General features: G+C 60.5%; 113 protein-coding genes, 1 tRNA gene and 2 pseudogenes (2 of these 116 running past the window's edge). 67 read left to right on the top strand and 49 right to left on the bottom strand.

The window, feature by feature from the left end:
* Positions 1-1024, top strand: partial view of a helicase HerA-like domain-containing protein gene (locus ACZ445_RS24250; protein ID WP_179040764.1) — the 3' portion only. It extends 455 nt beyond the left edge of the window; only the last 1024 of its 1479 coding nucleotides appear in the window; its start codon lies off the left edge, out of view; it ends in the stop codon at positions 1022-1024.
* Between the two features lie 4 nt (positions 1025-1028).
* On the opposite strand, the gene ACZ445_RS24245 is transcribed toward ACZ445_RS24250, so the two are convergent.
* On the bottom strand, positions 1029-1484 hold the full coding sequence (locus ACZ445_RS24245; protein WP_058423282.1) for a DUF721 domain-containing protein: 456 nt from the start codon (positions 1482-1484) through the stop codon (positions 1029-1031).
* 305 nt (positions 1485-1789) lie between these two features.
* On the opposite strand from ACZ445_RS24245, the gene secA reads away from it, so the two are divergent.
* The 3 genes from secA to ACZ445_RS24230 all read left to right on the top strand — a co-directional run bounded on the left by secA (position 1790) and on the right by ACZ445_RS24230 (position 6824).
* Positions 1790-4525 carry a preprotein translocase subunit SecA gene (gene secA, locus ACZ445_RS24240; protein WP_058423281.1) on the top strand — a complete coding sequence of 912 codons (2736 nt, stop codon included), beginning with the start codon at positions 1790-1792 and terminating at the stop codon, positions 4523-4525.
* A gap of 123 nt (positions 4526-4648) precedes the next feature.
* Positions 4649-5866, top strand: a complete 1218-nt coding sequence (argJ, locus tag ACZ445_RS24235) for a bifunctional glutamate N-acetyltransferase/amino-acid acetyltransferase ArgJ (protein ID WP_464707660.1) — start codon at positions 4649-4651, stop codon at positions 5864-5866.
* Between the two features lie 13 nt (positions 5867-5879).
* A complete protein-coding gene (locus ACZ445_RS24230; RefSeq protein WP_058423279.1) occupies positions 5880-6824 on the top strand; it encodes a Nudix family hydrolase in 945 nt (314 codons plus the stop codon).
* Positions 6825-6949: 125 nt separating this feature from the next.
* Here the strand turns inward: ACZ445_RS24230 and ACZ445_RS24225 are convergent, their stop codons facing one another.
* The 3 genes from ACZ445_RS24225 to ACZ445_RS24215 are packed head-to-tail and all read right to left on the bottom strand — an operon-like array spanning position 6950 to position 10531.
* The gene (locus ACZ445_RS24225) at positions 6950-7528 is read right to left on the bottom strand and encodes a cob(I)yrinic acid a,c-diamide adenosyltransferase (protein ID WP_058423278.1); all 579 of its coding nucleotides are present in this window, start codon (positions 7526-7528) and stop codon (positions 6950-6952) included.
* 2 nt (positions 7529-7530) lie between these two features.
* On the bottom strand, positions 7531-9567 hold the full coding sequence (locus tag ACZ445_RS24220) for a sensor histidine kinase (protein ID WP_464707659.1): 2037 nt from the start codon (positions 9565-9567) through the stop codon (positions 7531-7533).
* Positions 9568-9613: 46 nt separating this feature from the next.
* Positions 9614-10531 (bottom strand): putative 2-dehydropantoate 2-reductase, encoded by a 918-nt coding sequence (locus ACZ445_RS24215; protein WP_464707658.1) that lies wholly within the window; start codon positions 10529-10531, stop codon positions 9614-9616.
* 122 nt (positions 10532-10653) lie between these two features.
* Between ACZ445_RS24215 and ACZ445_RS24210 the strand changes: the two genes are divergently transcribed.
* Both ACZ445_RS24210 and ACZ445_RS24205 read left to right on the top strand, forming a co-directional pair.
* A complete protein-coding gene (locus ACZ445_RS24210) occupies positions 10654-11139 on the top strand; it encodes a YajQ family cyclic di-GMP-binding protein (protein ID WP_010208088.1) in 486 nt (161 codons plus the stop codon).
* Between the two features lie 135 nt (positions 11140-11274).
* Positions 11275-12117, top strand: coding sequence for a mechanosensitive ion channel family protein (locus ACZ445_RS24205; RefSeq protein ID WP_464707657.1), 843 nt, complete (start codon positions 11275-11277; stop codon positions 12115-12117).
* A 191-nt stretch (positions 12118-12308) separates the two neighbouring features.
* Here the strand turns inward: ACZ445_RS24205 and ACZ445_RS24200 are convergent, their stop codons facing one another.
* Positions 12309-13607 (bottom strand): OprD family porin, encoded by a 1299-nt coding sequence (locus ACZ445_RS24200; RefSeq protein WP_058423274.1) that lies wholly within the window; start codon positions 13605-13607, stop codon positions 12309-12311.
* Between the two features lie 745 nt (positions 13608-14352).
* Here ACZ445_RS24200 and ACZ445_RS24195 point away from each other — a divergent pair.
* Both ACZ445_RS24195 and ACZ445_RS24190 read left to right on the top strand, forming a co-directional pair.
* The gene (locus tag ACZ445_RS24195) at positions 14353-14778 is read left to right on the top strand and encodes an HIT domain-containing protein (protein ID WP_464707656.1); all 426 of its coding nucleotides are present in this window, start codon (positions 14353-14355) and stop codon (positions 14776-14778) included.
* A gap of 3 nt (positions 14779-14781) precedes the next feature.
* Positions 14782-14988 carry a SlyX family protein gene (locus ACZ445_RS24190; RefSeq protein ID WP_015885618.1) on the top strand — a complete coding sequence of 69 codons (207 nt, stop codon included), beginning with the start codon at positions 14782-14784 and terminating at the stop codon, positions 14986-14988.
* Positions 14989-15059: 71 nt separating this feature from the next.
* Here ACZ445_RS24190 and ACZ445_RS24185 read toward each other — a convergent pair whose 3' ends face one another.
* Positions 15060-15662 (bottom strand): cold-shock protein, encoded by a 603-nt coding sequence (locus tag ACZ445_RS24185; protein ID WP_464707655.1) that lies wholly within the window; start codon positions 15660-15662, stop codon positions 15060-15062.
* Positions 15663-16076: 414 nt separating this feature from the next.
* Between ACZ445_RS24185 and ACZ445_RS24180 the strand changes: the two genes are divergently transcribed.
* The 20 genes from ACZ445_RS24180 to nadA all read left to right on the top strand — a co-directional run bounded on the left by ACZ445_RS24180 (position 16077) and on the right by nadA (position 32726).
* Positions 16077-16550, top strand: coding sequence for a Dps family protein (locus tag ACZ445_RS24180; RefSeq protein ID WP_003193874.1), 474 nt, complete (start codon positions 16077-16079; stop codon positions 16548-16550).
* A gap of 180 nt (positions 16551-16730) precedes the next feature.
* Positions 16731-17075, top strand: a complete 345-nt coding sequence (locus ACZ445_RS24175; RefSeq protein ID WP_058423271.1) for a ribbon-helix-helix domain-containing protein — start codon at positions 16731-16733, stop codon at positions 17073-17075.
* Positions 17076-17241: 166 nt separating this feature from the next.
* On the top strand, positions 17242-17463 hold the full coding sequence (locus ACZ445_RS24170) for an FmdB family zinc ribbon protein (RefSeq protein ID WP_003209804.1): 222 nt from the start codon (positions 17242-17244) through the stop codon (positions 17461-17463).
* Between the two features lie 107 nt (positions 17464-17570).
* Entirely contained in the window at positions 17571-19346 is a 1776-nt protein-coding gene (aspS, locus tag ACZ445_RS24165) for an aspartate--tRNA ligase (RefSeq protein WP_028617743.1), read from the top strand.
* 136 nt (positions 19347-19482) lie between these two features.
* Complete coding sequence (locus ACZ445_RS24160; RefSeq protein WP_058423270.1) at positions 19483-20229, top strand: YebC/PmpR family DNA-binding transcriptional regulator; 747 nt, start codon at positions 19483-19485, stop codon at positions 20227-20229.
* A gap of 157 nt (positions 20230-20386) precedes the next feature.
* Positions 20387-20911, top strand: coding sequence for a crossover junction endodeoxyribonuclease RuvC (gene ruvC / locus ACZ445_RS24155; RefSeq protein ID WP_058423269.1), 525 nt, complete (start codon positions 20387-20389; stop codon positions 20909-20911).
* A gap of 67 nt (positions 20912-20978) precedes the next feature.
* Positions 20979-21590 (top strand): Holliday junction branch migration protein RuvA, encoded by a 612-nt coding sequence (ruvA, locus tag ACZ445_RS24150; RefSeq protein WP_058423268.1) that lies wholly within the window; start codon positions 20979-20981, stop codon positions 21588-21590.
* On the top strand, positions 21591-22649 hold the full coding sequence (gene ruvB, locus ACZ445_RS24145; protein ID WP_058423267.1) for a Holliday junction branch migration DNA helicase RuvB: 1059 nt from the start codon (positions 21591-21593) through the stop codon (positions 22647-22649). It begins immediately after the preceding gene.
* A 139-nt stretch (positions 22650-22788) separates the two neighbouring features.
* On the top strand, positions 22789-23244 hold the full coding sequence (ybgC, locus tag ACZ445_RS24140; protein ID WP_025854760.1) for a tol-pal system-associated acyl-CoA thioesterase: 456 nt from the start codon (positions 22789-22791) through the stop codon (positions 23242-23244).
* A gap of 1 nt (position 23245) precedes the next feature.
* Entirely contained in the window at positions 23246-23941 is a 696-nt protein-coding gene (gene tolQ / locus ACZ445_RS24135; protein ID WP_015885609.1) for a protein TolQ, read from the top strand.
* A 23-nt stretch (positions 23942-23964) separates the two neighbouring features.
* The gene (tolR, locus tag ACZ445_RS24130; protein ID WP_161793227.1) at positions 23965-24417 is read left to right on the top strand and encodes a protein TolR; all 453 of its coding nucleotides are present in this window, start codon (positions 23965-23967) and stop codon (positions 24415-24417) included.
* Positions 24417-25490, top strand: coding sequence for a cell envelope integrity protein TolA (gene tolA / locus ACZ445_RS24125; protein WP_034109149.1), 1074 nt, complete (start codon positions 24417-24419; stop codon positions 25488-25490). The genes tolR and tolA overlap by 1 nt, the downstream gene beginning before the upstream one ends.
* A 17-nt stretch (positions 25491-25507) precedes the next feature.
* A complete protein-coding gene (tolB, locus tag ACZ445_RS24120) occupies positions 25508-26788 on the top strand; it encodes a Tol-Pal system beta propeller repeat protein TolB (RefSeq protein WP_033898484.1) in 1281 nt (426 codons plus the stop codon).
* A 55-nt stretch (positions 26789-26843) separates the two neighbouring features.
* Positions 26844-27344 carry a peptidoglycan-associated lipoprotein Pal gene (gene pal, locus ACZ445_RS24115; protein ID WP_003209827.1) on the top strand — a complete coding sequence of 167 codons (501 nt, stop codon included), beginning with the start codon at positions 26844-26846 and terminating at the stop codon, positions 27342-27344.
* A 6-nt stretch (positions 27345-27350) separates the two neighbouring features.
* Positions 27351-28181, top strand: coding sequence for a tol-pal system protein YbgF (gene ybgF, locus ACZ445_RS24110; RefSeq protein ID WP_058423266.1), 831 nt, complete (start codon positions 27351-27353; stop codon positions 28179-28181).
* 165 nt (positions 28182-28346) lie between these two features.
* Entirely contained in the window at positions 28347-28994 is a 648-nt protein-coding gene (queE, locus tag ACZ445_RS24105) for a 7-carboxy-7-deazaguanine synthase QueE (RefSeq protein WP_058423265.1), read from the top strand.
* Positions 28995-29010: 16 nt separating this feature from the next.
* Positions 29011-29685: a 7-cyano-7-deazaguanine synthase QueC gene (gene queC / locus ACZ445_RS24100; RefSeq protein ID WP_058423303.1), complete on the top strand. Its 675-nt coding sequence runs from the start codon at positions 29011-29013 to the stop codon at positions 29683-29685.
* Positions 29686-29748: 63 nt separating this feature from the next.
* Positions 29749-29824 (top strand) — tRNA-Lys (locus tag ACZ445_RS24095).
* A gap of 317 nt (positions 29825-30141) precedes the next feature.
* Positions 30142-31428, top strand: coding sequence for an OmpP1/FadL family transporter (locus ACZ445_RS24090; protein ID WP_058423264.1), 1287 nt, complete (start codon positions 30142-30144; stop codon positions 31426-31428).
* A 239-nt stretch (positions 31429-31667) separates the two neighbouring features.
* On the top strand, positions 31668-32726 hold the full coding sequence (gene nadA / locus ACZ445_RS24085) for a quinolinate synthase NadA (protein WP_058423263.1): 1059 nt from the start codon (positions 31668-31670) through the stop codon (positions 32724-32726).
* A gap of 130 nt (positions 32727-32856) precedes the next feature.
* Here the strand turns inward: nadA and ACZ445_RS24080 are convergent, their stop codons facing one another.
* From ACZ445_RS24080 to arcD (ACZ445_RS24025), 12 genes are all read right to left on the bottom strand, one after another.
* The gene (locus ACZ445_RS24080; RefSeq protein WP_058423262.1) at positions 32857-33345 is read right to left on the bottom strand and encodes an RDD family protein; all 489 of its coding nucleotides are present in this window, start codon (positions 33343-33345) and stop codon (positions 32857-32859) included.
* A 95-nt stretch (positions 33346-33440) separates the two neighbouring features.
* Positions 33441-33653: a cold-shock protein gene (locus ACZ445_RS24075; protein ID WP_058423261.1), complete on the bottom strand. Its 213-nt coding sequence runs from the start codon at positions 33651-33653 to the stop codon at positions 33441-33443.
* Between the two features lie 392 nt (positions 33654-34045).
* On the bottom strand, positions 34046-35170 hold the full coding sequence (gene gcvT / locus ACZ445_RS24070; RefSeq protein ID WP_058423260.1) for a glycine cleavage system aminomethyltransferase GcvT: 1125 nt from the start codon (positions 35168-35170) through the stop codon (positions 34046-34048).
* Between the two features lie 39 nt (positions 35171-35209).
* The gene (locus ACZ445_RS24065) at positions 35210-36586 is read right to left on the bottom strand and encodes an L-serine ammonia-lyase (protein ID WP_464707654.1); all 1377 of its coding nucleotides are present in this window, start codon (positions 36584-36586) and stop codon (positions 35210-35212) included.
* A 148-nt stretch (positions 36587-36734) separates the two neighbouring features.
* On the bottom strand, positions 36735-39575 hold the full coding sequence (gcvP, locus tag ACZ445_RS24060; RefSeq protein WP_464707653.1) for an aminomethyl-transferring glycine dehydrogenase: 2841 nt from the start codon (positions 39573-39575) through the stop codon (positions 36735-36737).
* A gap of 10 nt (positions 39576-39585) precedes the next feature.
* Entirely contained in the window at positions 39586-39969 is a 384-nt protein-coding gene (gene gcvH, locus ACZ445_RS24055; protein WP_010208126.1) for a glycine cleavage system protein GcvH, read from the bottom strand.
* A gap of 423 nt (positions 39970-40392) precedes the next feature.
* Complete coding sequence (locus ACZ445_RS24050; protein ID WP_058423257.1) at positions 40393-41904, bottom strand: sigma-54-dependent transcriptional regulator; 1512 nt, start codon at positions 41902-41904, stop codon at positions 40393-40395.
* A 175-nt stretch (positions 41905-42079) separates the two neighbouring features.
* Positions 42080-42442, bottom strand: a complete 363-nt coding sequence (locus ACZ445_RS24045) for a DUF5064 family protein (protein WP_058423256.1) — start codon at positions 42440-42442, stop codon at positions 42080-42082.
* Between the two features lie 18 nt (positions 42443-42460).
* A complete protein-coding gene (gene arcC, locus ACZ445_RS24040; protein ID WP_310863295.1) occupies positions 42461-43390 on the bottom strand; it encodes a carbamate kinase in 930 nt (309 codons plus the stop codon).
* 149 nt (positions 43391-43539) lie between these two features.
* Positions 43540-44550: an ornithine carbamoyltransferase gene (locus ACZ445_RS24035; protein WP_058423254.1), complete on the bottom strand. Its 1011-nt coding sequence runs from the start codon at positions 44548-44550 to the stop codon at positions 43540-43542.
* 12 nt (positions 44551-44562) lie between these two features.
* Positions 44563-45819, bottom strand: a complete 1257-nt coding sequence (arcA, locus tag ACZ445_RS24030; RefSeq protein ID WP_464707652.1) for an arginine deiminase — start codon at positions 45817-45819, stop codon at positions 44563-44565.
* A gap of 20 nt (positions 45820-45839) precedes the next feature.
* Positions 45840-47267: an arginine-ornithine antiporter gene (gene arcD, locus ACZ445_RS24025; protein WP_058423252.1), complete on the bottom strand. Its 1428-nt coding sequence runs from the start codon at positions 47265-47267 to the stop codon at positions 45840-45842.
* Between the two features lie 435 nt (positions 47268-47702).
* On the opposite strand from arcD (ACZ445_RS24025), the gene arcD (ACZ445_RS24020) reads away from it, so the two are divergent.
* Positions 47703-49130 carry an arginine-ornithine antiporter gene (gene arcD, locus ACZ445_RS24020; protein ID WP_464707650.1) on the top strand — a complete coding sequence of 476 codons (1428 nt, stop codon included), beginning with the start codon at positions 47703-47705 and terminating at the stop codon, positions 49128-49130.
* Positions 49127-49990 (top strand): DNA-3-methyladenine glycosylase family protein, encoded by an 864-nt coding sequence (locus ACZ445_RS24015; protein WP_058423250.1) that lies wholly within the window; start codon positions 49127-49129, stop codon positions 49988-49990. Before arcD (ACZ445_RS24020) ends, ACZ445_RS24015 begins: the two co-directional genes overlap by 4 nt.
* 107 nt (positions 49991-50097) lie before the next feature.
* Here ACZ445_RS24015 and ACZ445_RS24010 read toward each other — a convergent pair whose 3' ends face one another.
* The 7 genes from ACZ445_RS24010 to ACZ445_RS23980 form a co-directional block, all read right to left on the bottom strand.
* Positions 50098-51447 carry a CoA transferase gene (locus ACZ445_RS24010; RefSeq protein WP_464707649.1) on the bottom strand — a complete coding sequence of 450 codons (1350 nt, stop codon included), beginning with the start codon at positions 51445-51447 and terminating at the stop codon, positions 50098-50100.
* Between the two features lie 40 nt (positions 51448-51487).
* Positions 51488-52831: a sensor histidine kinase gene (locus ACZ445_RS24005; protein ID WP_058423248.1), complete on the bottom strand. Its 1344-nt coding sequence runs from the start codon at positions 52829-52831 to the stop codon at positions 51488-51490.
* 68 nt (positions 52832-52899) lie between these two features.
* Positions 52900-53364 carry an LTXXQ domain protein gene (locus ACZ445_RS24000; RefSeq protein ID WP_058423247.1) on the bottom strand — a complete coding sequence of 155 codons (465 nt, stop codon included), beginning with the start codon at positions 53362-53364 and terminating at the stop codon, positions 52900-52902.
* 159 nt (positions 53365-53523) lie between these two features.
* The gene (locus ACZ445_RS23995) at positions 53524-54201 is read right to left on the bottom strand and encodes a response regulator transcription factor (RefSeq protein ID WP_058423246.1); all 678 of its coding nucleotides are present in this window, start codon (positions 54199-54201) and stop codon (positions 53524-53526) included.
* A 7-nt stretch (positions 54202-54208) separates the two neighbouring features.
* Positions 54209-54616, bottom strand: coding sequence for an SH3 domain-containing protein (locus ACZ445_RS23990; protein ID WP_464693833.1), 408 nt, complete (start codon positions 54614-54616; stop codon positions 54209-54211).
* Positions 54617-54722: 106 nt separating this feature from the next.
* Entirely contained in the window at positions 54723-55022 is a 300-nt protein-coding gene (locus ACZ445_RS23985; protein ID WP_464707647.1) for a YciI family protein, read from the bottom strand.
* Between the two features lies 1 nt (position 55023).
* Positions 55024-55620, bottom strand: coding sequence for a septation protein A (locus tag ACZ445_RS23980; protein ID WP_058423243.1), 597 nt, complete (start codon positions 55618-55620; stop codon positions 55024-55026).
* Positions 55621-55707: 87 nt separating this feature from the next.
* On the opposite strand from ACZ445_RS23980, the gene ACZ445_RS23975 reads away from it, so the two are divergent.
* From ACZ445_RS23975 to rluB, 6 genes and pseudogenes are all read left to right on the top strand, one after another.
* Positions 55708-56571, top strand: a complete 864-nt coding sequence (locus ACZ445_RS23975; RefSeq protein WP_058423242.1) for a PHP domain-containing protein — start codon at positions 55708-55710, stop codon at positions 56569-56571.
* Positions 56572-56584: 13 nt separating this feature from the next.
* A complete protein-coding gene (locus tag ACZ445_RS23970) occupies positions 56585-57214 on the top strand; it encodes an L-threonylcarbamoyladenylate synthase (protein ID WP_058423241.1) in 630 nt (209 codons plus the stop codon).
* A gap of 120 nt (positions 57215-57334) precedes the next feature.
* A complete protein-coding gene (locus ACZ445_RS23965) occupies positions 57335-58033 on the top strand; it encodes a segregation and condensation protein A (protein WP_164365898.1) in 699 nt (232 codons plus the stop codon).
* A gap of 12 nt (positions 58034-58045) precedes the next feature.
* The gene (gene scpB / locus ACZ445_RS23960) at positions 58046-58966 is read left to right on the top strand and encodes an SMC-Scp complex subunit ScpB (RefSeq protein WP_058423239.1); all 921 of its coding nucleotides are present in this window, start codon (positions 58046-58048) and stop codon (positions 58964-58966) included.
* A gap of 23 nt (positions 58967-58989) precedes the next feature.
* Positions 58990-59082 (top strand): annotated as a pseudogene (locus tag ACZ445_RS23955) (metal ABC transporter ATP-binding protein); the annotation flags it as partial.
* A 187-nt stretch (positions 59083-59269) separates the two neighbouring features.
* Positions 59270-60481 (top strand): 23S rRNA pseudouridine(2605) synthase RluB, encoded by a 1212-nt coding sequence (rluB, locus tag ACZ445_RS23950; RefSeq protein WP_058423238.1) that lies wholly within the window; start codon positions 59270-59272, stop codon positions 60479-60481.
* A 189-nt stretch (positions 60482-60670) separates the two neighbouring features.
* On the opposite strand, the gene ACZ445_RS23945 is transcribed toward rluB, so the two are convergent.
* Both ACZ445_RS23945 and ACZ445_RS23940 read right to left on the bottom strand, forming a co-directional pair.
* On the bottom strand, positions 60671-61630 hold the full coding sequence (locus tag ACZ445_RS23945; RefSeq protein ID WP_058423237.1) for a M29 family metallopeptidase: 960 nt from the start codon (positions 61628-61630) through the stop codon (positions 60671-60673).
* Between the two features lie 72 nt (positions 61631-61702).
* Positions 61703-61840 (bottom strand): hypothetical protein, encoded by a 138-nt coding sequence (locus tag ACZ445_RS23940; protein ID WP_003237751.1) that lies wholly within the window; start codon positions 61838-61840, stop codon positions 61703-61705.
* A 638-nt stretch (positions 61841-62478) separates the two neighbouring features.
* On the opposite strand from ACZ445_RS23940, the gene ACZ445_RS23935 reads away from it, so the two are divergent.
* A complete protein-coding gene (locus ACZ445_RS23935) occupies positions 62479-63900 on the top strand; it encodes an amino acid permease (protein WP_179030399.1) in 1422 nt (473 codons plus the stop codon).
* A gap of 113 nt (positions 63901-64013) precedes the next feature.
* Positions 64014-64427, top strand: coding sequence for an alternative ribosome rescue aminoacyl-tRNA hydrolase ArfB (arfB, locus tag ACZ445_RS23930; protein WP_058423235.1), 414 nt, complete (start codon positions 64014-64016; stop codon positions 64425-64427).
* Here arfB and ACZ445_RS23925 read toward each other — a convergent pair.
* The 4 genes from ACZ445_RS23925 to ACZ445_RS23910 all read right to left on the bottom strand — a co-directional run bounded on the left by ACZ445_RS23925 (position 64424) and on the right by ACZ445_RS23910 (position 66569).
* On the bottom strand, positions 64424-65620 hold the full coding sequence (locus ACZ445_RS23925) for an MFS transporter (protein WP_058423234.1): 1197 nt from the start codon (positions 65618-65620) through the stop codon (positions 64424-64426). The two genes, arfB and ACZ445_RS23925, sit on opposite strands and share 4 nt — an antisense overlap.
* A 104-nt stretch (positions 65621-65724) precedes the next feature.
* Positions 65725-65907 carry a hypothetical protein gene (locus ACZ445_RS23920; RefSeq protein WP_058423233.1) on the bottom strand — a complete coding sequence of 61 codons (183 nt, stop codon included), beginning with the start codon at positions 65905-65907 and terminating at the stop codon, positions 65725-65727.
* 74 nt (positions 65908-65981) lie between these two features.
* A complete protein-coding gene (locus ACZ445_RS23915; RefSeq protein WP_464707646.1) occupies positions 65982-66110 on the bottom strand; it encodes a hypothetical protein in 129 nt (42 codons plus the stop codon).
* Positions 66111-66257: 147 nt separating this feature from the next.
* Positions 66258-66569 (bottom strand): Mpo1-like protein, encoded by a 312-nt coding sequence (locus ACZ445_RS23910; RefSeq protein WP_058423232.1) that lies wholly within the window; start codon positions 66567-66569, stop codon positions 66258-66260.
* 160 nt (positions 66570-66729) lie between these two features.
* On the opposite strand from ACZ445_RS23910, the gene ACZ445_RS23905 reads away from it, so the two are divergent.
* A complete protein-coding gene (locus tag ACZ445_RS23905; protein ID WP_058423231.1) occupies positions 66730-67788 on the top strand; it encodes an AraC family transcriptional regulator in 1059 nt (352 codons plus the stop codon).
* Here the strand turns inward: ACZ445_RS23905 and ACZ445_RS23900 are convergent.
* From ACZ445_RS23900 to ACZ445_RS23870, 7 genes are all read right to left on the bottom strand, one after another.
* The gene (locus ACZ445_RS23900) at positions 67745-69199 is read right to left on the bottom strand and encodes a TrkH family potassium uptake protein (RefSeq protein WP_058423230.1); all 1455 of its coding nucleotides are present in this window, start codon (positions 69197-69199) and stop codon (positions 67745-67747) included. The genes ACZ445_RS23905 and ACZ445_RS23900 overlap by 44 nt on opposite strands.
* Before the next feature lie 176 nt (positions 69200-69375).
* Complete coding sequence (locus ACZ445_RS23895; RefSeq protein ID WP_058423229.1) at positions 69376-70719, bottom strand: imelysin family protein; 1344 nt, start codon at positions 70717-70719, stop codon at positions 69376-69378.
* Positions 70720-70848: 129 nt separating this feature from the next.
* Complete coding sequence (locus ACZ445_RS23890; protein WP_058423228.1) at positions 70849-72900, bottom strand: putative bifunctional diguanylate cyclase/phosphodiesterase; 2052 nt, start codon at positions 72898-72900, stop codon at positions 70849-70851.
* A gap of 161 nt (positions 72901-73061) precedes the next feature.
* Positions 73062-73277, bottom strand: a complete 216-nt coding sequence (locus tag ACZ445_RS23885) for a hypothetical protein (protein WP_058423227.1) — start codon at positions 73275-73277, stop codon at positions 73062-73064.
* A gap of 127 nt (positions 73278-73404) precedes the next feature.
* Positions 73405-74001, bottom strand: coding sequence for a superoxide dismutase (locus ACZ445_RS23880; protein WP_017125974.1), 597 nt, complete (start codon positions 73999-74001; stop codon positions 73405-73407).
* Positions 74002-74179: 178 nt separating this feature from the next.
* Complete coding sequence (locus ACZ445_RS23875) at positions 74180-74779, bottom strand: LysE/ArgO family amino acid transporter (protein ID WP_071496572.1); 600 nt, start codon at positions 74777-74779, stop codon at positions 74180-74182.
* Positions 74780-74784: 5 nt separating this feature from the next.
* On the bottom strand, positions 74785-75186 hold the full coding sequence (locus ACZ445_RS23870) for an ACT domain-containing protein (protein WP_464704395.1): 402 nt from the start codon (positions 75184-75186) through the stop codon (positions 74785-74787).
* 98 nt (positions 75187-75284) lie between these two features.
* Between ACZ445_RS23870 and ACZ445_RS23865 the strand changes: the two genes are divergently transcribed.
* From ACZ445_RS23865 to ACZ445_RS23820, 10 genes are all read left to right on the top strand, one after another.
* On the top strand, positions 75285-76181 hold the full coding sequence (locus ACZ445_RS23865; protein WP_464707644.1) for a LysR family transcriptional regulator ArgP: 897 nt from the start codon (positions 75285-75287) through the stop codon (positions 76179-76181).
* Between the two features lie 98 nt (positions 76182-76279).
* Complete coding sequence (locus ACZ445_RS23860; protein ID WP_464707642.1) at positions 76280-77275, top strand: NAD-dependent epimerase/dehydratase family protein; 996 nt, start codon at positions 76280-76282, stop codon at positions 77273-77275.
* A 117-nt stretch (positions 77276-77392) separates the two neighbouring features.
* The gene (locus tag ACZ445_RS23855; protein ID WP_058423222.1) at positions 77393-78238 is read left to right on the top strand and encodes a hypothetical protein; all 846 of its coding nucleotides are present in this window, start codon (positions 77393-77395) and stop codon (positions 78236-78238) included.
* 115 nt (positions 78239-78353) lie between these two features.
* The gene (locus ACZ445_RS23850) at positions 78354-79613 is read left to right on the top strand and encodes a D-mannose isomerase (protein ID WP_179040619.1); all 1260 of its coding nucleotides are present in this window, start codon (positions 78354-78356) and stop codon (positions 79611-79613) included.
* A gap of 104 nt (positions 79614-79717) precedes the next feature.
* Positions 79718-81004, top strand: a complete 1287-nt coding sequence (locus ACZ445_RS23845; RefSeq protein WP_058423220.1) for an ABC transporter substrate-binding protein — start codon at positions 79718-79720, stop codon at positions 81002-81004.
* Positions 81005-81084: 80 nt separating this feature from the next.
* Positions 81085-81993 carry a carbohydrate ABC transporter permease gene (locus ACZ445_RS23840; protein WP_058423219.1) on the top strand — a complete coding sequence of 303 codons (909 nt, stop codon included), beginning with the start codon at positions 81085-81087 and terminating at the stop codon, positions 81991-81993.
* Positions 81986-82831 (top strand): carbohydrate ABC transporter permease, encoded by an 846-nt coding sequence (locus ACZ445_RS23835; protein ID WP_016975397.1) that lies wholly within the window; start codon positions 81986-81988, stop codon positions 82829-82831. The genes ACZ445_RS23840 and ACZ445_RS23835 overlap by 8 nt, the downstream gene beginning before the upstream one ends.
* Positions 82832-82833: 2 nt before the next feature.
* Positions 82834-83994, top strand: a complete 1161-nt coding sequence (locus tag ACZ445_RS23830) for an ABC transporter ATP-binding protein (RefSeq protein ID WP_058423218.1) — start codon at positions 82834-82836, stop codon at positions 83992-83994.
* Positions 83995-84079: 85 nt separating this feature from the next.
* On the top strand, positions 84080-85426 hold the full coding sequence (locus tag ACZ445_RS23825; RefSeq protein WP_058423217.1) for a carbohydrate porin: 1347 nt from the start codon (positions 84080-84082) through the stop codon (positions 85424-85426).
* Positions 85427-85529: 103 nt separating this feature from the next.
* Positions 85530-86375, top strand: a complete 846-nt coding sequence (locus tag ACZ445_RS23820) for a D-hexose-6-phosphate mutarotase (protein WP_071489446.1) — start codon at positions 85530-85532, stop codon at positions 86373-86375.
* A gap of 122 nt (positions 86376-86497) precedes the next feature.
* On the opposite strand, the gene ACZ445_RS23815 is transcribed toward ACZ445_RS23820, so the two are convergent.
* On the bottom strand, positions 86498-87358 hold the full coding sequence (locus ACZ445_RS23815) for a MurR/RpiR family transcriptional regulator (RefSeq protein ID WP_172832156.1): 861 nt from the start codon (positions 87356-87358) through the stop codon (positions 86498-86500).
* A gap of 218 nt (positions 87359-87576) precedes the next feature.
* On the opposite strand from ACZ445_RS23815, the gene zwf reads away from it, so the two are divergent.
* Genes zwf through ACZ445_RS23800 form a run of 3 tightly spaced genes read left to right on the top strand, consistent with a single transcriptional unit; the run spans position 87577 to position 90426 of the window.
* Entirely contained in the window at positions 87577-89043 is a 1467-nt protein-coding gene (gene zwf, locus ACZ445_RS23810) for a glucose-6-phosphate dehydrogenase (RefSeq protein ID WP_464707641.1), read from the top strand.
* On the top strand, positions 89030-89743 hold the full coding sequence (gene pgl, locus ACZ445_RS23805) for a 6-phosphogluconolactonase (protein WP_179040620.1): 714 nt from the start codon (positions 89030-89032) through the stop codon (positions 89741-89743). Before zwf ends, pgl begins: the two co-directional genes overlap by 14 nt.
* Before the next feature lie 17 nt (positions 89744-89760).
* Entirely contained in the window at positions 89761-90426 is a 666-nt protein-coding gene (locus ACZ445_RS23800; protein ID WP_026013852.1) for a bifunctional 4-hydroxy-2-oxoglutarate aldolase/2-dehydro-3-deoxy-phosphogluconate aldolase, read from the top strand.
* A gap of 205 nt (positions 90427-90631) precedes the next feature.
* Here the strand turns inward: ACZ445_RS23800 and ACZ445_RS23795 are convergent, their stop codons facing one another.
* Positions 90632-91807: an aminotransferase class V-fold PLP-dependent enzyme gene (locus ACZ445_RS23795; RefSeq protein ID WP_058423212.1), complete on the bottom strand. Its 1176-nt coding sequence runs from the start codon at positions 91805-91807 to the stop codon at positions 90632-90634.
* A 9-nt stretch (positions 91808-91816) separates the two neighbouring features.
* Positions 91817-92053, bottom strand: a complete 237-nt coding sequence (locus ACZ445_RS23790) for a DUF3820 family protein (protein ID WP_010208204.1) — start codon at positions 92051-92053, stop codon at positions 91817-91819.
* 21 nt (positions 92054-92074) lie between these two features.
* Here ACZ445_RS23790 and ACZ445_RS23785 point away from each other — a divergent pair, with 21 nt between their 5' ends.
* Both ACZ445_RS23785 and ACZ445_RS23780 read left to right on the top strand, forming a co-directional pair.
* Positions 92075-92266, top strand: a complete 192-nt coding sequence (locus tag ACZ445_RS23785) for a hypothetical protein (RefSeq protein ID WP_147467492.1) — start codon at positions 92075-92077, stop codon at positions 92264-92266.
* Complete coding sequence (locus ACZ445_RS23780) at positions 92259-92726, top strand: ferritin-like domain-containing protein (protein ID WP_010208206.1); 468 nt, start codon at positions 92259-92261, stop codon at positions 92724-92726. Before ACZ445_RS23785 ends, ACZ445_RS23780 begins: the two co-directional genes overlap by 8 nt.
* A 146-nt stretch (positions 92727-92872) precedes the next feature.
* Here the strand turns inward: ACZ445_RS23780 and ACZ445_RS23775 are convergent, their stop codons facing one another.
* Both ACZ445_RS23775 and ACZ445_RS23770 read right to left on the bottom strand, forming a co-directional pair.
* Complete coding sequence (locus ACZ445_RS23775; protein ID WP_010208208.1) at positions 92873-93343, bottom strand: MaoC family dehydratase; 471 nt, start codon at positions 93341-93343, stop codon at positions 92873-92875.
* Positions 93344-93400: 57 nt separating this feature from the next.
* Complete coding sequence (locus ACZ445_RS23770; RefSeq protein ID WP_464707640.1) at positions 93401-94345, bottom strand: alpha/beta hydrolase; 945 nt, start codon at positions 94343-94345, stop codon at positions 93401-93403.
* A gap of 232 nt (positions 94346-94577) precedes the next feature.
* Here ACZ445_RS23770 and fadD2 point away from each other — a divergent pair, with 232 nt between their 5' ends.
* Both fadD2 and fadD1 read left to right on the top strand, forming a co-directional pair.
* On the top strand, positions 94578-96266 hold the full coding sequence (gene fadD2, locus ACZ445_RS23765; RefSeq protein ID WP_058423210.1) for a long-chain-fatty-acid--CoA ligase FadD2: 1689 nt from the start codon (positions 94578-94580) through the stop codon (positions 96264-96266).
* Between the two features lie 393 nt (positions 96267-96659).
* Positions 96660-98351, top strand: a complete 1692-nt coding sequence (gene fadD1, locus ACZ445_RS23760; protein ID WP_058423209.1) for a long-chain-fatty-acid--CoA ligase FadD1 — start codon at positions 96660-96662, stop codon at positions 98349-98351.
* Between the two features lie 115 nt (positions 98352-98466).
* Here fadD1 and ACZ445_RS23755 read toward each other — a convergent pair whose 3' ends face one another.
* Complete coding sequence (locus tag ACZ445_RS23755) at positions 98467-98844, bottom strand: hypothetical protein (RefSeq protein WP_058423208.1); 378 nt, start codon at positions 98842-98844, stop codon at positions 98467-98469.
* A 201-nt stretch (positions 98845-99045) separates the two neighbouring features.
* Between ACZ445_RS23755 and ACZ445_RS23750 the strand changes: the two genes are divergently transcribed.
* From ACZ445_RS23750 to def, 3 genes are all read left to right on the top strand, one after another.
* Positions 99046-99231: a CsbD family protein gene (locus tag ACZ445_RS23750; protein ID WP_024077074.1), complete on the top strand. Its 186-nt coding sequence runs from the start codon at positions 99046-99048 to the stop codon at positions 99229-99231.
* Between the two features lie 169 nt (positions 99232-99400).
* Positions 99401-100354 carry a YihY/virulence factor BrkB family protein gene (locus tag ACZ445_RS23745; RefSeq protein WP_058423207.1) on the top strand — a complete coding sequence of 318 codons (954 nt, stop codon included), beginning with the start codon at positions 99401-99403 and terminating at the stop codon, positions 100352-100354.
* 3 nt (positions 100355-100357) lie between these two features.
* Positions 100358-100897 (top strand): peptide deformylase, encoded by a 540-nt coding sequence (def, locus tag ACZ445_RS23740; protein ID WP_058423206.1) that lies wholly within the window; start codon positions 100358-100360, stop codon positions 100895-100897.
* Positions 100898-101060: 163 nt separating this feature from the next.
* On the opposite strand, the gene ACZ445_RS23735 is transcribed toward def, so the two are convergent.
* Positions 101061-101879, bottom strand: coding sequence for a class I SAM-dependent methyltransferase (locus tag ACZ445_RS23735; RefSeq protein ID WP_310863303.1), 819 nt, complete (start codon positions 101877-101879; stop codon positions 101061-101063).
* A gap of 59 nt (positions 101880-101938) precedes the next feature.
* Entirely contained in the window at positions 101939-102376 is a 438-nt protein-coding gene (locus tag ACZ445_RS23730) for a GNAT family N-acetyltransferase (protein WP_058423204.1), read from the bottom strand.
* 301 nt (positions 102377-102677) lie between these two features.
* Between ACZ445_RS23730 and ACZ445_RS23725 the strand changes: the two genes are divergently transcribed.
* The 5 genes from ACZ445_RS23725 (at position 102678) to ACZ445_RS23705 (ending at position 107045) form a co-directional block, all read left to right on the top strand.
* Positions 102678-103607, top strand: coding sequence for a fatty acid desaturase (locus tag ACZ445_RS23725; protein WP_058423203.1), 930 nt, complete (start codon positions 102678-102680; stop codon positions 103605-103607).
* Between the two features lie 9 nt (positions 103608-103616).
* A complete protein-coding gene (locus ACZ445_RS23720) occupies positions 103617-104405 on the top strand; it encodes a phosphate/phosphite/phosphonate ABC transporter substrate-binding protein (RefSeq protein WP_179029387.1) in 789 nt (262 codons plus the stop codon).
* A 111-nt stretch (positions 104406-104516) separates the two neighbouring features.
* Positions 104517-105026: a sigma-70 family RNA polymerase sigma factor gene (locus ACZ445_RS23715; RefSeq protein ID WP_058423201.1), complete on the top strand. Its 510-nt coding sequence runs from the start codon at positions 104517-104519 to the stop codon at positions 105024-105026.
* 79 nt (positions 105027-105105) lie between these two features.
* Entirely contained in the window at positions 105106-106119 is a 1014-nt protein-coding gene (locus ACZ445_RS23710) for an ABC transporter substrate-binding protein (protein WP_310863306.1), read from the top strand.
* Entirely contained in the window at positions 106119-107045 is a 927-nt protein-coding gene (locus tag ACZ445_RS23705) for an aliphatic sulfonate ABC transporter substrate-binding protein (RefSeq protein WP_464707639.1), read from the top strand. Before ACZ445_RS23710 ends, ACZ445_RS23705 begins: the two co-directional genes overlap by 1 nt.
* A 223-nt stretch (positions 107046-107268) precedes the next feature.
* Here ACZ445_RS23705 and gstA read toward each other — a convergent pair whose 3' ends face one another.
* Entirely contained in the window at positions 107269-107871 is a 603-nt protein-coding gene (gene gstA / locus ACZ445_RS23700) for a glutathione transferase GstA (RefSeq protein WP_179029384.1), read from the bottom strand.
* 96 nt (positions 107872-107967) lie between these two features.
* Here gstA and ACZ445_RS23695 point away from each other — a divergent pair, with 96 nt between their 5' ends.
* The 3 genes and pseudogenes from ACZ445_RS23695 to ACZ445_RS23685 all read left to right on the top strand — a co-directional run bounded on the left by ACZ445_RS23695 (position 107968) and on the right by ACZ445_RS23685 (position 110325).
* Complete coding sequence (locus ACZ445_RS23695; RefSeq protein WP_464707637.1) at positions 107968-108837, top strand: LysR family transcriptional regulator; 870 nt, start codon at positions 107968-107970, stop codon at positions 108835-108837.
* A 168-nt stretch (positions 108838-109005) separates the two neighbouring features.
* Positions 109006-109776: pseudogene (locus ACZ445_RS23690) on the top strand (PAS domain-containing protein); the annotation flags it as partial.
* A complete protein-coding gene (locus tag ACZ445_RS23685; protein ID WP_464694123.1) occupies positions 109753-110325 on the top strand; it encodes a methyl-accepting chemotaxis protein in 573 nt (190 codons plus the stop codon). The pseudogene ACZ445_RS23690 and the gene ACZ445_RS23685, both read left to right, overlap by 24 nt.
* Positions 110326-110440: 115 nt before the next feature.
* Here ACZ445_RS23685 and ACZ445_RS23680 read toward each other — a convergent pair whose 3' ends face one another.
* Both ACZ445_RS23680 and ACZ445_RS23675 read right to left on the bottom strand, forming a co-directional pair.
* Complete coding sequence (locus ACZ445_RS23680; RefSeq protein WP_058423195.1) at positions 110441-110962, bottom strand: hypothetical protein; 522 nt, start codon at positions 110960-110962, stop codon at positions 110441-110443.
* A 133-nt stretch (positions 110963-111095) separates the two neighbouring features.
* Positions 111096-111659: the 3' portion of an MFS transporter gene (locus ACZ445_RS23675; RefSeq protein WP_464704390.1), read on the bottom strand. Its footprint extends 846 nt past the window's final position; 564 of the gene's 1410 nt are visible here — the last part of the coding sequence; the start codon falls outside the window, past its right edge; its stop codon occupies positions 111096-111098.

The following is a 111659-nucleotide window of genomic DNA, read 5'->3' as shown; positions in this document are numbered from 1 at the left end:
GGACCTCAAGGACCTCAAGGCGTTACTTAACCACCTGCGCTACCACCCCGAATTACTGGGTGAAGACGCAGCGCTGATGACCACCGGATCCAGCCAGGCTCTCTTGCGCCGCCTGGCGGTGCTGGAACAACAGGGTGCCGAAGCCTTGTTTGGTGAGCCGGCCTTGCAGTTGGAAGATATCCTGCAACCCACTGGTGATGGACGCGGGCGCATCCACCTGTTGGACGCCAGCCGCCTGGTGCACGAGGCACCGAAGGTGTACGCGACGTTCCTGCTGTGGCTGTTGGCGGAATTGTTCGAGCAATTGCCCGAGCGTGGTGATGCCGACAAACCGCTGCTGGCGCTGTTTTTTGATGAGGCGCATTTGTTGTTCGCCGATACGCCCAAGGCTTTGCAGGACCGCCTGGAACAGGTGGTGCGGCTGATTCGCTCCAAAGGCGTCGGTGTGTATTTTGTCACTCAATCGCCGGGCGACCTGCCGGACAGCGTGCTGGCCCAGCTCGGTCTGCGTATCCAGCATGGTTTGCGGGCGTTCACCACCAAGGAACAGAAATCCCTGCGTGCCGTCGCGGAGGGGTTTCGGCCCAACCCGGCATTCGATGCCTTGTCGGTATTGACCGAGCTGGGTACGGGTGAGGCCTTGGTGGGCACCTTGCAGGAAAAAGGCACGCCGGAAGTCGTCCAGCGCGTTTTGGTTGCACCGCCGCAATCACGCATCGGGCCGCTCAGCGGAGCCGAACGCGCCGCGTTGGTGGCCAGTTCGCCGCTGCAAGGCCGTTATGACAAGCCAATCGACCGGGAATCCGCTTATGAAGTGCTGATGTCACGCAAGGAACTTGGACCGACCGAAGAGACCAAGCCAACCGCTGACGAGCCGAGTTTTACCGACAGGGCCGGTGCGTTTCTGGGCACCACGGCAGGCAAGGCGCTGAAATCGGCGATGCAGCAGGCCGCCAATCAGATGGGGCGGCAACTGGTGCGTGGTTTATTGGGATCGCTATTGGGCGGCAGCAAGCGCAAATAGAGACTCAGGGCTTGGGCCTGGCGTGGGCTGCAAGGCGCTCAAGGGCTGCGCGCAAGGCAGGGTTGCTGATCCCGTCAGCCGTTGCCTGAATGGTTTCGGCGGCATTCGTCGAGAGGTCATGAGTGTGCTCCACCACGCCAGGCAGGGTGGTGGGCGGTTGTACCTTGAACTGGATGCGCGTCAAGCCGGAGAATTCATCAAACGCTATCAATTGACGTTGCAGGCGTTTTTGCTGATAACGCAGACGTGTCGCCCAATGGCCATCTGTGACAATTAGCAGCAGGTTGCCTTCACGCCAGGACGCCACGCGGCAGTGTTCGCGCGCGGCCGGTTGCAGTTGGCTTTCGAGCAGGCGTTGCAGATGGCCCAGGCGTTGCGCATGGCCAAAGATGGCTTTCAGCGGCTTGGCATCGCGAAGCAACACGGCAGGCGCGCGGGCTGGCGAGGGACGAAATGCCATTGTTGGACACCTTAAGTAACAGAGCCGCCATCTTAGCAGAAAGCGTCTGCATCTCCCCAGGCAACGCATCCATGGGCTTTTGTGCGTGAAATCAATCGGTAACTTCTGCGCTCCATGGGTTGAAGTTCCAGTAAAAGCCCTTATTTTAAACAGGCCCTCTCACAGCACCATGCCAGCATCGGGGAACAACGCCACTTTCCTCACCCACGATTCCGGGTAGAATGCGCGTTCGCATGCGGCCGTGAGGGCTGCTCGGGCCACTCACGGTGCGCCCTCCATCCCTATGTGTGGAAGAACCTGCCGATATGTTTGCGCCTTTGTTAAAGAAACTTTTTGGAAGCAAGAATGAGCGCGAAGTCAAACGCATGCTCAAGACGGTGCAGCTGGTCAATGCCTTCGAAGAGCAGATGGTTGCCCTTTCGGACGAGCAATTGCGCGCCAAGACCCAAGAGTTCAAGGCCCGCATAGCCAAAGGTGAAACCCTCGACAAGCTGCTTCCCGAAGCTTTTGCGGTCGCCCGTGAAGCCGGTAAGCGTGTCATGGGCATGCGCCACTTCGACGTCCAGTTGATCGGCGGCATGACCTTGCATGAAGGCATGATTGCCGAAATGCGTACCGGTGAAGGCAAGACCCTGGTGGCAACCCTGGGCGTTTACCTCAACGCACTGTCCGGCAAGGGCGTGCACGTGGTCACGGTGAACGACTACCTGGCCCGCCGCGACGCCAACTGGATGCGCCCGCTCTATGAATTCCTCGGCCTGACCGTCGGCGTGGTAACGCCGTTCCAGCCGCCGGAAGAGAAGCGCGCCGCCTACGCTGCCGACATCACCTACGGCACCAACAACGAATTCGGTTTCGACTACCTGCGCGATAACATGGCGTTCAGCATGGAAGAAAAATTCCAGCGCGAACTCAACTTTGCCGTGATCGACGAAGTCGACTCCATCCTCATCGACGAAGCCCGTACCCCGCTGATCATCTCCGGCCAGGCCGAAGATAGCTCGCGCCTGTACACCGAGATCAACAAGTTGATCCCGCGCCTGGAGCAGCACATCGAGGAAGTCGAAGGCGTGGTGACCAAAGAAGGTCACTTCAGCATCGACGAGAAGACCCGCCAGGTCGAACTCAACGAAGCCGGTCACCAGTTTGTCGAAGAAATGCTGACCCAGATCGGCGAACTGGCCGAGGGTGAAAGCCTGTACTCGGCACACAACCTGGGCCTGTTGACCCACGTGTATGCCGGCCTGCGCGCCCACAAGCTGTTCCATCGCAACGTCGAGTACATCGTGCAGGACGGCCAGGTCGTGCTGGTCGACGAACACACCGGCCGTACCATGCCGGGCCGCCGTCTGTCCGAGGGCCTGCACCAGGCCATCGAAGCCAAGGAACACCTCAACATCCAGGCCGAAAGCCAGACGTTGGCGTCTACCACCTTCCAGAACTACTTCCGGCTGTACAACAAGCTGTCCGGCATGACCGGTACGGCCGACACCGAAGCGTTCGAATTCCACCAGATCTATAACCTGGCCGTGATGGTCATTCCGCCGAACAAGCCGTTGGCGCGTAAAGACTTCAACGACCTGGTGTTCCTGACTGCCGAAGAGAAATACGCGGCAATCATCAACGACATCAAGGACGGTATGGCCCAGGGCCGTCCGATCCTGGTGGGCACCGCTACCATCGAGACTTCCGAGCACGTGTCCAACCTGCTCAATAAGGAAGGCATCGAGCACAAGGTCCTCAACGCCAAGTTCCACGAAAAAGAAGCCGAGATCATCGCCCAGGCCGGTCGCCCAGGCGCACTGACCATCGCCACTAACATGGCCGGTCGTGGTACCGACATTTTGTTGGGCGGCAACTGGGAAGTGGAAGTCGCGGCCCTGGAAAACCCGAGCCCCGAGCAGATCGCCCAGATCAAGGCCGATTGGCAGAAGCGCCATCAGGCCGTGCTGGAATCCGGTGGCCTGCAGGTGATTGCCTCCGAGCGTCATGAATCGCGCCGTATCGACAACCAGCTGCGTGGCCGTGCCGGTCGCCAGGGTGATGCCGGTTCCAGCCGCTTCTACCTGTCCCTGGAAGACAGCCTGATGCGCATCTTTGCCTCGGACCGCGTGAAGAACTTCATGAAGGCCCTGGGCATGCAGTCCGGTGAAGCGATCGAACACCGCATGGTGACCAACGCCATCGAGAAGGCCCAGCGCAAGGTCGAAGGCCGCAACTTCGACATTCGTAAGCAACTGCTAGAGTTCGATGACGTCAACAACGAACAGCGTAAAGTGATCTATCACATGCGTAACACGTTGCTGGCCGCCGACAACATTGGCGAGACCATCGCTGACTTCCGTCAGGACGTGCTCAACGCCACCGTCAGCGCGCATATCCCGCCACAATCCCTGCCTGAACAGTGGGATGTTGCCGGCCTGGAAGCGGCGTTGAAGAGCGATTTCGGTGTCGACTTGCCAGTCCAGCAGTGGCTGGATGAAGACGACCACCTGTACGAAGAAACCCTGCGCGAGAAACTGATGGCCGAATTGCTGGCCGCGTACAACGAGAAAGAAGAGCAGGCGAGTGCCGAAGCACTGCGCACCTTCGAGAAGCAAATCGTTCTGCGCGTGCTGGACGACCTGTGGAAAGACCACCTGTCGACCATGGACCACCTGCGTCACGGCATCCACCTGCGTGGTTACGCCCAGAAGAACCCGAAGCAGGAGTACAAGCGCGAGTCGTTCACGCTGTTCTCCGAGCTGCTGGATTCGATCAAGCGCGATTCCATCCGCGTGCTGTCCCACGTTCAGGTGCGTCGCGAAGACCCGATCGAGGAAGAAGCTCGCCTGCGTCAGGAAGCCGAGGCACTGGCTGCGCGCATGCAGTTCCAGCACGACGAAGCGCCGGGCCTGGAAGCGCCTGAGGTATTGGGTGAAGAGGTCGATGTGGCCCTGGCTCAAAGCCCGGTCCGCAACGAACAGAAGCTGGGTCGCAACGAGCTGTGCTATTGCGGCTCGGGCAAGAAGTTCAAACACTGCCACGGCCAGATCGAATAAGATTTTCGCCTGACGCTGCAACACCCTGCGCCGCGACCGGCTTCTGCCGTCGCGGCGTTTTGCCATTAATTTCACCGTCGCTCACGACGGCACAGACATCACCCATTTTTAAGGAGCGCATTCATGGCTGTTGGTCTTGGTCCTTTGCCCACGTTGCACCCGGTTGCCGGTTTTGAACTCGGTATCGCTTCGGCCGGCATCAAGCGCCCTGGGCGCAAGGATGTAGTCGTGATGCGTTGCGCCGAAGGCTCGACCGTCGCCGGTGTGTTTACCCTCAACGCGTTCTGCGCCGCGCCGGTGATCCTGGCCAAGCAACGCGTGGCCGGTACGATCCGCTACCTGCTGACCAACACCGGCAACGCCAACGCCGGCACCGGCGAGCCGGGCCTGGTGGCCGCGGCACGCACCTGCGCCAAGCTGGCCCAACTGACCGGCGTGGACGCCAGCCAAGTGCTGCCCTATTCCACCGGCGTGATCGGTGAGCCGCTGCCAGTCGAGAAAATCGAAGGTGCATTGCAAGCCGCGCTGGACGACCTGTCTGTGGATAACTGGGCGGCCGCCGCCACCGGCATCATGACCACCGACACCCTGCCAAAAGGCGCGAGCCGCCAGTTCGTGCACGACGGCGTGACTGTCACCGTGACCGGTATCAGCAAGGGCGCGGGCATGATCCGTCCGAACATGGCCACCATGCTCGGCTACATCGCCACCGATGCCAAAGTCTCCCGCGACGTGCTGCACAGCCTGATCCTGGACGGCGCCAACAAGTCGTTCAACCGCATCACCATCGATGGCGACACCTCGACCAACGACTGCTGCATGCTGATCGCCACCGGCCAGGCCAACCTGCCGCAGATCACCGAAGCCAGCGGCCCGCTGTTCGCCGCGTTGAAAAAGGCGGTGTTGGAAGTGTGCATGGAGGTGGCCCAGGCCATCGTGCGTGACGGCGAGGGGGCCACCAAGTTCGTCACGGTTGAAGTCAACGGCGGCGGCAACCACCAGGAATGCCTGGACGTGGGTTACACCGTGGCTCACTCGCCGCTGATCAAGACCGCGCTGTTCGCCTCTGACCCGAACTGGGGCCGTATCCTGGCGGCCGTTGGTCGTGCCGGTGTGCCAGACCTGGATGTGAGCAAGATCGACGTGTTCCTCGGCGATGTGTGCATCGCCAGCCGTGGCGCACGTGCTGAAACCTACACCGAAGCCCAGGGTTCGGCGGTGATGCAGCAGGAAGAAATCACCATCCGTATCGAGTTGGGTCGCGGTGAGTGCAGCGAAACCATCTGGACCACCGACCTGTCCCACGAGTACGTGAAGATCAACGCGGAATACCGTACCTAAGAGGATAAGCGCGGTGAAACGAGTGCATGTAGCAGCAGCGGTGATCCGCGGTGTCGACGGCAAAATCCTGCTGGCGCGCCGCGCCGATACTCAGCACCAGGGCGGCCTCTGGGAATTCCCCGGCGGCAAGGTGGAAGCCGATGAATCGGTAGCCGGCGCGCTGTCCCGCGAATTGCAGGAAGAACTGGGCATCCAGGTCACCACGGCGCGGCCGCTGATCAAGGTGCAGCATGACTATCCGGACAAACAGGTGTTGCTGGATGTCTGGGAAGTCTCGGCGTTTACCGGTGAGCCCCATGGCGCCGAAGGGCAACCGCTGGAATGGGTGGCGCCTCGGGATCTGCTCAACTACGCGTTCCCGGCGGCCAATGCGCCGATCGTTGCGGCTGCGCGCTTGCCTGCCGAGTACCTGATCACCCCGGGCGAACTGGAAACCCCGACGTTACTGCGGGGTATCCAGAAAGCCATTGCTGGCGGCATCAAGTTGGTACAACTGCGTGCGCCCAATGGCTACGACCCCAAATACCGCGACCTTGCGGTGGATGCGGTGGGCCTGTGCGCGGGCAAGGCCCAGTTGATGCTCAAGGGGCCGTTTGAATGGCTGGGGGATTTTCCTGCGGCCGGTTGGCACATGACCTCGGCGCAACTGCGTAAATACGCCAGCAAAGGTCGACCGCTGCCTAAAGATCGTTGGCTGGCAGCGTCTTGCCACAATGCCGAGGAGCTGGCATTGGCTGAAATGATGGATGTGGATTTTGTCACGCTGTCACCGGTGCAGCCGACCCAGACCCATCCTGATGCTCAGCCGTTGGGTTGGGAGCAGGCCGCAGAGCTGATCCGTGGGTTCAGCAAGCCGGTGTTTCTGTTGGGCGGGGTTGGACCCGCCGAGCGGGAGAAAGCTTGGGAGGCAGGGGCCCAAGGTGTGGCAGGGATTCGCGCGTTCTGGCCTGAGATTTGAGGCTGTTCTGACCGGCCTTATCGGGGGCAAGCCCCCTCCCACATTCGACCGAGTTCTACCGTTGGAATGCGGTCAAATGTGGGAGCGGGCTCGCTCGCGAAGGCGTCAGATCAGGCGCTGAATAATCAGTGGGGTTTAGCGGCAGCCTGCCATAAAACCTCAGCAACGCCCTGGCGCCTTGCAATCACCCGCGCCGCCACAAACAACAAGTCCGATAACCGATTGATGTACGCCAACCCCACGCCTTCCAACGGCTCGACCGCATTCAACTGCTGGCACCGCCGCTCTGCACTGCGCGCCAGGCTGCGGCACACGTGGGCCTGGGCGATCAACGCCGAGCCACCGGGCAGGATGAAGTTCTCTAGCGACCCCACTTCTTCATTCCAGCGATCAATTGCCGCTTCCAGCCGATCCACCTCCGCCGCATTCAACGCCTTGTACACCGGCATCGCCAACTCGCCCCCCAGGTCGAACAAGCGATGCTGGCACGGCGTAAGCACCTCGATCACATCCTTCAGTTCCGGATGTTTGCCGCTCTGTTCTTCAAGATTGGCCAGTAACAATCCCAACTGGCTGTTCAGCGTATCCACCTCGCCGATGGCCTCCACCCGTGGGTGATCCTTGGGCACACGGCGGCCGTCGCCCAGGCCGGTTTCGCCTTTGTCGCCGGTACGGGTGTAGATCTTCGACAGGCGAAAGCCCATGGTCATTGCTCCAGTTGGGTGAGTTCGTAAGGCGGCAGTTGGCTGCCGGCCAGGGGTAAGCGCAAGGTAAAGCAGGTGCCCTGGCCGAGGGTGGAGTGCACTTCCATCTGGCCCTTGTGGTTATTGGTGATGATGAAATACGACACCGACAGCCCTAGCCCGGTGCCCTGGCCGATTTCCTTGGTGGTGAAGAACGGCTCGAAGGTGCGTTTGCGCACGTTTTCGCTCATGCCGATGCCGTTGTCTTCCACCTGGATCTCCGCCCACGGCGGGTTGAGGCGCGTACGCAGGATGATGCGCCCCGGTTCGCTGTCGTCTTCCCGCAGGTGAATGGCCTGGGCCGCGTTCTTCAGCAGGTTGAGAAGGACCTGTTCGAGTTCGTTGGCGGTGCCGGGCACCGGACCCAGTTGGGGATCGAACTGCCGAATGATCGCCTGGCCTTTGAAGTCAAAGCCGATGGCCAGGTCGAAATCGTTACCGGCAATCTCCACCGCTTGGTCGATCAATGCCGGCAAGTCGCAAGGCGCCATCTGTCGGTTGCTGCGGCGACTGAAACTGAGCATATGGGTGACGATCTTCGCCGCCCGCGCCCCAGCCTGCTGGATGCCGTCAAGCAGTTGTGGTACTTCGCGGCTTTGCAGGTAGTGGTTGACCGTTTCCAGCTCGATACCCACCTGTTCCGCGTGTTCCAGGTTCTTCGGCAAGTCAGGCGACAAGCGGCGGCGGATGTTTTGCACGTTATGCAGGATCGCCCCCAGCGGGTTGTTGATCTCGTGGGCCATGCCGGCGGCCAGGCCGCCGACGGAGAGCATCTTCTCCGACTGCACCATCATTTCTTCCAGGGACAGGCGCTGGGTGATGTCATCGATACGGATTACCACGCCACGTCCGGCACCGCCCATCAGCGGGTAGAAGGTCAGGGCGTAGTGCTTGGGTTCGTCGTCCTTGAACCAGGTGACGCGCTCGATGCGCTCCACCGTGTGTTGTTCGACCGCTGCCCTGATCTGTGGCAAGTAAGGCTTGAGCGGCTGGAAGGCCAGGTAGATCGGCTGGTTCAGGGCCTCGTCCAGGCGCGTGCCGGAGAGGGCGCTGGCTTCCTGGTTCCATTGGGTGACGTAAAGCTGTTCATCCAGGGCGATCAATGCCGAGGGCATCGAGTCGATGATGCTGTTCAGGTAATTCTGGAAACCGGTGAGTTTCTTCTCGATCTTGCTGCGGACCTGGACTTCCAGTTCCAGCTTGCGGTTGGTGTGGCGCGTCTCTTCGGCCAGGCCTTGGGCCTGGTCGTAGGCCGCCTGGGAGTCGTCCCGTGCGCGCTTGAGCTGCTGCTCGCGGGCTTCGATGCGCGACAGCATGGTGTTGAAAGCTTCGGCCAGGCTGCCGATTTCATCGTGGTTGCCACGACCGGCGCGCAGGGCGTAGTTCTCTTCGCGAGTGACCTGACGCGACAGTTCTTCCAGTTCATGGATCGGCCGCGTGATCAGGCGTTTGATCTGGCGGGCGATGACCAGCCACAACAATACGCTGAAAATCAGGATGCCCAGGCTGGCAGTCAGTGTGCCGGTGTAGAACGCCACTGGTAGCTCACTGCTGGCCACCAGCAGCAAATGCCCGGACGGTTGGCCGGCGCGGGGCAGGGTGATGACCTGGTTGCTGCGAAACTCGGTGACACGCCAGGCCTCGATATGCCGGTAGTGGTCGGGCAGGTGCAGGCGGTCACCGTGTTGCATCTGCGCCAGGCGGTTGCCGTCGCCGTCGTACAGGGCGGCGGCGCGCAACGGCGAATAGCTGGTCAGCTCATTGAGCAGTGCGTCTGCCTTGGTCGGCGATTCGAGGGCTTCAGCGGCGAGCGCAGGGTTGGACACCAGGCGGCCGATGGCCTGCAAGGCCTGGGGCGCCATGCTCTCCTGGGAGATCCAGTAGGCGGCGCTGATAAAGGTCAGGTTGGCCACCAGCAGTACGGTGGTCAACAGCACCAGCAGGGCGGCCAGCAGTTTCTGCCCGACCGGTAGGTTTTCAAGACGCTGGCGCAGCGGCATCAGGGTTTTCCCAGGTGATAGACAGGCGGGCAGGGTAGCGCGTGGCTCAGTCGCGGGGCAATCCGCGTGCAAGCAACTGCTCGACCAGACGCACTTGCAACTGTTGAAGGTGCGGCAGGTTCAGTTGGTGACGGGCGGCCGCCTGGCAAGCATAGCCCAACAGGTAGCTGATTTCGGTGCGGCGGCCGGCAGCCACGTCCTGGTACATGGAGGAGTAGTTGGCGGCGGTGGCCTGGATCACCCGTTCCACCTCGTGTTGCAGGTCCAGCGCGGCGGCGGGCTGGCCACAGCATTCCAGCAGCTCGCCGAGTTCGGCGCACAGGGTGGCGACTTCGCACTGGTGGGCCTGTAGCTCGCCATTGCGGCACTGATACAGCACGGTCAGCGGGTTGATGGCGCAATTGAGCGCCAGCTTGCGCCAGAGCCGCGTGAGGATATCTGTGTTCCAGTCGTGGGGGATACCGGCGGCGTGCAAGTCCTCCAGCCACAGCGGCGCGGTAGGGTGGCCCGCGTCGCCCAGCCAGGTGTAGCCATGGCCAGCGAACACCACACGCCAGTCGCCGTCGCGAAACGCGCCTTCGGTGCTGGAGGCAAAGATGCAGCGGGCCTGGGGCAGTTGCGCGGCGACTGCGTCCTGGCTGCCGAGGCCGTTCTGTAACAGGATCAGTTCGGCGTCCGGTGCAAGGCGCTGTTGCAACTGTGCGACGGCGGCTTGAGCGTCGTGGGCTTTGCACGCCACCAGCAGGCGATGAATCGGCGCCGGGCTGTCAGCTGTTTCGCCGATCACCGGGTAGGTGTGTTCTACGCCTTGTTCCACCAGGGTCAGCCCCTTGGCTGCCTGATAACTGGCCAAGCGCGCTTCATCGCGCAGGATCAACCGCACGGGCACGCCAGCACGCGCCAGGCGAGTCGCCCAAAGTGTGCCCAGGCTGCCTGCGCCGAGAATATGCCAGGTGGTCGACATCAGTTTTGCTCCGTAGGGTCGCCCGCAGCGAACGGGACGAAAGAACCGCTATAATGCCCCGGCATTTTAGCTTGGGCGCGCTCCATCTCTACTGAGTCCGCCCCTTATATTGGAGATATGACATGCCTTCGTTCGACGTGGTATCCGAACTGGACAAACACGAAGTCACCAACGCCGTCGAGAACGCCGTCAAGGAGCTGGATCGCCGCTATGACTTGAAAGGCAAGGGCAGCTTCGAGTTCAAGGAAAAAGAGCTGACCGTCAACCTGACCGCTGAAGCCGATTTCCAGCTGGAAGCGATGATCGAGATCCTCAAGCTGTCGCTGGTCAAGCGCAAGATCGACGCGCAATGCCTTGAAATCAAGGACGCCTACGCCTCCGGCAAGTTGATGAAGCAGGAAGCCATCCTCAAGGAAGGCATCGACAAGGAGCTGGCGAAGAAAATCGTCGCCCACATCAAGGACGCCAAGCTGAAAGTCCAGGCCGCGATCCAGGGTGAGCAGGTTCGCGTCACCGGCAAGAAGCGTGACGACCTGCAAGAAGCCATCGCGGCCCTGCGTGCCAAGACCTTCGACATGCCGCTGCAGTTCAATAACTTCCGCGACTGATGGCACATTGGGGAACCTGCGGGCGTTTTTGACGTCCCACGCCCCACAACCTGCGCCTACTATTGAGCCCTTCGGGGCTCAATTGCTTTTATGGCCACTCACTACACCGAACATCCGGTAACCAGGAGAATGTAGATGGATTTGAATGCTGAAGTGGATCACCTGATCAAGACCTCAGAGTCGTGGCTGCCGATGATCATGGAGTACGGCAGCCGGTTTTTGCTGGCGTTGGTCACCCTGGCCATCGGTTGGTGGCTGATCAACGTATTGACCCACCGCGTGGGACGTTTGCTGGCACTGCGCAATGCCGACCTGGCACTGCAACACTTCATTACCAGCCTGGCGAACATTGCGCTCAAAGTCATGCTGGTGGTCAACGTGGCCTCGATGATCGGCGTGGCAACCACCTCGTTCGTGGCCGCAATTGGTGCCGCGACACTGGCCATCGGCCTGGCACTGCAAGGCAGCCTGGCGAACTTCGCCGGCGGCGTGCTGATTCTGCTGTTCCGCCCGTTCCGCATTGGTGACTGGATCGAAGCCCAGGGCACCTCGGGCACCGTCGACAGCATCCAGATCTTCCATACCGTCTTGCGCACCGGTGATAACAAGACTGTGATCATCCCTAACGGCAGCCTGTCCAACGGTCTCATCACCAACACCAACCGCCAGCCGACCCGCAAGGTGGTGTTTGATGTGGGGGTGGACTATGAGGCTGATCTGCAGAAAGCCCGTGAAGTGCTGCTGGAGCTGGCGAAAGACCCTCGCGTGTTGGCCGATCCGGCTGCTGTGGCGGTGGTTTCGACTTTGGGCGACAGTTCGATCACTGTTTCCCTGCGTTGCTGGACCAAGACGGCGGATTATTGGGATGTGATGTTTATGTTGAATGAACTGGCGCGTGACCGTTTGAAAGCGGCGGGGATTGATATTCCATTTCCGCAGCGGGTTATTCGTGTGATGCAGGAAAGTGTTACGAAGTAACTAAGGACAATGGCGTTGAACTTGGCCAAAAGGTCAGGTTCAAGGTCGACGGGTTAATCTCGTTAGTTAGCTTGCTAGTTATTTTTCGATTGAAATTAAACGGCAATAAAAAAGCCGCCTCCTTGTCTGCAAGGGGGCGGCTTTTTATTTAAGGCCGAAGCCCTAAGCCATCGTTGTAATCAAACGGTCAATTACAAGATGTTCAACGGGTAGTTCGCGATCAGACGCAGTTCGTCGATCGAAGGCGAACCGTAGTAAACGCCATCACCCGAACGATAGGTGGCTTGACGCAGACGCAGGCTCAGGTTTTTCGCTGGGCCGCTCTGTACCACGTACTTGGCTTCGATGTCACGTTCCCACTCTTTACCGTTCGAAGTGGTGGCAGTGTTGGCGCCGCTACCGGTGACATAACGAGTCATGAAGCTAAGGCCAGGAATGCCAAAGGTCGCCATGTTGATGTCGTACCGAGCCTGGTAGGACTTCTCGCCTTCGGCGTTGAAGTCGGAACGGGCGATGGAGTTGGCCAGGAAGACCGTGCCGCCGCCGTCTACGCCGTAGCCGTAGTCGCCGTCGCCGGTGACTTTCTGGGCGGCCAGGGTAAAGGTGTGAGCACCGATGGTGTAAGCGCCCTGCAAGCTGAACGCACGGTTGTCGAGCTTGGTGCGTTGTGCGAACGGCAGAGCGCTGTCTTTGGAAGCACGTTGCAGGCCTTCGCCCTCGCTCTTGGTGTCGTAGATGTTGAAGTCCAGGGCGAAAGACTGGTCGTCGCTCAGCGCGTGGGTCCAGTTCAGGTTGCTGTAGTACTTGCGGAAGTAATCTTCGGTCTTCGCGTAGTACAGGCTGCCGGTGAACTCAGGCGTGAACGAGTAGACACCACCGACAAAGTCGGTTTTGGTCAAGCCAAGGCTGTCGTGATAGGTCTGGTTCTGCGCAATGCTGGAAGTGAAGTGACCGCCTTCCAGTTTCAGGCCCTTGATCTCGTTACTGGTGATCGAGATACCTTGTGGCAGCTCTGGCAGCAAACGGCTGTCGTCAGAGGCGAACACAGGAGCCGTTGTGTACTGGTCACCGACTTTCAGGACAGTATTGGAGATACGGAACTTAACGGCACCGCCGCCTTTGGAGTAGTCGTCTTGCGAGCGACCGTCCGAACCGGTTGGGAATAGACCGGTACCCGCACGGCCCTTGCCGCTGTCGAGCTTGACGCCCAACAGGCCAATCACATCAACACCGACACCGATGGTGCCTTGGGTGAAGCCCGATTCGTACAGGGCATTGAAGCCCAGGCCGGTTTCTTCTGCACGGCTCTGGGAGCCTGGGCCCGACGGGTTGTTGCGGAAGTCGCGGCTGAAGTACAGAGCGCGAGTATTGATGCTGAAAGTGCTGTCTTCAACAAAGCCCTTGGAATCGTCCTGGGCGGACGCCATTGCGAACTGCGAGGTGCCTGCTGAAACAGCCAGGGCGATCATGCTCCACTTCATCACGCGCATCGTGATTTGCTCCTTTGGTTTTAGGAAGAGTACTGCCGTCCCACCTGTATTTTTATCTGGGCGGCTCTTTCTTTTATGTGTCGGCGCAAAGTTATATCACGCAGACCCTATTGACGATACTTACCCATCTATCCTTTCAGCTTCTTTACGAGGCTGTCGTAAATTGCTAGCTCCATGTCGCAAATCCACAGTCCTGTTGTAACCGGACTGACAACTTCAATACTGTTTCCAAACCCTTATCAAAGTTTGAACACTTCCTTGATACGCATTGAAACGCTGCTGTTCTTTATCGCGAAACACCTGCTTCCAATCGGGTGTCGTTGCCGACGATGCAGGTGTCAATGCAACAAGCGTGCACAAAGCGGTAACCGAATGTCATTTTTTCGTGAAAACCGTTCCGGCCCTGTAAAAACCGCATAAGCACGGGCTTTTTACGCCGTTTGGTTTGGGCTTGACGCGGCGGTGTTACCCCTGTTCGGCGGTATATAAAACCTGTGCGCGGGAAAAACGTTACCGGTTCACCCTCATGAGTGGGTAATTGGCGGATCCCTTTGAGGCACAAGTGGGTCATTTTGGTGCGTCCCGGTGAGGCCCGGTTTAGCGTAGCTCAAATATTCGACCGCCTCGAAAGGGTGCATGTTTTTTCATCACTGGCGCCGGCGCTTTCCTGCATTCGCCGTGAAGCCGTGCGCATTCGAAGGTATGCTGGGCGCTTGAACCTGACTTGCCGAATGGAGTGCCCGCGGTGTTCGCCCTAGATCAACGCCTGCAACAAGACACACTGGTCATCGGGGACTTCCCGCTGTGCCGCCTGCTGCTGTCCAATGACTCAAACTACCCGTGGTTCATCCTGGTGCCACGCATCAACGCTATCAGCGAAGTGTTTCAACTGGATGTCGCCGACCAGCAGCGTTTGTGGAAAGAGACGACTGCCCTGGCCCAGTTGCTGAATGAAGGCTTGGTCGCCGACAAGATGAACATCGGCGCCCTGGGCAATGTGGTCAGCCAATTGCACGTGCATGTGATCGTGCGCAAGCGCGACGATGCTGCCTGGCCGGCGCCGGTATGGGGCAAACATCCGGCGCAGCCTTACACCGATGAGCAAGTCGCTGCCCTCCGCGCCCGTCTGCGCGAGCTGTTGCCCGCCGACTTCATATTTAACCAGGGCTGAATCATGGACCTGCAAGACCGCGTCACCGACCTGGAAAGCCGCCTGGCCTTCCAGGACGACACCATCGAGACCCTCAATGACATCCTCGTCACGCAGCAGCGTGCGGTAGAGCGCCTGCAACTGCAGATGACCGCGCTGCTCAAGCGCCAGGAAGAAATGGGCGGTCAGTTCGAAACCTCCGAAGAAGAAGCGCCGCCGCCACACTATTAATAGCCCCGCATAAAAAAAACCGCGACCCAGCCAGGCTGGATCGCGGTTTTTTTTTGCTGCGAAGGCCGGTATCAGCGACGCGGCAGTGCAGCGATCACGTCTTCGGCCTGCAGGCCTTTGTCGCGATTCATCACGGAGAACTCCACGCGCTGGCCTTCCACCAGGACGCGATGGCCTTCGCCGCGAATGGCCCGGAAGTGGACGAAGATATCGTCGCCCGAATCACGGGAAATAAAGCCGAAGCCTTTGGATGTGTTGAACCACTTGACGGTACCGGTATCCCGATTGGTCATGTCGTAGGTTTGCGACGAGGTCGCAGGGGACGAACGGTAGAAGCTGATGGCCAGGTGAAGAACGATGGCGACCACAGCGATCACCAGGCTGAGCAGGATGGCCGGGTGGCCGCCGACTTCAGGCATGGGTGCCAGGAGGGTGAGGGTTTGTACGACAACGGTCAGTACCAGCAGCGCGCTGACCAGGTTTTGCAGTTGATGACGTGGGCCTTTGTTCCAGTAAGGGATCACCGGTGCCAGCGTCAGGTTAAGAAGGCCGAACATGGCCAGGTACAGAGCGTCGTGTTGTTCCAGATACGGCAGGCTTTCAGGCTGCAGGCTCGGGATAAAGGACAGCAGCAAAGCTGCAACGCCCGTTAGCAGGTGGACGATTTTCAACATTTTGATTAACTCACGTTAAGACGGATCACAAGGAAGAGCTGACTGGCACGGTTCGCTTCTGAACAATGGGAGGCGTTGAGCACGTGCGCGGGGTATCAGCCTATGCCGCTGCCGCAGAAAGTAACGGCGACGACACGCCATCTATTTAACAGCAAAGGCTGTGCCTACTCAAATCAAGCATTTCGGGGTATTGCAAGGGCGACGGCATTTCTGCGGCAAACGCTTGTCCTAGACACGTGCAGTTTTTTCAAACGGCCGGCAGAGAAATTTCCTACTTGCCTCAAAGGCTTGGGCTGCGCCGGTCGACAAGGCACACCGGGGCGAATTGCCGCGCCGGGCTGCGCATCACCGGCACTCTTGCTAGAGTGGTCCTGCACCTGATCAATGAATGCTTGTCAATTGAAGGGGATAAACATGGCAATCGATATCGGTATCAGTGAAGAAGATCGTAAATCCATCGTCGACGGGCTTTCGCGACTGCTTTCCGATACCTATGTTCTGTATCTGAAAACCCACAACTTCCATTGGAACGTCACGGGCCCCATGTTCCGCACGCTGCACTTGATGTTCGAAGAGCAGTACAACGAGCTGGCCCTGGCGGTCGACTCCATTGCCGAGCGTATCCGTGCTCTGGGTTTCCCGGCGCCGGGTGCCTACTCCATCTATGCCCGTCTTTCTTCCATCAAGGAAGAAGAAGGCGTGCCCAGCGCCGAAGAGATGATCAAGCAGTTGGTGGCTGGCCAGGAAGCGGTCACCCGCACCGCGCGCGGTATCTTCCCGCTGCTCGACAAGGTCAGCGATGAGCCGACGGCCGACCTGCTGACCCAGCGTATGCAGGTGCATGAGAAAACCGCGTGGATGCTGCGTTCCCTGCTTGAAAATCAGTAAACGCTGACCTTGAGTGGCGCCACCCTGGCGCCGCTCGCTTGTTTCCGCGCATTTCCTGGCGTTGTCCTACGTCGATCAACTCCGCGTCTTCTGGCTGCCTGCCTCTGCCTGCTGTTTTATAGGGCCATTGCCCAATGGGACCACCCATGGGCGGTTGTTTGGCAATGGAGTGTCAGGTGTATGTCACGCGGAGTGGGTAATGGAGTGATGGAAACCGGTGGTTTTCATAAGATAAAGATCGACCCGTTTGCAAAAGGGTTCGATATGGGGCTGGCCAAGCCGCTGTCCCGGTCGGTGAGGCTCAATGGGTTTTCCACGTGCCTGCGGCTGGAGCAGATCTATTGGAATATCCTCACGGAAATCGCCAGGATCAATGCCTGTTCAGTCAGTGCGTTGCTGTCTTATGTCGATCGGGAAGTGCACTTGCGTTATGGCGGTGTGAAGAACTTCAGTGGGTTGGTCAGGGTGGTGTGCGTGGTTCATGTCCTCAAAGGGCGTGCTGAACCTGCGTGCTCACCGGGATAGCCGCCGGGCTTCGGGGCCGGCCCTCCATGATGGCGGGCAGGGCCCTGGGCAGAATGCCGGCTGCGCTGCCTCGATTTACCGGATATAATCCCGCGCTTTGCTACGCATGCTGCGGACCCGTAGGGCAGGCGTGGCGCAGTAACGTTCTGATCGCCGAGACATCGCCATGCCCATGTACGACTACCAATGTGCTTCCTGCGGTCATCAGTTGGAAGCCATTCAGAAGATCAGCGCAGCACCGCTGGTCGATTGCCCAGCCTGCCAGGCACCGGAACTCAAGAAGATGTTGTCCATGCCGGGCTTCCGCTTGAGCGGCAACGGCTGGTACGAGACCGACTTCAAGACCGGCTCGAAGAAGAACCTGGCCGGCGGCGACAAAGCAGACTGAGTTGAACTCTACGCGCAGGCTCCTGCATTATCCGTCCCCTGCTTTAATGTACGGTGACGAGGCAGGCCTCCACCGAATTTCGAATTACGAGAAGTGAAACCACTACCATGATGCGCAGCCATTATTGCGGCCAACTGAACGAGACCCTGGAAGGTCAGGAAATCACCCTTTGCGGATGGGTTCACCGTCGCCGCGACCACGGCGGGGTAATCTTCCTCGATATCCGTGATCGTGATGGTCTGGCCCAAGTGGTGTTCGACCCGGATCGCGCCGAAAGCTTCGCCGCCGCCGACCGCGTGCGCAGCGAATACGTTGTGAAGATCACCGGCAAGGTTCGTCTGCGTCCGGCGGGTGCCGTGAACAAGAACATGGCGTCCGGCGGCATCGAAGTGCTGGGCTATGAGCTGGAAGTGCTGAACGAGTCGGAAACCCCGCCGTTCCCACTCAACGAATACTCTGACGTGGGCGAAGAAACCCGCCTGCGCTATCGCTTCCTGGACCTGCGTCGTCCGGAAATGGCCGAGAAGCTGCGCCTGCGTTCGCGCATGACCACCAGCATCCGTCGTTTCCTCGACGAAAACGGTTTCCTGGACGTAGAAACGCCGATCCTGACCCGGGCCACCCCGGAAGGCGCGCGCGACTACCTGGTGCCTAGTCGTACCCACGCCGGTTCGTTCTTCGCCCTGCCGCAATCGCCTCAGCTGTTCAAGCAACTGCTGATGGTCGCCGGCTTCGACCGCTACTACCAGATCGCCAAGTGCTTCCGCGACGAAGACCTGCGCGCTGACCGCCAGCCTGAATTCACCCAGATCGACATCGAGACCAGCTTCCTCGATGAAAAAGAGATCATGGGCCTGACCGAACAGATGATCCGCAACCTGTTCAAGGAAGTGCTGGACCTGGAATTCGGCGACTTCCCGCACATGACCTTCGAAGAAGCCATGCGCCGCTACGGTTCCGACAAGCCAGACCTGCGTAACCCGCTGGAACTGGTGGACGTGGCCGACCAACTCAAAGCAGTCGACTTCAAGGTGTTCAGCGGCCCGGCCAACGACCCTAAATGCCGCATCGCCGCACTGCGCGTGCCTGGCGGCGCGAGCATGCCGCGCAAGCAGATCGACGACTACACCAAGTTTGTCGGCATCTACGGTGCCAAGGGCCTGGCGTACATCAAGGTCAACGAGCGCGCCAATGGCGTTGACGGCCTGCAATCGCCGATCGTCAAGAACATTCCGCTGGACAACCTGAACGCGATCCTCGACCGCGTTGGTGCAGTCGACGGCGACATCGTGTTTTTCGGCGCCGACAAGGCCAAGATCGTCAGCGAAGCCCTGGGCGCGCTGCGCATCAAGCTGGGTCACGACTTGAACCTGCTGACCTGCGAATGGGCTCCGATGTGGGTCGTTGACTTCCCGATGTTCGAAGAGAACGACGACGGCAGCTTCAGCGCCTTGCACCACCCGTTCACCGCGCCGAAGTGCTCGCCGGCCGAACTGGAAGCCAACCCGGCTGGCGCGCTGTCCCGCGCGTATGACATGGTGCTGAACGGCACTGAACTGGGTGGCGGTTCGATCCGTATCCACCGCAAAGAGATGCAGCAAGCGGTGTTCCGCCTGTTGGGTATCAACGAAGCGGAACAGGAAGAGAAATTCGGCTTCCTGCTCGACGCCCTGAAGTACGGTGCACCGCCGCACGGTGGCCTGGCGTTCGGCCTGGACCGTCTGGTGATGCTGATGACCGGCGCCCAGTCGATCCGTGAAGTGATCGCCTTCCCGAAAACCCAGAGCGCTGCGGACGTCATGACCCAGGCTCCAGGTGTGGTGGATGCCAAGGCACTGCGCGAGCTGCACATCCGTCTGCGCGAGACGCCGAAGGCTGAGTAAGGCTGCTGCGTGAAAGCGCACTGAGGTTTACGCAGTCTAAAAAGGCGCATCTTCGGATGCGCCTTTGCGTTACAAGGGTTGCATTCCGCCTGGGGCGGAATTGATAAGGTTTCTAGAGAATTTTTGGAGTTGTGTTATGGCTGGCCATTCCAAGTGGGCGAACATCAAGCACCGCAAAGAGCGTCAGGATGCCAAGAAAGGCAAGATTTTCACTAAATGGATCCGCGAGCTGACCGTTGCGGCCCGCCAGGGTGGGGGTGATCCAGGCTCCAACCCGCGTCTGCGCTTGGCGCTGGACAAGGCCCTTGGCGCGAACATGAGTCGCGACATCATCGACCGCGCCGTGGCCCGCGGTGCCGGCGCTGCCGATACCGACGACATGGTCGAGCTGAGCTACGAAGGCTATGGCCCGGGTGGCGTGGCCGTGATGGTCGAGTGCATGACCGACAACCGCAACCGTACTGCCGCCGCTGTGCGCCACGCATTCAGCAAATGTGGTGGCAACCTCGGCACTGACGGTTCGGTGGCCTACCTGTTCGAGCGCAAGGGGCAGATCTCTTTCGCGCCGGGCACCGATGAAGATGCGCTGATGGAAGCGGCGATGGAGGCGGATGCCGACGACGTGGTGACCAACGAAGACGGTTCCATCGACGTGTTCACTTCGTTCGCCAGCTTCTACGCCGTGCGTAATGCCTTGGAAGCCGCCGGTTTCAAAGGTACTGACGCGGAAATCGTGATGTTGCCGACCACCAGCGCCGAGCTGGACCTGGACGGTGCGCAGAAAGTGCTGAAGATGCTGGATATGCTCGAAGACCTGGATGATGTGCAGAACGTTTATTCGAATGCGGATATCCCAGAGTCTGTGGCCGAACAGCTAGGCTGAAGGGCGATGTAGATCAAAAAGTGGGGGGGGGCTTGCCACCAATGACAGTGTGTCAGTTACGTATAAATCGACTGATCCACCGCTATCGGGGGCAAGCCCTCTCCCACATGGGGTCTTATCTGTATCAAAAATTGTGTTTACCCAACCCGCAGGCGTTATGACTTTAATCCTAGGTATCGACCCCGGTTCGCGCATCACCGGTTTTGGCGTGGTGCAACAGACCCCGCGTGGCTGCGTGTATGTGGCCTCGGGCTGTATCCGCACCGGCGCGGGCGAGTTGGCCGAGCGCCTGCAGATCGTCTATCGCGGCGTGCGTGAAGTGATCCAGACCTACGGGCCGGTGACCATGGGTATCGAGAAGGTGTTCATGGCAAAGAATGCCGACTCCGCGTTGAAGCTTGGCCAGGCCCGTGGCGCCGCCATCGTTGCCGGCGCCGAGGAGTGCATGGAAATCGCCGAGTACACCGCCACCCAGGTCAAACAGGCCGTGGTCGGCACCGGCGCGGCGAACAAAGAGCAGGTGCAGATGATGGTCATGCACATGCTCAAGCTCACTTCAAAACCGCAGATCGACGCCTCGGACGCCCTGGCTATTGCCATTTGCCATGCGCACACTCGCTCAAGCTTGCTGCCTCACGGCCTGGGCACGGCACGCAGTCGTGGCGGGCGCCTGCGTCTCTGATAGCATCAGCGCAATCGTTATTTCCGGTCAGGCTTTCATCTGGCCTCAAGCTTTAAGGATCTGAACCGTGATTGGACGCTTGCGCGGCACCCTGGCTGAGAAACAGCCGCCGCACCTGATTCTGGATGTAAATGGGTTGGGGTATGAGCTGGAAGTGCCCATGACCACTCTGTATCGCCTACCGTCGGTCGGTGAGCCGATTACGCTGCACACCCACCTGGTGGTGCGCGAAGATGCGCAATTGCTCTATGGTTTCATTGGCAAGCGTGACCGCGACTTCTTCCGTGAGCTGATCCGCCTGAATGGCGTGGGGCCAAAACTGGCCCTGGCTCTGATGTCGAGCCTGGAAGTGGATGAGCTGGTGCGTGCCGTTTCGGCCCAGGACACCTCGGCGCTGACCAAGGTGCCAGGCGTCGGCAAGAAGACCGCCGAGCGCCTGCTGGTGGAGCTCAAGGACCGCTTCAAGGCCTGGGAAGTCGTACCGAGCATGTTTGCCCTCGTCCCGAACCAGCCGGACATGCCGGCCGGCCAGGTGGCGAGTGCCGAGAGCGATGCGGTCAGTGCGTTGATTTCCCTGGGTTACAAACCACAGGAAGCCAGCAAGGCCATCTCGGCCATCAAGGACAAGAACCTGAGCAGTGAAGACATGATCCGCCGCGCCCTGAAGGGAATGATTTAAGTGATTGAAGCCGATCGTCTGATTGCAGCCACCGGCCCGCGCGACCGTGAAGAGGTCCAGGACCGCGCCATCCGGCCCCTGAGCCTGGCCGAGTACATCGGCCAGCCCACCGTGCGCGAGCAGATGGAATTGTTCATCCAGGCCGCGCGTGGGCGCAGTGAGTCCCTGGACCACACGCTGATCTTCGGCCCACCGGGCTTGGGCAAAACCACCCTGGCCAACATCATTGCCCAGGAAATGGGCGTATCGATCAAGTCCACCTCCGGCCCGGTGCTGGAGCGTCCGGGGGATCTGGCCGCGTTGCTGACCAACCTTGAACCCCACGATGTGCTGTTTATTGACGAGATCCACCGGCTCTCGCCGATCGTCGAAGAAGTGCTGTACCCGGCCATGGAAGACTTCCAGCTCGACATCATGATCGGCGAAGGCCCGGCGGCGCGCTCGATCAAGCTCGACCTGCCGCCGTTCACGCTGGTCGGTGCCACAACCCGCGCGGGCATGTTGACCAACCCGCTGCGAGACCGTTTCGGCATTGTTCAACGTCTAGAGTTCTATAGCACGGCCGACCTGGCGACCATTGTCAGCCGTTCGGCGAATATTCTCGGCTTGCCGCTGGACCCGGAAGGCGCGTTTGAAATCGCCCGTCGAGCCCGTGGCACGCCACGGATCGCCAACCGTTTGCTACGTCGCGTGCGGGATTTTGCCGAGGTGCGGGCCAAGGGGCATATCACCAAGGCCGTGGCTGACCTGGCCTTGAACCTGCTGGACGTGGACGAGCACGGCTTCGATCACCAGGATCGACGTCTACTCTTGACCATGATCGAGAAGTTCGACGGCGGCCCGGTGGGCGTCGACAGTCTGGCGGCGGCCATCAGCGAAGAGCGCCACACCATTGAGGATGTGCTGGAGCCGTACCTGATCCAGCAGGGCTACATCATGCGCACGCCAAGGGGGCGAGTCGTCACGCGCCACGCCTATCTGCATTTCGGGTTAAACATTCCGTCACGATTGGGCGAGATGCCTGTAGTAGACGAATTTCTCGATGCAGTGGACGATTAAAAGCTTCACGCCAGACGATTTATCCGAGGTTTGTGCTGTCCTAGTGGCTGGTGTCGTCATTCAGTCGGTAGAAAAGTTTCAGACAATGAAAAAACAGTTGCCCAGCCGGATTGGCAACCTGAGGAGTAAGCACTAGAGTATGCGCGCGCAAAACGGGGATCAGTCGTTCGCACATCGCTGTCGCGTTTATTACGAGGACACCGATGCCGGCGGCATCGTGTATTACGTCAACTACCTCAAGTTCATGGAGCGGGCTCGAACCGAGCGGCTACGGGAGCTGGGCTTTGCCCAATCCGAGCTGGCAGGGGAGGACCTGTTATTCGTCGTGCACTCCAGCGAGGCGCGGTATCACGCGCCGGCGCGGCTGGACGACGAGCTGTTGGTCAGCGCTGAAGTAATCGAATTGAACCGTGTCAGCCTGCGTTTCAAACAGCAGGTCAGGCGGGCAACGGATGCAACGCTGCTCTGTGAGGGGCAGTTCCTGGTGGCCTGTGTGCGCACCAATAGTTTGAAACCCCGGGCCATTCCCGAAGCTCTACGTGCGGCCTTTGCCGACGTAAGCGGCGCGGGTAAACAATCAAAGCAGGAGATTTAGCGTGGAACCTACCGTCGTCGACCATTCCTCCATGTGGAGCCTGGTCAGCAATGCCAGTGTTGTGGTTCAACTGGTCATGCTGACCCTGGTAGCCGCATCGGTTACCTCTTGGGTCATGATTTTTCAGCGTAGCAACCTGCTGCGTGCCGGTCGACGTGCCCTGGAGAGCTTTGAAGAGCGCTTCTGGTCGGGTATCGACCTGTCCAAGCTGTACCGCCAGGCTGGCAGCAACCCTGACCCGGATTCGGGCGTCGAGCAGATCTTCCGCGCCGGCTTCAAGGAATTCTCCCGTCTGCGCCAGCAGCCAGGCGTTGACCCGGAAGCGGTCATGGAAGGTGTGGCCCGTGCCATGCGCGTCGCCATTTCCCGTGAAGAAGAAAAGCTTGAGCAAAGCCTGCCGTTCCTTGCCACCGTCGGTTCCGTCAGCCCGTACATCGGCCTGTTCGGTACCGTGTGGGGGATCATGAACTCCTTCCGTGGCCTGGCCCAGGCCCAGCAAGCGACCCTGGCTACCGTGGCCCCGGGTATCGCCGAAGCCTTGATCGCTACCGCGATCGGCCTGTTTGCCGCTATCCCCGCAGTAATCGCCTACAACCGCTTCGCTGCCACCAGCGAAACGTTGATCGGCCGTTACTACACCTTCGCCGATGAGTTCCAGGCGATCCTGCACCGTAAAGTGCACACCAGCGAAGAATAAGCAGGTAATTCCCAATGGCTTTAATCGCTCGAGCTCGCAAAAAGCGCAAGCCGGTCGCCGAGATGAACGTAGTGCCTTACATCGACGTGATGCTGGTGCTGCTGGTTATCTTCATGGTGACCGCGCCGATGCTCAACCAGGGCGTGAAGGTTGATTTGCCCAAGGTTTCCAGTGAAGCCTTGCCGCAAGACAACAACACTCAAGTCCTGACCATTTCGATCAAGGCTGACAAGACCTATTACTGGAACCTTGGCAGCGAAGTCGACACGCAGAAGCAGCAAGACAAGGCTCTCACCTTGCCCGCGATGACTGATGCCGTGACCAAGATCATTCGCTCCGGCAACGAAGGCGGCAAGCACACCCAGGTGTTCATCCGTGGCGACAAATCGGTCGACTACGGCTCTGTCATGGGCGCCATGGGCGGGCTGCAGAAGGCCGGCGTGGGTAACGTTGGCTTGATTACCGAGGCGCCCTGATGCAGCAACAGCGAGAGCCGTCCGCCTCGGAAAGCTACTTCTGGCCTAGCGTCTGGGCGATTGCCCTGCACGTCCTGGTGTTTGGCATGCTGTTCGTCAGCTTTGCCATGACCCCGGACCTGCCGCCAGCCAAGCCGATCGTGCAGGCGACCCTGTATCAGCTGAAATCGAAAAGCCAGGCCACCACCCAGACCAATCAGAAGATTGCAGGGGAGGCCCAGAAGTCGGCTGCACGCCAGACTGAAGTCGAACAGATGGAACAGAAGAAGGTCGAGCAGGAAGCGGTGAAGGCGGCTGCGGAACAAAAGAAAGAAGAGGCGGCTCAAAAGGCCGAGGAATCGAAAAAGGCTGATGAAGCCAAGAAGGCTGACGAGGCGAAAAAGGCTGATGAAGCCAAGAAAGCCGAGAAAGCTGCCGAAGCGAAAAAGGCCGAAGAGAAACAATTGGCTGATATAGCCAAGAAGAAATCTGAAGAAGAAGCCAAAAAGGCTGCCGAGGAAGAGGCCAAGAAAAAGGCCGCTGAAGACGCCAAGAAGAAAATAGTCGAAGACGCGAAGAAAAAAGCCGCCGAAGACGCCAAGAAAAAAGCTGAAGCAGACGAGGCGAAGAAAAAAGTCGCCGACGACGCGAAGAAGAAAGCTGCCGCCGACGCCCAGAAGAAAAAGGCCCAGGAAGCAGCGCGCAAATCCGCCGAAGAGAAGAAGGCCCAGGCCCTGGCAGATTTGCTCTCCGACACGCCGCAGCGTCAGCAAGCCTTGGCCGATGAACGTGGTGATGAAGTCGCGGGCAGTTTCGATGACCTGATTCGGGCGCGGGCAGCGGAAGGCTGGACACGTCCACCTTCGGCGCGCAAAGGCATGACAGTAGTGCTGCAGATCGGCATGTTGCCGGACGGTACGGTGACTTCGGTCAGCGTGGCCAAGTCCAGTGGTGACGGTTCGTTCGACAGTTCGGCGGTTGCCGCAGTCAAGAACATTGGCCGGTTGACCGAGATGCAGGGAATGAAACCAAGCGACTTCGCTCCCTATCGTTCATTCAAGATGACATTCACACCTGAGGATCTAGCCTTGTGAGAAACCTTCTTCGAGGAATGCTTGTCGTTATTTGCTGTATGGCAGGGATAGCGGCGGCGGATGAAAAGAACATCCTGGTCACCAGCGGTAGCGATCGGGCCACCCCGATCGCCGTAGTACCGTTCGGCTGGCAGGGCGGCAGCGTGCTGCCGGACGACATGGCCCAGATCGTCAGTGACGACCTGCGCAACTCCGGTTACTACGCGCCGATTCCAAAAGGCAACATGATCAGCCAGCCGAACCAGGCCAGCGAAGTCGTGTTCCGTGATTGGAAAGCGGTGGGTGCGCAGTACCTGATGGTTGGCAACATCACGCCGGCTGGCGGTCGCCTGCAAATCACCTATACCTTGTTCAACGTGGCGACCGAGCAGCAGGTCCTGACCGGCAGCGTCTCGGGCACTGCCGAGCAGATTCGCGACATGGCCCACTACATCTCGGACCAGTCGTTTGAAAAGCTTACCGGTATCAAGGGTGCTTTCTCGACGCGTCTGCTGTACGTAACGGCTGAACGTTTCTCCGTGGACAACACTCGTTACACCTTGCAGCGTTCGGACTACGACGGCGCTCGAGCTGTGACCTTGCTGCAATCCCGTGAGCCAATCCTGTCGCCGCGTTTCGCGCCGGACGGCAAGCGTATTGCCTACGTGTCTTTCGAGCAGAAGCGTCCGCGTATCTTCGTCCAGCACATTGATACTGGTCGTCGTGAGCAGATCACCAACTTCGAAGGCCTCAACGGTGCACCTGCGTGGTCGCCGGATGGTTCGCGCCTGGCGTTCGTACTGTCCAAAGACGGCAACCCGGACATCTACGTGATGAACATGGCATCGCGCCAGATCACGCGTGCAACCAGCGGCCCGGGGATCAATACCGAACCGTTCTGGGGCAAGGATGGTTCGACCATCTACTTCACCTCTGACCGAGGCGGCAAGCCTCAGGTCTATAAGGCGAACGTGAATGGTGGTGGTGCGGAGCGCGTTACTTTTATCGGTAACTACAACGCCAACCCTAAACTTTCGGCTGATGAAAAGACGTTGGTGATGATCCATCGTCAGGATGGTTTCACTAATTTCCGGGTTGCGGCCCAGGATTTGCAGCGTGGAACCGTAAAAATCCTTACAGATACCAACCTTGATGAGTCAGCCACTGTTGCGCCCAACGGCACCATGGTAATCTACGCCACCCGCCAGCAGGGCCGGGGAGTCTTGATGCTCGTGTCCATTAATGGACGCGTAAGGCTCCCACTTCCTACCGCACAAGGCGAAGTCAGAGAACCATCCTGGTCCCCTTACCTGAACTGACGCGGCGCTACAAAAAGATTTGCTTAACACACTGGGGTTCATTAGGAGTTTCACGATGGAAATGCTGAAGTTTGGTAAGTTTGCTGCTCTGGCTCTGGCTCTGTCCGTAGCCGTTGGTTGCTCGTCTAAAGGCGGCGACAATGCCGGTGAAGGCGCAGCTGTTGATCCAAACGCTGGTTACGGCGCTAACACTGGTGCGGTTGACGGCTCCCTGAGCGAAGAAGCTGCTCTGCGCGCTATCACCACTTTCTACTTCGAATACGACAGTTCGGACCTGAAACCAGAAGCCATGCGCGCTCTGGACGTTCACGCGAAGGACCTGAAAGCTAACGGCGCTCGCGTTGTTCTGGAAGGTAACACTGACGAACGTGGTACTCGTGAGTACAACATGGCACTGGGCGAGCGTCGTGCGAAAGCCGTTCAGCGCTACCTGGTACTGCAAGGTGTTGCTCCAGGCCAACTGGAACTGGTTTCCTACGGTAAAGAGCGTCCAGTTGCTACTGGCCACGACGAGCAGTCCTGGGCTCAAAACCGTCGCGTCGAACTGCGTAAGTAATTCGTCATGCGAACGTGCCGTCGTGCTCTGACTGTATTGGCTCTCAGCCTCGCACCGCTTGCGGTGTGGGCTGCGGTTCCTGTGGAAGATAGCAACTCTGGCTATAACAATAGCGGGAGCAGTTATCCGCCAGCGGGTTATGGCACGAACGGCGCCTATGCGGGGGGAGCGGCTACGTCCGCTCCCTCGGCACAGGGCGAACTGTTCAACCAGCTGCAACGCATGCAGGATCAAATCGCGCAGCAGCAAGGCGCTATTGAAGTACTGCAAAACCAGGTGAACCAGCTTAAGCAAGAAGGCCTGGAGCGTTACAAGGATCTTGATCAACGTATTGGAGCCGGCGTTCAACCTGCCGCAACTCCTGATAATTCTTCTGCCGGTGGCGCGCCTAGCGCTGCTGCCGGTGCAGCAGCAGGGGCAGCTGCCAGCCAAGCCCCTGCCGCGAGCAGCGAACCGGGTGATCCGGCGAAGGAAAAGCTGTATTACGATGCAGCCTTCGACCTGATCAAAGCCAAGGATTTCGACAAGGCCAGCCAGGCCTTTACCGCTTTCCTGCGTAAATACCCGAACAGCCAATATGCGGGCAACGCTCAATACTGGTTGGGTGAAGTCAACCTGGCAAAGGGTGATCTACAGGGCGCGGGCCAGGCATTTGCCAAGGTCAGTCAGCTGTACCCCAAGCACGCCAAAGTGCCGGATTCGCTGTACAAACTCGCTGACGTAGAACGCCGCCTGGGTCATACCGACAAGGTCAAAGGCATTCTGCAACAGGTGGTGGCCCAATATCCGGGGACTTCCGCTGCCCAGTTGGCCCAACGGGATCTGCAGCGCTTGTAAGCGATGTTTGCCCGTTTAGAAGAAACCCGCGCCTGGCGCGGGTTTTTTCGTTAGAATCCACGCCCTTTTATGAAACACGCTTTTTGGGGTCTACGCGTTGGCGGGATCCCTCAAAGTGCCTGACGGAGGCGGACAGCCTGTTTAGCTGTTACGCCCGTGGCGACTATGCAAGACACATTACGTATTACCGAAGTTTTTTACTCGTTGCAGGGTGAAACGCGAACGGCCGGCCTGCCCACAGTATTTGTGCGCCTGACCGGTTGCCCCTTGCGTTGCCAGTACTGCGACAGCGCCTACGCCTTCAGCGGCGGCACGGTGCGCACCCTCGATGATATCCTGGAGCAGGTTGCCGGCTACAAGCCGCGCTACGTCTGTGTGACCGGCGGTGAGCCGCTGGCCCAGCCCAACGCCATCCCATTGCTCAAACAGCTGTGTGACGCCGGTTACGAGGTTTCCCTGGAAACCAGTGGCGCCTTGGATATCTCTGCAGTTGACCCCCGTGTAAGCCGAGTGGTCGACCTCAAGACCCCCGATTCCAAGGAATCGCATCGCAACCGCTACGAGAACATTGAGCTGCTGACAGCCAACGACCAGGTCAAGTTTGTTATCTGCTCCCGTGACGATTACGACTGGGCAAACTCCAAGCTGATTCAATACGGGCTGGACCGCCGCGCAGGCGAAGTGCTGTTCTCACCCAGCCACCATGACCTGAACGCACGTGACCTCGCCGATTGGGTGGTTGCGGACAATCTGCCGGTGCGCCTGCAATTACAGTTGCATAAATACCTTTGGAACGACGAGCCAGGACGCTGAAATGACTGAACCAATGATTGATCAAAAACGCGCGGTAATCCTGCTGTCCGGCGGCCTCGACTCGGCAACCGTGGTAGCGATGGCACAAGCTGAAGGTTATGCCTGCTACACCATGAGCTTCGACTACGGCCAGCGTCACCGCGCCGAACTGAACGCTGCGGCCCGCGTCGCCCGTGACATGGGCGTGGTCGAGCACAAGGTTATCGGCTTGAACCTCAATGGCATCGGCGGCTCAGCCCTCACTGACAGCAGCATCGATGTGCCGGAAACCCCCGGCGAAGGCATCCCGGTGACTTACGTGCCAGCGCGTAATACCGTGTTCCTGTCCCTCGCCCTTGGCTGGGCAGAAGTGCTCAACGCCCGCGATATCTTTATCGGCGTCAACGCGGTGGATTATTCCGGCTACCCGGATTGCCGCCCAGAATTCGTCGAGTCGTTCGAGCGCATGGCCAACCTGGCGACAAAGGCCGGTGTAGAAGGGCAAGGCTTCCGTATCCTGGCGCCGCTGCAAAACCTGAGCAAGGCCGACATCGTGAAGGCTGGTGTAGGACTTGGCGTCGATTATTCGCTGACTGTTTCCTGCTACCAGGCAGACGATGACGGCCGTGCTTGTGGGAAATGTGACAGCTGCCGACTGCGTGCAGAAGGCTTCCAAGCCGCCGGAATTACTGACCCAACGCGTTATTTCTGATTTATTTCAAATAAGGTGTTGAATAATCCTTAGAAATCAGTATTATACGCGCCACCACACAGCGGGTCGTTAGCTCAGTTGGTAGAGCAGTTGGCTTTTAACCAATTGGTCGTAGGTTCGAATCCCACACGACCCACCATTTTTGGCGGTTTAGAAAATCCGGAAGGCCCACGCAAGTGAGGATTTCCGGGTTTTTTTTTGTCTGTTTGAAAACCCAGTAGCCCCAGGCGAATGAAAAACCTGGGGCTTTTTTACATCTGCGCGAGGCAGATGCTATCGCCGAAACCCATGGGTCACAATCGGGTTTTCAGGTTATTACTGGAGACGAAAAAACAATCAAAGTCTTTGAAATACATAGAATTGTCCGACAATCCTGCGTATGAAAAACTCTTCATAAACTCTCCGCTCGAACGTTGGTAGCTTCCCCATCGCTGCCCCACAATTCGAGTCCTAATAATGAATAACAAAACTCTTAAAGGCGCCTTGGCGCTCGCCGTTTCCCTTGCCTCAACCCCGTTGTTCGCCGGTGGTTTCGCGCTCAATGAACAAAGCATCAGTTCAATGGGCACGGGCTATGCTGGTCGTTCCTCCTCCGCCGAAGACGCCAGCACGGTGTTCGGCAACCCTGCCGGCATGTCGCGCCTGAAGCAGAATGAAGTCAGCCTCGGCGCGACTTACCTCGATGCCAAATCCAACATCAAGGACGCCAGTTCCACGCAGTTTGGTGCCGACAACCCTGGTACCAACAAAGGCGATATGGTGCCCGGCATTGCCGTGCCGATGGGCTACCTGGTCACGCCCATTGACGAGCACTGGGCGTTCGGCCTGGGCATCTACGCGCCGTTCGGGCTGGTGACCGACTATGAACACAGCTTCCAGGGCAACGGCTTTGGCAATAAGAGCAAGGTCCAGGTCATCACCGTGCAGCCGACGGTCAGCTATGCCTTCAGCGATAAAGTGTCGGTGGGCTTTGGCCCGACCTTCAACCGCATCAGCGGCGAGCTGGATTCCAATGTGCCGCTGGGTGGCGGCGCCGGCGAAAGTGTGAAAGTCAAAGGTGACGACAACGCCACCGGGTTCAACGCCGGTATCCTGGTGCAGCCTCTTGAGAGCACGCGCATCGGTGTGACCTACCACTCGCAGGTGGTCTACCACCTCAGCGGCAAGACCCATGCCTCCGGCTTGATTTCCGATGCCTTCGACGGTGGGCCGCAGAAGTATGACGCCAGCCTGGACGTGACCACGCCGTCATCGGTGGATTTCTCGGTAACCCATCAACTGAATGACGACTGGACCTTGTACCTTGGCAGCACCTATACCCGCTGGAGTCAGTTGAAAAAGATCACCATCAATAACGATGGAGTCTCCGACCTCACTGCGCAATTCGGTGGCCTGGGCTCAATCACAGAGCAGCAGCACTGGCATGACACCTGGTCCCACGCGATCGGTGCGGCCTATCGTGTCAACAAAGAACTCGTACTGCGAACCGGTTTCTCAGTGGACCAGACGCCTACCAACAACACCGACCGCTCCGTGCGGATTCCCACGGGGGACCGCACCGTTTTCAGCCTGGGTGCTGGCTGGACGCCGGTCGATAACCTGACCTTCGATGTGGCGTATTCCTACCTCAAGGAAGAGCCGATCAAGGTGCGGCAGAACCTTTCCCAGGTTGGCCTGACCTACGACGCCAAGTATGAAAACAGCGCCAACGGGTTTGGTGGTTCGGTAACTTACCGTTTTTGATGAGCAACCAGCAGTAAAGGCGGGAAACCCCAAGCGGGGTTTCCTTTTTTTTGCTCCACGAAGGCGCAGGCGAGTACCAGATTAGGCTTTTGAAACCATTCGATATTCTGTAGCCTTGCCGAGCTTCACCTTAACCAGTGCTTGATGAACACAATCACTTCGTCCGGCGGCGCCCGAAGGGCTCCAGAGCCGGTGGTACACTCGACTTTCGCGCAACTGCGCCTGCAGGTCTTGCGAACATGACGCAAATTTCCGAACGCCTTCTGGTTCAAGCCCACCTCGACGCCAAGCAGCCCAAGGCCCTCAGCGCCGATGAAGAGGCGAGCCTGCGCACTGCCATCGCCGCCGAGCTCAAGGCTCAGGATGCGGTGCTGGTTGCCCACTTCTACTGTGACCCGGTGATCCAGGCCCTGGCCGAAGAAACCGGCGGCTGTGTCTCCGACTCCCTGGAAATGGCCCGCTTCGGCGCCGCTCACCCGGCCAAGACCGTGTTGGTCGCCGGTGTGCGTTTCATGGGCGAGACCGCCAAGATCCTCACGCCTGAAAAACGCATCCTCATGCCCACTCTGGAAGCCACCTGCTCCCTGGACCTGGGCTGCCCCGTCGATGAGTTCTCGGCGTTTTGCGACCAGCATCCCGAGCGCACCGTGGTGGTGTATGCCAACACCTCGGCGGCGGTCAAAGCCCGGGCGGATTGGGTGGTGACATCAAGCTGCGCGCTGGAAATCGTCGAAAGTCTGATGGACAACGGCGAGACGATCATCTGGGGGCCAGACAAGCACCTGGGCACATACATCCAGCGCCAGACCGGTGCCGATATGCTGCTGTGGGACGGCGCCTGCATCGTCCACGAAGAATTCAAATCCAAGCAGTTGGAAGACATGAAGGCGCTGTACCCGGATGCAGCCATTCTGGTGCACCCGGAATCGCCGACCTCGGTGATCGAACTGGCGGATGCCGTAGGCTCGACCAGCCAGCTGATTGCGGCGGCCCAGCGCCTGCCGAATAAAACCTTTATCGTCGCCACCGACCGCGGCATCTTCTACAAGATGAAGCAGCTGTGCCCCGACAAGGTCTTCGTCGAAGCGCCTACCGCCGGTAACGGCGCGGCGTGCCGCAGTTGCGCGCACTGCCCGTGGATGGCGATGAACACGCTGGAGCGCACGTTGCAGTGCCTGCGTGAGGGGAGTAACGAGATATTCGTCGAGCCTTCGGTGATCCCGCAGGCAGTACGTCCGCTCAAGCGCATGCTGGACTTTACTCAGGCTGCGCGCCTGAAGTTGGCTGGCAACGCATAGTCGAACGCGGTAAAAAATGTGGGAGGGGGCTTGCCCCCGATAGCAGTGGATCAGTTAATACACCTGTGACTGACACAGTGCTATCGGGGGCAAGCCCCCTCCCACATTTTGATATCCAATAGGCAGAAGGCTACTTCTTCTGCTTGGGAATCCGCACCAACTGCGTGTTCGAATAGATGTCATGCCAGCTGCGTTTGCGCTTATCAAACAGCGACCAGATAAACCCCAGCCCCACGCACAACCATGACGCAATCGATACCACGAAGCGCAACAGCGCCTGCCACAGGCTGATCCGCGAGCCGTCGGCGTTCTGCACGCGTACGCCCCACACCTGCATGCCCAGGGTCTGGCCGGAATGAGTCCAGAACTTGGCGAAGAAGCCAAACAGCACAAATAACAGGATCGTCGACAACAACGGGTCGCCATCCAGTGCGCCGGACTCTGTGAGGGTGCGCATCCTGGCTTCACCGACAAATGCGATCCAGATCAGCTTGTAGATAAACGCCGTGACGATCAGCAGTGCGGTGCATAGCAGGAAATCGTAGAACATCGCTGCCAGGCGACGGCCCAGGCCAACGGCGGGGAATTCGCCTTGGGGGCTCAGCAGGGGTTTCGGCATGGCAGGGCTCTCTTATGAAAAAAGCCATTTTACGAGCAAACGCACATAAAAAAGCCCCTGATGTCACCATCAGGGGCTTTTTGTCGCAGGAAGGATCAGCCTTCTGCTTGTACTTCGTCAGCCTGCATGCCTTTCTGGCCTTGCACAGCTAGGAAGGTCACTTTCTGGCCCTCTTTCAGGGTCTTGAAGCCGTTGCCCTGGATAGCGCGGAAATGTACGAACAGATCCGGACCGCTTTCTGGAGTGATAAAACCAAACCCTTTCTCGTCGTTAAACCACTTGACGGTACCGCTCTGACGATCAGCCATTTTCTTATTTCCTTGACGCTAAAAATTAATGACAGCCCCTTTCGCATGAAAGAGTACTGGGCTGGGTTGCAGGAAAGTAAGAGACGTCGAACGGGTTGTAGCGGACTTCTTCAGCTACTGCCCAGGTCCAGGTTCCAAGCGACCCATGCAAACACAGTGGGCAAACTCTACGCCAACTAATAGAGAAAAAACAAGCCCTGCCAAAAGCCCAGGTTTTGCTGGGGATCATGACACTTGGGTGAATAGTGTGGATTCGACTTATTCGATAGAGTTGATCACTTGTTATAGGTTAATCGCTCTAGTGCAGACTATCGGTAGTGCACTGTTTTATGGCGGTTGCGTTACAGATTAGTGCACGATAACGCAACCTCGTTACTTATAGAAACAGTCAATCAGCCACGATAGTAACGTTGTGGCACAAATGGCATTTTACTTACACGAAGTGGCACCTTTTTCCCACGTACCAACGCAGAGACTTCGGTATCCAGTGCGATGAATGCGCTGTCCAGGTAACCCATGGCCAGCGGGCCGCCGAGGGTCGGGCCGAAACCGCCGCTGCACACGCTGCCGATCACGGTACCGTCTGCGTCGACTATCTCCGCGCCTTCACGTACGGGCGTGCGCTCCTGTGGCAACAGGCCTACACGTTTACGGCTCACGCCGGCTTGCTGCTGGGTGAAGATGGAGTCGGCACCGGGAAAGCCACCGGCACGCGCACCGTCGGCACGCCGGGCCTTCGAGATAGCCCACAACAGGCTGGCCTCGATCGGGGTGGTGTCGGTGTTCATGTCGTGGCCGTAGAGGCACAGGCCGGCTTCCAGGCGCAACGAATCGCGGGCACCCAGGCCGATGGCCTGTACTTCGGTCTCGGCCAGCAGGCTGCGCGCCAGGCTTTCGGCATTGGCGGCAGGTACGGAGATTTCGAAGCCGTCTTCACCGGTGTAGCCTGAACGGCTGACATAGCAGTCCACGCCCAGCAGGCGTAGGGGGGCGAACTGCATGAAGGTCATCTTGGTGACTTCCGGTGCCAGGCGCGCCAGCACCTTGACCGCGGCCGGGCCCTGCAGGGCCAGCAATGCACGCTCTTCGAACAGCGGCTCGATGGTGCACTGGTCGCCGATATGCTGGCGCAGGTGCGCCAGGTCCTGGTCCTTGCAGGCGGCATTGACCACCAGGAACAGTTCGTCGTTGCCCAGGTTGGCCACCATCAGGTCGTCAAGGATGCCGCCCTGGTCATTAGTGAACATCGCGTAACGCTGCATGCCCACCGGCAGGTCGATAATGTCGACCGGCACCAGGGTTTCCAGGGCCTTGGCGGCGTTGGCACCGGTGAGGCGGATCTGGCCCATGTGGGACACGTCGAACAAACCGGCTTGATCACGGGTGTGCAGGTGTTCCTTCATCACGCCCAGCGGGTATTGCACCGGCATGTCGTAGCCGGCGAAGGGCACCATGCGTGCACCCAGTTCGAGGTGCAGGGCGTGCAGAGGAGTTTTCAACAGGGTTTCGGTGGACATATTCAGCTCCTGAAAAACGTGCTGGCGCGCTTTTAGGCGTCAGCACTCGATAATGTTGACCGCCAAACCGCCACGGGCGGTTTCTTTGTATTTGCTTTTCATGTCGGCGCCGGTCTGGCGCATGGTGCGGATGACCTTGTCGAGGGACACAAAGTGCTGCCCATCGCCGCGCAAGGCCATGCGCACTGCGTTGATCGCCTTGACCGAGCCCATGGCGTTACGCTCGATGCAGGGCACCTGCACGAGGCCGCCAATCGGGTCGCAGGTCAGGCCGAGGTTGTGTTCCATGCCGATTTCGGCGGCGTTTTCCAACTGGGACACGCTGCCGCCCAACACTTCGCACAACGCACCGGCGGCCATGGAGCAGGCCACGCCGACCTCGCCCTGGCAGCCGACTTCGGCCCCTGAGATCGAGGCGTTTTCCTTGTACAGAATGCCGATGGCGGCGGCGGTGAGCAGGAAGCGCACCACGCCGTCTTCATTCGCGCCGGGGATAAAACGCATGTAGTAATGCAGCACCGCCGGCACGATCCCGGCCGCGCCATTGGTGGGCGCTGTGACCACGCGCCCGCCGTTGGCGTTTTCTTCATTGACCGCCAGGGCGTAGAGGTTGACCCAGTCGAGCACCGACAACGGGTCGCGCAACGCCGACTCCGGGTTCTTGCACAACTGGCGATGCAGGGCCGCCGCGCGCCGCTTGACCTTCAACCCACCGGGCAGAATCCCTTCTTTGCGACAACCGGCGTCCACGCAGTCCTGCATCACCTGCCAGATTTTCAGCAGGCCGGCGCGGGTTTCCGCTTCCGGGCGCCAGGCGCTTTCATTGGTCAGCATCACCTGGCTGATGGACAGCCCATAGGTGGTGCAATGGCTCAGCAAGTCCTTGGCGTGCTTGAACGGGAAGGTCAGGGGCGTGGCGTCTTCGACAATCCGGTCGGCGCCGGCGGCGTCTTCGTCCACCACAAAACCACCGCCGACCGAGTAGTACTCGCGGCTGCGGATCTGGATATTGGCGGCGTCGAAGGCACGAAAAATCATGCCGTTGGGATGGTAGGCGAGGGGTTTGCGAATCAGCGCCAGGTGTTCTTTCTCGTTGAACGCAATGCGGTGTTCACCGAGCAGATTCAGGTGGCCGTCCTTGCGCATCTGCGCCAGGCGTGTTGCCACGGTTTCGGTATTCACGGTGTCCGGGTGTTCGCCTTCCAGGCCCAGCAGCACGGCTTTGTCGCTGCCGTGGCCTTTGCCGGTGGCGCCCAGGGAGCCGTAGAGTTCCACCTTGACGCAGATGGTGGTGCCCAGCAGGTTGTCACGCTTGAGGCCCTCGACGAATCGAGCAGCCGCACGCATCGGGCCGACGGTGTGGGAGCTGGAGGGGCCTATGCCAATCTTGAACAGGTCGAACACGCTAAGGGACATGGTTGTTCTCCGGTTTCTTATTATTTGACGCGGTCAGTGTGGGAGGGGGCTTGCCCCCGATAGCGGTGGGTCAGCTACAGATTAGCTGGCTGACCCACTGCAATCGGGGGCAAGCCCCCTCCCACAGGGGACCGAGTTGATCTCTTGGTTACGCGTAGCTCTCGATGGAAGGGCACGCACACACCAGGTTGCGATCACCAAACACGTTGTCGACACGCCCCACCGGCGGCCAGTACTTGCCCTCGATCAACGACGGCACGGGGTACACCGCCTGTTCGCGGGTGTACGGGTGCGTCCACTCACTCACCAGTTCAGCGGCCGTGTGCGGGGCGTTTTTCAGAGGGTTGTCGTCCTTGTCCAAAGTGCCGTTTTCCACCGCGCGGATTTCTTCGCGGATGGCGATCATGGCGTTGCAGAAACGGTCCAGTTCTTCCTTGGATTCACTTTCGGTCGGCTCGATCATCAGCGTGCCCGCGACTGGGAACGACATGGTTGGCGCATGAAAGCCGAAGTCGATCAGGCGCTTGGCCACGTCATCGACGCTGATGCCGCTGCTGTCCTTCAATGGGCGCAAATCCAGGATGCATTCGTGGGCCACCAGGCCGTTGCTGCCGGTGTACAGCACGGGGTAGTGCTCTTCCAGGCGACGGGAAATGTAGTTGGCGTTCAAAATCGCCAGCTGTGAAGCGCGCTTGAGGCCCGCACCGCCCATCATGCTGATGTACATCCAGGTGATCGGCAGGATGCTTGCGCTGCCGAACGGCGCCGCGCACACCGCGCCCTCCTTTCGTTCCATGGCTGCGTGGCCCGGCAGGAACGGCGTGAGGTGCGACTTGACGCCAATCGGGCCAACACCCGGGCCGCCACCGCCGTGAGGAATGCAGAAGGTCTTGTGCAGGTTCAGGTGGGACACGTCGCCGCCGAACTTGCCCGGAGCGCACAGGCCGACCATGGCGTTCATGTTGGCGCCGTCGATGTACACCTGGCCGCCGTTGTCATGAATGATGCCGCAGATTTCGCGGATGCCTTCTTCGAACACACCGTGGGTGGACGGGTAGGTGATCATCAGCGCGGCGAGATGCTCGCGATGCTCGATGGCCTTGGCACGCAGGTCTTCGATGTCGACGTTGCCACGGGCGTCGCACGCAGTGACAACCACGCGCATGCCGGCCATGTTGGCGGTCGCCGGGTTGGTGCCGTGGGCCGAAGACGGGATCAGGCAGATGTCGCGGCGTTCTTCGCCACGGCTCTGGTGGTAGGCACGAATGGCCAAGAGGCCGGCGTACTCACCCTGGGAACCTGCGTTCGGTTGCAGCGAGATCGCGTCGTAGCCGGTCGCCGCGCAGAGCATCGCTTCCAGTTCGGACGTCAGTTGCAGGTAGCCGGCGCTTTGTTCGGTCGGGGCGAACGGGTGCAGGGCACCGAACTCGGCCCAGGTCACCGGGATCATTTCACTGGCGGCGTTGAGCTTCATGGTGCATGAGCCCAGCGGGATCATGGTGCGGTCCAGCGCCAGGTCCTTGTCGGCCAGTTTGCGCAGGTAGCGCATCAGCTCGGTTTCGGAGTGGTAGCGGTTGAATACCGGGTGGCTGAGCACAGGCGACTGACGCAGCAGGGCGGTCGGCAGGGTGCTCTCAACGCTGGCGTTGAAGTCCGGCAGGGCTTTGCCGTCGGCGAAAATCGACCACAGCGTTTCGATATCGGCCTGAGTGGTGGTTTCGTCCACCGACACACCAACACGCTCAGCGTCCACCACGCGCAGGTTGATGCGCTGGGCGCGGGCCTTGTCGTGCAGGGCGGTGGTGTTGGCGCCGGTATTCAGGGTGATGGTGTCGAAGAAGTTGGCTTGTTCGACGGTCAGGCCCAGGGCGGTCAGGCCCTTGGCCAAAATCGCGGTGAGCTGATGCACGCGCTGGGCGATCTGGGTCAGTCCCTTGGGACCGTGGTACACGGCGTACATGCTGGCGATGTTGGCCAGCAATACCTGGGCGGTGCAGATGTTCGACGTGGCTTTCTCGCGGCGGATATGTTGCTCGCGGGTCTGCATGGCCAGGCGCAGGGCCGGCTTGCCGAAACGGTCGACGGACACACCGACCAGGCGGCCCGGCATGTCGCGCTTGAACGCATCCTTGGTGGAGAAGTACGCCGCGTGCGGGCCACCAAAGCCCAGCGGCACGCCGAAGCGTTGTGCGCTGCCGATGGCTACATCGGCGCCGAACTCACCCGGCGGGGTCAGCAAGGTCAGGGCCAGCAGGTCGGCGGCCACGGCTACCAAGGCATTGGCGGCGTGGAAACGCTCGGTCAGTGCGCGGTAGTCGAATACGTCGCCGTTGCTGGCCGGGTATTGCAGCAGGGCGCCGAAGAACGGGCTGACGTCGGTCAGTTCACGCTCATCGCCCACCACCACGTCGATGCCCAACGGCTCGGCACGGGTGCGCAGCACGTCGAGGGTCTGCGGGTGGCTGTGGATCGAGGCAAAGAAGGCGTTGCTGCCCTTGTTCTTGCTCAGGCGCTTGCAGAAGGTCATGGCTTCGGCGGCGGCGGTGGCTTCGTCGAGCAGGGAGGCGTTGGCGATCGGCAGGCCGGTGAGGTCGCTGATCAGGGTCTGGAAGTTCAGCAGCGCTTCCAGGCGGCCTTGGGAGATTTCGGGCTGGTACGGGGTGTAGGCGGTGTACCAGGCCGGGTTTTCCAGGAGGTTGCGCAGGATCGGCGAAGGCGTGTGGCAGTTGTAGTAGCCCTGGCCGATGTAGGTCTTGAACAACTGGTTCTTGCCGGCGATGGCCTTGATCTTGGCCAGGGCCTCGGCTTCGCTCAGGCCGTCTTCCAGGCCGAGCACGCTGGTGCCCTTAATGCTCTCCGGGATCACGCTGGCGCTCAGGGCTTCCAGGGAGTCGAAGCCCAGGCTGGCGAGCATCTGCTGCTCATCTTCCTGGCGCGGGCCGATGTGGCGGGCGATGAATTCGTTGGCGGTGGTGAGATTAACAGTCATGGCGCGCTCCTCAAGCTTCAGCGTTGGCTTTGATCAGGCGGTCGTACGCGTCCTGATCCAACAGTTTAGCGACTGCCCCGGCATCGGCCGGTTTGAAGCGGAAGAACCAACCTTCGCCCATCGGGTCTTCGTTGACCAGTTCCGGGCTGCCATCGAGCTTGTCGTTCACTTCGAGGACTTCCCCGTCCAGCGGCATGTACACGCCGCTGGCGGCCTTGACCGATTCCACGGTGGACGCTTCGGCGCCCTTGTCGTAGGCCTGCAACTCCGGCAGTTGCACGAAAACCACATCACCCAGCGCGTTCTGCGCGAAAGCGGTGATACCCACGGTGACGCTGCCGTCAGCTTCGGCGCGCAGCCATTCGTGATCTTCAGTGAAACGCAACTCGCTCATGGAAACTCCTCAGGGCCAGATTCGTCTGGTGGACGGGATTGGAATAATGGGGAGTTGCTTAGCAATATCGCGGCCAACGTCATTAAGTCTTTATAAATCAATGGTTTGATAAAACAGTTATGACGATATGTATTTTTGGCTGTAGCGATTTCGCTACAGTTAGGCCTGTGAAAAAAAGCCTATGTGGATCAAAGCCTTGCATGGCGCGCAAAAAACAGGGTTGTAGCGATATCGTTACGCTGTAGCGCTTTCAGTACAGCCGATGTCGTTCTCAGACCAAAACCGGAAGGCGGTCAATGTGTGGAGTGCGGTCAATGTGGGAGGGGGCTTGCCCCCGATAGCGGCAGTTGGCAATGAGTTGACTGACCCACCGCAATCGGGGGCAAGCCCCCTCCCACATTTGACCTCCAGCGACGCAGCCAGTCAGGGCTTGCTGGTGGGAATGCCGTACTTGCGCAGACGATGGGCAATCGCCGTATGGGACGTCTGCAACCGGCTGGCCAGTTGGCGAGTCGAGGGGTAGCTGGTGTAGAGGGTTTCCAGCAGGTTGCGCTCGAAGTCTTCCACCGCCTGTTCCAGGCTGTCGATTTCGCCGTCGCTCTGGCGGGCTACCGAGGTGCCGGCGATGTCGAGGTCGCCGATGTCCACCAGGCTGCTTTCGCAGATGGCGGCGGCGCGGAAGATCACGTTCTGCAATTGGCGCACGTTGCCTGGCCAGCGGTTGCCCAGCAGCGCCGGGTAAGTGCCGGGCGCCAGGCGGCAGACCGGACGCTGGATCTGCGCACAGGCCTGCTGCATGAAATAGCGGGCGAGCAACAGGATGTCCTGGCCGCGTGCACGCAGCGGCGGCACTTCGACGTTGAGCACGTTGAGGCGGTAGAACAGGTCTTCGCGGAAGGTGCCTTCGCTGACCATCTTCTCCAGGTCGCGGTGGGTGGCGCTGAGGATGCGCACATTGACCTTCACTTCACGGTCGCCACCGACACGCCGGAAGCTGCCGTCATTGAGAAAACGCAGCAGCTTGGCCTGCAAGTACGGCGACATCTCGCCGATCTCATCGAGGAACACCGTGCCCTGGTTGGCCAGCTCCATCAGCCCCGGCTTGCCACCGCGTTGCGCGCCGGTAAAGGCACCGGGTGCATAGCCGAACAGTTCGCTTTCGGCGAGGTTTTCCGGCAGCGCCGCGCAGTTCAAGGCCAGGAACGGCGCGCTGTGGCGGGCACTGATGGCGTGGCATGCACGCGCCACCAATTCCTTGCCGGTGCCGGTCTCGCCCTGGATCAACAGCGGCGCATCCAGCGCCGCCACCCGCTGCGCGCGCGCCTTGAGGGTGCGGATTACCGGCGACTCGCCCAGCAACGCGTCAAAGCCCTCGGCGTGGTCATGGTGCAACGCCGACAGTTGTTCGCCGATGCGGTTGGGTTGGTACAGGGTGAGCAGGGCGCCGGCGTCGGTGATCGGCGTGGCGTCGAGCAGCAGGGTCTGGCCGTTGACGCTGATCTCGCGCAGGGGCAGGCGGAAGCCGTGCTCCAGCAAGGTGTCCAGCAACGCCGGGTCGTTGAACAGTTCGCTGATGCTTTCGCCGGCCGGTTCGCGGCCGTACAGGGCGATCAGCGCCGGGTTGGCCAGCAGGATCTTGCCCGCGCTGTCCAGCGCCAGCACCGGGTCGGTCATGGCGGCCAGCAGGGCGTCGAGTTGCAGGTGGCGGCGTTGGCCGGGGAGGATGTCCACCACGGTCACCGCCTGCACGCCATGCACGCTGAACAGCGCGTCGCGCAGCTCTTCGAGTACGTCGGCGCTAAGGGTCGGCGCGTCGATGTAGACGTTGGGCGGCACCATCTCCACCGCATCCAGGTTGAGATTGCGCCCACCGAGCAGGGCCAGGACTTCCTGGGTGATGCCGACGCGGTCGATGAAGCTGACGTGGATACGCATGGGGCGCTAACGATTCTGGGGAGCGAGAGGCGGCAAGTATGCCTTGCAGAGGGTGGAGATCAAAATGTGGGAGGGGGCTTGCCCCCGATAGTGGTGTGTCAGTCAGCCAATTTGTAACTGATGCACCGCTATCGGGGGCAAGCCCCCTCCCACAGTTGGAGCAGAGTTGTGCCAGTTATTCCAGGTGTTCCGGCTTGATCGGGTCCCCGGCCTTCACATCCAGTTGATGCCGCACATCCTCGAACATCAAGTCGTACTGCTTGTGCATCGAGCCGTTCAACACCGCGACTTTCGGCATCCCATACTTCTGCGCGATGTTCATCGCATGCCGCGCAAAGTCGAACGCCTGGTCCTTGGGCAGGAAAAACTCTTCCTTGAGGTCCTTGCCCTGCACCGAGCCATGCAGCTTGAACAGCATGCCCTTGCCTTCCTTTGGGTCCTGACTGACTTCGTAGTCGATGCACAGGTTGTAGCTGTAGTCCTGGGCATTCAGTGCGTGACGTTCAACATGCAAGTGACCGGGTTCAAAGGTGGCCATAGGCGTCTCTCCTCTACTTCACAGATAGGTGATGCCAGGTGTTGCCGTACTGATGCGTGTACCGGCGCTGCCCTGGACGATGGCTTCGATGTCCGAGAGTGAACCGATGACGGCGGTTTTGCCAGTCTTGCGGGCGAACTCGCAGGCCGCTTGGACCTTGGGCCCCATGGAGCCGGCGGCGAAGCCGAGTTTTTCCATTTCGTCGGGGTGGGCCTGGCCGATGGCTTTCTGGGTCGGCTTGCCGTAGTCGATGAAGGCCGCGTTGACGTCGGTGGCGATCACCAGCAGATCGGCCTCCAGTTGCGAGGCCAGCAGCGAGGAACACAGGTCTTTGTCGATCACGGCCTCAATCCCGCGCAGCTTGCCGTCTTCGCCATACATCGTCGGGATGCCGCCACCGCCAGCGCAGATCACGATAGCGCTTTTTTCCAGCAGCCACTTGATCGGGCGGATTTCAAAGATGCGTTTGGGCCGTGGGCTGGCGACCACGCGGCGGTACTTGTCGCCATCCGGCGCAATGGCCCAGCCTTTTTCGGCAGCGAGTTTCTCCGCTTCGGCCTTGGAATACACCGGGCCGATGGGTTTGGTCGGGTTCTTGAAGGCGGGGTCCTTGGCATCCACTTCCACCTGGGTGAGCAGGGTGGCGAAGGGCACTTCGAAGTCCAGCAGGTTGCCCAGTTCCTGTTCGATGATGTAGCCGATCATGCCTTCGGTCTCGGCGCCGAGCACGTCCAGCGGGTACGGCGACACCTGGGTGTAGGCCGCCGCCTGCAACGACAGCAGGCCGACTTGCGGGCCATTGCCGTGGGCGATCACCAGCTCGTTGCCGGCATGGATCTTGGCGATCTGTTCAGTGGCGATGCGGATATTGGCGCGTTGGTTGTCCGCGGTCATGGGTTCACCACGGCGGAGCAGGGCGTTGCCGCCCAGGGCTACGACGATGCGCATAATGCAATCCTTCTAGAATTCAGCGTTGTGAACACCGGACAAAATGTGGGAGGGGGCTCGCCCCCGATTGCAGTGTGCCAGTCGAAAAATCTGTCACTGATGCGCCGCCATCGGGGGCAAGCCCCCTCCCACATTTGACCGTGTTGACTTTAGATATCTGCGAGTGCCGACACCAGAATCGCTTTGATGGTATGCATGCGGTTTTCCGCCTGCTCAAACGCGATGTTGGCGGGCGACTCAAACACCTCCTCAGTCACTTCCACGCCATTGGCCAGGTTTGGATACCGCGCGGCGATGTCCTTGCCCACCTTGGTTTCGCTGTTGTGGAACGCCGGCAGGCAGTGCATGAATTTCACCCGTGGGTTGCCCGAGGCTTTCATCATCTTGGCGTTGACCTGGTACGGCAGCAGTTGCTCGATGCGCTCGTCCCACGCTTCCACCGGCTCACCCATGGACACCCAGATATCGGTGTGGATGAAGTCCACGCCTTTCACCGCTTCCTTCGGGTCCTCGGTGATGGTGATACGTGCGCCGCTTTCTTCGGCAAACGCCTGGCATTGCTTGATGAAGTCCGCGTGCGGCCACAGCGCTTTAGGCGCGCCGATGCGCACGTCCATGCCCAGCTTGGCGCCGATCATCAGCAGCGAATTGCCCATGTTGTAGCGCGCATCCCCCAGGTAGGCGTAGCTGATGTCATGCAGCGGCTTGTCGCTGTGCTCGCGCATGGTCAGGGTGTCAGCGATCATTTGGGTCGGGTGGAATTCGGCGGTGAGGCCGTTGAACACCGGCACGCCGGCGAACTTGGCCAGCTCTTCGACGATTTCCTGCTCGAAGCCACGGTACTCGATCGCATCAAACATGCGCCCGAGCACGCGGGCGGTGTCTTTCATGCTTTCCTTGTGGCCGATCTGCGACGACACCGGGTCGATGTAGGTGACGTGGGCGCCCTGGTCATGGGCCGCCACTTCGAACGCGCAGCGGGTGCGGGTCGAGGTTTTTTCGAAGATCAGCGCGATGTTCTTGCCTTGCAGGTGCGGACGCTCGGTGCCGGTGTATTTGGCACGCTTGAGGTCGCGGGACAGGTCCAGCAGGTAGTGCAGCTCGCGGGTGGTGTGGTGCATCAGCGACAGCAGGCTGCGGTTGCGCATGTTGAAAGCCATGATGGAATCTCCTTAGTAGTCGATTGGGTCGCGGATGATCGGGCAGGTCATGCAGTGGCCGCCGCCACGGCCCCGGCCGAGCTCACCGGCGCTGATGGTGATGACTTCCACGCCGGCCTTGCGCAGCAGGGTGTTGGTGTAGGTGTTGCGGTCGTAGCCGATCACCACGCCAGGCTCCACCGCCACCACGTTGTTGCCGTCATCCCACTGTTCGCGCTCGGCGGCGAAGCTGTTGCCGCCGGTCTCGACCACACGCAGTGCCTTGAGGTTGAGGGCTGCGGCGACGGTTTCGAGGAAGTTGGTTTTCTCGCGTTGGATGTCGATGCCGTTTGGCTTGCTCTCATCCGGGCGTAGGGTGAAGGGCACGATCTGGTTGACCACTTCGGGGAAGACGGTCACCAGGTCGCGGTCGCAGAAGCTGAACACGGTGTCCAGGTGCATCGCCGCGCGGGACTTCGGCAGGCCGGCGACGATCACGCGTTCCACCGCCTTGTTCTTGAACAGGTTGCGCGCCAGTTGGCCGATGGCCTGGTGGGATGAGCGCTCGCCCATGCCGATCAGTACCACGCCGTTGCCGATCGGCATCACGTCGCCGCCTTCCAGGGTGGCGGCGCCGTGCTCCTGGTCGGGGTCGCCGTACCAGATCTGGAAGTCCGCGTTGGTGAACTCGGGGTGGAATTTATAGATGGCCGAGGCCAGCAGGGTTTCCTGGCGTCGCGCCGGCCAGTACATCGGGTTGAGCGTCACGCCGCCGTAGATCCAGCAGGTGGTGTCGCGGGTGAACTGGGTGTTGGGCAGCGGCGGCAGGATGAAGCTGGCATGGCCGAGGAAGTCACGGAACATTTCGATGGTCTTGCCGCCGAATTGGCTCGGCAGGTCATCGGCCGAGACGCCACCGATGAGGAACTCGGCGGCCTTGCGTGGCTCCAGGCTGCGCAGCCAGGAGCTGACTTCGTCGACCAGGCCCAGGCCAACCGTGTTGGCGGTGATCTTGCGCTCCAGGATCCAGTCCAGCGCTTCGGGGATGGCGACGATATCGGTGAGCAGGTTGTGCATTTCCAGCACATCAATGTCCCGCTCGCGCATCTTGGTGACGAAGTCGAAGTGGTCGCGCTTGGCCTGGGCCACCCACAGCACGTCATCGAACAGCAGTTCATCGCAGTTGTTGGGGGTCAGCCGCTGGTGGGCCAAACCTGGGGAGCACACCATGACTTTGCGCAGTTTGCCGGCTTCGGAATGTACGCCGTACTTCACTTTTTCCGTGGTCATTACAGATCCTCCAGTCAGAATTACAGAGTCAGGAAGCCGTCGTAGAGCCCATAGGCCGCCACCAGGGCGCCAATGACTACTGCGGCGAAAATCAGCTTCTCGACGTTGGTGAAAATCGGTTTGCCCAGTTCATGCTTGGCCTTGGCGAACAGGATCACGCCGGGGGCATACAGCAGGGCGGAAAGCAGCAGGTATTTGACGCCGCCGGCGTAGAGCAGCCAGACCGCGTAGACCAGCGCGATACCGCCGATGAACAGGTCTTTCTTGCGCTCGGCAATGGCGTTTTCGTAGGTCTCACCGCGCACCGCCAGCAGCAACGCGTAGGCCGCCGACCACAGGTAGGGCACCAGGATCATCGAGGTGGCGAGGTAGATCAGCGACAGGTAAGTGCTGGCGGAAAACAGCGTGATCACCAGGAATATCTGCACCATGGCGTTGGTCAGCCACAGGGCGTTGGCCGGTACGTGGTTGGCGTTCTCCTTGCGCAGGAACTCCGGCATGGTGTGGTCCTTGGCGGCGGCGAACATGATCTCCGCACACAGCAGCACCCACGACAGCAACGCCCCCAGCAGCGAGATGATCAAGCCGACGCTGATCAGCACCGCGCCCCAGTGGCCCACCACATGCTCCAGCACGGCGGCCATCGACGGGTTCTGCAGCTTGGCCAGTTCCGGCTGGGTCATGATCCCCAGGGACAGCACGTTCACCAGCATCAGGAACAGCAGGACGGTGATAAAGCCGATCACGGTGGCCTTGCCCACGTCGGAGCGTTTTTCCGCACGGGACGAGAAGATGCTCGCGCCTTCGATGCCGATGAACACCCACACGGTGACCAGCATCATGTTGCGCACCTGGTTCATCACACTGCCCAGGTCGGGGTTTTTCACGCCCCAGATGTCAGCGGTGAAGATATCCAGCTTGAAGGCGAACAGCGCAATCAGCACGAACAGCACCAGCGGCACGACCTTGGCGACGGTGGTCACTAGGTTGATGAACGCCGCTTCCTTGATGCCGCGCAGCACCAGGAAGTGCACGGCCCAGAGCAGCACCGAGGCACCGATCACCGCAGCCGGCGTGTTGCCTTCGCCGAAAATGGGGAAGAAGTAACCCAGGGTGCTGAACAGCAACACGAAGTAACCGACGTTGCCCAGCCACGCACTGATCCAGTAACCCCAGGCGGACGAGAACCCCATGTAATCGCCGAAGCCCGCCTTGGCGTAGGCGTATACGCCACCGTCGAGGTCGGGCTTGCGGTTGGCGAGGGTCTGGAACACAAAGGCGAGGGTCAACATGCCGATGGCGGTAATCACCCAACCAATCAATACCGCGCCGACATCGGCACTGGCGGCCATGTTTTGCGGCAGTGAGAAGATCCCGCCGCCAATCATCGAGCCCACGACAAGTGCAACCAGTGCGCCAAGTCGAAGTTTTCCGGGAGATTCAGACATCGCATAACTCCAATGCAGGAGAAGAGAGACCACAGAATAAATCCGTGCGCTAATCAAACAGCTGACTCAGATCACTTCATTGGCACATTCCATTGTGAATTAATGACTTAGGCTGGAAATTCGTGGGCGATAAGAATCCTCGGAAAGTATTGACGCAGAGCCATTCTTTCCTTTCGGTTAATCATTTAGTCAGCGCTATGGAGGTTTTAAGCTAGACCGTATTCTTGAATATGCAAACTTTTCGAAAGGCGTTTCGCGAACTGTCAGACAATCCGGTATTTAAATTCTAAATAAGACTAAACTCGAATGCCTGACATGCGATTGCGTTATGAGCCTCCTGGTTTTATCGCCTTCACTAATAAACGCTACACTCGCTGAGTTAATTAGCCGAGTGCACAGTTGTCAGCTCAAGTTGTTGTTCATTCAGGAGTGTTCATGTCTCAACCGGCCCAGAAACTGCGACTTGGTGCCCTGATTGCCCTGGTGGTGGGCTCGATGATCGGCGGCGGGATTTTTTCCTTGCCGCAAAACATGGCCGCACGCGCCGAGGTGGGGGCCGTGTTGATCGGTTGGGCGATCACCGCGGTCGGCATGCTGACCCTGGCCTTCGTGTTCCAGACCCTGGCCAATCGCAAGCCCGAACTGGATTCGGGCGTGTATGCCTACGCCAAGGCCGGGTTCGGTGACTACATGGGGTTCTCGTCGGCCTGGGGCTACTGGATCAGCGCGTGGATGGGCAACGTCGGTTACTTCGTGTTGCTGTTCAGCACCCTGGGTTACTTCTTCCCCGTGTTCGGTCAGGGCAACACGCCGGTGGCGATCGGCTGCGCATCGTTGTTGCTCTGGGCGGTGCATTTCCTGGTGTTGCGCGGGATCAAGGAGGCGGCGTTCATCAACCAGATCACCACGGTGGCGAAGATTGTGCCGCTGCTGATGTTTATCGTGATCGCCGCCGTGGCGTTCAAGGCAGATATCTTCACCCGCGATATCTGGGGCCTGGGCAACCCAAACATCGGCAATGTGGTGGACCAGGTGCGCAACATGATGCTGGTCACTGTGTTTGTATTTATTGGTATCGAGGGCGCCAGCGTGTACTCGGCGCGGGCCGAGAAACGCTCGGACGTGGGCCGCGCCACGGTGATCGGTTTTCTCGGCGTGCTGGCCTTGCTGGTGCTGGTGAACGTGCTGTCCCTGGGGATCATGAGCCAGCCGGAACTGGCGCAATTGCAGAACCCGTCCCTGGCCGGTGTGCTGGAACATATCGTCGGCCCCTGGGGGGCGATGGCGATCAGTATCGGCCTGGCGGTGTCGCTGCTCGGCGCGTTGCTGTCCTGGGCGCTGCTCTGTGCGGAAATCCTCTACGCCACGGCCCATGACAGGACCATGCCGGCATTCCTGAAAAAGGAAAACGCCAACCAGGTGCCGGTCAACGCGTTGTGGCTGACCAATGTGATGATCCAGGTCTTCCTGGTGATCACCCTGTTTTCCCACAGCACCTACACCACCCTGATTTACCTGGCCTCGTCGATGATCCTGGTGCCCTACCTGTGGTCGGCGGCGTATGCCGTGCTGTTGAGCGGGCGCGGCGAAACCTACGAAGACGCCCACGGCCAGCGCATGAAGGATCTGCTGGTGGGCCTGATTGCCCTCGGCTACGCCGTGTGGCTGCTCTACGCCGGGGGCTTGAAATACCTGCTGCTGTCGGCGCTGTTGTATGCACCGGGGGTGATCCTGTTTGCCCTCGTCAAACGTGAGCAGCGCCAGCCCTTGTTTACCCACATGGAAAAAGGCATTTTCAGCTGCGTGATCACCGGCGCCGGGCTGGCGGCGTATGGGCTGTACAGTGGGGTATTGTCGTTGTGAGACTGGCGTATCAGCCGCCTTATGACTGGGCGGCGATGGTGGGGTTTCTGTCGGCGCGGGCGATTGCGGGGCTGGAGACCGTGGAGGCCGGCGTTTACCGGCGCAGCATCAGCTTGGGTGGGCGGCATGGCTGGATCAGCGTTGCGCCGGGCGCGGGGGACTGGTTGGACGTCGCGGTGGATTTTGCGGATGCGGCGGCGCTGCCCCAGATCGAGCGGCGCTTGCGCAACCTGTTTGATCTGGACGCCCAGCCACAACGGATCAACCCGCAATTGGCGACGGACCCCTTGATGGCGCAGTTGGTCGCGGCCCGTCCGGGCCTGCGCGTACCGGGCACCTGGGATGGCCTGGAACTGGCGATTCGTGCGGTGCTGGGCCAGCAGATTACGGTGGTGGCGGCGATTCGCCTGGCGGGCAAGTTGGTGGCGCAGTATGGCCAACTGCTTGAGACGCCGTACGCCGGTATCACCCATGTGTTCCCCGCGCCCGAGGTGCTGGCGGCGGCGGACCTGGCCACACTGGGCATGCCCAAGGCACGTGGGCGGACCTTATCCGGCGTCGCGCAGGCGTTGCTGGATGACCCTGGGTTGTTCGAACCCAAGGCCTGCCTCAAGGAGGGCGTGGCGCGACTGGTGGCGTTGCCGGGGATTGGCGATTGGACAGCGCAGTACATCGCCATGCGCCAGATGCGCGAGGCGGATGCGTTTGCGTCAGGGGATATCGGCTTGATCAATGCGCTGGCGGCGCTGGAAGGCGGGCCGGTGTCGGCGCGGCAGTTGCTGGCGCGGGCCGAGGCGTGGCGACCGCTAAGGGCGTATGCGGCGCAGCATTTGTGGACGTCGTTGCAACGCGTGGATTGATAGTGACGGTACTGGCCTCATCGGGGGCAAGCCCCCTCCCACAGTTTGATTTGTGAACAACATCCAAAAATGTGGGAGGGGGCTTGCCCCCGATGGCGATAGTCGGATCACCACTGCGCCCGGTGCGAACCCAGTTCCCCAGCCGGCAGATCCCACTGCAACGGCGTGCCGCTGATAGTCACCGGCGGCAACAATCGATGCGCCTGGCCCCAGGCCGTCTGTTCCACTACCCGGCCTTGATCGCTCGGTTGCTCGGCCCGCAATCCCGGCTGCTGCGGCATCTGTCCGGCGTCCACCAGCAACTTCGCCGTCCGCGCCAACGACAACCGCGCCGATCCACCACGGCCGTATTTCAATCTTTCGCTCAAGGCCCGAATCGCACTGGCCGCCATCAAATACCCGGTGGCGTGATCCAGCGTCTGCAATGGCAGCGGCACCGGTTTGTCCGCTTGTTTCCAGGCCATGCCCGCGGTGGCAATCCCGCTGCTCATCTGCACCAGGCTGTCGAAACCCCGGCGATTGCGCCACGGGCCGCTCCAGCCGTAGGCGTTGAGGCTTACGTCGATCAGGCCGGGGACGAGGGTTTGCAGTTCACTGGCGCTGTAACCCAGCAGTTCCAGGGCGTCGGCGCGGTAACCGTGGAACAGGATGTCGGCCTCCCTGAGCAGGCGTTCGAAAACCTGGCGGTCTTGGGCGTTTTTCAAGTCCAGGCGGGCGCAGCGTTTGCCCAGGGTCATTTCCGGCACCACGCCGGGCTCGTTCCAGGTCGGCGAGTCGATACGCAATACATCCGCACCCAACCCTGCAAGAAAACGGCTGGCCACCGGGCCGGCCAGCACGCGGGTCAGGTCCAATACCTTGAAGCCCGCCAGTGGCCGCGCCACCGAGCCGAGCCAGGGTTTTTCGAGGGAGGTTGTAAAGGTCTGGCGCTGCACCAGTGCCTCGGCATTGACGGCCAGGCCCTGAGGGTGGGTTTGCCAAGCGTGCCAGGTACGCATCTGCGCGGCACAACCGCCTTCATCGACAATCGCCTGTTCCAGTTCGGCGGCGTTCCAAGCGGCAACTTTATTCGCCATCGCGATGCGATCAGCCACCTTGCCCAGTACCCGTTCGGCGGCGGCGCGGTGGTGGGGTGCGTTGGTGTGCAGGCGAATCCAGCCATCGGCGCTGGCGTAGTCACCGGCCACCGGGTCCCACAGCGGCGGCGTCTCCCAGCCTACCGGACGAATCGAAGACGAGAACCAGAAGGACGCGAGTCGCCGATCTACACTGACGCCGGGCAGTCGCCCGGTCTGTTGCAGGATCAACTGGGCCACGGCCTGGCCAGCGGCGCCGATACTGGCAACGGCCAGGTCGGTGACGGCGAAGGCCGAGGGCAGGGCGCCGGCTTCGGTGCTGGTCAGCGGCGTGCGCGGTAGATCGAGTGCGGCTTGGATGGGAGTCAGCAGGTCAGTCATCAAAGGCCCTCCATAAGAGAAGGGCCACTATAGAAGATGATCAGGCCGGTGTGACAATCCCAGGTTCCAGCGGCAGGTCGATACTCGCGATAAAACCGCCTTGGGCATGATTGGCCAGGACCAGGCTGCCGCCATGGCGCTCGGCGGCGCGACGGGCAATCGCCAGGCCCAGGCCGTGGCCCTGTGCGGTCTGGCCTGGGGCGCGGTAGAACGGTTCGCCCAATTGGCTCAGATGTTCGGCGTCAACGCCGGGGCCGTGGTCGCGCACGCTGATCACAATATGCTCGCCGTGAAGGTGGGCGTGTAACTCGATCGGCTCGCCCGGCGGGTTGAAGCGCTGGGCGTTGCGCAGCAGGTTATCCACTGCCCGTTCGATCATGGTCGGCCACCCCTTGAGGTGCAGTTCGGTGTCGGTGGTGAGTTGCACCACCTGGTCCGGCGCGCTGAGCTGTGCGTCTTTTTGCAAGGTCTTGAGCAACAGGTTCAGGTCGACGTCTTCGGCGCTGGCGTTATCGGCATCGACGCGGGCCAGTACCAGGATCTCGCTGATCAGTGCCTCCAGGCGATCGCACTCGCGGGTCAGGCGAGGCCAGAGTTTTTCGCGTTCTTCGGGGCTGGCGCGTTCGGCCAGGGCCAGGGCGATGCGCAGGCGGGCCAGCGGCGAGCGTAGCTCGTGGGACACGTCGCGCAGCAACTGGCGCTGGCTGCCGATCAGGCTTTGCAGGCGCGCGCCCATGCGGTTGAAGTCGGTGGCCAGCACGCCGAATTCATCGCGTCGGTTGGCCAACTGCGCCAGGCTGTTTTGCTGGTAGGTGGCTTGCCCCAGGTCATGCACGGCGCCGCGCAGTCGGCTTAAGGGGCGCGTGATGGACAGCGTGACGAACAGGCTGAACAGGGTCAGCACCACCAAGGCGATGACCAATGCGCTCAACGGCCATGTCAGGCTGCTGCGATGCCATTCGTCCAGTTCCGGGTGCGGGATGCGGTAGATCAACAGGTAAGTGTCACCGGTCTTGTCGCTGGTGTACTCGGCGGTCAGGCGCCGCCACGGCAGGTGGCCGTCCTTGCTATCGTTCTGGCGGGCTTCGAAGGCCGCGGCGCGGCGTGGAAAGGTGCCCCGCACCACCGGCTCGCCGCTTTCGTTCAGCACTTGCACGTCGATGTGGTACTGGCGTTTACGCTGTTGCAGCAAATCCTGGGCAGCGTCCTCGCCCTGGGTTTCGTAGAGCTGGGTCCACTCTTCGGCCAGGTTGTTGAGGCCGGGGTGACGGCTGAGAATCCAGGCATCTTGATTGAGCATATGCCCAAGCAGGATCGACAACCCGGCAACCAAGGCGATGGCCAGCCAGAAACTGGCCAGGATGCGCCAGAACAATGAACGCACAGGAAACCCTCAAGCAGGAAAAGCCCAGTGGCGGCGGCCACTGGGCTGGGAGCGTTAACGCGAGGGCATTATTGCGCTTTTTGCGGCTGTTGCGCTTTCCAGGCCTGGAATTCCTTCCATTCGGCGCGGCGCTGTTCCTGCTGCTTGACGATCTCGTCGAATTTCTTCTGCTGGTCTGGCTTGAGTAGCGCGCGGATATCCGCCTGGGTTTTCTGCTTGCCGGCGGCGATTTCGTCTTGCATGGCCTTCTGGTCAGCCGCCGGGAGCTTGTCCAGGTACTTTCTGGTCAGGTCCTTGCGAGCGTGCCATTGGTCGCCCATCAGTTTGCCGATCTGCTGGCGCTGTTCCTTGCTCAGGTCCAGTTGGCTGAAGGGGCCGCCTTTGCCACGCGGACCGTGTTCGCCGCCGTGACCCGGGCCACCCATCATGTGGCCTTCGGGGCCGCCCATCGGGCCTGGGCCTTCGGGCATTGCCGCCATGGCAACGGTCGGCAGGGCAGCGGCGAACATCAAAGCGATAAGGGTCTTGCGCATGGTGATTCTCCTGTCTCTATTCCGGTGAGTCCGGATGTGAGTAGATTACGGAGATCAAGGTCAGCGGCGGTCAGGTGTGGGTAAAGCTTGGGTAAAGACGGTTTTGGCGGGAGCTGACAAAACTGGCAAGCCAGCTCCCCCAGAGACTTTGCAGCGTGTTCAGAGACTGTAGTAGTAGCCCCTGCTGCGCAGGGCGACGATTCGTGGCCGGCCATCCGGGTGCGGGCCGATCTTTTTGCGCAGGTTGCTCACGTGCATGTCCAGGCTGCGATCGTAAAGGGTCAGCTTGCGGCCCAGGGCGATCTGCGCCAGTTCCTGTTTATCCAAGGGCTCGCCGGGCTGGCGCAGCAAGGCTTCCAGCAGGCGGCTTTCGGAGACGGTGAGGGAAAATTCCTGTTCATCGATGCTGACCACGCCGCGCACCGGGCTGAAACACAGGTCGCCCAATTCGAGCTGGGTGGACACGGCGGCCGGGTGGCTGCGGCGCAGTACGGCGCGCAGCCGGGCGGTAAGCTCGCGTGGGTCGCAGGGCTTGGCCAGGTAATCGTCGGCGCCCAGTTCCAGGCCGAGGATGCGGTCCAGCGGTTCGCCGCGCGCCGACAGCATCAGCACCGGCAGCTCCGGGTGGTCGTTGCGCAATTGCTTGAGCAGTTCCAGGCCGCTGCCGTCGGGCAGCATCACGTCGAGTACCACCGCGGCCGGGGCACTGTCAGCCAAGGCTTTGCGGGCGCTCAAGCCGTCATGGCAGGCGCGCACCTGGAAACCTTCCTGGCCCAACCAACTGGTCAGCAGCTCGCAGAGCTCCTGGTCATCATCTATCAGTAACAGCTCGCTCATGACTCACTCAATTTAGCCATTGTCGACGGCGACGGTGCCCCCCACTGGCGAAAATCCCGCACAGCAGGGCTATCAGTGCGACGGCCCCACCGGTGACGAACCACTGTTGCTGCTCGGTCAGCCATCGGGTCAAGGCGCCGCCCTGTGTCTCTTTGAGTTGCTGGGCCAGGCGTTGGTTCTCTTGGCGAAGGCGACTCAATTGAGCACTTTCGCGGGTAGCGTCCGCGCTCTGCAATTGCCTGCTCAGTTCTTCGCGCTGGCGTTCGCTTTCTTTCAACCGTTGCTGCAACTCGGTGATCTGGGCGCCGGCACTCAAGGACAGGGGCGTGGAACTGCCGGTGTTCGAGGTTTCTTCAGCGTGGGCCGTAGCCCCGATCATTACCACTGCCAACAGACACAACTGACGTAAGCGCATCGGAACTCCTGATTCCACACGAATATTCAGAACGTTGTCGGCAGGTTACCGAGAATAATGAGCAATTAGGCGTACGCCGAACCGATCAGGTTCGGCGTGGCCGTTATCAAGGCAGGACTTGCTTGAACGGCTTGATCACGACGTCGGCGTAAACGCCGGCCGCCACGTACGGATCGGCCTTGGCCCAAGCCTGGGCATCGGCCAGCGAGGCGAACGCGGCGACCACCAGGCTGCCGGTGAAACCCGCCGCGCCCGGGTCGTTGCTGTCCACCGCAGGATGCGGGCCGGCCAGTACCAGGCGGCCTTCGGCTTGCAGCACGTTCAGGCGCTCGAGGTGGGCCGGGCGCACGCTCAGGCGTTTTTCCAGCGAATCGGTAACGTCGGTGGCAATGATTGCGTAGAGCATGTCAATCCTCGGTTTTCGGGGTGGTAGGGGCGACGTCATGCAGGTGACGTGACAGGTAGATACCCTGGCCAACCAGGAACAGCACGGTCATGGCCAGGCTGCCGAAGACTTTGAAATCGACCCAGTAGTCCTGGAAGGTGAAGGCCACGAACAGGTTGGCGGCGCCGCAGAACAGGAAGAACACGATCCAGGCAACGTTCAAGCGTGTCCATACCGGCTCCGGCAGGGTCAGCGCATGGCCCATGATCCGCTTGATCAGCAGGCGGTCACCGATGAAGTGGCTGCCGATAAACACCAGAGCGAACAGCCAGTTCACCACGGGCGCTTTCCATTTGAGGAAGGTTTCACTGTGGAAGGCCAGGGTCAGGCCACCGAACACCAGGCACGCGACCAGAGTGAGCCATTGGCTTTTTTCCAGCTTGCGCTGGGAGATGAAAATGGCGCCGTAGACGACGATAGAGCTGATGATCAGTACGGCGGTGGCGCTGTAGATGCCCCCGAACGAGAACTCATGACCGGCGATTTCGATGACCCTGGGGTCGAGCTTGGTAACGATGAAAAACAGCAACAGCGGGATGAAGTCGATGAATTGTTTCACAGTAAGAGCCAGAAGCTGGATGTGGCGGCATAATAACAAACATCCTTGGTAGCGAAAGCGCCAGCTGACTTGAGGTTACACATCCCCGTGAATGTTGATTTGCACTGCCACAGCACGGCCTCCGACGGCGCCCTGGCGCCCGCGGTACTGGTTGCGCGTGCGTTTGAAAAAGGCGTGCGAGTCCTGGCGTTGACCGACCACGACACCCTCGAAGGCCTCGACGAAGCCCGCAAAGCCGCGCATGCGTTGGGCATGCAGTTGGTCAACGGTGTGGAACTGTCCTGCACCTGGGGTGGCGCCACCATTCATGTGCTCGGCTACGGCTTTGATCAAAAAGCCCCGCCTTTGGTCGCGGCCATTGCCCAGTTGCACGATGGCCGCTGGCTGCGGTCCGAAGAAATAAGCCGCAAGCTCGGCCTTAAAGGTATGTCCGGTGCCTTGGAAGGCGCCCGCGCCATCCAGCAGGAACTGGGTGACAGCGGCAACGCACCGGCCCGGCCGCATTTTGCCGACTGGATGGTGCGAGAAGGTTTCGTCAAGGACCGCGCCGAAGCGTTCCGCAAATGGCTGGGCGCCGGCAAGTTGGGGGATGTGAAACAACACTGGCCGACCTTGGAAGACACCGTAGAGACCCTGCGGGCCTCCGGGGCCTGGGTCAGCCTGGCCCATCCTTGGCATTACGATTTCACCCGCAGCAAGCGCCGCAAGCTGATTGCCGACTATATTGGTGCGGGCGGCCACGCAATCGAAGTGGTCAACGGGCATCAACCCGCCGAGCAGGTCGGCAGCCTGGCGATTCTTGCCCGCGAATTTGGTCTGCTGGTCAGTGCCGGCAGTGATTTTCATGGCCCAGGCGGCTGGTCCGAGATCGGCGAGTATCGCCCCGTCCCGGAAGATTTGCCGCCCTTGTGGGGGCGATTCAAGCATGACCCCATTATTGCCACCGTCTGAACAGGTAGAACACGTGAGTCAATTCTTCCAGATTCATCCGGAAAACCCCCAGGCGCGCCTGATCAAACAGGCCGTCGAGATCATTCGCGCCGGCGGCGTGGTGATCTACCCGACCGATTCGTCCTACGCGATTGGTTGTCAAATCGGCGACAAGGGCGCGGTAGAGCGTGTAAGACGCCTGCGCCAGCTGGACGACAAGCACAACTTCGCGCTGATCTGCAGCGACCTGTCCCAGTTGGGCCTGTTCGCCAAGGTCGACACCGGCACGTTCCGTCTGCTCAAGGCCCACACGCCGGGGCCCTACACCTTTATTCTGAATGCCACCCGCGAAGTGCCGCGCCTGCTGCTGCACCCGAAGAAGCGCACCATCGGCCTGCGGGTGCCAGAGCATCCCATTGCCCTGGCGCTGCTTGAAGAACTGGGTGAGCCGTTGATGAGCGTGTCGTTGATCATGCCCGGCGACACCGAGCCCCTGGAAGACCCGTATGAAATGCGTCAGCTCCTGGAAAAGCAGGTGGACCTGATCATCGACGGCGGTTTCGGCGGCGGCAAAGCTTCCACCGTGATCAACCTGGCCGACGGCGAACCCGAAGTGATCCGCGTGGGTTGCGGCGATCCGGCGCCATTCATGGTCGAGGCCTGAATGTCAGCCGTGGAAACCGTCGACAGCCAGGCGGGCGCCCAGCAGGAACTGCCGTTTGCCATGGTGTATGGCCAGGCGGTCATGGAAATGCCCCTGGATCTGTACATTCCGCCGGACGCGCTGGAAGTCTTCCTGGAGGCTTTCGAAGGCCCGCTGGACTTGTTGCTGTACCTGATCCGCAAGCAGAACATCAACATCCTCGACATCCCGGTGGCGGAGATCACCCGCCAGTACATGGGCTATGTCGAGTTGATGCAGTCGGTGCGCCTGGAGCTGGCCGCCGAGTACCTGGTGATGGCTGCCATGCTCGCCGAGATCAAGTCGCGCATGCTGCTGCCGCGCTCGGAGACGGTGGAAGCGGAAGAAGATGACCCGCGCGCCGAACTGATCCGCCGCCTGCAGGAGTACGAACGCTTCAAGGCCGCCGCCGAAGGCATCGACGGCCTGAGCCGAGTGGGCCGCGATGTGGTGGTGCCCAAACTGGATGCCCCCGAGGCCCGTGCGCGCAAGCTGTTGCCGGACGTGAGCCTGGAAGAATTGCTGATGTCCATGGCCGAGGTGCTGCGCCGTGGCGATATGTTTGAAAGCCACCAGGTCAGCCGCGAGGCGTTGTCCACCCGCGAGCGCATGAGCGACGTGCTGGAGCGCCTCAAGGGCGGCGGTTTCGTGCCGTTTGTCGAGCTGTTCACCGCCGAAGAAGGGCGCCTGGGGGTGGTGGTGACGTTTATGGCGATTCTCGAACTGGTCAAGGAGTCGTTGGTCGAGCTGGTCCAGAATGAGCCTTTTGCGGCTATCCACGTGCGGGCGCGAGCCGAATAAAGAGCTGAATCGATGAATCTGACTGAACCCCGCGAACTGGCGCCGCTGCTGGAAGCTTTCCTACTGGCGTCGGGCAAACCGCAATCCCTGGAGCGTTTGTTCGAGCTCTTTGAAGAGGCCGAACGTCCCGAGCCGCCGGTGTTCAAGAAGGCGCTGGAGATTCTGCGCAAATCCTGCGACGGCCGTGCTTTTGAATTGCGCGAAGTGGCGTCGGGTTATCGTCTGCAGATCCGTGAGAAGTTTTCCCCTTGGGTCGGCCGGCTGTGGGAAGAGCGCCCCCAGCGTTATTCACGGGCGATGCTGGAGACCATGGCGCTGATCGCCTATCGCCAGCCCATCACCCGAGGCGAGATCGAGGACGTGCGGGGCGTGGCGGTCAACAGCCATATCGTCAAGACGCTGCTGGAGCGCGAGTGGATCCGCATCGTCGGTTACCGTGACGTGCCCGGTAAACCGGCGATGTTTGCCACCACCAAGGTGTTCCTCGACCATTTCAACCTGAAAAATCTCGACGACTTGCCGCCGCTGGCCGAATTGCGCGAGATGGAAGCGGAGCCGGTGCTCGACTTCGACGACGCCCCGGTGCCGGCCAGCCTGCAAGAGCTTGCCGATGCGACAGCAGAGCCGGAAGAGCCGAAGGACGAAACCAGTTTCCATACCTTGCTGTTGGAACTGGACGACATGGAGCAGGGCATCAAGACCGACTTTGATGACTTGCTGCGCGACGGTGCGACCGAGGCAGAACCCCAGGAAACCGTTGACCCCGAACCTGAGCCCGAATCTGAAGAAGACATCCTCGGCGTCGCCGACGCCCGCGAAAAACTCCTGGCCGCCGTCGCCGCCCTCGAACAGCCGCCCCTCAGCGACGAAGAAGATGAAGCCCGCGCCCTGGCTGAGGCCATCGAAGCTGAACGTCGCGAGTTCGAAGACTGACGCGTTCCTGCAAACACTGCTGAATCCCTGTGGGAGCGGGCTTGCTCGCTAAAGCGGAGTATCAGCCATCGGAGATGGCGACTGATCCACCGCATTCGCGAGCAAGCCCGCTCCCACATTTTGATTTGTGGTGCTGCCGGCTGGCGGAAAAACCGGTGAATGCGTACTAATCGACTAGTCTCTGATGCGCAACGTGCGCCATGCGCGTATGATTCGCGACCCTTTGCCGAGCTATTCGGCCAAAGCCCCGCTTTCAACACTCTTCAGGCCATGCCTGAATCGACCCACCGGGAGGTGCTTAAGATGAACGACAAAGACCAGAACGACAGCCAGGAAATCGGCCCAGCAGGCGAAAAACTGCAAAAGGTGCTGGCGCGTATCGGCGTGGGCTCGCGCCGCGACGTCGAAGCCTGGATCACCCAGAAGCGCATCAAGGTCAACGGCGTCGAGGCCACCCTCGGCCAGCGCGTCGACCTGCACGACGCAATCACCATCGATGGCAAGGTCATCAAGCGTGAAGAGGCCGCCGAATCGGTACGCCGCGTGATCATGTACAACAAACCCGATGGTGAGATCTGCACCCGTGACGACCCGGAAGGCCGTCCGACCGTGTTCGACAAGATGCCCAAGCCCAAAGAAGGCCGCTGGATCAACATCGGTCGCCTGGACATCAACACCACTGGCTTGCTGATGTTCACCACCGACGGTGAGCTGGCCAACCGCCTGATGCACCCGTCCTATGAGATGGACCGCGAATACGCCGTGCGTGTACGTGGTGAAGTCGACGACGAGATGATCGAGCGTCTCAAGGCGGGCGTGGTGCTGGAAGACGGCCCGGCCAAGTTCACCGACATCAAGCAGGCGCCGGGTGGTGAGGGTTTCAACCACTGGTACCACTGCGTGGTGATGGAAGGCCGTAACCGTGAAGTGCGTCGCCTGTGGGAATCCCAGGGCCTGGTGGTCAGCCGCCTGAAGCGCGTGCGTTTCGGCCCGGTATTCCTGAACTCCGACCTGCCGATGGGCCGCTGGCGCGAAATGAGCCAGTACGAAGTCGACATCCTCAGCGCCGAAGTCGGCCTGACGCCGGTGGCGATGCCGCAGATGAACGCCAAGAGCAAAGACAAGCTTGAGCGTATGCAGCGTAAATCGTCGCGCCCGGTGGCGCGCACCGAACGTGTTGCCCGCACCCTGCGCCCGGCGTTGAATGCACCGGCGACCGGCGGTCGTATCTCCCGTGAGCCGCAGATCGAAGGTGAGCGCCGCCCAACCGCGCCATCGCGTCAGGAAGGCGAGCGCGCGCCACGTACGCCGCGTCCTGCCCCGTCGGGTGGTCGCAGCAACCGGGGTGAAGCGGATCGCCCGGCCGACAACGCTAGCACTAAGCGTCCAGCCAAGCCGGCCGCTAACAAGCGCCCTGGCCCGAAACTGGTCGCCGACGAGCCGTCTGGCAAGCGCCGTGGCGCACCGGCCGGTTCTGGCCAGCGTCCTGGTTTTGGTCGCAAGAAGCCGCAGTGATTTGATCGTCGCATAAAAAACGCCAACCCTCGGGTTGGCGTTTTTTTTGCCTTGGAATACGTTCAAAAATGTGGGAGGGGGCTTGCCCCCGATAGCGGTGTAGCAGCCACCACACACATCAACTGAACGACTGCCATCGGGGCAAGCCCCCTCCCACATTCAGATTTTCAGTGTTAGTTACAGCGTTGCTCAGAACGCAAAGGCCCCATCAAACACCGGCTTGTCATCCAGCGCCAACACCCCACTGGCAAAGATCAAATCCAGGTGATGGCTGCCTTTCTGCCCACCGCCCAGTCCCAGGTGCAACCCGCAATGGCGCTCCTCGAACCCGGCGTTGCGCGCATACAGATCCTTCACGCCTTCATTGGTACCAATCCCCAACTCCTCCACACGCCGGTTCGACGGGTTGGCATTCAGGTACTTGTTGAAATCATCGGCCAACCCCGGCACTTCACTGGCCACGCTGCAGATGGTCGAGTTCTCGATCCACAACTCCAGCGGCGATTGCAGCACACCATATTTGCGCGCAAACGGGATGGTGCTGAGAAAGGTGCCGACAAACCGCACCTGGCCATTGATGGCCTCGCTGTGGGTGGCGATCTCGCCCGGGGCCAGGTCGTGGTTGCCGACCCCGTTGATATTGGTCCACTTCTTGATGCTGCTCATCGGCGCTTCCAGCCGTGAGCCATGTTTGTCGGTAAAGCTCAGCACGTTGGCCTGGGACATACGCCGGATCAGCGTGGCGTTGAGGTCGGCGATGCGTTGGGGCTCGACGCTAAAGGTGTCGTAGAAATAGTCGCCATAATCCTTGAACAGCAGGGATTTTTTCCAGTGTTCGGCCATCACGCCTTGCAGAGCACGGATAAAGTCCGGGCCTTCGGCGCGAGGGTTGGGCAAGGTGGAGGAATCGTAGAGAAACAGGTACAGGTCGCAGGCTTCGATGGCCTGGGCCAGGGTGTCGCTGGCGGCCAGCTCCAGGCGCTGCACCTGGAAGTTGAAACGGGCGGCGCTGCCCTGGGTGATCGCCTGGGTGATGGCGTCGTAGCGCTCGGTATGGCCCAGCAGCACGTTGGGGCAGCTCAGGCCGCTGAGGGCCGGGTGATGCGCGAGGTAGTAGAGAAAGTGTTCGACGGCGCGGGCCTTGTCCATGACGTACATCCTTCTGTGCCTTGGGTAAGGGAGCAGGTGCCGTGCACGGCACCTGCCGGGAGCGTGCCGGTTTTAGAAGGGCCACATCGCGGTGCCAAATGGCACAACGGCATCGGCTTGCATCATTTCAACGGCGGCCTCATGGGTCGGCGCTTCAAACCAATCGTCGAGTTGCAGTTCGGTTTCCAGGTCTTTTTCCAGTGCTTGCATGGTGTATCTCCTAGAGGACGGTGCTTGAGAACGGCTTGCCAACGGGCTTTGCGGGCAAGTGCAAAGAACCTAGGAGAGAGTGTTTCAAAATGCAAAATTTTTATTGACACGGTTTCATTTGGATTTTTTGTTCTGTTTTTCGGGTTTGGTTTTTTCTTGAGGAAAAACAGTCAGCTGGCGCCGCTGAATTGCAGGAAATTTCTGACCGTCATTTTTTACTTAGATCACAGCTGTAACGTTAATTTTCCATGCTGTAACGATTAATTTACGCGTAGATGGCGGCATTATTGGGTGTTTCCGTCCTGTAAGGATTACCTGACAGATCGTCGCACTCGCTTTGCGCAGGCGGCCCCAAGCTGTCGAGCGGTGTACAATGCGCCGCGTTTTACTGTGACCCCCTTGCGTAACCACGCAAAAGGCCAAGACCTCGGGGTGTACCCACCCTGATCACTCCGCCTGGCCACGAGCCGGACGGGTTCGATTTCGTCACAGATAAAAACAAACAGGTGACGCATGACCGTTAGAAAAACGCTGTACTCCTGGTGCCTGCGCTGGGGTTTGGGCGGCGCTGCTTGAGTCGATGACTCAAGGCAGCAACCTGCAGTCAACCTCCTCAAACCTTGCGTGAGACCCTTTTCATGAGTGGACCCCATTCCTCTTCAGGCGAGCTGAAACGCGGCCTGAAAAACCGGCATATCCAGCTGATCGCCCTGGGGGGCGCCATCGGCACCGGCCTGTTCCTCGGCTCGGCCGGGGTGCTCAAATCCGCCGGCCCGTCGATGATCCTGGGCTATGCCATCTGCGGCTTCATTGCCTTCATGATCATGCGCCAGCTTGGCGAAATGATCGTCGAAGAGCCGGTCGCCGGTTCCTTCAGCCACTTTGCCCACAAGTACTGGGGCGGTTTCGCCGGCTTCCTGTCGGGCTGGAACTGCTGGATTTTGTACATCCTGGTGGGTATGTCGGAACTGACGGCCGTCGGCAAGTACGTGCATTACTGGTGGCCGGAGATTCCGACCTGGGTTTCGGCCGCGGCGTTCTTCGTGCTGATCAACCTGATCAACCTGGCCAACGTCAAAGTGTTCGGTGAAGCCGAGTTCTGGTTCGCCATCATCAAGGTGGTGGCCATCGTCGGCATGATCGCCCTGGGCAGCTATTTGCTGGTCAGCGGCAGCGGCGGGCCACAGGCCTCGGTAAGCAACCTGTGGGAACACGGCGGTTTCTTCCCCCACGGTGTCGGCGGATTGGTGATGGCCATGGCGATCATCATGTTCTCCTTTGGCGGCCTGGAAATGCTCGGTTTCACCGCTGCCGAGGCGGACAAGCCGCGCACCGTGATCCCGAAGGCGATCAACCAGGTGATCTACCGCATCCTGATTTTCTACATCGGGGCCCTGGTGGTGCTGTTGTCGTTGACGCCATGGGACAGCTTGCTGGAGACCCTCAACGCTTCGGGTGACGCCTATAGCGGCAGCCCGTTCGTGCAGGTGTTCTCGATGCTCGGCAGTAACACTGCCGCGCATATCCTCAACTTTGTGGTGCTGACGGCGGCGCTGTCGGTGTACAACAGCGGCACTTATTGCAACAGCCGCATGTTGCTGGGCATGGCCGAGCAGGGCGATGCGCCCAAGGCATTGGCCAAGATCGACAAGCGCGGCGTACCGGTGCGTTCCATCCTCGCCTCGGCGGCGATCACCCTGGTGGCGGTGCTGATGAACTACCTGATCCCGCAGCACGCGCTGGAACTGCTGATGTCCCTGGTGGTGGCCACGCTGGTGATCAACTGGGCGATGATCAGCTTCTCCCACTTCAAGTTCCGCCAGCACATGAACCGCACCGGCCAGGTGCCGCTGTTCAAGGCGCTGTGGTACCCCTACGGCAACTTCGTGTGCCTGGCGTTCGTGGTGTTCATCCTGGTGATCATGCTGATGATTCCGGGGATCCAGGTGTCGGTGTACGCGATCCCGGTGTGGGTGGCGTTTATGGCGGTGTGTTATGGGATCAAGAACAAGCGTAGTGCGCAGCAAGCCTTGGACGCGGCAGTGCCCGCGGTTAAGTAAGCGTAATCCGTGATCAAGCAAACCCGGCCGTGTGCCGGGTTTGCTGCTTAGAGGAAGGAGGGCGTGCGCATTCGCGTATCCTTGGGCTTCCCCATTCGAGGTAGCTGCCGCTCATGCTGGTAATTTCCAACAACGTCCACCTGCCCGATGCCGAGGTCGAGCTGACCGCCATCCGCGCCCAGGGCGCCGGCGGGCAGAACGTCAACAAGGTGTCGAGCGCGGTGCACCTGCGGTTTGATATTCCGGCGTCGTCGTTGCCCGAGTTCTATAAGGAACGGCTGCTGGCGCTGCGTGACAGCCGTATCACCAGCGAAGGCGTGCTGGTGCTCAAGGCACAACAATATCGGACCCAGGAGCAGAACCGCGCGGATGCGCTGGAGCGCCTGGTGGAGTTGATTCTCAGCGCTACCAAGGTGGAGAAGAAGCGGCGCCCGACCAAGCCGACCCTGGGCTCGAAAAAGCGTCGGCTCGAATCCAAGACCAAGCGCGGCAGCATCAAGGCCGGGCGTGGCAAGGTCGATTTCTAGGCGTCGCGTGCTTCGCGGGCTTTCGGCGCTTGTCGGTACAGGTAAACACTGAGCAGCAAGCCACCCAAGGCCGCGAGGGCGGCGAACAGGAAGATCGACGCAAAGCCAAACCCCGCCGCCACGGCTCCGGCGAGTGGGCCGGTGATGCCCAGCGACAGGTCGATGAACAGCGAATAAGCCCCCACCGCCGAGCCTCGGCTGGACGCCGGCACCAGGTTGACGGCCTCTACACCCAGTGCTGGAAACACCAGGGAAAAGCCAAACCCGCTCAACGCCGCGCCCGCCAGGGCCAGGCTGGCATCCGGTGCAAGCCACAGCAACAGCAGGCCGAGAATCTCCACCGACAGGCAGGCAATCGCCACGCGAAACCCGCCGATCCGGTTGATCAGGTTGCCAAACAGCAGCCGTGCTCCGATAAAGCTGGCGCCGAACAGGCTCAAGGCCCACACCGCGTTATCCCAGTGCTGGGTGGTGTAGTACAGGGTGATGAAGGTCGCGATGGTGCCAAATCCAATCGAGCCCAGCGCCAGCGCGCAGCCGTGGGGCAATACCCGGCCGAGCACATTCATGAAGGGCAGGCGCACACCGGCCACAATCGGTGCGGCGACCTTGTTCCAGGCCAACAGCAGGCCGACGATGGCCAGCAGGATGATGCTGACCCCCATGCTCCACAGCCCGAAACTCTTCACCAGCACTACGCCCAACGGCGCACCGACCGCCAGTGCACCGTAGCTGGCGATGCCGTTCCAGGAAATGACCTTGGCGGTGTTCTGCGCGCCGACCCGGCCGATGCCCCAGCCGATGGCGCCCGAGCCCACCAGGCTTTCCGCGCTGCCCAGCACCAGGCGGCCGATCAACAGGCTGCTCAGGCTCAAGGCAGGCAGGCTGGAGAACCAGGCCGCGAGCAGCATGAATACGCCGCTCAAGCCACAGCCGACCAGGCCGATCAGCACGGCGCGCTTGCTGCCCAGGTTGTCGATGATCTTGCCCGCATAGGGGCGGCTCAGCAGGGTGGCCAGGTATTGCACGCTGATCACCAGGCCGGCAATCACCGCGCCGTAGCCCAGCTCACTGTGGACATAGCCCGGCAACACGGCCAGGGGAATGCCGATATTCAGGTAGCCGATGAAGGTGAACAAGACGATGGAAACAACTTGCAGCGTGACCGCCATGGGGCGCTGGGTATCGGGCATGGGAGGGGTCCACTGTCGCAGCAGGTAAAGATAGGCTGCTAATGATACCGGTGGTTTGCGTCGTGCAGGGCGGTAAAACGCAAAAACCTCGGATCAAAAAGACCTCAGGCGTGCGCAGGGGCCAGCAGTTGGGTGGTGACCAGAGCGGCCAGCGCGTTTTCCTGGGTGCCAAAACGCTTGAGCAGTACGGCCTGTTTCTCCGCGCTGAGGCGGTTCCATACTTCGACCATCTGCAGGGCAGCGTCGAGTACAGCGGTGTCCGGGTTGTCGGGGAGGGTATCGGTCATGATGGGCGTCTCGATTGATTCAGGCAGTGTGGAAAGCGCTCAACGTTGCGCTTTCCACACGGTCTGGTACGGCGTCAGTCCTGGCTTTTGCTGTCGACTGGTTTGGCTTCTTTGGCCTCAGGCTGTTTGTCGCTGGCCTGCTGCGGTGCTGGCTGCTCTGTAGGGTGCAGGCTTGGGAAGGGGAGATTAGGTATCTCGTGCATCGTCGTCGCTCCTCGCAAGGTCTGTTTTTTCAATCGCAGGTGATTCCGCGCTCTCAAAAAGCCTTGGCAGGATACAGCACCGCAAATGACAAAAAGATTTTTATGTCGCCGGATGGATGAACTTTCATCGTTTAAACGGTCATGCGGCTAAAACGGTACCTTGCCCAGAATCATGTCGCGGTACATCACAAAGTCCCCCAACAAGCTGTAGAACGGGTGCTGAAAGGTCGCCGGGCGGTTCTTTTCGAAGAAGAAGTGGCCGATCCAGGCAAAGCTGTAGCCGGCAATCGGCAAGGCGACCAGCAAGCCCAACGAACCCCGGCCGATGGCATACGCCAGAATGCCGATTACCAGCGTGGTACCGATGAAATGCAGGCGCCGGCAGGTACTGTTGGCGTGCTCGGCCAGGTAATAGGGGTAGAACTCAGCAAAGCTATTGAATCGCTTGACGTTTTCCACAGTGGCTGGCCCTTTGATTGTTATGCCGCCCAACAGATGTTCGGCGGGGAGCTTATTTGAGTCTAGAGTGATCAGTAGTAACAGCCAGTGACAATAGATGCCACTTTAGTATCCTTGGCTTCCTGGCTGTCGTTTGAGCCTGCTTTATTAAGAAGACGCCATGAGCGAACGAACAACTTCTGCAAGCTGGGCGATGGGGATAGTCAAGGCGTTGGAAATGGACGGGCTGGATTGCCGCGCCTTGTTCAAGCAACTGGGCCTGGACTACGCCGCGCTGAATGACCCCGATGCGCGCTTCCCGCAGGATTGCATGACCCGTCTGTGGCAGCGCGCGGTGGAGCTCTCGGGCAACCCGGCGATCGGCCTGAACATGGGCAAGGTGGTGCGCCCGGCGTCGTTTCATGTGGCCGGCTATGCCCTGATGTCCAGCAACACCCTCGCCGAAGGTTTTATGCGCCTGGTGCGTTACCAGCGCATCATCGCCGAAAGTGCCGACTTGAGTTTCCGACTGATCCCCGAAGGGTATGCGCTGATTCTGACGGTGCATGGCGATCACCTGCCGCCGACCCGGCAAAGCGCCGAAGCCTCGCTGGCCAGTGCCCTGGCGCTGTGTGGCTGGCTCACCGGCCGTACCCTGCAGCCGCGCAAGGTGGTGCTGCAAGGTGATCAGCCGGCGGACCTGGCCCCGTACAAACAAGCCTTCCACGCACCCCTGGAGTTCAACGCTCCCTACGACGCACTCATTTTCGAGCGGGCCGACATGGAAGCGCCGCTGCCCACGGCCAACGAGGCCATGGCGCTGTTGCATGATCGATTTGCCGGTGAGTACCTGGCGCGTTTCTCGGAAAGCCGCGTGACCCACAAGGCGCGGCAAGTGCTGTGCCGGCTGTTGCCCCAGGGCGAGCCCAAGCGTGAAGTGGTGGCGCAGACGTTGCACCTGTCCCAGCGCACCTTGCAACGGCGACTACAGGAGGAGGGCACCAGCTTCCAGACCCTGCTCGACGACACCCGTCGCGAACTCGCCGAGCAATACCTGGCACAGCCGAGCATGACCTTGCTGGAAATCGCCTACCTGCTGGGGTTTGCCGACCCGAGCAACTTCTTCCGTGCGTTTCGTCGCTGGTTTGATGCAACGCCCGGCGAATACCGGGCGCGGTTGTTGGAAACCTCGGCTGTCAGTGACGCCAAAAAGCCGGAATACACAGAACAAAGACCGTAATGATCTCCAGCCGGCCGAGCAGCATACCCAATGACAGGATCCATTTGGCCGCATCCGGCAGGCTGGCGAAGTTACCCGCCGGGCCAATGGTTTCACCCAGCCCCGGGCCGACACCGGACACCGTACTGGCGGCGCCGGTCAAGGCGGTCATCCAGTCCAGGCCCAGCAGCGACAAGGCCAGGGCGATGGCGCAGATGGTGATGGCGAAGAAGAACGAAAAGGTCAGGATCGAACGTACGATCTCTTCATCCAGGCGGTGGCCGTTGTACTTCTGCTTGATCACCGCACGCGGGTGAATCAGCTGGTTCAAGTTGGCCTTGAGCAGGATGTAGGCGACCTGGAAGCGGAAAATCTTGATCCCGCCGGCCGTCGAGCCCGAGCAACCACCAATAAACCCCAGGTAGAAGAACAGCATCAGTGAGAAGTTGCCCCACAGGCTGTAGTCCCCCAACGCGAAACCGGTGGTGGTGACCACCGAGGTCACGTTCAGCGCTACATGGCGCAGGGCATCGAGCCAATGCAGGTTGGTGGTCCACCAGTACCAGGTGCCGAGTACCAGCCAGGTCACGACCAGCAAACCGAGCAAGCCTTGTACCTGCTGATCCTTGATCAATGCCTTGCGGTTGCCGCGCAACGTGGCCACGTAGAGGGTGAACGGCAGGCTGCCGAGAATCATCACCACCACCGCTACCCAGTGCACCGCCGGTTGTTTCCAGTGCGCCAGGGATTCATCCGAGGTGGAGAACCCACCGGTGGAAATCGCCGACATCGCATGGTTGATCGCATCGAACAGGCCCATGCCGGCCCACCAGAATGCCAGGCTGCCAAGGATGGTGATGCCCACGTAGGCCGCCACGATCAGCCGCGCCACCATGTGCGAGCGGGGCATGACTTTTTCCGAGCGGTCCGAGGATTCGGTCTGGAACAGGCGCATGCCACCGATGCGCAGCAGCGGCAGGATCGCTACCGCCATGCCGATGAAACCTATACCACCGAGCCAGTGCAGCAGCGAGCGCCACATCAGGATGCCCGGTGACAGGGTGTCCAGGCCGCTCAACACCGTGGAACCGGTGGCGGTGATGCCGGACATGCTTTCGAAGAAGGAGTCGGTGTAGCTGATGTGCTGGGTCAGCAGAAAGGGCAGCGCGGCGAAGACGCACACCACCACCCAGCTGCTGACGGTCAGCAGGTACATGTCCCGTGGACGCAGGTGTACATGCTCGGGGCGACCGGGAATCACCAGGGCCAGGCCGGCCAGAAAGGTGATCATGCTGGCCCACAGGAACGAGGGCAGGTCGCTGGTGCGTTCGAAGATCACCAGGGTAGCCATGGGCACGACCATGGCGATCGCGAGGGTGATCAGGAAGATGCCGATGATGAAACCGATGATGCGCAGGGTCGGCAACGCCATGAAATTCGCTCGAGGTAGGGCAGAGGCGCCATTCTACCTGGGGTGCGGGGCATGTAAACCGGGGTTTGAGGCAGTGCAGTCAAATGTGGGAGGGGGCTTGCCCCCGATGGCGATGTGTCAGTAAACACGTGCTTCACTGACACACTGCTATCGGGAGCAAGCCCCCTCTACCTGGATCAGAACTCGTGATCGGCGTTATCCGGGTTCAGGTCGCTGATGCCCAGCTTGCCCGCTGCCGCTTCGATCGAGCCGGTCTGCTTGACCAGTGCGGCGATGGCGTCGCGCACAACCTGGTTGCCCGCATCGTTGCCGGCCGCGATCAACTGGTCGTAGTGCTCACCCTTGTTGGCGTGGTCGACCATGACCTGGATCTTCGCTTCGGTCGCTGCCAGGTCCGCTTTCAAGGCGGTGTCGGCAGCCGGGTCGGCCTTGGCCACCAGGGACGACAGGCTGGCGCCGGTCATCTTGGTGCCGTCGACGCGGGTGTACTCGCCCAGGTAGACGTTGCGGATGCCCTTGGCGTCGTAGAAGTGCGAGTTGTGGGTGTTGTCGCTGAAGCAGTCCTGTTCGTCTTCCGGCGAGTTGGCTTCGAGGGAAACCTTCATGCGCTCACCGGCCAGCTCGCCCAGGGACAGGCTGCCCATGCCGAACAGCATTTTGCGCAGGCCGTCGGTGGCCGGTTCTGCCTCCAGGGTGGCGCGGTAGTTGTCCTCGACGTTGGGTTTCCAGTTGCCGACCATTTCTTCCAGGTCGCTGACCAGCAGTTGGGTCACGGCACGCAGGTAAGTACGGCGGCGCTCGTTGTGGCCACCGGTGGCACCGTCGCCCGTCAGGTAGTCCGACGCAGGACGGTTGCCGGCGCCTGGGCCGGTGCCGTTCAGGTCCTGGCCCCACAGCAGGAATTCGATGGCGTGGTAGCCGGTGGCGACGTTGGCTTCGGAACCGCCCAGCTCATTGAGGCTGGCGAGTTTTTCCGGGGTGATGTCCTTGACGTCGACCTTGTCTTCGCCGACCTGGATCTGGGTGTTGGCGATGATGTTGGCGGTGGCGCCCGGGTTACCCAGGGCGTGCTCGTAGGACTTGTCGACGTAGTCGATCAGGCCTTCGTCCAGCGGCCATGCGTTCACCTGGCCTTCCCAGTCGTCGATGATGGTGTTACCGAAGCGGAACACTTCGCTCTGCAGGTACGGGACGCGGGCGGCGATCCAGGCGGTACGTGCGGCTTTCAGGGTTTCATCGTTCGGCTTGGCGAGGAATGCGTCGATCGCGGTCTGCAGGGTTTTCGCGGTGGACTCGGCATCGCTGTAGACCGCAAATACCATGTCTGCGTAATGCGCGACCACGGCCTTGGCGGCCGCTTCGTCGACCTGGCCGGCAGGGGTGGCAGCCGCTGGAGCGGTAGTGCTGGCAGCCGGGGTCGGCGCCTGTGGCGCTGCGGCCTTGTCTTTACCTTCGCCACAGCCGGCGAGAGAAATGGCAATGGCCAGCAGACTGGCGGTGGCCAGGGGCATACGAATCATGGCGAACATCCTGCTTCGGTTGTTGATGGGGCGCGCGGGGGGAGCGCAAAAAACTGCGACATAATGCGAAAGATTTGCATTTTGTGTAAAGGGTTATACGAGGGAAATATTCAGTATCGTTTTGGCTCGTCACAGAATCGCTGCGTTATTGCGCTCAGACTGCTTCAGGAAGGCAGCCAACTCCCGGGCCTGCAAGGGTTTGCTGTAGTGATAACCCTGACCTTCATGGCAGCCCTCGGAGACGATGTAAGCCTCCTGCTCGGCGGTTTCCACACCCTCGGCGATCACCTGCATGCCCAGGCTTTTGCCCAACTGGATGATGGCCCGCACGATGGTGGCATCGTCGTCGTCATCCAACAGGTCCTGCACAAAGCTCTTGTCGATCTTGATCTTGTCCAGGGGCAGGCTTTTCAGGTAGCTCAAGGATGAATAACCGGTGCCGAAGTCATCAATGGCAATCAGTGCTCCGGAGCGACGCAGGCTCAGCAGATGTTGGGCGGCGGTGCTGATGTCTTCCATCAGGCCGGTTTCGGTGACTTCCAGTTCCAGGCTGCGCGGTGGCAGGCGGTAGATCTGCATCAGGTTATTGACCACCCGTGGCAGTTCGGTGTGGTGCAGCTGCACGGTGGACAAGTTGACCGCCATGCGCAGGTCGGTGAAGCCCAGGTCGTGCCATTCGCGCAATTGCCGGCAGGCCTGGTCCAGTACCCACTCGCCAATCGGAATAATCGTGCCGTTCTGTTCGGCCAGCGGGATAAACAGGTCCGGCGGGACCAGGCCATGTTCCGGGTGTTGCCAGCGGATCAGCGCCTCCACACCGACCACGCGGTGGTCGCGGTAGCTGATCTGCGGTTGGTACACCAGGTGGAACTGGTCGCGGCTGAGGGCGTCGCGCAGGTCTTTTTCCAGCTCGCGGCGACGGCGCATTTCGCTGTCGACGCTGGCGATGTAGAACTGATAGCGGTTGCGCGAACGGGTCTTGGCCAGGGTCATGGTCTGTTCGGCTTTTTGCAGCAGCTTTTCGGTGCTGTCGCCGTCTTCTGGGAACAGGGTGATGCCGATGGTGGCACGCAGGCGGATGCCTTCGTGGTCGAGGGCGAACTCTGCCTCCAGGTCGTCCAGAATGCTCTGGGCCAGCTCGGCGGCCTCGTAAGGCTGGTCGATATCGGCCTGGACCAGGGCGAACTGGTCGCCGCCCAGTCGAGCCAAGGCGCCGAGACGGCCGCTGTGGGCGCGCAGGCGGTCGGCCAGGGCCAGCAGCAGTTTGTCGCCGGCCTGGTAGGTGAACTGCTCGTTGACGCTCTTGAAGTCATCCAGCCCCACGCACAACACCGCCACGCGCCGTTGCCGACGGCCGGCGTCGATGAGGATCTTGTCCAGTTGCTCCTGCAGTTTCTGGCGGTTCGGCAGGCCGGTGAGGAAGTCGTATTGGGCCATGCGCAACAGGCTGCTTTCGGCCTCATGGCGCAGGTGGGTGTTACGTTCGATGGATTCGAGCAATTGGTTGGCGGTGTTGATCCACAGCCCCAACTCGTTGCGCTCGTGGCCTTTGAGCTGCGGGATCTTGTGTTCGCTGGGCCGGTCCGGGTTGATCGACGTCAGGTGCTCGATTATCCGTGACAGCGGCTTGGTCAGCAGCCAGTGATAGACCAGGTACAGCACCAGGCCCATGGCCAGGGCACGCAGCACCCCGGAAATAAAGATGATCACCGAATTGACGATAAAGCCCTGGCCATAAGTCGCGGTGTCGAGGGTGATGCTCAGGTCGCCGTAATATTCGCTGTAGGGGCCTTTGCCCACCAGCGCCGTGGTGAAAGTGCGTTCCTGGCCAAGAATCAGGTCGGTCAACCAGCGGCTGGGCGCTTGCTGCAATGCACGGCTTTTTTCCGCCAGCATGGTTTCGTTGGGGTGGCCGATGGACGCCATGCGCACGGCGTCATCCTGAAACAGGCCCTCAATCACTTGCATGCCCATCTCGCGGTCCAGGCTGTAGACGGCCTGGGTCGAGGGGTCGCGAAACATGTCGAGGATGCGTTGGGCGTCGCCGGCTACGGCCTGGCGCGTCTTGTAGGCATCAAAGACGATCTGCGCCACGCTCAGCGCGACGCCCACGATCAATGCCGACAGCAGCACAACCCGTAGCAACTTCACCGACAAGCTGTTTTTGAGTTCCAGCTTCAAAGGGTTATTCCTTGTTCCATGCGGGTAGCCTCAATATGCCATGAGTATTGGCAATCTGGTGAGGGCAGTCAAAGGAACATTGGGGTTAACCAGGTTTGAAGGAGAGGGGCGAGGCGGATTGCTGTCCGCCCGCCCGTTACGAGGCCGCGGCAGCGGGTCGTTTAGAACTTCAGCGTGCGGTTTCCTAATTCCAGCGTGTTCGAATAATCAACCGATTTTTTGGTAGGTTCGAAAGCCTGGTCAAGCATCTTGCCCAAAGTCTTGGCTGCTACGTCAGCGAAGGGTTGGGCAAGCGGCACGAGGGACTTGGTGATGTCGCCAGCGGTTTTAACAACGTCGCCAACGATAGGCAGAGCTGCGAGTGCGCCAATGGTCATTGTGATTTCTCCGACAGATAAGAGAGGCTGATTCCTCCAGAGACTGCGTGGCAAAGGCCTGTCACTCAGTTCCATGGCGCATAAAAAAGCCCGGCATCGCCGGGCTCTTTTTTACTGCAAGCAGTGCTTAGGCAGTGAAGGTCTTGCCTTCGAACTGCTCAGCCACGAACTTCCAGTTGACCAGATTCCAGAACGCTTCCACATACTTAGGACGCACGTTGCGGTAGTCGATGTAGTAAGCGTGTTCCCACACGTCGCAGGTCAACAGCGGGGTATCGCCGCTGGTCAGCGGGTTGCCGGCGCCGATGGTGCTGGCCAGGGCCAGGGAACCGTCAGCCTTTTTCACCAGCCAGCCCCAACCGGAACCGAAGGTGCCGACGGAGGTCTTGGTGAACTCTTCCTTGAACTTGTCGAACGAACCGAAGGCTGCGTTGATGGCTTCAGCCAGCGCGCCGGTAGGTTGGCCGCCGGCGTTTGGCGCCAGGCAGTTCCAGTAGAAGGTGTGGTTCCAGACCTGAGCGGCGTTGTTGAAGATACCGCCCGAAGAGGATTTGACGATCTCTTCCAGGGTCTTGCCTTCGAACTCGGTGCCTGGCACCAGGTTGTTCAGGTTCACGACATAGGTGTTGTGGTGCTTGTCGTGGTGGAACTCCAAGGTTTCCTTGGAGATGTGCGGCTGCAGGGCATCGTGTGCGTAGGGCAGCGGCGGCAATTCGAAAGCCATGATAAATCTCCTAATCAGGTCAGTTGCGGTGAGCGCAAGGCCGATCACGGGCGGCCAAACAAGCGCCGGGGAGTTTGTACTCTTTGCGGCGCAGGGTCCGGATCATAGCACCGGGGGTGCGGCAAAACCACGCAACAACTGTGTGGGATAGAGGTTCCAGAGCGTTTTGGAATATTCCTCAGGCACTGATCAATTGATAGGCCACGCTGAACATCATCACCGCCACCAATAGATCCAGCAGGCGCCAGGTGGCGGGGCGTGCCAGCCAGGGCGCCAGCCACGCCGCGCCGAGGGCGAGGGTAGAGAACCACAGCAGCGATGCACTGGCCGCGCCGGCGACGTAGGCGCCGGGCTCGGTTTGTTGGGCGCCGAGTGAGCCGATCAGCAATACGGTGTCCAGGTACACATGGGGGTTGAGCAGGGTGACGGCCAGCGCGCTCAGCAGCACCGCGCGCAATGAGCGCACCTGCAGGTTGCCGCCCTGATCCAGGCTCTGTTTCGAACACGCCCGGCGCAGCGCACAGGCGCCGTACCAGATCAGGAAAGCCGCGCCGCCCCAGCGTGCAACGGCCAACAGTATCGGGCTCTGTGCCAGTACCGTCGCCAGGCCGAACACCCCGGCGGCCACCAGCAGCGCATCGCACACCACACACAACGCGGCCACGGGCAAATGATGTTCACGGCGCAGGCTTTGCGCCAACACAAAGGCATTCTGGGTGCCGATGGCCATGATCAGGCCGAGGGCGACCAGCAAACCATTCAGATAGCTTTGCCACATAGGGTCTACTCCGCATTTGCCGCCAGTTGCTGTAACACCTGCATGGCACGCTGGGCATCGGCACGGCCGACGAACAGGTGGTCGTGGTAATAGCCGGCAATCACGTTGCAACTGATGCCGGCCTTGCCCAATGCGCTGGCGAAGGCGGCGGTGAGGCCCACGGCCTCCAGGGCCGAGTGCACATTCAAGGTGATCCACGCGGCGACGTAGCCGAAGGCCAACCCAGCCCGTTCCGCCTGTTGGCGATCGAGGATCAAGGTCAGGCCTTCTTGTTCGCGGAAACTGCCGATCACCTCGCAACCCTCAGGGATGCGCTGATCGGGCAGGGTGCAGAACACGTAGTCGCCGTCATTCAGATGCGGGCTCATGCTGCGCAGCAGGGTTGCCAGGGCGGTTTCGCCAGCCATGGGAGGTTCCTTATAAAGAGAGAAGCGATGCTGGCTATTCTCATGGCGCAGCCTGTATAAGAAAAACCAATATTGCTGATCGCTCATTAGAGAAACTGATGTTCGACTATAAATTGCTCTCCGCCCTGGCGGCGGTGGTGGAACAGGCCGGCTTCGAGCGCGCCGCCCAGGTGCTGGGGCTGTCGCAGTCGGCCATCTCCCAGCGCATCAAGCTGCTGGAGGCGCGCATCGGCCAGCCGGTACTGGTGCGGGCCACGCCGCCGACACCCACCGATATCGGCCGTCGCCTGCTCAACCATGTGCAACAGGTGCGCCTGTTGGAGCGTGACCTGCAAAGCCAGGTGCCGGCCCTGGATGAGGAAGGCATGCCCGAGCGCCTGCGCATCGCGTTGAACGCTGACAGCCTCGCCACCTGGTGGGCCGAGGCCGTCAGTGGTTTTTGCGCCGAGCAGCATCTGCTGCTGGATCTGGTGGTGGAGGACCAGACCGTAGGCCTCAAGCGCATGCGTGCCGGTGAGGTGGCGGCCTGCATCTGCGCCAGCGAGCGCCCGGTGGCCGGGGCGCGTAGCCTGTTGCTGGGGGCCATGCGTTATCGGGCATTGGCGAGCCCGGCCTTTATTGCCCGGCATTTTCCCGACGGCGTGCGCGCCGACCAACTGGCACGCACCCCGGCCTTGGTGTTCGGCCCGGATGATTTTCTGCAACACCGTTACCTGGCATCCCTCGGCGTGGATGGCGGTTTCGAACATCATTTATGCCCATCGTCCGAAGGCTTTATCCGCCTGACCGAAGCGGGCCTGGGGTGGGGGCTGGTGCCGGAATTGCAGGTCCGCGACCAACTGCAAAAGGGTCTCTTGGTCGAGTTATTGCCAGATAAGCCCATCGATGTGCCGTTGTACTGGCATCATTGGCGCAGTGGCGGGCAACTGCTGGGCTTGTTGACCGATCATCTGGCCCAGGTCTGTGGCCAATGGTTGGTGCCCTATGAGCAGTGACGAGCGTCAAGCTGCAAGCTGCAAGCGAAGAGCTTGCAGACCGTATTTAACTTGCAGCTGATAGCTTGAAGCTTGCAGCTGCATCCGTAGGAGGCTTCATGAAAGTTCTGGTCACCGGCGCAAGCGGCTTCATCGGCGGGCGCTTCGCGCGTTTCGCCTTGGAGCAGGGCCTGGACGTGCGGGTCAACGGGCGACGTGCCGAAGGTGTGGAGCACCTGGTCAGGCGCGGCGCCGAGTTTATCCAGGGTGATTTGAATGACGCCGACCTGGTGCGCGACCTCTGCCGCGATGTCGAAGCCGTGGTGCATTGCGCCGGCGCTGTCGGGTTGTGGGGCAAGTATCAGGACTTTCATCAGGGCAATGTGCTGGTCACCGAGAATGTCGTCGAGGCCTGCCTGAAGGAGCGCGTCGGGCGCCTGGTGCACCTGTCGTCGCCGTCGATCTATTTCGATGGGCGCGATCATTTGGGGCTGACTGAAGAGCAAGTGCCCAAACGCTTCAAGCACCCCTATGCCGCCACCAAGTACCTGGCCGAGCAGAAGGTATTCGGTGCCCAGGAGTTCGGCCTCGAAGTCCTGGCCCTGCGTCCGCGCTTCGTCACGGGCGCCGGTGACATGAGTATCTTCCCGCGCTTGCTGAAAATGCAGCGCAAGAATCGCCTGGCCATCGTCGGCGACGGCCTCAACAAAGTCGATTTCACCAGTGTGCACAACCTCAACGAAGCGCTGCTCAGCAGCCTGCTCGCCACGGGCTCGGCGTTGGGCAAGGCTTACAACATCAGCAACGGAACCCCAGTGCCAGTGTGGGATGTGGTGAACTACGTGATGCGCCAGATGGAGTTGCCGCAGGTGACGCGGTATCGCTCCTACGGTTTGTCCTACAGCGTGGCGGCGCTCAACGAAGCGTTTTGCTCGATGTGGCCGGGCCGTCCCGAGCCGGCGTTGTCGCGCCTGGGCATGCAAGTGATGAACAAAGATTTCACCCTCGACATCAGCCGCGCCAGGCATTATCTGGACTACGAGCCCAAGGTCAGCCTGTGGACCGCCCTCGACGAGTTCTGCAGTTGGTGGAAGGCCCAGGACCCTGGGTTGTAGTAAGCACACAACAGGCAACACTTCGGGAACCGAATTCGGCGTTCCGGGTCGATCAGAGCGCCGGGAACGCGGTTTATACTCCCGTCGCTCGCCACCTCACCGATTCAGGGTTGATTCATGCGTAACGATGCTAAAGACGACTTCGACAACGTTCCCAGCCTGCGGGCCGATGTCGGGGATGACGATGATTTCGAGCCTACCCCGGCCACCTCGGTGCGTTCGCGCAACACCAAGGTGGTCAAGGTCAAGAGCGCCAGCACCGGCCCGTTGTGGGCCTTGATCGGTGCGCTGCTGATCGCCTTTGCGGGCCTGGCCTGGTGGAGCTTCCAGCAGATCTCCCTGATGGGCCAGCAGTTGGTGGCCACCCAGGAGAGCTTTGCGCGCATCAGCGAAGAAGCGGCGGGGCGCCTGCAGGATATTTCCGGCAAGGTGGTGGCCAGCGAGGCCAGCGTCAACAACGGCAGCGAAGCGCTGAAACTGCAGATCAAGCAGCTTGAAAGCCAGTTGCTGGAGCAGGGCAAGCAGCAAATCGGTGTGGCCGGCCAGGCCACCGAGCTGGACAAGCGCCTGGCGCAAATGACCGCCAGCACCACCGACCTGTCCAATGCCAACAGCAAGTTGCAAGGCCAGGTCCAGGCGTTGACCGACGCCGTGGCAACGCTCAAGGCGGCGCAAGGTGACGCGGCCAAGCGCGATACCGAAATCAAGGAACTGAGCGCTGACGTGGCCGCCTTGAAGAAACAGGGCAACCCCAGCGCCGCCATCGCCCGTATCGAACAGGACCTCGTGGTGCTCAAGAGCGCCCAGGACGCAGCGTCGGCCAACAGCGATGCGCCCACCAACAAGGAGTTCGATGTGTTCCGTATCCAGACCACGCGCAACATCACCACCTTGCAGAGCCAGGTGCAGACCCTCAACCAGCAGCTCAACGCGCCGGCGAGAGTCACCCCGCTCGGGCAATAAAGTCTCTGATGGAAATGTCACCACTCGGTGACATTTCCCATCCCCTTCGTTACTTGCCCCCACCGCGCCCTTGTTTAGACTCCGGTCATCCCACAAACAATAATAAGGGCCACCCATGACCACCCAACCACTGCCTGCCAGCAGTTGGCTGAACGCGCCTGCCCATCACGCCTGGCTCGCTGCCGAAGGCCAGCGTCTGTTGGCGTTTGCCAAGGCGTCTCGACTGCCCGATGGCTTTGGCAACCTGGACGACCAAGGCCGGTTGCCGGCCGATGCCCGCGCCGAAACCATGAACACCGCCCGCATGACCCACAGCTTCGCCATGGCCCACGCCATGGGGTTGCCCGGTTACGCCGAACTGATTGAACACGGGGTTGCCTCCCTCAGCGGTCCGTTGCGCGACAGTGAGCACGGTGGCTGGTTCGCCACGGCCCACGCCGTCGACGACAACCGTGGCAAGGCCGCCTACCTGCACGCCTTTGTCGCCCTGGCCGCCAGCTCGGCGGTGGTGGCGGGCGCTTGCGGCGCGCAAAACCTGCTGAATGACGCAATCCATATCATCGACCAGTTCTTCTGGAGTGAAGAGGAGGGCGTGATGCTTGAGTCCTTTGCCCAGGACTGGAGCGGCGTCGAAGCCTACCGCGGCGCCAACAGCAACATGCATGCTACCGAGGCGTTCCTCGCCCTGGCCGATGTGACCGGCGATACACGCTGGCTGGACCGCGCCCTGCGGATCGTAGAACGTGTGATCCACACCCATGCCGCCGGCAACCAGTACATGGTCATCGAGCATTTCGACACCACTTGGCAACCCTTGCTCGGCTACAACGAAGACAACCCGGCCGATGGCTTCCGCCCCTACGGCATCACTCCCGGCCATGGCTTCGAATGGGCGCGGCTGGTGCTGCACCTTGAGGCCGCGCGCCTGCAAGCCGGGCTCGCCACACCCGAATGGCTGGTGACCGACGCCAAAGGCCTGTTCGCCAGTGCCTGCGAGTACGCCTGGGCGGTGGATGGCGCCCCCGGCATCGTCTACACCCTGGACTGGAACCACCGCCCGGTGGTGCGTGAACGCCTGCACTGGACCCACGCCGAAGCCAGCGCCGCTGCCCAAGCCTTGCTCAAACGCACCGGCGAATTGCATTACGAAACCTGGTACCGGCGTTTCTGGGAGTTCTGCGAAACCCACTTTATCGACCGCATCCACGGCAGCTGGCACCACGAACTCAGCCCGCACAACCAACCCAGCAGCAAAATATGGGGCGGCAAGCCGGACCTGTACCATGCGTGGCAAGCGGTCGTGCTGCCTGCACTGCCCTTGGCACCCAGTATGGCCAGTGCCATCGGGGCTGGGCGCTATGTCACCAACTGGTGACATTTGTGCATCCCTTTGTTACCTGCGCCTCAAAAAACCCTGTTTAAACTCCGTGCAGCGCAAGCCTAAGACTTGCATGCATAACAACAAGAAAAGGTACTCAGATGAACGCGATTAATCGCCTCGCCGTCGCTATTTCCATTGCCTCGTTGTTTCCCCTCAGTGCATTTGCCGCCGACTCGAAAGGGACGGTTGAAGTTGTGCATTGGTGGACCTCGGGTGGTGAGAAGGCGGCTGTAGATGTCCTGAAGGCCCAAGTTGAGAAAGACGGCTTCACCTGGAAAGACGGTGCCGTCGCAGGTGGCGGTGGCGCCACGGCCATGACTGTGCTGAAAAGCCGTGCAGTCGCCGGCAACCCGCCAGGCGTTGCCCAGATCAAAGGCCCTGACATCCAGGAATGGGCGTCCACCGGCCTGCTCGACACCGACGTGCTCAAGGACGTCGCCAAAGAAGAAAAGTGGGACTCCCTGCTCGACAAGAAAGTCTCCGATACTGTGAAGTACGAAGGTGACTACGTCGCCGTACCGGTCAACATCCACCGCGTGAACTGGCTGTGGATCAACCCGGAAGTCTTCAAGAAAGCCGGTATCACCAAGAACCCGACCACCCTCGAAGAATTCTACGCCGCCGGCGACAAGCTGAAGAAAGCCGGCTTCATCCCGCTCGCCCACGGTGGCCAGCCTTGGCAGGACAGCACCGTGTTCGAAGCGGTGGTGCTTTCTGTGATGGGCGCCGATGGCTACAAGAAAGCCCTGGTCGACCTGGATAACGCCGCACTGACCGGCCCGGAAATGGTCAAGGCCTTGACCGAGCTGAAGAAAGTCGCGACCTACATGGACGTCGACGGCAAAGGCCAGGACTGGAACCTCGAAGCAGGCAAGGTCATCAACGGCAAGGCCGGCATGCAGATCATGGGTGACTGGGCCAAGTCCGAATGGACCGCCGCCAAGAAAGTCGCCGGCAAGGACTACGAGTGCGTAGCCTTCCCGGGCACCGACAAAGCCTTCACCTACAACATCGACTCCCTGGCGGTGTTCAAGCAGAAAGACAAAGGCACGGCTGCTGGTCAGCAGGACATTGCCAGAGTCGTGCTGGGTGAAAACTTCCAGAAAGTGTTCAGCATCAACAAGGGTTCGATCCCTGTGCGCAACGACATGCTGACCAAAATGGACTCGTACGGCTTCGACTCCTGCGCCCAGACCGCTGCCAAGGACTTTCTGGCAGACGCCAAGACCGGCGGCCTGCAGCCAAGCATGGCGCACAACATGGCCACGACCCTGGCGGTGCAAGGTGCGTTCTTTGACGTCGTGACCAACTACATCAATGACCCGAAAGCCGACCCGGCCGACACCGCCAAGAAACTCGGCGCTGCGATCAAGTCCGCCAAGTAACGGTTGACCTTGTGGGGGGGCTCCCTGGCCCCCCGCAAGGCTTGTTCCTGTAGTCCTTTTTCCTTGTACTGGATTTCCCCATGAGTTCTGTTGCTGTGTTCAGCAAAGCCTCGCCGTTCGATGCACTGCAGCGCTGGCTACCCAAACTGGTGCTGGCGCCCAGCATGTTCATCGTGTTGGTGGGCTTCTACGGCTACATCCTGTGGACGTTTGTACTCTCGTTCACCAATTCCACGTTCCTGCCAAGCTACAAATGGGCGGGCCTTGCGCAATACGCGCGGTTGTTCGACAACGACCGCTGGTGGGTAGCGAGCAAGAACCTGGCGGTTTTTGGCGGGATGTTCATCGGCATTACCCTGGTCATCGGCGTGACCCTGGCGATCTTCCTCGACCAGAAAATCCGTCGCGAAGGCTTTATCCGCACCATTTACCTGTACCCGATGGCGCTCTCGATGATCGTCACCGGTACCGCCTGGAAATGGCTGCTCAACCCGGGCATGGGCCTGGACAAACTCCTGCGTGACTGGGGCTGGGAAGGCTTCCGTCTCGACTGGCTGATCGACCCGGACCGCGTGGTCTACTGCCTGGTGATCGCCGCGGTGTGGCAAGCCTCGGGCTTTATCATGGCGATGTTCCTCGCCGGCCTGCGTGGCGTCGATCAATCGATCGTGCGCGCCGCACAGATCGACGGCGCGAGCCTGCCGCGCATCTATTGGAGCGTGGTGCTGCCCAGCCTGCGTCCGGTGTTCTTCAGTGCGGTGATGATCCTGGCGCACATTGCGATCAAGAGCTTCGACCTGGTAGCAGCGATGACTGCTGGCGGCCCGGGCTACTCGTCCGACTTGCCTGCGATGTTCATGTACTCGTTCACCTTCAGCCGTGGCCAGATGGGCATGGGCTCGGCCAGTGCCATCCTGATGCTCGGTGCGATCCTCGCGATCATCGTGCCTTACCTCTACTCCGAGCTGAGGACCAAACGTCATGACTAGTCTCGCCTCCAAATCACCTATCAGCCTGAGTCGCATCGCGATCTACGCGGTGCTGATCCTCGCCGTGTTGCTGTATCTGGTGCCGCTGGTGGTGATGCTGCTGACCAGCTTCAAGACCCCGGAAGACATCAGCTCCGGCAACCTGCTGAGCTGGCCGACCGTGGTCACCGGCATCGGCTGGGTCAAGGCCTGGGCCACCGTGGACGGTTACTTCTGGAACTCGATCAAGATCACCGTTCCGGCCGTACTGATCTCCACCGCTATCGGTGCGTTGAACGGCTATGTGCTGTCCTTCTGGCGCTTCAAAGGCTCGCAGCTGTTCTTCGGCCTGTTGTTGTTCGGCTGCTTCCTGCCGTTCCAGACCGTGCTGCTGCCGGCGTCGTTCACCCTCGGCAAGATGGGCCTGGCCAGCACCACCACCGGCCTGGTGTTTGTGCATGTGGTCTACGGCCTGGCGTTCACCACGCTGTTCTTCCGTAACTACTACGTGAGCATCCCGGATGCGCTGATCAAGGCTGCGCGCCTGGACGGTGCGGGCTTCTTCACCATCTTCCGTCAGATCATTCTGCCGATGTCGACCCCGATCATCATGGTCTGCCTGATCTGGCAGTTCACCCAGATCTGGAACGACTTCCTGTTCGGCGTGGTGTTCTCCAGCGGCGACTCCCAGCCCATCACGGTGGCGCTGAACAACCTGGTCAACACCAGCACCGGGGCCAAGGAATATAACGTGGATATGGCGGCGGCGATGATCGCCGGGCTGCCGACCCTGCTGGTCTATGTGATCGCAGGCAAGTATTTCGTGCGCGGCCTCACGGCCGGCGCGGTCAAGGGGTAATCATGGCTACGCTTGAACTTCGCAATGTAAACAAGACCTATGGCGCCGGCCTGCCCGACACCTTGAAGAACATCGAACTGTCGATCAAGGAAGGCGAATTCCTGATCCTGGTCGGCCCTTCGGGGTGCGGCAAATCCACGCTGATGAACTGCATCGCCGGCCTTGAGACCATCACCGGCGGCGCGATCATGATCGGCGACCAGGACGTGAGCGGTATGAGCCCCAAGGACCGTGACATCGCCATGGTGTTCCAGTCCTACGCGCTCTACCCGACCATGAGCGTGCGCGAGAACATCGAGTTCGGCCTCAAGATCCGCAAGATGCCCCAGGCCGATATCGACGCCGAAGTGGCGCGGGTGGCCAAGCTGCTGCAGATCGAACACCTGCTCAATCGCAAGCCGGGCCAGCTCTCCGGCGGCCAGCAACAGCGCGTGGCCATGGGCCGTGCCCTGGCGCGTCGGCCGAAGATCTACCTGTTCGACGAACCGCTGTCCAACCTCGACGCCAAGCTGCGCGTCGAGATGCGCACCGAAATGAAGCTGATGCACCAGCGCCTCAAGACCACCACGGTCTACGTGACCCACGACCAGATCGAAGCGATGACCCTGGGCGACAAGGTCGCGGTGATGAAGGACGGCATCATCCAGCAGTTCGGCACGCCGAAAGAGATCTACAACAACCCGGCCAACCAGTTCGTGGCGAGCTTTATCGGTTCGCCGCCGATGAACTTCGTGCCGCTGCGCCTGCAGCGCAAGGACGGCCGCCTGGTAGCATTGCTCGACAGCGGCCAGGCCCGTTGCGAGCTGGCCCTGAACACCACGGATGCCGGCCTGGAAGATCGCGACGTGATCCTGGGCCTGCGTCCGGAGCAGATCATGTTGGCGGCGGGCGAGGGCAACAGTGCGTCGAGCATTCGTGCCGAAGTCCAGGTGACCGAGCCAACCGGCCCGGACACCCTGGTGTTCGTGCAACTCAATGACACCAAGGTCTGCTGCCGCCTGGCACCCGACGTGGCACCGCAGGTGGGCGAGACCCTGACCCTGCAATTCGATCCTTCCAAGGTACTGCTGTTCGACGCCAACACGGGCGAGCGACTGGGCACTGCTTCTTCATCGCCCATACAGGGGCATGCCGACAACGTGGCCCAATTCAAAGGCCGCTGAAGCAGATAAGTTGTTGTTTTAGATAAAAAAAGTAAACCGCGTTAGATAAAAACAGTTTAATAACAATAAAGACGAGGATGTAGGGATGAAAAAGCAACACAACAACACTCGGCTGATCTGCCAAATGTCAGCTGCAGCAGCCCTGGTACTGTCCGCCAATGCGATGGCGGCCGATGCATTCAGTGCTGATTCCAAGTGGATGACCGGCGATTGGGGTGGTGAGCGTACCAAGCTGATCGAGCAAGGTATCGACATCAAGGCTGACTACGTTGGGGAGATGGGCTACAACGCCAAGGGTGGTTACAACCACGACAAGACCGGTCGGTACTCTGACCAGTTCGGTCTCGGCGTGGCACTCGACCTGCAAAAACTGTGGGGCTGGGATAACACCCAGGCCAAGATCCAGTTGACCAACCGTAATGGCCAGAACATCTCCAACGACCGCATCGGCGATCCGCGTGCCGGCACGCTGAGCTCTTCGATGGAAGTCTACGGCCGTGGCCACATGGTGCGTCTGACCCAATTCTGGATCCAGCACCAGATGTTCGACAACAAGTTGGACGTGAAACTCGGCTACTTCGGCGAAGGCGAAGACTTCAACACCTTCCCGTGCGACTTCCAGAACCTGTCGTTCTGCGGCTCGCAAGTGGGTAACTATGTCAACACCTGGTACAACTGGCCCGTCAGCCAGGCCGCGATCCGCGTGAAGTACAACATCACGCCTGAGCTGTATGCGCAAATCGGTGCGTACAACCAGAACCCATCGCAGCTGGAGCACGGCAACGGCTTCAAGCTCAGCGGCAGTGGCACCAAGGGCACCGTGATCCCGGTAGAGTTGGTCTGGTCGCCGAAGGTCAACAACCTGCCGGGCGAATACCGTGTGGGTTACTACAAGAGCGCGGCTGATGCCTCTGACGTCCGTGAAGACATCAACGGCAACGATGCAGCGACCACTGGCGCCGCCTACCGTACCCACAGCAGCAAGAAAGGCTACTGGTTCGTTGCGCAGCAGCAGCTCACCACGCACAACGGCGACGCTTCCCGCGGTCTGAACATCGCGGCCAACGCCACCTTCCACGACAAAGAAACCAACCTGGTCGACAACTATCAGTCGTTGATGCTGGTGTACAAAGGCCCATTCGATGCGCGTCCAAAAGACGACGTGGGTATTGGTGCCGCGCGTCTGCACGTCAACAACGACGTGAAGAAAAACGCCGAACTGCTCAACGTCGCCAATGGCGTGAACGACTACGACAATCCGTTTTACACGCCGATTCGCGAAACCGAGTACAACTTCGAAATCAACTACGGTTTCCACGTCACCAACTGGCTGACCGTGCGTCCTAACCTGCAATACGTCGTGCAGCCTGGCGGCGTGGACAAAGTCGACAACGCGTTGGTGGCTGGCCTGAAAATTCAGTCTACGTTCTAACGCTGTTGCGATAAGCTCCTTCTCTCTGTGCGCATTTTGCGGGTAGCCATGGCTATCCGCTTTTTTTTGGGCTGCATTGTGATGATTTTCAGGACTGTGGCACATGCATGAGCAACCGCTGCAACGCTTTTTCAAATCCTTGCGCGAGCGCCCGGTGTTCGCCTGGGAGCGTTTCCAGATGCGTGACGTGTTGGTGATCGATCATCCGCTGTGCCAGGCGGTGTTCAGTCGCCAAGGCGCGCAGTTGCTGCACTTTCAGCCGACCGGCCAGAAGCCCTGGTTGTGGTGTGCCGCCAAGTGGCCGCAGGTCGGCGCCATCCGTGGCGGCGTACCGGTGTGCTGGCCGTGGTATGGCCGCCATCCGAGTGAAAATGCCTGGCCGTCCCATGGCTGGGCGCGCCTGATCGACTGGAAACTGCTCGACAGCAGCACCGACGACGACGGCGTGCGCCTGCACTGGCAATTGCAGCTGTGCGACTGGCAGGTCGACCTGCACGCGCACCTGGGCGAAACCCTGGAGCTGCGCCTGAGCACCGAGCATCAGGATGAGTTGCCGTGCCAGCTGAGCCATGCATTGCACGCTTACTGGCGTATTGGTCATGTTGATGAGATAGCGCTGTCTGGGCTCGACGGTGCGCAGGGTTACGACCAGCTCAATCGCCAGGTCTGCCAGCAGGAAGGTGAACTGCGGGTGGAAGGCGGTTGCCAGCGGGTGTTCCAGCACGAGGGCGAATTGCAGCTCAAGGACCACGCCTGGCAGCGCGAACTGTGCATCGACACCGGCGACAGCGCCGACACGGTGGTGTGGCACCCGGGCAGCCGGCCGCTGTTGGGCGTGAGTTTCAACGAGGCGTCGGGGTTTGTGTGCGTGGAGTCGGCGATGGCCGGGGCGAGCCTGGCGCCGGGGGAGAGGGCGCATTTGAGTTTGCAGGCCAGGGCTGGGGTTTAGCGGGGTGGTTGATGGCCTCATCGGGGGCAAGCCCCCTCCCACATTTTGAGTGTATTCACAGATCAGAGTGTGGGAGGGGGCTTGCCCCCGATGGGGTCAGTACAGCCAACACAAAGGCCGGCTCAGTTGAACTCATCCCCCACCGGATACCGGCTGTCATTCAGACTCTCTTTGATCTTGCGCAAATGCGGCTGGAAATCCACCCCGCGACGCAAGGTCATGCCGGTGGCCAATACGTCCAGCACCGTCAGCTGGATGATCCGCGAGGTCATCGGCATGTAGATGTCGGTGTCTTCGGGCAGCGGAATGTTCAGGCTCACCGTGCTGGCCTTGGCCAGCGGCGAGTTCTCGGCGGTCACGCCCAGCACTGAAGCGCCGTTTCCGCGTGCGATACGCGCCACTTCCACCAACTCACGGGTACGCCCGGTGTAGGAAATGATCACGAACAATTCGCCGGTATGTGCCACCGAAGCGATCATGCGCTGCATCAGCACGTCGGCATGGGCGGTGACGGCCAGGTTGAAGCGGAAGAACTTGTGCAGCGCATCCATCGCCACCGGGGCCGAAGCGCCCAGGCCGAAGAAGTGGATCTGCCGCGCCTGGATCAACAGGTCCACGGCCTTGCTGATCAGGGCCGGGTCCAGGGCCTGGCAGGCGCTGTCCAGGGAGGCGATGGCGCTGCCAAAGATCTTCTGGGTGTAGGCCTCGGGGTTATCATCGGCCTCCACTGCGCGGCTGACATACGCCGCGCCGCTGGCCAGGCTTTGCGCCAGCTGCAATTTCAGTTCAGGGTAACCGCTGACGCCGAACGAACGGCAGAAACGGTTGACCGTCGGTTCACTGACCGAGGCGGCCTGGGCAAGGGCGGCGATGGAGAAGCGGGTCGCCTGCTGCGGGTTGAGCAGGATGACCTCGGCGACTTTTTTCTCGGCCTTGTTCAATTCTTCGAGGCGGTTCCGGATCTGTTCCAGAAGATTTCGCACGCGGTCCATTCAGTCTTTCCTTCGGGCGACGATGCAAATTAGGGTGGCAACCAATCGACGAGTGGCCTTTTGCGGTGGCCTATCCTACTGAGGGTAGCTGAACACCACCACTCGGAATGCGTATTTCGGGAAAATGTTGTGGTTATTACTACATTTTTCCTTGAGTGATGCCTTGAAAAAAGGTATTTGTAGCTTAACTTGATAAAAGAACAAACATCATGCCTTCGATAACCGTAGAACCCTGCACCTTTGCCCTGTTTGGCGCCTTGGGTGATCTGGCGCTGCGCAAGTTATTTCCTGCCCTCTATCAACTCGATGGCGCCGGCCTGCTGCACGACGACACGCGCATTCTGGCCCTGGCCCGCGAAGCCGGTACCGAGCAACAGCACCTGGCGCACATCGAACAAGCGCTGCGAGAGTTCGTCGGCAAGGAACTGGATGAAGCCATCGCCCAGCGCTTCCTGGCGCGCCTGACCTATGTGCACGTTGACTTCCTGAAGGCCGGTGACTACGTGGCGCTGGCGGAAATCGCCGGCACCGAGCAGCGCCTGATCGCCTACTTCGCCACCCCGGCGGCGGTGTACGGCGCCATCTGCGAGAACCTGTCCAAGGTCGGCCTGGCGGACAACACCCGCGTGGTGCTGGAGAAACCGATTGGTTCGGACCTGGAATCCTCGCGCAAGGTCAACGACGCCGTGGCGCAGTTCTTCCCGGAGAACCGCACGTACCGCATCGACCACTACCTGGGTAAAGAAACCGTCCAGAACCTGATCGCGCTGCGTTTCGCCAACAGCCTGTTCGAAACCCAGTGGAACCAGAATTACATCTCCCACGTGGAAATCACCGTGGCCGAGCAGGTCGGTATCGAAGGCCGTTGGGGTTACTTCGACAAGGCCGGCCAGCTGCGCGACATGATCCAGAACCACCTGTTGCAACTGCTGTGTCTGATCGCCATGGACCCGCCGGCCGACCTGTCCGCCGACAGCATCCGCGACGAGAAGGTCAAGGTGCTCAAGGCCCTGGCGCCGATCAGCCCGGATGGCCTGACCACTCAGGTGGTACGCGGCCAGTACATCGCCGGCTACAGCGCCGGCAAGCCGGTGCCGGGTTACCTGGAAGAAGAAAACTCCAACACCCAGAGCGACACCGAGACCTTCGTCGCCCTGCGTGCCGATATCCGCAACTGGCGTTGGGCCGGGGTGCCGTTCTACCTGCGCACCGGCAAGCGCATGCCGCAGAAGCTGTCGCAGATCGTCATCCACTTCAAGGAACCGTCCCACTACATCTTCGCCCCCGAGCAGCGCCTGCAGATCAGCAACAAACTGATCATCCGCCTGCAACCGGACGAAGGTATTTCCTTGCGCGTGATGACCAAGGAGCAGGGCCTGGACAAGGGCATGCAACTGCGCAGCGGCCCGTTGCAATTGAATTTTTCCGACACCTACCGCAGCGCCCGGATCCCGGATGCCTACGAGCGGTTGTTGCTGGAAGTGATGCGCGGCAATCAGAACCTGTTTGTTCGCAAAGATGAAATCGAAGCCGCGTGGAAGTGGTGTGACCAGTTGATCGCCGGGTGGAAGAAATCCGGTGATGCGCCCAAGCCGTACGCGGCCGGGTCCTGGGGGCCGATGAGCTCGATTGCACTGATCACGCGGGATGGGAGGTCGTGGTATGGCGATATCTGATTTGAAACTGCCCCAGGGCGTAACCCCTCATGAGTATCGTACCCCGGTGCTGTTGGCGGAGGGCCTGGCCAATGACGTGGCTGAGCAACTGCGCACGGCCATCAGTGCCCGTGGCGAAGCGACCCTGGTGGTGTCCGGTGGCCGCAGCCCCGTGGCGTTTTTCCAGCACCTGGCCAAGCAGGGCCTGGACTGGTCCAAGGTCACCATCACCCTGGCCGACGAGCGTTGGGTGCCGGTCGAACATGCCGATAGCAATGCCGGCCTGTTGAAGCAGCACCTGCTGCAAGGCCCGGCGGCCAAGGCCAGGTTCTTGAGCCTGTACAGCGCTGCGGCCAATCTTGAAGACGCAGCCGAGCAGGCCGATCGCCTGCTGGCCGAATTGCCAGCCATCGATGTGCTGGTGCTGGGCATGGGCGATGACGGCCACACCGCATCGCTGTTTCCCAACAGCCCGAACCTGAGCCAAGCCTTGCAGCCCGACGGTACCCGTCGTTGCTGGCCGATGCTGGCGCCGACCGTGCCGCACCAGCGCCTGACCATGAGTCGCGCGTTGCTGGCCACGGCGAACTACACCGTGCTGTCGATTTCCGGTAGTTCGAAATTGACCACCTTGAGCGCCGCGCTGGCCAATGACGATGTCGCTGCCATGCCGATTCGCGCGTTTCTGCAACCCACATTAGAGATTTACTGGTGCCCATGAGCCAAGGATCAGCCGCTATGAAAAGCCCTCAACCGACCGTGTCCATGGCGGACAAAGTTGCCTTGATCGACAGCCTCTGCGCCAAGGCGCGGATCCTGCCGGTGATCACCATCGCTCGCGAACAGGACATCCTGCCGCTGGCCGATGCCCTGGCAGCCGGCGGTTTGACCGCACTGGAAGTGACCCTGCGTTCGGAGTTCGGCCTCAAGGCCATTCAGGTACTGCGCGAACAACGCCCTGAACTGTGCACCGGTGCCGGCACCGTGCTGGACCGTCACATGCTCGAAGCAGCCGAAGTGGCGGGCTCGCAATTCATCGTCACTCCAGGCATTACCCGTGACCTGCTGGAAGCCTCGGTACACAGCCCGATCCCGCTGCTGCCGGGCATCAGCAATGCTTCCGGCATCATGGAAGGCTACGGCCTGGGTTATCGCCGCTTCAAGCTGTTCCCGGCGGAAGTCAGCGGCGGCGTGGCGGCGATCAAGGCCTTGGGCGGTCCGTTCGGTGAGGTGAAATTCTGCCCGACCGGCGGCGTTGGTCCGGCCAACATCAAAAACTACATGGCGTTGAAAAACGTGATGTGCGTGGGCGGTAGCTGGATGCTCGACCCGGAATGGGTCAAGAACGGCGACTGGGCCCGTATCCAGGAAGTTACCGCGCAGGCGCTGGCCCTGCTGGATTGATCTGCTTTTACTGAATCGTTGTTGCTGTGCTTGACGGCATTTTTGCGGTGCACTTGGTCGGTGTACCGCTTTTTTTTGCCTGAAGAAAACCTTAAGACCAACGCCACTCTAAATGTGGGAGCTGGCTTGCCTGCGATGGCGGTGTATCAGTCACACATGCATTCGCTGGCCCACCGCTATCGCAGGCAAGCCAGCTCCCACAGTTTTAATCGGTGTTTAGTTCGGTGATGGCGTTTACCAAGACATTGATATCCGCCGCCGAAGTGACCAACCCCGGCGTCACCCGAATGCAAGTACCAAACGCCGCGCCCACCCGAGTAGTGGTGAACAGGTTGTAATCCTTGAGCAATCGCTCTGTCATCACCTGCTGATCCCGCTCTACAAACTTGAACGCCGTGATCCCGCAATACAGCCGTGGATCATCCGGCGTCAGCACCTCGATCCCCGGCAATGCCCGCACCTGGCTGACCCACAGGTCCCGCAGGTAATTCACCCGTGCGCCTTTTGCCGCCGAGCCGCCTAATTGGCGATGCTCTTCAAACACCAGCGGCAACGTCATTAGCGCCGGAAAGTTCGGCGTGCTGTAGGACGTACGCGCACGCACATCGGTGGCGGGGTAGTGAAACTCACCCATGTCCGGGTCGATATCGGCCAGGCGCTCCGGGGCGATGTACAGGAAGCCCAGGGTCAGTGGCGCGCCGATCCACTTGTGCAGGTTGAAACCAGCGAACTGAATACCCAGTTCAGTCAAGTTGAATTCGATCTGGCCCAGGGCATGGGCACCGTCGAGGATCACGTCTACGCCATGCTCACGCGCCGCCTTGGCGACGGCTTCGACGGGCATCACGAGGCCGGTGCGGTGGGTGACGTGGGTCAGCGCCATCAGCTTCAAACGTGGGTACTGCACAAACGCATCAAGATACTTCTGCACCAGGCTGTCGAAACTGGCCGGGTGTGCGTGGGACAGTTCGATTACCTCCACGCCACGAACGCCGGCCAGCCAACGCATCGCGCCCTTGACCGTGTCGTACTCCAGGTCACTGATCAGCACCTGGTCGCCCGGTTGCAGGCGGTTGTAGTTGCGGATCAGTGACTGCAAGGCCTCGGTGGCATTACGAGTAAAGGCCACCGACTCCGGGTCCACATCAATCAGCTCGGCCAGTTGCCGACGAATCTCGACGTTCTCGCCTTGCTCGAAGCGCTGGCGCACATGCAGCGAATTACTCTGGTTGATAAACGCAACCTGCTCCAGGTAATGCGATAGCACCGTTCGGCTCATGCGACCGAAGTAACCGTTTTCCAGATTGATCGGGCCGGGTTCCAGGGCATAGCGCTCGGAAACAGCCTGCCAATGACGTTCGTTGTCTGCATTCCTTGGCATAGGGGGCTCTTAATGGCGCGGTGCGGGTTTGCCGTGTTTGGCGCGTAGCGGTTCGAGTAATTCAGATAACCCGTTGCTGTCGATTTCCTGCATCAACGCCAGCAAGCCTCCCAGTTCGCCGTGGGGGAAACCTTCACGGGCGAACCAGTTGAGGTAGGGGCCGGGCAGGTCGGCGATGATCCGTCCCTTGTATTTGCCGAAGGGCATTTCGCGGGTGATCAGCAGTTCGAGTTTTTCGGGATTCATGAAGGCTCGGGTGGTTGAGTCGTGACCTTGGAAAATACAGGCATTCTGCATGAAGGCCAAATGACAGATCATGCAAATAACGTACATACAGATGGTTCAATTAATCGTAAACAATTGAAATTTATGATTAATTTGTTTTTTGAAAACCTGGCACGGGCGCTGCAATCACTAAGACAACCTTCTAACCCGTACAAGGAATTGAAAAATGACTGACATCAATAAAGAATCGATCTCCGTACTGAACGACCTGATCGAAACCAGCATCGACGGCCAAAAGGGTTTCAAGGAGTGCGCTGAAGACATCAAGCACCCAGAACTCAAAGCTCTGTTCGCCAAGCGTTCCGCCGACTGCGCCACCGCTGCTGCCGAGCTCAAGACTGCCGTGCGTGCCCTGGGTGGTGATCCGGAAGATTCCGGCAGCGTTGCCGGCGCCCTGCACCGTGGCTGGGTCGACGTGAAGTCGATGCTCACCGGTAAAGATGAAGAGGCTGTACTGAACGAAGCCGAGCGCGGTGAAGACCACGCACTGAAGGCTTACAAGGAAGCGATCGAGAAGATCAACAAGCACAACCTGCTGGGCATTCGTGACCTGGTTGAGCGTCAGTACCATGGCGTGCAACGCAACCACGACCAGGTGAAAGCCCTGCGTAATCAGGCTCGCGCTCAGTCGTAAGCCCAGGGTTGTAAATGCTGTAACCAATGTGGGAGGGGGCTTGCCCCCGATAGCGGAGTATCGGTCAACCGATTCATTGACTGATCAAACGCCATCGGGGGCAAGCCCCCTCCCACATTGGTGTTGTGTTGAGTCTGAAATTGCTATCAGCCAATGCTGATCGGCGGCAACTCGGTCAGCGTCACCACCTGCTGCTTGCGCGGCGCCAGGATCTCCGCCTCGCCATCCACTACCAACTCATCGCGCTGGTTGAACACGCGGGTGGCGATGCGCACGCGGAACTTCGGCAGCTTCTCGAGGATTTCCAGGCGCACGGTCAGGGTGTCGCCGATTTTCACTGGCTTCTGGAAGCTCATCTGCTGGCCGATGTAGATCGTGCCCGGCCCAGGCAGCTCGCAGGCAACGGCCGCGCTGATCAGGGCGCCACTGAACATGCCGTGGGCGATACGCTCCTTGAACATGGTCGCCTTGGCGTACTCGGCATCCAGGTGCACCGGGTTGTGGTCACCGGACATGGCGGCGAACAGCTGGATATCACGCTCTTCCACCAACTTGCTGTAGCTGGCGGTCTGGCCGACTTCGAGGGCTTCGTACGGGGTGTTGGTTACCTGGGTCATCTAAACATGCATCCTGTGGCTAATCGGTAATTTAACTGACTGATTTTAATCGAAAATTTATTCGCAGCGGGTGGGCCTGCGCAAGGCCAGGGCCTGGTCGAGCCAGCTCAGTACATCCGCCGTGACTTCATCACGGTTGGTTTCGTTGAACACTTCATGGCGCGCCTGCGGGTAGATATTCAGTTGCAGGTGCTGGCAGCCCGCTTCACACAGGGCGTTGGCCAGGCTGTTGAGACGCTTGCCTTCGCTCACCGGATCACATTCACCGCCCATCACCAGGATCGGCAGGCCTGGGTCGATCTGCGCGAGATTGGACGCTTTGCTGATTTGCTGCAAGCCGCCGAGCAGGTCGATCCACAGCTGGTTGGTGCAGCGGAATCCGCACAGCGGGTCGTTGATGTACTTGTCCACTTCGGCCGGGTCACGGCTGAGCCAGTCGAAAGCGGTGCGATTGGGTTTGAACGCCTTGTTGAACGATCCAAACGACAGGAATTCGATCAACGCACTGCGCCCGCGCACCCCCTGGCGCAGCCGTTCGGCCCGGGCGATCACCCGCGCGGCGCGGTACAGCGCCACCGGCTGGAAATTCGAACCGCTGAGAATCGCGCCATCCAGGCTGGCGCTGTGGTGCAGCAGGTACGCCTGGGCGATATAGCTGCCCATGCTGTGGCCCAACAGGATGATCGGCAACCCCGGCTGTTGCTGGCCCATATGCTGGTTGAGGCTGGCGAGGTCGCCCACTACCTTGTTCCAGCCGTCATGCTCGGCGTACAGGCCCAGTGTGCCTTCGTCGGCTGTGCGGCCGTGGCCTCGTTGGTCCGGCGCATACACACCGTAGCCGGCGTCGCACAGGGTTTGCGCCAGGCGCGCATAGCGCCCGCTGTGCTCGGCCATGCCATGGGACAGCATCACCAGGGCTCTGGTCGGGCCTTCGGGCATCCATTGATTGACGTACAGGCGGCTGCGGTCATTCGCGGTCAGCCAGAAGCTGCTGTGGTTCATTGCGGTTCCTTTGCTCAGGGGCTGCTCAAGGTCAGCTCGGGGTTGTTGCAGTGTATAGCTCATCTGCCGAGGATCGGCGCATCTGCCTACACGTCAGCGGCAAGATTCATACAATCAATGACACAGTTTGCTGTATTTGCCTGTTTGGCTATTGCTGCTAACGTCCCCAAAGCTCCGCTTTTCATAGCAGTCAGAAAGCGGCCGGACACACTCAGGTAAGAGGACAAGAATAATGCAACCTGATTTCTGGAATGACAAACGCGCAGCGGGCGTTCCCAACGACATCGACCTCTCTGCCTACAAGTCGGTGATCGAAGTCTTCGAGCGCTCCTGCAAGGCCTTCGCCGACCGTCCGGCATTCAGCAACATGGGCATCACCCTGACCTACGCCGAGCTGGAGCGCCAGAGCGCCGCATTCGCCGGTTACCTGCAACAGCACACCGACCTCAAGCCGGGCGAGCGTATCGCGGTGCAGATGCCCAACGTGCTGCATTACCCGATTGCGGTATTCGGCGCCTTGCGCGCCGGGCTGATCGTGGTCAACACCAACCCGCTGTACACCCCGCGCGAGATGCGTCACCAGTTCAAGGACGCCGGCGTGCGTGCGCTGGTCTACCTCAACCTGTTCGGTTCGCGGGTACAGGAGGTGTGCAGCGACACCGAGATCGACTACCTGATCGAAGCCAAGATGGGCGATTTCATGCCCGCTGCCAAAGGCTGGCTGATCAACACGGTGGTCGACAAGGTCAAGAAGATGGTCCCGGCCTACAACCTGCCGCGCGCGGTGTCATTCAAGCGCGCCCTGCGCATGGGCGCGGGCCTTGGCGTGACCCGCCACCCGGTGACCCTGGACGACATCGCGGTGCTGCAATACACCGGCGGCACCACCGGCCTGGCCAAGGGCGCGATGCTCACCCACGGCAACCTGGTGGCGAACATGCAACAGGCGCGGGCGTGCATGTCCCAGGTCACCGATGATGGCCAGCCGCTGGTGAAGGAAGGGCAGGAGGTGATGATTGCGCCATTGCCGCTGTACCACATCTATGCGTTCACGGCGAACTGCATGTGCATGATGGTGACCGGCAACCATAACGTGTTGATCACCAATCCGCGGGATATCGGCGGGTTTATCAAGGAACTGAAAAAGTGGCGGTTCTCCTGCCTGCTGGGGCTGAACACGTTGTTTGTGGCGTTGATGGACCATCCGGACTTCAAGACCCTGGACTTCTCCCACCTCAAGATCACCAACTCCGGCGGCACCGCACTGGTCAAGGCCACGGCCGAGCGTTGGAAGGCCATCACCGGCTGTTCCATCGGCGAAGGCTACGGCCTGACCGAAACCTCGCCGGTGGCCAGCACCAACCCCTACGGCAGCCAGTCGCGCCTGGGCACCGTGGGCCTGCCGGTGCCGGGCACGGCGATGAAAGTCATCGACGATCAAGGTCACGAGTTGCCGTTGGGCGAGCGTGGTGAGTTGTGCATCAAAGGCCCGCAGGTGATGAAGGGCTACTGGCAGCAACCGGTCGCCACTGCCGAGGCGTTGGACGCCGAAGGCTGGCTGAAGACTGGCGATATCGCGGTGATCGATGCCGATGGTTTCGTCAGCATCGTCGACCGCAAGAAAGACCTGATCATCGTCTCGGGTTTCAACGTGTACCCCAACGAGATCGAAGACGTGGTGATGGCCCACCCGGCGGTGGCCAACTGCGCGGTGATCGGCGTGCCGGATGAGCGCACGGGGGAGGCGGTGAAGCTGTTCGTGGTGGCGCGTTCCGAAGGGGTGAGCCTTGAGGAGTTGAAGGCGTACTGCAAGACCAACTTCACGGGGTACAAGGTGCCTAAGCACATCGTGTTGCGCGACTCGTTGCCGATGACGCCGGTGGGCAAGATCTTGCGGCGTGAGTTGCGCGATATCGCTTGATCTGAAATCTGCTGAAAAATGTGGGAGGGGGCTTGCCCCCGATGGCGGTGGGACAGTCACCAGATGTGTAGACTGAACCACTGCTATCGGGGGCAAGCCCCCTCCCACATTTGTACTGTGCTGTTCTGAAAGCCCCGTTCCAGAGCCATTTATCGAGCTATTTCAGCTTGGTTTAAAGTGTGACCAAATATTGTAGGACAGTCGTGTTTATGACCGTGGCCCCCTCTTTTGGCTCTAGGCGGCCTTTGGCAAAGCTGCTACTCTCGGCGCGCTTTGTGACGTCTCGGCCTGCTTGAAAGCGCCAGATTCACCTAAAAAAACATACACCAATAATAATCGCATCAAATGCGATGATGAATTCGCGTCGCTGACGTCGCTGAGGAGTGGGCTTCCATGAACGAAGACTTTTGGAAGGATAAGTACCCCGCCGGGATTGCCGCAGAAATCAATCCAGACGAGTATCCGAATATTCAGGCGGTACTGAAGCAGTCCTGCCAGCGCTTCGCCAACAAACCGGCTTTCAGCAACCTGGGCAAGACAATCACCTACGGTGAATTGTACGAACTGTCCGGCGCCTTCGCCGCGTACCTGCAACAGCACACCGACTTGAAGCCCGGCGATCGGATCGCCGTGCAACTGCCCAACGTCCTGCAATACCCGGTCGCCGTGTTTGGCGCCATCCGCGCCGGCCTGATCGTGGTCAACACCAACCCGCTGTACACCGCGCGGGAAATGGAACACCAATTCAACGACTCCGGCGCCAAGGCCCTGGTGTGCCTGGCCAACATGGCGCACCTGGCGGAAAAGGTCGTGCCCAAGACCGCCGTCAAGCATGTGATCGTCACCGAAGTCGCCGACCTGTTGCCGCCGCTAAAGCGCCTGCTGATCAACAGCGTCATCAAGTACGTGAAGAAAATGGTCCCGGCGTATCACCTGCCCAAGGCGATCAAGTTCAACGACGTGCTGGCCAAGGGGCACGGCCAACCGGTCAGCGATGCCAGCCCGGCCAGCGGCGATGTGGCCGTGCTGCAATACACCGGCGGCACCACCGGCGTGGCCAAGGGCGCGATGCTCACCCACCGCAACCTGGTCGCCAACATGTTGCAGTGCAAGGCGCTGATGGGCTCCAACCTCAATGAAGGCTGCGAGATCCTGATTACGCCGCTGCCGCTTTACCACATCTATGCGTTCACCTTTCATTGCATGGCGATGATGCTGATCGGCAACCACAACATCCTGATCAGCAACCCGCGCGACCTGCCGGCGATGGTCAAGGAACTGTCGAAGTGGAAGTTCAGCGGCTTTGTCGGCTTGAACACGCTGTTTGTGGCGCTGTGCAACAACGAAGCGTTCCGCAAGCTGGATTTCTCCGCGCTTAAAGTCACCCTGTCCGGCGGCATGGCCCTGCAATTGGCAGCGGCCGAGCGTTGGAAGGCCGTGACCGGTTGTGGCATCTGCGAAGGCTACGGCATGACCGAGACCAGCCCGGTGGCTACGGTTAATCCGATCCAGCATATCCAGATCGGCACCATCGGCATCCCGGTGCCCTCCACCGTCTGCAAAGTCATCGCCGATGACGGCACCGAACTCGCACTGGGTGAAACCGGCGAACTGTGCGTCAAAGGTCCGCAGGTGATGAAGGGCTACTGGCAGCGCCAGGACGCCACCGACGAGATGCTCGACAGCGAAGGCTGGCTCAAGACCGGTGACATCGCGATCATCCAGCCGGACGGCTACATGCGCATCGTCGATCGCAAGAAGGATATGATCCTGGTCTCGGGCTTCAACGTGTACCCCAATGAGCTGGAAGACGTACTGGCTGGCCTGCCGGGCGTGCTGCAGTGCGCGGCCATCGGCGTGCCGGACGAAAAGTCCGGGGAGCACATCAAGCTGTTCATCGTGGTCAAGCCGGGTGCCACCCTGACCAAGGAGCAGGTGATGGAGCATATGCGCGCCAACGTTACTGCGTACAAAGTGCCCAAGGCCGTGGAATTCCGCGATGCGTTGCCGACCACCAACGTGGGCAAGATCCTGCGCCGTGAGCTGCGCGATGAAGAGTTGAAGAAGCTCGGTCTTAAAAAGTAACGCTATACCAATGTGCGAGGGGGCTTGCCCCCGACGGCAGTGTGTCAGCTACCGATGTGCTGACTGATACACCGCTATCGGGGGCAAGCCCCCTCCCACATTTTGAACAGCTTTTTTACAGGGCGAACTGCGCGAAGCTCACGCCAGCCCCTGCCGGACGCACATCCTTCAAGAACGAATCCTTGTCCGCGCTAAGTTCCAGCGTGATCTCCGGCTTGCGCTTGCCCGCATTGCGCACCACCAGGCCTTCGAGCTTTTCACGCAGGAACACTGTTGGCACCTTCAGGTGCAGCAACTGGTCGGTCTCGGCGTTGTGCATCAACAGGTGGACCCACTCGTACTGGCCCACGGCAATCCGGCCCACCGGCAGGTCGAACCACCAGATGTTGCGCTTGCGGTCCAGGTCGGTGAAGTGGCAGTTGTTGACGCCGAGTACGGCTCCGCCCAGTTCGGTGTTTCTGCGGGCGATGGCCTGTGCTTTATTGAGTTTCATAACCTTCCTACGGGATCTGTTATTCAGCGTTATAGCCTGAATGTGCCGGGCATTCTCGTGGGTTGGCGGCAAAACATAAAGCCAAACCTGCGGCCGGGGATGAAATGCGTGGGCAAAAATAATTGAAACTCTGCTGAACGGCCTCGGGTCAATCTTTAGGTAATGACCCAAAACCCTTGATTGTTCTTTCGGAGAAATACCATGAGCAGCACATCTGACAAGGTTAAAGGCGTGGCAAACGAGGCGGTCGGCAATATCAAGCAAGGTGTCGGTAAAGTCACCGGCAACGACAAACTGCGCGCTGAAGGTGTCATTCAGGAAAAGAAAGGCGAAGTGCAGAAAGCGGTAGGCGACACCAAGGACGCAGTGAAAAAAGCGACCAAGTAAACACGCTTTCAAGCAGTCCAAACGGCCATCCACGGATGGCCGTTTTTATGTCACACGGCGTGATTAAAGTTTCGAAATTGTTTCAAGGTCGTCAAATAGGCTACCTTGATGTAGAAAACGGCCCCTGAGTCGCCCACAAACTCAACTTTTTGCGGCGAAAGGAGACGCTATGATTTTTCCGGTTCTCGATGGTCTCAAGCTGCACAAAGTGTTGTTGCGTACCGTCAAGGAATTCGTCGATGACGAAATGCCCACCTACGCGTCGGCACTGGCCTACCAGATGCTGTTCTCGCTGTTTCCCTTCCTGTTGTTCCTGATTGCCCTGATCGGTTTCCTGCACCTGCCGGACTTCTTCACCTGGCTGCGCCTGCAGTCGGAACTGGTGTTGCCGCCCCAGGCCCTGGAGCAGGTGAACCCGGTGATCGACCAGTTGCAGCAATCCAAGGGTGGCCTGCTGTCGGTGGGTATCGTGATTGCGCTGTGGACCGCCTCGGCCGGTGTGCGCCTGATGATGAGCGCGATGAACGCCGCCTACGACGTGGTGGAAGGCCGGCCGATCTGGAAGCGCTTCCCGCTGTCGATTTTCTACACCGTCGGCATCGCCGGCATGTTGCTGGCGGCCGCTGCGCTGATGGTGCTGGGCCCGCAAGTGATGGAGTGGTTGGCCGGGCAGATCGGCATGCAGGAATTCGTGGTGACCCTGTGGACCATCCTGCGCTGGCCGCTGATCGTGATTTTGCTGATGTTCGCCGTGGCCCTCATGTATTACGTGATGCCGGACGTCGAGCAGAAATTCCGCTTCATCACCCCAGGCTCCGTTCTGGCGGTAGTGGTGTGGATCGTCGCGTCCCTGGGCTTTGGCTACTACGTCAAAACCTTTGCCGACTACAACGCCATGTATGGCAGTATCGGTGCGATCATCGTGCTGCTCCTGTACTTCTACATTTCCGCCGCCGTGTTGCTGCTGGGGGCGGAAATGAACGCGGTGATCGAACACATGTCCGCCGAAGGCAAGGACCCGGGTGAAAAGGAATTCGATCAATCCGCGCCGCCTGTCGGCGAAAAACAGCACGTCTCAGGCCTCGGCCGGGACCATTCCAAGCCCACCCCTGACGAAGTCTGATCGATGATCCGTGAAATCCTGAAAATGGGCGACGAACGCTTGTTGCGCATCGCGCCTCCGGTTCCGCCGGAAATGTTCGACAGCCCCGAGTTGTGGCAATTGATCGATGACATGTTCCAGACCATGGAACACGTGGGAGGCGTTGGCTTGGCCGCACCGCAGATCGGCGTCGACCTGCAATTGGTGATCTTCGGTTTCGAGGCCAGCGAACGCTACCCGGACGCACCGCCGGTGCCGCAGACGATCCTGATCAACCCGCTGATCACCCCCCTCAGCCCAGTGCTGGAAGAGGGCTATGAAGGCTGCCTGTCCGTGCCCGGCCTGCGGGGCGCGGTAAACCGTTACCAACAGATTCGCTACGAAGGGTTTGATCCCAAGGGCGAGCCGATTGTGCGGTTTGCCGACGGTTTTCATGCGCGGGTGGTGCAGCATGAGTGCGATCACCTGATCGGCCGGTTGTACCCGTCGCGGATCACCGACTTCAGCAAGTTCGGGTTTATCGAGGTGATGTTCCCGGACATGGACCCCTCCGCCGACGACTAACCCTCAGACATACAGAGATCAACCTGTGGGAGGGGCGGTGCGACGATTCGACTTGCCCCCGATTGCAGTGTGTCAGTCTCAACATCTGTGACTGGTCACCGCCATCGGGGCAAGTCGAATCGTCGCACCGCCCCTCCCACAGTTGACTGCATTTCAAGGCGGGTTATCGGGTGGGTTTGACGAACCGCAACGTCATCCGATCCGACTCACCAATCGCCACATACTTCGCCTTATCCTGCTCCCCCAACTTCAACGTCGGCGGCAACGTCCACACCCCACCCGGGTAATCCTTGGTGTCCTTGGGGTTAGCATTCACCTCGCTCTGTCCCACCAGCTTGAACCCGGCATCAGTCGCGAGCTTCACCACCTGGGCGGTGGTCAGGTAGCCGCTGTCCTTGATGGCCTCCAAGTCCGCCCCATCCTTGGCCCGGTGATCTTCCACACCCAGCACACCACCCGGTTTCAGTACCCGGTAGAACGCACTGAACGTCGCCGGCGCGGTGCCTGCCGCTACCCAGTTATGCACATTGCGAAACGTCAGCACCGCATCCGCCGAAGCGGGTTTGCCGAATACCGGCGCCTTGGGATCGAACTCCACCACCGAGGCCTTGCCGTAGCGCGCTGGGTCAGCCGCGAATTTCTTCTTCAGGTTCTCTGCCGACGTGCGCGCATAGGCGCTGCTGCTCGCGGCCTGCACGGCGGCGATGTACTGCCCGTGATCCTTGAGCAGCGGCGCCAGCACTTCGCTGTACCAGCCGCCACCCGGGGTGATCTCGATCACGCTTTGCTTGGCGCCCAGGCCAAAGAACTCCAGGGTCTGTTGCGGGTGGCGATAGCCGTCACGGGCGCTGTTGGCTGGGTCGCGCCAACTGCCGGCTAGTACGCTTTGGTACTGTTGGGCGCTGATCGGTGCATCGGCGGCCTGGCTCAACGCCGGGGCGAGCAGGGCGGTGAGGGAGAGAACTGCGAGCGTCGTTTTCATGATCATCCTGTAAAGGGCCACTGTGCCGCCGAGGCTAGCATGGGCCCTGTACATGCTGATCACACATTATCGGTGGTCGACCTCACCAAACGATCTAAGCCCATCGCGATCATCGGTTTGTTGCGTTTGTAGCGCACCAGCCGTTCATTGAGGGACTGCGGCAGCACGGTGTCCTGGGTAAAGCCCATGCGCTGATACAACCCTTCGAGCTCCGGATGGCACAGCAACCACAGCGTACCATCCACATCGGCCGCAGCCGCCGTGATCAGCCGCACCGCCAGCCCTTGGCCGCGATAGGCCGGGTCAACGAACACCCCGGTCAACCACTGCCCGCCAACCACGGGTGTGAGGCACAGGCCGGCGATAATCTCGCTGTCGCGCGCCACCCACAAGCGCCCGCCCTTGAGCGCTTTCATCGACGAATTGTGGCTGCGGTAAAACTTGTTCAGCAGGGGCCACAAGGGCTCGGCCAGCGGTTCGATGTGCAATGGGGGCATGGTCTTCAGGCAGCGCTATCAAGGGCCGGGGATTATAAACGCCTTGTGCGAGGCAATAGGTGGTATACCCATGACTGCAACCCCTTAAAGTGGAGTACGCATCATGGCCAAAGGTATGGATTCAAAGAAAGCCGCGAAGAAAAAACCGGCAAAGACCGCCGATGAAAAACGCGCTGACAAGAAAGCCAAGAAAACCGAGACAGGCCTGTTCGGTCACTGAGTTACAAGCTTAGAACCAAACGATCTGCAAGATTTTCCCGCGCCATTGCACAGAGCAGGAAACACCTGCTCTGAGCTGCCGATGGCCCACTACCTTGATCCTGCCCAACGCCGGGAAATCGAAACCCTGGCCCAATGCTTTACCGCCAGAACCGAATGGCCGACCTGGCTGTTGTTGACCGGCATCTACGCCGGTTGGTTCGCCGTGATCCTCGGCAGCCATTGGCTGGGCCTGTGGTTGAGCACACTGCTGTTGATCCCGCTCGTGACGCTGTGGTTGTCGGTCCAACACGAACTGCTCCACGGCCATCCCACCCGTTCGCTGCTGGTCAATAAACTCCTCGGCTATGCACCCTTTGCCGTGTGGTATCCCTACACGTTGTACCGCGACAGCCATCTGCTGCACCACAACGACGAAGATCTGACCCTGCCGGGCGTCGACCCGGAAAGCCGCTACCTCACCCAGCAGCAATGGGACCACAGCTCGCTGTTCGAACGCAGCGTGCATGGGGTGACCAAGACCGTGCTCGGCCGCTTCCTGCTTTCTGCCCCTTTGGCGATTGGCCGCCTGATCCGCCAGGAATGCCAGCGCCTGCCCCAGGTATGGCCGATGTGGCTGGCCCACGGTGCCGTCACCGTGCTGATGTTGATATTCATCGCCCACTACAGCGCGTTGTCGGTGGGGCATTACCTGCTGCTGGTCAGCGTGCCGGCCTTGTCCCTGGCCTCGATCCGTTCCTATTATGAACACCGCCCGTACCCCCGGCCCGAGCAACGCAGCGTGCTCAACGAAGCGTCCTGGCCGTGGACCTGGCTGTTCCTCAATAACAACCTGCACCTGGTGCACCACGATTTGCCGAAACTGCCCTGGTATTTGCTGCCCACGGTTTACCGTGCCCGGCGTGAACAATGGATCGCGCGCAGCGGCGGCTTCCTGGTGCAAGGCTACGGCCAGTTGATCGGCCGCCACGGGCTCAAGGCCATCGACAGCCCCCGGCACCCCTTTGCGTGAGAGACGAGCATGAGTGAGCACTATGCCGAACTGCTGATGTATGTCGCGCCCGAACCGATCCGGCAGGCCAACCAACAGTGGCTGGCGCGCATCCTCGAACACCTTGGACTGCGCCGTCTCAATGCCGATCATCTCGACTTGCCCGGCCTGTGGCTCGCCCCCGAATTGCTGGTGACCCAAACCTGCGGTTATCCACTGATGACCCAGTTGCGCGGTAGGGTCCGCGTGATCGGTCGACCGCGCTATGAGTTGCCCCACAGCCGCCAGGGCGAACATTGCAGCCTGCTGCTGACCCGCGACGACAACCCGCGCCACCGCCTGGCGGACTTCTACAACAGCCGTGGCGTGATCAACGGCCACGACTCCAACAGCGGCATGAACCTGTTGCGCGAACGCCTTGCACCCCTGCAACGCGGTGGGCGTTTCTTCGCCAGTGTCGGTATCAGCGGCGCCCACCGCGAGAGCCTGCGCTGGCTGCGCGAAGACCGCGCCGATCTCGCCGCCATCGACAGCGTGACCTACGACTACCTCGCCCGTTTCGCGCCACAGGAGGTGGTGGGGCTGCGCCTCGTTACCCGCAGTGCGCCGAGCCCGACCTTGCCCTATATCGGCCCGTTGGGCTTGAGCGATGAACAGGGGGGGCAGATCCGCCGGGCGATGAACCAGGCGTTGCAGGACTTGCCCGAGGTGGCCGAGACATTGGGCTTGCACGAAGTGCTTCCCGCCAGCGAAGACGACTATGCGGTGCTCTTGAGTTATCAGGATCAGGCCGTCAACGCGGGTTATCCGATACTTTAATAAGGTTATATAAAAATACCTTTTAAATATTATTAAAGAATAAGCAGCCTTGCTAGGATCGCTCCACCGGAACACCGGACATAACGTGCAACCTTCTCAGATGGAGCCACTATGTCCGGCGCCGACACTTCTCACAGCGACTACGTGGGCGGATTGTTCCGCAGTCATTACGACTGGCTGTGCAGCCGTTTGCACCGCCACCTCGATTCCCGCGCCCACGCCGAAGACATTGCCGCCGACACCTTCGTCCAGCTCCTGAGTGCGCCGGGCGTGGGGCCGATCCGCCAGCCCCGCGCCTTGCTCACCACCATCGCCCAGCGCCTGATGTACCAGTTGTGGCGCCGCCGTGACTTGGAGCGTGCCTACCTCAACGCCCTCGACAATGACGTGACCTCCACCGCGCCATCCTCGGAAGAGCTGGCGCAAATGCTCGAAGCCCTGCACGCCATTGACCAGTTGCTCGACGGCTTGCACGCCAAGGTCAAGGCGACCTTTTTGCTTTCGCAACTCAATGGCCTGACCTACCCGGAAATCGCCGCCGAGCTGGGGATTTCCCAGCGTTCGGTCAGCGACTACATGACCCGCGCCTTCAACCGTTGCCTGCGGTTGTGCCTGGAATGAACGACGACCGGATCAACAAATTACACGCGGCTCAGTTATGACTTTTAACGAACATCACCGCACAACTATGAGGTTGCCGATGAAGCATCTGAAGAAACTCTTGGGCGGTGGCCTGCTGGCCCTGAGCCTGCTGTCCCCCACCGTCCATGCCGCCGAAGCCGTCAAACCCATCCACTTCGGTGACATCACCTGGGAAAGCGGCAGCCTGATCACGGAGGTGCTGCGCCTGATCGTCGAGAAGGGCTACGGCCTGCCCACCGACACTTTGCCCGGCAGCACCGTGAGCCTGGAAGCCGCCCTGGCCAAGGACGATATCCAGGTGATCGGCGAAGAGTGGGCCGGGCGCAGTCCGGCGTGGGTCAAGGCGGAAAACGAGGGCAAGGTGTTTGGCCTGGGCGACACGGTCAAGGGCGCCACCGAAGGCTGGTGGGTGCCGGAGTTCGTGATCAAGGGCGATGCCGCGCGCGGTATCAAGCCTCTGGCGCCGGACCTGAAGTCGGTGGCCGACCTGCCGCGCTACAAGGACGTGTTCCGCGACCCCGAAGACCCGACCCGTGGGCGCTTCCTCAACAGCCCCACCGGCTGGACCTCGGAGATCGTCAACAGCCAGAAACTCAAGGCCTATAAGCTCACCGACAGCTTCGTCAACTTCCGCACCGGCTCCGGTGCGGCGCTGGATGCCGAAGTGGCGTCGTCGATCCGTCGCGGCAAGCCGGTGTTGTTCTACTACTGGTCGCCGACGCCGCTGCTGGGCCGCTTCAAGCTGGTCAAGCTGGAAGAGCCGCCGTTCAACGCCGATGCCTGGAAGACCCTGTCCGACGCGAAAAACCCCAACCCCATCGGCACCCGCTCGATGCCGGCACGCCTGGCGATTGGTGTCTCGGCGCCGTTCAAGGCGCAGTACCCGCAACTGGTGAGCGTGTTTGAAAAGGTCGACCTGCCGATTGATTTGCTCAACGGCATCCTCGGTGACATGAGCGAGAAACGCACGCCGCCCCGCCAGGTCGCTGAAGCCTTCCTCAAGGACCATCCAGATGTCTGGCAGCAATGGGTGTCGGCGGATGTCGCGGCCAAGGTCAAGGGGGCGCTCTGATGCTTAAAATCTTCGCTGCGGCGGTACTGTCATTGATCGCCGGTCATGTGCTGGCGGCCCAACCTGAAACCTTGCGCATCGGCTACCAGAAAAGTTCGGTGAGCATGGTGCTGGCCCGTGAGCACAAACTCTTCGAAGCGGCGCTGCCCGGCACCCAGGTGCAGTGGATCGAGTTCCTCGGCGGCCCGCCGCTGATCGAAGCGCTGAATGGCGGCAGCCTGGACATCGGCAATATCGGCGACATCCCGCCGATCTTTGCCCAGGCCGCCGGCATCGACTTGCAATACTTCGCCGTCGAGCCCAACGAGGGCAAGACCGAAGCGGTGCTAGTGCCCAAGGCCAGCCCCGTGCAAAGCGTGGCCGAACTGAAGGGCAAGCGCGTGGCGCTGCTCAAGGGCTCCAGCGCACACAACCTGTTCCTCAAAAGCCTGCTGCGCGCCGGCCTGCAATGGAAGGACGTGAACGTGGTGTACCTGTCGCCGTCCGATGGCCGTGCTGCGTTCGAGCAAGGCAAAGTCGACGCCTGGGTGGTGTGGGACCCGTACTACTCCGCCGCGGTGGTCGACAGCTCCGCCCGTGTGCTGGGCGACGGCCAGGGCCTCAACCCGGCGGGCAGTTTTTTTGTGGTCAGCAGTCCGTTTGCCAAGCGGTACCCGCAATCTATCGGCACGATCATCCAGACCCTGGGCAAGGCGCAGCGCCTGTCCCTCGACAAGCCCGAAGAGAGCATCGCGCTGATGGCCAAGACCCTGGGCCTGCAACCGGCGGTGGTGAAAAGCTACTTCGAACACCGCTCGCCCGCGCCGATACGGCCGCTGCAAGCCTCGGACGTCGCTACCCAGCAACGCACGGCGGACCTGTTCTTCGCCAACGGCCTGATCCCGAAAAAGGTCGATGTGCAGCAAGCCGTCTTCAAGGCGCCATGAATGTGTGGTGAGCCCGCTCGCCACAACCAAAAGCCCTTAATCAGTGAGCAGACCAAGCAACCGATCTATATCGATTTTCTCAATGCCCACTTCAACGTACTGCGCTGCGATTGGGGCAGGGCGCCCGGCAGATCCATGCCGAGGTGCGCAGCCAGGTGGCGCACCTGGATCAGGATCGCTCGGGCTCGCTGGATGTGTTGGCGCTGGGGCGCTTCATCTCAACTCATGGGTTTTCAGCGGCCAGTGCGGCAACCACCGCAGGTCGCTCACCCACCCGTTGTTGAAATGCCGCCAGCGCCGGCCACCGGCCCAGGTCAATGGCGTGAAACGCGGCCCAGCGCAGCACCACGAACAGGTAGGCATCCGCCACCGAGTAGTGCGACCCCAACAGATAATCCTGGCGCTCCAGCGTTTGCACCAGCACCGCGAAACGTTTGAACAGCGTGGCCTCGAACAGCGCGCGCACGTCGCCCTGGATCGCGTCGCTGAAGAACACCGCCAAGCCGCCATGAATCTCGGTAGCGATAAAATTCAGCCACTCCTGCAAGCGCACCCGTTCCCAGCTGCCATTAGCAGGGGCCAGGCCGGCGGCGGGTTTCAAGTCGGCAAGGTATTGCAGGATCGCGCTGGCTTCGGTGAGTACCTGGCCGTTGTCCAGTTTCAGCGCGGCGACGTAACCCTTGGGGTTGATCTGCAGGAAGTCTTCGCCCTCGGCGGTGGTCTTGGCCTGGTTATCGACCAGCACCAGGTCGAACGGCAACGCCAATTCGCGCAACACGATATGCGGGGCGAGGGAACAGGCGTGGGGGAAGAAATACAGTTTCATCTGGGGCAGCTCCGTTGAATTTGCGCCAGTCTCGCGGGCGTGGCACCGTGCGTAAAATTAAACCTTCAGACCCCCGCCATAAGGACAGCTACTGCCATGATGAACCTGATGCACTGGCGCCTGCTGGTGGCCGTGGCCGATCACGGCAGCATCACCGCCGCCGCCGAGCGGGTAGGCATGACCCAGTCCGCTGCCAGCCAGGCCATGGCCGGCATGGAGGCGACGCTGGGCGCGCAACTGTTCACCCGTGAACCGCGCAAGACCTTGCCTACGGCGTTGGGCTTGAGTGTGATCGAACAGGCGCGGGTGATGCTCGGTGCCTTGCAGGCGATCCGCAGCACTGTGGACGAAGCCAGGCCCATGCTGCGTGGGACGATTCGCATCGCCAGTTTCCCGAGGGTGCTGGCGACGTTTCTGACACCTGCGTTGCAGCGTTTTGCGCAGCTCTATCCCGGCATCGAGGTCACCACCCTGGATGTCACCGACAACGAAGTGCTCACCTTGCTCGATAGCGGCCTCGTCGACTTGGGCGTGGTGCTCAACCCCACGCCCGAGCGCAATGCCACCGTGTTGGGCCGTGACTTATGGATGGCCGTGTTGCCGGTGGACCATGCGCTGGCGCAACGCCCGGCTGATGCATGTGTGTCGCTTGAGGAGTTACTTGAGCAGCCTTTCGTACTGGCTACCGGTGGTTGCACCGCCAATGCGCGCAGCCTGGGGACTGCAGCGGGGCTGACCCTGCGGGATATTCGCGTGGAAGTGCGCGAATGGAGCAGTGCCTTCAGCCTGGTGCGCGAGGGGGTTGGCGTCACGCTGGTGCCGGAAATGGCCCTGCCTATCCAGCGCAAGGGCCTGCGTGTGATGGCGCTGAAGGTGCCGCTGCAGCGTGAGTTTGCCTTGGTCGGCACGCCGAGTCGTCCACCGTCAGCCGCGGTCAGCGCACTGTTGGAAATGCTGGTTGACTAGTGACCTTGCGTAGCGGCAAGCCCGGTCTATGCTCATCCAGAACCGTTGATGACGCTTGGCATATAAAGCGATTCGGATGGTTGTTCCCATAAAGATCTGCCAGCACTATTCAATCCGTGAATGGAATGCGCCTTGCCAGGCGCTGGTATTTGAAAGGGTGATCCGAATATGTTCAACCGCCATCACAAATCCGACCTGCAACAAATCGAACGTTTCTCCTGCGCCCTGACCGAATCCAATGCCAAACTCGCCGCCATCAGCCGTTCCATGGCCATGATCGAGTTCGACCCCACTGGCGTGATCCTTGATGCCAACGACAATTTCTGCCAAACCATGGGCTACAGCGCCGAAGACATCCGTGGCAAACACCACCGCATCTTTTGCGACGAGGCTTATACCCACACCGACGCCTACGCCAAGTTATGGCGCGACCTTGCACGGGGCGAGGCGCTCAGCGGCACCTTCATGCGCTTGAACAAGCACGGCCAGGAAGTATGGCTCGAAGCCAGCTATATGCCGGTGCTGGACAAGGACAATCACGTGCAGAGCGTGATCAAGGTCGCGTCGGATATTTCCGCGCGGGTTCACCATGAACATGAAAACCAAAGCCTGATCGACGCCATTAGCCGTTCCATGGCGGTGATCGAGTTCACTCCCCAGGGCCAGATCCTCAACGCCAACGAAAACTTCCTGAAAACCGTGCAGTACTCCCTGGATGAAATCGTCGGTCAGCACCACAGCATGTTCTGCCATCGCAGCGAAGTGGAGTCGCCGACCTACAAGGCGTTCTGGGCATCGCTCAATCGCGGCGAATACCACTCGCACCGCTTTGAGCGCAAAAACAAATACGGCAAGACATTGTTCCTGGAGGCGTCCTACAACCCGATCTTCGACACCAGTGGGCGCCTGTACAAAGTGGTGAAGTTCGCCAGCGACATCACCGACCAGGTCTCCACCCTGAGAACCGCAGCCGACTCGGCCCACGCCACCTCGGTGCAAAACGACGCCTGTGCGCGCAAGGGCTCGGAGGTGGTGCAGCAGACGGTGCAGATTATTGAAGAAATTTCCCACGATCTGAACCAGGCGGCGCAAAGCATTGATGCGGTGAACAAGCAATCGGACATCATCGGCAGCATCGTGCAGACCATCCGCAGTATTGCCGAACAGACCAACATGCTGGCGCTCAACGCCGCGATTGAAGCGGCACGGGCGGGCGAGCATGGGCGTGGCTTTGCGGTGGTGGCCGATGAAGTGCGCAGCCTCGCGGCACGTACCAGCCAGGCGACGGTGGAGATTGTCGATGTGGTGCGCAAGAACCACGACCTGTCGCTGAGCGCGGTGTCGAGCATGCAGTCGAGCTTGAGCCGCACGGGGCTGGGGGTGGAACTGGCGAATGAGGCGGGGCAGGTGATCCTGGAGATTCAGGAAGGATCACGGCATGTGGTGGACGCGATCGGGCAGTTCAACTCCACGTTGCAACTGCAATAAACCAAAACCCTGCAGGAGCCGGCTTGCCGGCGATGGCATCACCTCGGTCTAACTGATTCACCGAGGCGCCTGCATCGCCGGCAAGCCGGCTCCCACAGTTGGTCAGCGGCGCTTGTCAGATCGCGGCCAGGGTTTCTTTGACTGTCTGCGCCTGCGGCTCAGCGGTTTTCGCCGCTACTTGCTGCTCTTGCTGCTGCTTCAGGCGTTCAGCCACCTGCTTGGAAATAGCGTCCTGCTTTTCCTGGGACATGTTCTGCACATCCGCCTCGGTCAAGCCCTGCTCCTTGAGCAATTGCTCGCGGATACGCTCGGCCGGGGATTTGCTCATGTAGTCCGTGAACTCGGAGCGCGCCGTGGTGGCGGTCGAACCGGTTTTCGGCACGTCCGCAGTCGCCGTTGAGGCGGTGACGGCCTCGGTGGTGGTCTGCAATTGCACACGGGTCTTGGCGAAGGCTTCGTCGATGCGGTCGGCGGCCTTGTCCAGTTCCTTCTGTGCGGCCGGCACGGTCACGCTTTGCTGCGCGGCCTGCAAGGCACCGCTGTACAGTGCGCTGGCGGCGGCGTTGGCGGGGTCCATGTCGGGCCGTTTGATCTGTTGAACGGTCGACACGGCTTGGGTGTTGTTGTTAACCAGCATGATCGGTCACCTGTGGAAATGTGCGGTGCCACAGGTGGAGCAAATAGCGTGCCGGGCGTGAAGTGCCCGGTTTTACTGGGCCTGGCGTGGCCGGCGCGGCAAGGGTTGTCCTGCCGGCGGCCAGCCATTGCCGTCAATGGGCGATGTTTTCCAGCGCCAGGTTCCGCGTACGCGGCCCGAACCAAGTGATGGTGATCATCACGATCAGCATGCTGCTGGCAATGAACGCTAACACTCCAGGCGTGCCCAGATGTTCGAGGATAAAACCGATCAACAAACTGCTGAACACCGTGGACAAGCGGCTGAACGAATAACAGAAGCCCACCGCTCGTGCGCGGATGTTGGTCGGGAACAACTCGCTCTGATAGGAGTGGTAGCTGAAGCTCAGCCAGGCGTTGCAGAAGGTGATCATCACGCCGCAGATCACCAGACCCACCGCCGTGGTTTGCAGGGCGAACAGGCTGCCGAAGATCATCGCGCCCAGTGCCGAGCCGACGATTTGCCATTTGTTTTCAAAGCGATTCGCCACCTTCACAAACAGCAGCGGCCCCAGCGGGTAGGCGAGGGTGATGATGAAGGCGTAGAGCAAGCTGTGGGTCACGCTGACGCCCTGGCCCGACAGCAACGCCGGCAACCAATTGCCGAAGCCAAAGAAGCCGATGGCCTGGAACACATGGAACACGATCAGCATCAGCGC

The organism is Pseudomonas allii (genome assembly GCF_055380095.1).
Note: the sequence above shows the minus strand (reverse complement) of the source record. Positions and strands in the feature narration are given on the sequence as shown.

What these genes read in the sequence shown, in the direction of transcription:
- arcA (WP_464707652.1), bottom strand. Translation starts at nt 45,819, where the DNA reads ATGACCACGGAAAAAGTGAAGTACGGCGTACATTCCGAAGCCGGCAAA.
- ACZ445_RS23780 (WP_010208206.1), top strand. Translation starts at nt 92,259, where the DNA reads ATGACTGACATCAATAAAGAATCGATCTCCGTACTGAACGACCTGATC.
- ACZ445_RS24220 (WP_464707659.1), bottom strand. Translation starts at nt 9,567, where the DNA reads ATGCCGCTGCGCCAGCGTCTTGAAAACCTACCGGTCGGGCAGAAACTG.
- ACZ445_RS23915 (WP_464707646.1), bottom strand. Translation starts at nt 66,110, where the DNA reads ATGCACGAGATACCTAATCTCCCCTTCCCAAGCCTGCACCCTACAGAG.
- ACZ445_RS23735 (WP_310863303.1), bottom strand. Translation starts at nt 101,879, where the DNA reads ATGAAAACGACGCTCGCAGTTCTCTCCCTCACCGCCCTGCTCGCCCCG.
- ACZ445_RS23800 (WP_026013852.1), top strand. Translation starts at nt 89,761, where the DNA reads ATGAAAAGCCCTCAACCGACCGTGTCCATGGCGGACAAAGTTGCCTTG.
- gcvT (WP_058423260.1), bottom strand. Translation starts at nt 35,170, where the DNA reads ATGTCCACCGAAACCCTGTTGAAAACTCCTCTGCACGCCCTGCACCTC.
- argJ (WP_464707660.1), top strand. Translation starts at nt 4,649, where the DNA reads ATGGCTGTTGGTCTTGGTCCTTTGCCCACGTTGCACCCGGTTGCCGGT.
- ACZ445_RS23895 (WP_058423229.1), bottom strand. Translation starts at nt 70,719, where the DNA reads ATGATTCGTATGCCCCTGGCCACCGCCAGTCTGCTGGCCATTGCCATT.
- ACZ445_RS24010 (WP_464707649.1), bottom strand. Translation starts at nt 51,447, where the DNA reads ATGACTGACCTGCTGACTCCCATCCAAGCCGCACTCGATCTACCGCGC.
- ACZ445_RS23925 (WP_058423234.1), bottom strand. Translation starts at nt 65,620, where the DNA reads ATGCCCGATACCCAGCGCCCCATGGCGGTCACGCTGCAAGTTGTTTCC.
- ACZ445_RS23755 (WP_058423208.1), bottom strand. Translation starts at nt 98,844, where the DNA reads ATGAAACTCAATAAAGCACAGGCCATCGCCCGCAGAAACACCGAACTG.
- arfB (WP_058423235.1), top strand. Translation starts at nt 64,014, where the DNA reads ATGCTGGTAATTTCCAACAACGTCCACCTGCCCGATGCCGAGGTCGAG.
- tolB (WP_033898484.1), top strand. Translation starts at nt 25,508, where the DNA reads ATGCTTGTCGTTATTTGCTGTATGGCAGGGATAGCGGCGGCGGATGAA.
- ACZ445_RS23885 (WP_058423227.1), bottom strand. Translation starts at nt 73,277, where the DNA reads ATGACCATTGGCGCACTCGCAGCTCTGCCTATCGTTGGCGACGTTGTT.
- ACZ445_RS23850 (WP_179040619.1), top strand. Translation starts at nt 78,354, where the DNA reads ATGACCACCCAACCACTGCCTGCCAGCAGTTGGCTGAACGCGCCTGCC.
- ybgC (WP_025854760.1), top strand. Translation starts at nt 22,789, where the DNA reads ATGCGCGCGCAAAACGGGGATCAGTCGTTCGCACATCGCTGTCGCGTT.
- ACZ445_RS23860 (WP_464707642.1), top strand. Translation starts at nt 76,280, where the DNA reads ATGAAAGTTCTGGTCACCGGCGCAAGCGGCTTCATCGGCGGGCGCTTC.
- ACZ445_RS23880 (WP_017125974.1), bottom strand. Translation starts at nt 74,001, where the DNA reads ATGGCTTTCGAATTGCCGCCGCTGCCCTACGCACACGATGCCCTGCAG.
- ACZ445_RS23830 (WP_058423218.1), top strand. Translation starts at nt 82,834, where the DNA reads ATGGCTACGCTTGAACTTCGCAATGTAAACAAGACCTATGGCGCCGGC.
- tolA (WP_034109149.1), top strand. Translation starts at nt 24,417, where the DNA reads ATGCAGCAACAGCGAGAGCCGTCCGCCTCGGAAAGCTACTTCTGGCCT.
- ACZ445_RS24035 (WP_058423254.1), bottom strand. Translation starts at nt 44,550, where the DNA reads ATGGCTTTCAACATGCGCAACCGCAGCCTGCTGTCGCTGATGCACCAC.
- ACZ445_RS24080 (WP_058423262.1), bottom strand. Translation starts at nt 33,345, where the DNA reads ATGCCGAAACCCCTGCTGAGCCCCCAAGGCGAATTCCCCGCCGTTGGC.
- ACZ445_RS24065 (WP_464707654.1), bottom strand. Translation starts at nt 36,586, where the DNA reads ATGTCCCTTAGCGTGTTCGACCTGTTCAAGATTGGCATAGGCCCCTCC.
- ACZ445_RS23730 (WP_058423204.1), bottom strand. Translation starts at nt 102,376, where the DNA reads ATGCCCCCATTGCACATCGAACCGCTGGCCGAGCCCTTGTGGCCCCTG.
- ACZ445_RS24190 (WP_015885618.1), top strand. Translation starts at nt 14,782, where the DNA reads ATGGACCTGCAAGACCGCGTCACCGACCTGGAAAGCCGCCTGGCCTTC.
- ACZ445_RS23845 (WP_058423220.1), top strand. Translation starts at nt 79,718, where the DNA reads ATGAACGCGATTAATCGCCTCGCCGTCGCTATTTCCATTGCCTCGTTG.
- zwf (WP_464707641.1), top strand. Translation starts at nt 87,577, where the DNA reads ATGCCTTCGATAACCGTAGAACCCTGCACCTTTGCCCTGTTTGGCGCC.
- ACZ445_RS23680 (WP_058423195.1), bottom strand. Translation starts at nt 110,962, where the DNA reads ATGCTGGTTAACAACAACACCCAAGCCGTGTCGACCGTTCAACAGATC.
- ACZ445_RS23715 (WP_058423201.1), top strand. Translation starts at nt 104,517, where the DNA reads ATGTCCGGCGCCGACACTTCTCACAGCGACTACGTGGGCGGATTGTTC.
- ACZ445_RS23900 (WP_058423230.1), bottom strand. Translation starts at nt 69,199, where the DNA reads ATGGCGTTGCCGACCCTGCGCATCATCGGTTTCATCATCGGCATCTTC.
- nadA (WP_058423263.1), top strand. Translation starts at nt 31,668, where the DNA reads ATGACGCAAATTTCCGAACGCCTTCTGGTTCAAGCCCACCTCGACGCC.
- aspS (WP_028617743.1), top strand. Translation starts at nt 17,571, where the DNA reads ATGATGCGCAGCCATTATTGCGGCCAACTGAACGAGACCCTGGAAGGT.
- pal (WP_003209827.1), top strand. Translation starts at nt 26,844, where the DNA reads ATGGAAATGCTGAAGTTTGGTAAGTTTGCTGCTCTGGCTCTGGCTCTG.
- ACZ445_RS24090 (WP_058423264.1), top strand. Translation starts at nt 30,142, where the DNA reads ATGAATAACAAAACTCTTAAAGGCGCCTTGGCGCTCGCCGTTTCCCTT.
- ACZ445_RS23945 (WP_058423237.1), bottom strand. Translation starts at nt 61,630, where the DNA reads ATGGACAAGGCCCGCGCCGTCGAACACTTTCTCTACTACCTCGCGCAT.
- ACZ445_RS23795 (WP_058423212.1), bottom strand. Translation starts at nt 91,807, where the DNA reads ATGCCAAGGAATGCAGACAACGAACGTCATTGGCAGGCTGTTTCCGAG.
- ACZ445_RS24245 (WP_058423282.1), bottom strand. Translation starts at nt 1,484, where the DNA reads ATGGCATTTCGTCCCTCGCCAGCCCGCGCGCCTGCCGTGTTGCTTCGC.
- gcvP (WP_464707653.1), bottom strand. Translation starts at nt 39,575, where the DNA reads ATGACTGTTAATCTCACCACCGCCAACGAATTCATCGCCCGCCACATC.
- ACZ445_RS23875 (WP_071496572.1), bottom strand. Translation starts at nt 74,779, where the DNA reads ATGTGGCAAAGCTATCTGAATGGTTTGCTGGTCGCCCTCGGCCTGATC.
- ACZ445_RS23865 (WP_464707644.1), top strand. Translation starts at nt 75,285, where the DNA reads ATGTTCGACTATAAATTGCTCTCCGCCCTGGCGGCGGTGGTGGAACAG.
- ACZ445_RS24225 (WP_058423278.1), bottom strand. Translation starts at nt 7,528, where the DNA reads ATGGGCTTTCGCCTGTCGAAGATCTACACCCGTACCGGCGACAAAGGC.
- ACZ445_RS23985 (WP_464707647.1), bottom strand. Translation starts at nt 55,022, where the DNA reads ATGCTCTACGCAATCATTGCCACCGACGTTACCGATTCGCTGGAAAAA.
- ACZ445_RS24180 (WP_003193874.1), top strand. Translation starts at nt 16,077, where the DNA reads ATGGCAATCGATATCGGTATCAGTGAAGAAGATCGTAAATCCATCGTC.
- ACZ445_RS24215 (WP_464707658.1), bottom strand. Translation starts at nt 10,531, where the DNA reads ATGTCGACCACCTGGCATATTCTCGGCGCAGGCAGCCTGGGCACACTT.
- ACZ445_RS23840 (WP_058423219.1), top strand. Translation starts at nt 81,085, where the DNA reads ATGAGTTCTGTTGCTGTGTTCAGCAAAGCCTCGCCGTTCGATGCACTG.
- ACZ445_RS23870 (WP_464704395.1), bottom strand. Translation starts at nt 75,186, where the DNA reads ATGGCTGGCGAAACCGCCCTGGCAACCCTGCTGCGCAGCATGAGCCCG.
- ACZ445_RS23695 (WP_464707637.1), top strand. Translation starts at nt 107,968, where the DNA reads ATGATGAACCTGATGCACTGGCGCCTGCTGGTGGCCGTGGCCGATCAC.
- ACZ445_RS24075 (WP_058423261.1), bottom strand. Translation starts at nt 33,653, where the DNA reads ATGGCTGATCGTCAGAGCGGTACCGTCAAGTGGTTTAACGACGAGAAA.
- ACZ445_RS24160 (WP_058423270.1), top strand. Translation starts at nt 19,483, where the DNA reads ATGGCTGGCCATTCCAAGTGGGCGAACATCAAGCACCGCAAAGAGCGT.
- ACZ445_RS23835 (WP_016975397.1), top strand. Translation starts at nt 81,986, where the DNA reads ATGACTAGTCTCGCCTCCAAATCACCTATCAGCCTGAGTCGCATCGCG.
- ruvC (WP_058423269.1), top strand. Translation starts at nt 20,387, where the DNA reads ATGACTTTAATCCTAGGTATCGACCCCGGTTCGCGCATCACCGGTTTT.
- ACZ445_RS23790 (WP_010208204.1), bottom strand. Translation starts at nt 92,053, where the DNA reads ATGAATCCCGAAAAACTCGAACTGCTGATCACCCGCGAAATGCCCTTC.
- ACZ445_RS23775 (WP_010208208.1), bottom strand. Translation starts at nt 93,343, where the DNA reads ATGACCCAGGTAACCAACACCCCGTACGAAGCCCTCGAAGTCGGCCAG.
- pgl (WP_179040620.1), top strand. Translation starts at nt 89,030, where the DNA reads ATGGCGATATCTGATTTGAAACTGCCCCAGGGCGTAACCCCTCATGAG.
- ACZ445_RS23705 (WP_464707639.1), top strand. Translation starts at nt 106,119, where the DNA reads ATGCTTAAAATCTTCGCTGCGGCGGTACTGTCATTGATCGCCGGTCAT.
- fadD2 (WP_058423210.1), top strand. Translation starts at nt 94,578, where the DNA reads ATGCAACCTGATTTCTGGAATGACAAACGCGCAGCGGGCGTTCCCAAC.
- fadD1 (WP_058423209.1), top strand. Translation starts at nt 96,660, where the DNA reads ATGAACGAAGACTTTTGGAAGGATAAGTACCCCGCCGGGATTGCCGCA.
- ACZ445_RS23935 (WP_179030399.1), top strand. Translation starts at nt 62,479, where the DNA reads ATGAGTGGACCCCATTCCTCTTCAGGCGAGCTGAAACGCGGCCTGAAA.
- scpB (WP_058423239.1), top strand. Translation starts at nt 58,046, where the DNA reads ATGAATCTGACTGAACCCCGCGAACTGGCGCCGCTGCTGGAAGCTTTC.
- ACZ445_RS23770 (WP_464707640.1), bottom strand. Translation starts at nt 94,345, where the DNA reads ATGAACCACAGCAGCTTCTGGCTGACCGCGAATGACCGCAGCCGCCTG.
- queE (WP_058423265.1), top strand. Translation starts at nt 28,347, where the DNA reads ATGCAAGACACATTACGTATTACCGAAGTTTTTTACTCGTTGCAGGGT.
- ACZ445_RS24170 (WP_003209804.1), top strand. Translation starts at nt 17,242, where the DNA reads ATGCCCATGTACGACTACCAATGTGCTTCCTGCGGTCATCAGTTGGAA.
- ACZ445_RS23820 (WP_071489446.1), top strand. Translation starts at nt 85,530, where the DNA reads ATGCATGAGCAACCGCTGCAACGCTTTTTCAAATCCTTGCGCGAGCGC.
- ACZ445_RS24185 (WP_464707655.1), bottom strand. Translation starts at nt 15,662, where the DNA reads ATGTTGAAAATCGTCCACCTGCTAACGGGCGTTGCAGCTTTGCTGCTG.
- ACZ445_RS23825 (WP_058423217.1), top strand. Translation starts at nt 84,080, where the DNA reads ATGAAAAAGCAACACAACAACACTCGGCTGATCTGCCAAATGTCAGCT.
- ACZ445_RS23920 (WP_058423233.1), bottom strand. Translation starts at nt 65,907, where the DNA reads ATGACCGATACCCTCCCCGACAACCCGGACACCGCTGTACTCGACGCT.
- ACZ445_RS23995 (WP_058423246.1), bottom strand. Translation starts at nt 54,201, where the DNA reads ATGAGCGAGCTGTTACTGATAGATGATGACCAGGAGCTCTGCGAGCTG.
- ACZ445_RS23725 (WP_058423203.1), top strand. Translation starts at nt 102,678, where the DNA reads ATGGCCCACTACCTTGATCCTGCCCAACGCCGGGAAATCGAAACCCTG.
- ACZ445_RS23710 (WP_310863306.1), top strand. Translation starts at nt 105,106, where the DNA reads ATGAAGCATCTGAAGAAACTCTTGGGCGGTGGCCTGCTGGCCCTGAGC.
- arcD (WP_464707650.1), top strand. Translation starts at nt 47,703, where the DNA reads ATGTCTCAACCGGCCCAGAAACTGCGACTTGGTGCCCTGATTGCCCTG.
- arcC (WP_310863295.1), bottom strand. Translation starts at nt 43,390, where the DNA reads ATGCGCATCGTCGTAGCCCTGGGCGGCAACGCCCTGCTCCGCCGTGGT.
- secA (WP_058423281.1), top strand. Translation starts at nt 1,790, where the DNA reads ATGTTTGCGCCTTTGTTAAAGAAACTTTTTGGAAGCAAGAATGAGCGC.
- ACZ445_RS24050 (WP_058423257.1), bottom strand. Translation starts at nt 41,904, where the DNA reads ATGCGTATCCACGTCAGCTTCATCGACCGCGTCGGCATCACCCAGGAA.
- gcvH (WP_010208126.1), bottom strand. Translation starts at nt 39,969, where the DNA reads ATGAGCGAGTTGCGTTTCACTGAAGATCACGAATGGCTGCGCGCCGAA.
- rluB (WP_058423238.1), top strand. Translation starts at nt 59,270, where the DNA reads ATGAACGACAAAGACCAGAACGACAGCCAGGAAATCGGCCCAGCAGGC.
- ACZ445_RS23720 (WP_179029387.1), top strand. Translation starts at nt 103,617, where the DNA reads ATGAGTGAGCACTATGCCGAACTGCTGATGTATGTCGCGCCCGAACCG.
- gstA (WP_179029384.1), bottom strand. Translation starts at nt 107,871, where the DNA reads ATGAAACTGTATTTCTTCCCCCACGCCTGTTCCCTCGCCCCGCATATC.
- ACZ445_RS24175 (WP_058423271.1), top strand. Translation starts at nt 16,731, where the DNA reads ATGTCACGCGGAGTGGGTAATGGAGTGATGGAAACCGGTGGTTTTCAT.
- ACZ445_RS24000 (WP_058423247.1), bottom strand. Translation starts at nt 53,364, where the DNA reads ATGCGCAAGACCCTTATCGCTTTGATGTTCGCCGCTGCCCTGCCGACC.
- ybgF (WP_058423266.1), top strand. Translation starts at nt 27,351, where the DNA reads ATGCGAACGTGCCGTCGTGCTCTGACTGTATTGGCTCTCAGCCTCGCA.
- arcD (WP_058423252.1), bottom strand. Translation starts at nt 47,267, where the DNA reads ATGTCTGAATCTCCCGGAAAACTTCGACTTGGCGCACTGGTTGCACTT.
- ACZ445_RS24205 (WP_464707657.1), top strand. Translation starts at nt 11,275, where the DNA reads ATGGATTTGAATGCTGAAGTGGATCACCTGATCAAGACCTCAGAGTCG.
- ACZ445_RS23940 (WP_003237751.1), bottom strand. Translation starts at nt 61,840, where the DNA reads ATGCAAGCACTGGAAAAAGACCTGGAAACCGAACTGCAACTCGACGAT.
- ACZ445_RS24210 (WP_010208088.1), top strand. Translation starts at nt 10,654, where the DNA reads ATGCCTTCGTTCGACGTGGTATCCGAACTGGACAAACACGAAGTCACC.
- ACZ445_RS23855 (WP_058423222.1), top strand. Translation starts at nt 77,393, where the DNA reads ATGCGTAACGATGCTAAAGACGACTTCGACAACGTTCCCAGCCTGCGG.
- ACZ445_RS23750 (WP_024077074.1), top strand. Translation starts at nt 99,046, where the DNA reads ATGAGCAGCACATCTGACAAGGTTAAAGGCGTGGCAAACGAGGCGGTC.
- def (WP_058423206.1), top strand. Translation starts at nt 100,358, where the DNA reads ATGATCCGTGAAATCCTGAAAATGGGCGACGAACGCTTGTTGCGCATC.
- ACZ445_RS23990 (WP_464693833.1), bottom strand. Translation starts at nt 54,616, where the DNA reads ATGCGCTTACGTCAGTTGTGTCTGTTGGCAGTGGTAATGATCGGGGCT.
- ACZ445_RS23745 (WP_058423207.1), top strand. Translation starts at nt 99,401, where the DNA reads ATGATTTTTCCGGTTCTCGATGGTCTCAAGCTGCACAAAGTGTTGTTG.
- ACZ445_RS24200 (WP_058423274.1), bottom strand. Translation starts at nt 13,607, where the DNA reads ATGCGCGTGATGAAGTGGAGCATGATCGCCCTGGCTGTTTCAGCAGGC.
- ACZ445_RS24045 (WP_058423256.1), bottom strand. Translation starts at nt 42,442, where the DNA reads ATGGCCACCTTTGAACCCGGTCACTTGCATGTTGAACGTCACGCACTG.
- ACZ445_RS23905 (WP_058423231.1), top strand. Translation starts at nt 66,730, where the DNA reads ATGAGCGAACGAACAACTTCTGCAAGCTGGGCGATGGGGATAGTCAAG.